34 protein-coding genes and 7 pseudogenes (2 of these 41 running past the window's edge) are annotated in these 115,343 nt (G+C 72.3%); 8 read left to right on the forward strand and 33 right to left on the reverse strand.

The window, feature by feature from the left end; genetic code table 11:
* From Pflav_RS46280 to Pflav_RS44080, 7 genes and pseudogenes are all read right to left on the reverse strand, one after another.
* Positions 1–12,663, reverse strand: the 5' portion of a protein-coding gene (locus Pflav_RS46280; protein WP_180201281.1) for a type I polyketide synthase. 5,406 nt of this gene lie to the left of the window's left edge; the window shows 12,663 of its 18,069 coding nt (coding positions 1–12,663); it begins with the start codon at positions 12,661–12,663; its stop codon lies off the left edge, out of view.
* 39 nt (positions 12,664–12,702) lie between these two features.
* Positions 12,703–14,034 carry a type I polyketide synthase gene (locus Pflav_RS44055; RefSeq protein ID WP_173039169.1) on the reverse strand — a complete coding sequence of 444 codons (1,332 nt, stop codon included), beginning with the start codon at positions 14,032–14,034 and terminating at the stop codon, positions 12,703–12,705.
* Positions 13,974–18,941: a type I polyketide synthase gene (locus Pflav_RS44060; protein ID WP_197938760.1), complete on the reverse strand. Its 4,968-nt coding sequence runs from the start codon at positions 18,939–18,941 to the stop codon at positions 13,974–13,976. Before Pflav_RS44060 ends, Pflav_RS44055 begins: the two co-directional genes overlap by 61 nt.
* 149 nt (positions 18,942–19,090) lie before the next feature.
* Positions 19,091–22,999, reverse strand: a pseudogene (locus tag Pflav_RS44065) (type I polyketide synthase); the annotation flags it as partial.
* A 41-nt stretch (positions 23,000–23,040) separates the two neighbouring features.
* Positions 23,041–29,736 (reverse strand): type I polyketide synthase, encoded by a 6,696-nt coding sequence (locus Pflav_RS49345; RefSeq protein WP_197938761.1) that lies wholly within the window; start codon positions 29,734–29,736, stop codon positions 23,041–23,043.
* Positions 29,736–31,688, reverse strand: coding sequence for a type I polyketide synthase (locus tag Pflav_RS49350; RefSeq protein WP_462933167.1), 1,953 nt, complete (start codon positions 31,686–31,688; stop codon positions 29,736–29,738). Before Pflav_RS49350 ends, Pflav_RS49345 begins: the two co-directional genes overlap by 1 nt.
* Positions 31,689–31,769: 81 nt before the next feature.
* Positions 31,770–34,510 (reverse strand): annotated as a pseudogene (locus Pflav_RS44080) (type I polyketide synthase); the annotation flags it as partial.
* 312 nt (positions 34,511–34,822) lie between these two features.
* Here Pflav_RS44080 and Pflav_RS26855 point away from each other — a divergent pair.
* Both Pflav_RS26855 and Pflav_RS26860 read left to right on the forward strand, forming a co-directional pair.
* Positions 34,823–35,635 carry a nitrilase-related carbon-nitrogen hydrolase gene (locus tag Pflav_RS26855; protein WP_232071954.1) on the forward strand — a complete coding sequence of 271 codons (813 nt, stop codon included), beginning with the start codon at positions 34,823–34,825 and terminating at the stop codon, positions 35,633–35,635.
* Positions 35,622–37,247, forward strand: coding sequence for a flavin monoamine oxidase family protein (locus tag Pflav_RS26860; protein WP_173039176.1), 1,626 nt, complete (start codon positions 35,622–35,624; stop codon positions 37,245–37,247). Before Pflav_RS26855 ends, Pflav_RS26860 begins: the two co-directional genes overlap by 14 nt.
* Positions 37,248–37,261: 14 nt before the next feature.
* On the opposite strand, the gene Pflav_RS46285 is transcribed toward Pflav_RS26860, so the two are convergent.
* The 6 genes and pseudogenes from Pflav_RS46285 to Pflav_RS26885 all read right to left on the reverse strand — a co-directional run bounded on the left by Pflav_RS46285 (position 37,262) and on the right by Pflav_RS26885 (position 43,306).
* A complete protein-coding gene (locus tag Pflav_RS46285) occupies positions 37,262–37,507 on the reverse strand; it encodes a 3-oxoacyl-[acyl-carrier-protein] synthase III C-terminal domain-containing protein (RefSeq protein ID WP_232071956.1) in 246 nt (81 codons plus the stop codon).
* On the reverse strand, positions 37,483–38,259 hold the full coding sequence (locus Pflav_RS26865; RefSeq protein ID WP_232071958.1) for a 3-oxoacyl-ACP synthase III family protein: 777 nt from the start codon (positions 38,257–38,259) through the stop codon (positions 37,483–37,485). Before Pflav_RS26865 ends, Pflav_RS46285 begins: the two co-directional genes overlap by 25 nt.
* Positions 38,259–39,455 carry a 3-hydroxyacyl-CoA dehydrogenase family protein gene (locus tag Pflav_RS26870; RefSeq protein WP_173039178.1) on the reverse strand — a complete coding sequence of 399 codons (1,197 nt, stop codon included), beginning with the start codon at positions 39,453–39,455 and terminating at the stop codon, positions 38,259–38,261. The genes Pflav_RS26865 and Pflav_RS26870 overlap by 1 nt, the downstream gene beginning before the upstream one ends.
* Positions 39,452–40,794, reverse strand: a pseudogene (ccrA, locus tag Pflav_RS26875) (crotonyl-CoA carboxylase/reductase). The gene Pflav_RS26870 and the pseudogene ccrA overlap by 4 nt, the downstream one beginning before the upstream one ends.
* Positions 40,795–40,802: 8 nt before the next feature.
* Positions 40,803–41,768: an ACP S-malonyltransferase gene (locus Pflav_RS26880; RefSeq protein ID WP_180201282.1), complete on the reverse strand. Its 966-nt coding sequence runs from the start codon at positions 41,766–41,768 to the stop codon at positions 40,803–40,805.
* Positions 41,765–43,306 carry a class I adenylate-forming enzyme family protein gene (locus Pflav_RS26885; RefSeq protein WP_332107794.1) on the reverse strand — a complete coding sequence of 514 codons (1,542 nt, stop codon included), beginning with the start codon at positions 43,304–43,306 and terminating at the stop codon, positions 41,765–41,767. The genes Pflav_RS26880 and Pflav_RS26885 overlap by 4 nt, the downstream gene beginning before the upstream one ends.
* 9 nt (positions 43,307–43,315) lie before the next feature.
* Between Pflav_RS26885 and Pflav_RS26890 the strand changes: the two genes are divergently transcribed.
* Both Pflav_RS26890 and Pflav_RS26895 read left to right on the forward strand, forming a co-directional pair.
* Complete coding sequence (locus tag Pflav_RS26890) at positions 43,316–44,488, forward strand: cytochrome P450 (protein ID WP_173039182.1); 1,173 nt, start codon at positions 43,316–43,318, stop codon at positions 44,486–44,488.
* An 8-nt stretch (positions 44,489–44,496) separates the two neighbouring features.
* The gene (locus tag Pflav_RS26895) at positions 44,497–44,691 is read left to right on the forward strand and encodes a ferredoxin (protein WP_173039184.1); all 195 of its coding nucleotides are present in this window, start codon (positions 44,497–44,499) and stop codon (positions 44,689–44,691) included.
* 46 nt (positions 44,692–44,737) lie between these two features.
* On the opposite strand, the gene Pflav_RS26900 is transcribed toward Pflav_RS26895, so the two are convergent.
* The 9 genes and pseudogenes from Pflav_RS26900 to Pflav_RS26945 form a co-directional block, all read right to left on the reverse strand.
* Positions 44,738–47,398: an SDR family NAD(P)-dependent oxidoreductase gene (locus Pflav_RS26900; RefSeq protein ID WP_173039186.1), complete on the reverse strand. Its 2,661-nt coding sequence runs from the start codon at positions 47,396–47,398 to the stop codon at positions 44,738–44,740.
* Positions 47,399–47,478: 80 nt separating this feature from the next.
* Complete coding sequence (locus Pflav_RS26905) at positions 47,479–51,660, reverse strand: type I polyketide synthase (RefSeq protein ID WP_173039188.1); 4,182 nt, start codon at positions 51,658–51,660, stop codon at positions 47,479–47,481.
* A gap of 35 nt (positions 51,661–51,695) precedes the next feature.
* Positions 51,696–60,683, reverse strand: coding sequence for a type I polyketide synthase (locus Pflav_RS46290; RefSeq protein WP_332107885.1), 8,988 nt, complete (start codon positions 60,681–60,683; stop codon positions 51,696–51,698).
* Positions 60,684–60,694: 11 nt separating this feature from the next.
* A pseudogene (locus tag Pflav_RS49355) lies at positions 60,695–61,966 on the reverse strand (type I polyketide synthase); the annotation flags it as partial.
* Between the two features lie 69 nt (positions 61,967–62,035).
* Positions 62,036–64,156, reverse strand: a pseudogene (locus Pflav_RS49360) (SDR family NAD(P)-dependent oxidoreductase); the annotation flags it as partial.
* Entirely contained in the window at positions 64,066–67,464 is a 3,399-nt protein-coding gene (locus Pflav_RS44140; RefSeq protein WP_232071962.1) for a type I polyketide synthase, read from the reverse strand. The pseudogene Pflav_RS49360 and the gene Pflav_RS44140, both read right to left, overlap by 91 nt.
* Positions 67,461–71,876: a type I polyketide synthase gene (locus Pflav_RS26925; RefSeq protein ID WP_173039190.1), complete on the reverse strand. Its 4,416-nt coding sequence runs from the start codon at positions 71,874–71,876 to the stop codon at positions 67,461–67,463. The genes Pflav_RS44140 and Pflav_RS26925 overlap by 4 nt, the downstream gene beginning before the upstream one ends.
* An 11-nt stretch (positions 71,877–71,887) precedes the next feature.
* A pseudogene (locus Pflav_RS49000) lies at positions 71,888–98,779 on the reverse strand (type I polyketide synthase).
* 149 nt (positions 98,780–98,928) lie between these two features.
* Complete coding sequence (locus Pflav_RS26945; protein WP_232071963.1) at positions 98,929–99,711, reverse strand: class I SAM-dependent methyltransferase; 783 nt, start codon at positions 99,709–99,711, stop codon at positions 98,929–98,931.
* Positions 99,712–99,911: 200 nt separating this feature from the next.
* On the opposite strand from Pflav_RS26945, the gene Pflav_RS26950 reads away from it, so the two are divergent.
* Both Pflav_RS26950 and Pflav_RS26955 read left to right on the forward strand, forming a co-directional pair.
* Entirely contained in the window at positions 99,912–100,691 is a 780-nt protein-coding gene (locus Pflav_RS26950; protein WP_173039196.1) for a DegT/DnrJ/EryC1/StrS family aminotransferase, read from the forward strand.
* Positions 100,688–100,882: a hypothetical protein gene (locus Pflav_RS26955; protein ID WP_173039197.1), complete on the forward strand. Its 195-nt coding sequence runs from the start codon at positions 100,688–100,690 to the stop codon at positions 100,880–100,882. The genes Pflav_RS26950 and Pflav_RS26955 overlap by 4 nt, the downstream gene beginning before the upstream one ends.
* Here Pflav_RS26955 and Pflav_RS26960 read toward each other — a convergent pair.
* Together Pflav_RS26960 and Pflav_RS26965 are read right to left on the reverse strand one after the other, a co-directional pair.
* Positions 100,805–101,557 (reverse strand): 4'-phosphopantetheinyl transferase family protein, encoded by a 753-nt coding sequence (locus Pflav_RS26960; protein WP_173039198.1) that lies wholly within the window; start codon positions 101,555–101,557, stop codon positions 100,805–100,807. The two genes, Pflav_RS26955 and Pflav_RS26960, sit on opposite strands and share 78 nt — an antisense overlap.
* Positions 101,547–102,404 (reverse strand): metallophosphoesterase family protein, encoded by an 858-nt coding sequence (locus Pflav_RS26965; protein ID WP_197938766.1) that lies wholly within the window; start codon positions 102,402–102,404, stop codon positions 101,547–101,549. Before Pflav_RS26965 ends, Pflav_RS26960 begins: the two co-directional genes overlap by 11 nt.
* A 154-nt stretch (positions 102,405–102,558) precedes the next feature.
* Between Pflav_RS26965 and Pflav_RS26970 the strand changes: the two genes are divergently transcribed.
* Positions 102,559–102,792, forward strand: coding sequence for a DUF5988 family protein (locus Pflav_RS26970; RefSeq protein ID WP_173039199.1), 234 nt, complete (start codon positions 102,559–102,561; stop codon positions 102,790–102,792).
* 18 nt (positions 102,793–102,810) lie between these two features.
* Here the strand turns inward: Pflav_RS26970 and Pflav_RS26975 are convergent, their stop codons facing one another.
* The 9 genes and pseudogenes from Pflav_RS26975 to dusB form a co-directional block, all read right to left on the reverse strand.
* Entirely contained in the window at positions 102,811–105,606 is a 2,796-nt protein-coding gene (locus Pflav_RS26975) for an AAA family ATPase (RefSeq protein WP_332107795.1), read from the reverse strand.
* Between the two features lie 312 nt (positions 105,607–105,918).
* Positions 105,919–107,331: an acyl-CoA carboxylase subunit beta gene (locus tag Pflav_RS26980; RefSeq protein ID WP_173039203.1), complete on the reverse strand. Its 1,413-nt coding sequence runs from the start codon at positions 107,329–107,331 to the stop codon at positions 105,919–105,921.
* A 17-nt stretch (positions 107,332–107,348) separates the two neighbouring features.
* Complete coding sequence (locus Pflav_RS26985) at positions 107,349–108,116, reverse strand: thioesterase II family protein (RefSeq protein WP_173039205.1); 768 nt, start codon at positions 108,114–108,116, stop codon at positions 107,349–107,351.
* A gap of 139 nt (positions 108,117–108,255) precedes the next feature.
* Complete coding sequence (locus Pflav_RS47625; RefSeq protein WP_269474544.1) at positions 108,256–109,068, reverse strand: NAD(P)/FAD-dependent oxidoreductase; 813 nt, start codon at positions 109,066–109,068, stop codon at positions 108,256–108,258.
* Positions 109,059–109,496 (reverse strand): FAD-dependent oxidoreductase, encoded by a 438-nt coding sequence (locus tag Pflav_RS47630; protein WP_269474545.1) that lies wholly within the window; start codon positions 109,494–109,496, stop codon positions 109,059–109,061. Before Pflav_RS47630 ends, Pflav_RS47625 begins: the two co-directional genes overlap by 10 nt.
* 5 nt (positions 109,497–109,501) lie before the next feature.
* A complete protein-coding gene (locus Pflav_RS26995) occupies positions 109,502–110,707 on the reverse strand; it encodes a deoxyguanosinetriphosphate triphosphohydrolase (protein ID WP_173039207.1) in 1,206 nt (401 codons plus the stop codon).
* Between the two features lie 47 nt (positions 110,708–110,754).
* Positions 110,755–111,107: pseudogene (locus Pflav_RS27000) on the reverse strand (VOC family protein).
* A 176-nt stretch (positions 111,108–111,283) separates the two neighbouring features.
* Positions 111,284–113,926, reverse strand: coding sequence for a pyruvate, phosphate dikinase (gene ppdK / locus Pflav_RS27005; protein WP_232072746.1), 2,643 nt, complete (start codon positions 113,924–113,926; stop codon positions 111,284–111,286).
* Between the two features lie 229 nt (positions 113,927–114,155).
* A complete protein-coding gene (gene dusB, locus Pflav_RS27010; RefSeq protein ID WP_415624334.1) occupies positions 114,156–115,277 on the reverse strand; it encodes a tRNA dihydrouridine synthase DusB in 1,122 nt (373 codons plus the stop codon).
* A gap of 23 nt (positions 115,278–115,300) precedes the next feature.
* Between dusB and Pflav_RS27015 the strand changes: the two genes are divergently transcribed.
* Positions 115,301–115,343, forward strand: the start of a protein-coding gene (locus Pflav_RS27015; RefSeq protein WP_173039213.1) for an XdhC family protein. The gene runs 482 nt beyond the window's last position; only the first 43 of its 525 coding nucleotides appear in the window; it begins with the start codon at positions 115,301–115,303; its stop codon lies beyond the right edge, outside the window.

Genomic DNA, 115,343 nt, shown 5'->3' on the forward strand with positions numbered 1-115,343 from the left:
GCTGCCCCACATGCCGGCGTTCGAGGAGTAGAGCACGAAGGCGTCGAGCTCCTCACTGTCCAACAGCTCGTCCAGGTGCTGGGCGCCGCGCACCTTGGCGGCGATGACCCGTTCGAAGTCCGCCATGCTGGTCTCCGCGAGCATGGCGAGCTCGATGACCGCTGCGGCGTGGATCGCGGTTCGGATCGTGTGGCCGTCGGCTTTCAGGCCGGCGAGCAGCGCGGCGACCGCGTCCCGATGGGCCACCTCGCAGGCGATGACGTCGACCCGGGTGCCGGTGGCGCCGAGCTCGGTGGCGAGGTCGGCCATGCCCGGGGCGTCGAGCCCTCGGCGGGTGGGCAGCACGATGTGCTCGGCGCCCTGCCCGGCCAGCCACCGCACCAGGTCCGGCCCGATCGTGCCGGTGCCGCCGGTGACGAGGATGGTGCCGCGCGGGGCCCAGGGCCGGGAGGAGTTGGGAGTGGACGGTGCGCGGACGACCCGCCGAGCAAGCGCGCCAGAGGCGCGGAGCGCGACCTGGTCCTCGCCAGCTCCGGCAAGGACCGCGGCCAGTCGCCGTCCGCCGGTGGCATCCAGGATTTCTGGTACATCGACGACGCCGCCCCAGCGGTGCGGGTGCTCCAGTGCGGCACTCCAGCCCAGGCCGAGCACCTGTGCCTGCACCGGGTTGGGCACGCGGTCGGCAGGCCCAGCGGCGACCGCGCCACGGGTCAGCAGCCACAGTGGTGCGTCGATGCCGGCGTCACCGAGGGCTTGCAGGAGCGCCAGGTTGAGGGCGAGGCCGACCGCCAGGCCGGGGTACGCCTCGCACGGCTCCTCGGCTGCGGCGGCGACCGAGACGATGCCGGCAACCGGGCCGACATCGCCAAGCTGGGTCGCGAGGGCTGCGCGGTCCACGCAGGACTCGTCCAGCACCAGGTGGCGTACGTGTGCGCCAGCCGCCTCCAGCGCCGAGGCCACGTCGCCGGCGGGGAAGCCGTGGGCTGTGGCCAGCAGCCAGGTGCCGGTCAGCGTGGCTGGTCCCAGTGCCGGGATGGGGCGCCAGGCGACCCTGTAGCGCCAGGACTCCACGGTGGACTCGTCGCGGCGCTGCCTGCGCCAGGAGAGAAGCGCGGGTACGACGTCGGCGAGCGAGTCGGCCGGCAGATCGAGTCGGGCGGCGAGCCCATCGACGTCCTCGCTTTCGACCGCGCCCCAGAACTCCTTGTCCAGCGGATCGCCACTACCGCCGCCGGCGACGAGGCTCGGCACCGGCCAGTACCGGTCGCGCTGAAACGCGTACGTGGGCAGGCTCACCGGGCGGGTGGCGGGCAGCACGGCGGTCCAGTCGACGGGTACGCCACGCGCGTGGGCCTCACCAAGGGATGTGAGGAAGCGCTCCAGACCACCCTCGCCGCGGCGGAGCGAGCCGAGCACGGCCGGTTCGGCGCCGGCCGCAGCCGCGGTGCCGTCGATGGCGAGCGAGAGCACCGGGTGCGGGCTGATCTCCAGGAACGTGTCGCAGCCGTATGCCAGCAGCCGTTCCGTTGCCTGTCCGAAGAGGACCGGCTCGCGCGTGTTGGAGTACCAGTACTCGGCGTCGACCAGCTCGCCGGGGGCCAGCCGCTCGCCGGTGACGGTGGAGAAGATCGGTACGTCCGGGTCCCGTGGGCTGAGCCCGGTGAGCACGTCGAGCAGCTGCGGCCGGATCGGGTCGACGTCGGCACAGTGTGTCGACACCGAAGCGGCGACGACCCGCATGCGGATGCCCTCCGCCTCGCATTCGGCGCCCAGCTCGGCCAGTGCCTCGTGGTCACCGGCGACGGTCACGAGTGCGGGCGCGTTGATGCCGCCGATGCTGAGCCGTCCGTTCCACCGGCTGATCCGCTCCTGGGCCGCCTCGACAGGCAGCGCGAGGGAGGCGAGTGCGCCCTTGTCGACGAGCTCCGCGCCGAGCACCCGGCTCCGCCTGGCGATGACGAGCGCGGCGTCCTCAAGGGACAGCGCGCCGGCAACGTACGCGGCGGCGATCTCGCCCTGGCTGGTGCCGACGACCGCGTCCGGCCGCACGCCGTAGCTCTGCCATAGCGCGGCGAGCGAGACCATGACGGTGAAGAGCACCGGCTGGACTACGCCGACCTGGTCGATCGACGGTGCGCCGGGTGCGGCGCGCAGTACGTCGGTGACCTTCCAGTCGAGGTGCGGTGCCAGGGCACGTTCGCAGCGCGCGACGTGCTCAGCGAAGGCGGGTGCGGTGTCCAGCAGCGCCACGGCCATGCCGGCCCACTGGGAGCCCTGCCCGGGGAAGACGAACGCCACCTTGCCAGTCGTCCGGGCCACTCCGGTCGCGACGCCTCCCGGCTGTTCCCCGTTCGCCAGGGCGCGGAGGCGTTCCCGGAGCTGGTCCGCTTCGGCGCCGAGCACGACGGCGCGGTGGTCGAACGCGGCGCGGGTGGTCGCCAGTGCGTACGCGACCTCCGCCGGCCGCATGTCGCGGTGGCTGTCCAGGTGGTCGGCGAGTGCGGCCGCCTGGCCCCTCAGCGCCACCGGGGTCTTTCCAGACAGCATGTACGGCGTGATGGCCGGCTCGAGTCCGGCGGCGAGCGGCGACTCGGGGCGGGCCGGTGCCTGCTCCAAAATCGCGTGCACGTTGGTGCCGCTGATGCCGAACGACGAGACGCCCACCCGCCGCGGCCGCCCGGTCTCGGGCCAGTCGATCCGCTCGGTGAGCGGCTGCACCGCGCCGGCTGTCCAGTCCACATGCGGGGTCGGTGTCTCCGCGTGCAGCGTCTTCGGCAGCACGCCGTGTCGCATTGCCTCGACCATCTTGATGACGCTCGCCACGCCCGCGGCGGCCTGCGTGTGGCCGATGTTCGACTTGACCGAGCCGAGCCACAGTGGACGCTCGCGCTCCTGACCGTACGCGGCAAGCAGCGCCTGCGCCTCGATCGGGTCGCCGAGCTTGGTCCCGGTGCCGTGCGCCTCGACCGCGTCCACGTCGGACGAATCGAGGCCGGCGTTGGCGAGCGCCTGGCGGGTCACCCGCTGCTGCGCGCGGCCATTGGGAGCGGAGAGCCCGTTGGAGGCGCCGTCCTGGTTGACCGCCGAGCCGCGCAGCAGCGCGAGCACCCGGTGGCCGTTTCGCTCGGCGTCGGCGAGCCGCTCGACCAGGAGCAGGCCGACGCCCTCGGCGAAGCCGGTGCCGTCCGCGCCCTCACCGAATGCCTTGCACCGCCCGTCCGGCGACAGCGCGCCCTGCCGGCTCAGCTCCACGAACGCGTCGGAGGTCGTCATCACGGTGACGCCGCCGGCCAAGGCCAGGTCGCACTCGCCCCGCCGCAGCGACTCGGCCGCGAGGTGCAGCGCGAGAAGCGAGGAGGAGCAGGCGGTGTCGACGGTCATCGCCGGCCCTTCGAGGCCGAACGTGTACGCGAGCCGCCCGGCGATGACGCTTGCCGCGAGCCCGGTGGCCGCGTGACCGCTCTCGCTCTCCTTCGAGTTGACGAAGAGGCCTGCGTAGTCCTGGCCGTTGGTACCGACGAAGACGCCGGTCTGGCTGGCCCGAAACGCGCCCGGGTCGAAGCCGGCCGCCTCGAACGCCTCCCACGCGGTCTCCAGCAGCAGCCGCTGTTGCGGGTCCATCGCGACGGCCTCGCGCGGCGAGATACCGAAGAACGCCGCGTCGAAGTCGGCGACCCCGTCCAGGAAGCCGCCCTCGTGCGTGTCGCTCTGGATGGCAGGGTCCCAGCCGCGGTCGGCCGGGAAGGCGGAGATGGCGTCCCGTCCCTCGTCTACGAGGCGCCAAAGATCCTCCGGGGATCGGACGCCGCCGGGGAACCGGCACGCCATACCGACGATCGCGATCGGCTCGTCGGTCTCCCCCGCCGTGCGGACCCGCGCGACAACCGCGCCGTCTGACTCGCCGGTCAGCTCGCCGAGCAGGTGCGTGGCGAGCGCGCGAGGTGTGGGGAAGTCGAAGACGAGCGCGGCGGGCAGGGCCAGCCCGGTGACGGTGCCGAGCTGGTTGCGCAGCTCGACCGCGGTGAGTGAGTCGAAGCCCAGGTCCCGGAACGCCTTGTCCACATCGAGCGAGGCCGTGGCCCCGTACCCGAGCACAGCGCCCGCCCGCTCGCGTACCAGGTCGAGGAGCGCGGCCGTCCGCTCAGCCTCGGGCAGGCCGCCCAGCCGCTCGCGCAGCGCGGCGCCGGCCGTGCCGGCGGTTGCCCATGCCTCACGGGCGGCGGAGATGACCGCGGCCGCGCCCGGCAGGTCGGCCAGCAGCAGGCTCGGGCGCGTGGCGTTGAGGGCCTCCAGCAGGTGCGGGCGGCGGATGTCGGCCACCACGACTGCCGGCGCGGGCTGCCCGGCGGCGCGGGCCAACGCGGTGAGCGCCAGATCCGGATCCATCGGGGCGACACCCGAGCGGGTCCACTCCACCACTCCGTCGCGGCTTGCCATGCCGTCGCCGGCCCAGGCGCCCCAGGCGATGGACGTGGCGGCGCGGCCGGCGGCCCACCGGCGGGCGGCGATCGCTTCGAGAGCGGCGTTGGCGGCCGCGTAGTTCGCCTGTCCCGGGTTGCCGATGGCGTGCGCGGTCGAGGAGAAGAGAACGAACGCGTCGACATCAGGCGCCAGCTCGTCGAGCACCAGTGCGGCGTCCACCTTGGAGCGGAACACCCCGTCGAACCGGTCCGGAGTGAGGGAGTCGAGCACGCCGTCGTCCAGGGTGCCGGCGGTGTGTACGACGGCGCTCAACCGGCGCCCGTCCAGAAGCGCCGCGACGGCTGCCCGGTCGGCGGCATCGCAGGCGGCGATGGTGACGTCGACGCCAATGGCGGTCAGCTCCTCGTTCAGCTCTGCGGCGCCGCGCGCATCCGGGCCGCGCCGGCTGACCAGCAGCAGCCGCTCGGCGCCGTTCGCGGCGAGCCAGCGAGCCACCCGCTGGCCGAGCGCGCCGGTACCACCGGTGACGAGCACGGTGCCGGAGGGCGTCCATGCGGGCGCGTCCCCGGACGCAGGGATGAGGCGGCGGCCGTACGCGCCAGCGGAGCGGACGGCGACCTGGTCCTCGCCCTCACTTTCGGCGAAGAGGCCAGCGGTACGGCGCAGCATCCGCTCGTCCAGCGTCTCGGGCAGGTCGACAAGTCCGCCCCAGCGATGAGGCTGCTCCATCGCGGCAACGCGACCGAGTCCCCATACGGCGGCCTGCGCGGGCCTCGGCAGCGGGTCGGTGTCGTCCACCGCGACCGCGCCGCGGGTGACCACCCACAGTGGAGCCTCGATGCCCGTCTCAGCGAGAGCCCGGACCAGGTTGGCCGTGGCGGCGGCGGCCGCCTGAGGTTCCTCCCTGGCAGCGGGGGCGAGCAGCGAGACCACGCCTTCGTACTCGCCACCTTCGAGCTCGCCCACGCTTACGGTTGCCGTACCGAGCGCGGCGGCGACGGTGGTCACCCACTCGTCTGCCCCGTCCGGGACGACCGCGAGCCACCGACCGGTGAGCTCGTGCGGCGCGGGCTCGGCGAGCGGCGACCACGACTCGCGGTAGCGCCAGGAGTCCAGGGTGGACTCGGTGTGCCGGCGGCGCCGCCAGGTCGAGAGCGCGGGCACCATCGCGGTGACCGTCTCGCCATCGAGGTCCAGAGTGGAGGCGAGCGACTCCAGGTCCGCCCGCTCGACCGCGGCCCAGAACTCGGCATCCACCGGGTCCGCGCCGACCCCAGCCGGGGTTGTGGGCTCGGCCCAGTACCGCTCGTGCTGGAACGGGTACGTGGGCAGGTCGATCCGGCGGGCGCCAAGGCCAGCCAGCGTCTCGGTCCAGTCGACGTCGATTCCCGTCACGTGGAGGCGCGCGGCCGCGGTGAGCGCCGCCACCTCCTCCGGCCGGTCCTTGCGCAGCAACGGCGCGACGGTCGCGCTCTCCGGCAGCTGCTCGCGGGCCATCGCGGAGAGCGGTCCGTCCGGCCCCACCTCGAGGAAGGTGGACGCGCCCGCCTCGCGCAGCGCGGCGACCGCATCAGCGAACCGCACTGTCTCCCGCACGTGCCTGACCCAGTACTCAGGGTCGGTGACATCGCCACCGGCGGCGAGTGGGATGCGCGGCGGGGCGAAGGAGAGCGACGAGACGACCGCGCGGAAGCCGGCCAGCATCGGGTCCATCAGGTGCGAGTGGAACGCGTGCGACACCCGCAGCCTGGTGGTCCGCTCGAACCGACCGGCCAGTTCCAGGACGGCCTGCTCCTCGCCAGCGAGCACCACCGAGCCGGGTGAGTTGACCGCTGCTATGGACACGCCGTCGGTGAGCAGTGGCAACACGTCTACCTCGGAAGCCTGCACGGCCACCATCGCGCCGCCAGCCGGCAGCGCCTGCATGAGCCGGGCCCGCGCGGAGACCAGCGTGGCCGCGTCTTCGAGGGAGAGCACGCCTGCGACGTGTGCGGCCGCGACTTCGCCGATCGAGTGGCCAGCGAGGTGGTCGGCACGGATGCCCCACGACTCGACCAGCCGGTAGAGGGCCACCTCGACAGCGAAGAGGGCGGGCTGGGCCCAGCCGGTCTGGTTCAGCAGGGACGAGTCTGATCCCCACATCACGTCGCACAGGCCCGGGTCGAGGTGGGCCAACGCGTCGTCGAGAGCCGCCGCGAACACAGGGAACCTGTCGTACAGCTCCCGGCCCATACCGAGCCGCTGCGAACCCTGACCGGAGAAGAGCATCGCGACCGGGCCAGGTCGGGCGATGCCGCGGGCCACCTCCGTCGCGCCGTCGCCCGCGGCGAGCAGCACCGCTCGACGTTCCAGGGCCGCTCGGCCGGTCGCCAGCGAGTGCCCGACGTGCAGCCGGTCGGCCAGCGGGAGGCCGGCGATCTGCGCGACCTGGCCGTCGAGCGCGGCTTCTGACGCCGCCGCGACCGGCCAGGCCACGACGTCGGGAGCGGCGGCGGGCTCGGCCATCGGCTCGGGTGCGGTCGCCTGCTCCAGGATCACGTGCGCGTTCGTGCCGCTGATCCCGAACGACGACACGGCGGCCCGCCGTGGCCGCGCCACCTCCGGCCACTCCACCGTGGACGTGAGGAGGGCGACGGAGCCGGCCGACCAGTCCACATGGGACGAGGGCGCGGTGACGTGCAGCGTTGTCGGCGCCACCCCGGTGCGCAGCGCCTGTACGGCCTTGATGACTCCGGCGACGCCCGCCGCTGCCTGGGTGTGGCCGATGTTCGACTTGATCGAGCCGAGCAGCAGCGGGTGCTCCCGACCCTGGCCGTACGTCGCGAGCACCGCCTGCGCCTCGATCGGGTCGCCCAGGGCGGTGCCGGTGCCGTGCGCCTCCAGCATGTCCACATCGGAGGCGGTGAGGCCGGCGTTGGCGAGCGCCTGCCGGATCACCCGCTGCTGCGACGGGCCGTTCGGGGCGGTGAGGCCGTTCGAAGCGCCGTCCTGGTTGACCGCCGAGCTGCGCACGACGGCGAGCACCTCGTGCCCCCGCCGGACCGCGTCGGAGAGCCGTTCGACGACGAGCACGCCCACACCTTCGGCCCAGCCGGTGCCGTCGGCCGAGTCGGAGAACGCCTTGCAGCGGCCGTCCGCGGCGACCCCGCCCTGCTTGCTGAACTCCACGAAGGCCGCTGGCGTGGCCATCACCGTCACGCCGCCGACCAGTGCGAGGTCGCACTCCCCTTGCCGGAGGGCCTGCGCGGCCAGGTGCAGTGCCACAAGCGACGAGGAACACGCGGTGTCGACCGTGACAGCCGGGCCTTCGAGCCCCATCACGTACGACAGCCGGCCGGACGTCACCGAAGGGGCGCTGCCGGTGACGACGTACCCCTCGGCGTCACCGGCCACGTCGTCCATCGCCGTCTCGTACCCCTGGGCTGAGGCGCCGACGAAGACACCAGTCGGGCTGCCCTTGAGCGACAGCGGGTCGATGCCAGCCCGTTCCACGGCCTCCCAGGAGACCTCCAGCAGCAGCCGCTGCTGAGGGTCCATCGCTACTGCCTCGCGCGGCGAGATCTTGAAGAACCCGGCGTCGAAGCCGCCCGCACCGGCGAGGAACCCGCCCGAGCGCGTGTGGCTGCGCCCGCCGAGCAGTCCATTGAGGTCCCAGCCCCGGTCGGTGGGGAACGGCGAGATTCCGTCCCGCCCCTCGACGAGCATCCGCCACAGTGCCTCGGCGGAGTCGGCGCCGCCGGGGTAGCGGCAGCTCATCCCCACAATGACGATGGGGTCCGCGACGGCGGCGGGCGCGACGGCAGCCGCCGCTTCCGGTGCGCTCTCCACACCGGACAGCCGCGCGGCCAGAAGCCCGGACAGGACGCTGGGGGTCGGGTAGTCGAAGACAAGTGTGGTCGGTAGCTCCAGCCCGGTCGCCGCGGTCAGCCGGTTGCGCAGCTCGACCGCGGCTAGGGAGTCGAAACCCAGCTCGCGGAACGCGTGGTCGGGACGGACCGCGTCCGCGCTCTCGTGTTTGAGGACCGCTGCTGCCTCTGCCCGTACCAGGTCGAGCAGGGCCCGATCCCGTTCGGCGCCGGACAGCCGGACGAGGCGGTCGGCGTGCGTGCCGGTGAGCGCCCCGCCCTCCGACAGGGACCGCGCCTCGGGAAGCTCGGACAGCAGCGGACTGGGGCGGGTCGCGGTGAAGACCGGGAGGAACCGGTGCCAGTCCATCTCCGCGACGGTCAGCACACCCTCGCCGTCGTCCAACGCCCGCTGCAGGGCGGCAATGGCAAGCTCCGGCCGCAGCGGCAGGACGCCGCGACGGCGCAGTTGCTCGTCGCTTTCGGAACGGTCGGCGGTCATGCCGACCTCTCCCCAGGTGCCCCACGCCACTGATGTTCCGGACAGGCCCTCCGCGCGCCGGTGCTCGGCGATCGCGTCCAGGACGGCGTTCGCGGCGGAGTAGGCGGGCTGGCCGCCGCCGCCCCAGGTCGCGGCGACGGAGGAGAAGAGCACGAACGCGTCCAGGTCCGCGTCACGTGTCAGCTCGTGGAGGTGCCAGGCGGAGGCGGCCTTGGTACGCATCATCGCCGCCAGGTCGTCCGGCGCCAGCGCCAGGACCCCGTCGCCATCCTCGGTGTACCCGGCAACGTGGAATACAGCGGTCACTTCGTGTCCATTGAGGAGCGCCGCCAGTGCACCACGGTCGCCGACGTCGCAGGCCGCGATCGTGACGCGCGTGCCTGCCTCGGTCAGCTCCTGCCGCAGCTCCTCGACGCCGGGGGCGGCCGAGCCGCGCCGGCTGGCGAGGATAAGGTGCTCGGCGCCGTTCGCGGCGGCCCAGCGGGCCACCCGCATGCCGAGGCCGCCGGTGCCGCCGGTGACAAGCACGGTGCCGCGCGCCCGCCAGGTGGCGACGGAACGGTTGCCCGCCGCGGCCCGGACCAGGCGCCGGCCGAACGTACCCGACGGGCGTACCGCGACCTGGTCCTCGTGTCCGAGTCGGCCGGCCAAGGCCGCGGCGAGCCGTTGGGCGGCGCGGTCGTCGACGGTGTCCGGCAAGTCGACAAGCCCACCCCAGCGCGCCGGCTGCTCCAGCGCGACCGTGCGGCCCAACCCCCACACCGCCGCGTGCGCGGGCCGGATCAGCCGATCGCCCCGTCCAGTGGCAACCGCACCGCGCGTCACGCACCACAGTGGAGCGCTTAGGTCGGCATCGCCGAGCGCCTGCACGAGCGCGAGGACGGCGAGCGGGCCGTCCTCCTCGACACCGAGCAGCGAGACCACGCCGGCGAACGGGCCATGCTCGGTCGCGAGCGCCGTTACCCGCCCGGCGAGGGAGGCCCGGTCAGTCGTCCCATCGACGGACAGGCCCACGACCGCGGCGCCCTGTCCGGCCAGCGCCGCGGTGACCGCGTCCGCCCACTCCCGGTCCTCGTCCGGCACCGCCACGAGCCACGCCCCGCCCAGCGTGGCCCGAGCCGGCTCACGCAACCGCGTCCAGGTGACCCGGTACCGCCGTTCGTCCACTTCGGAGCGAAGGCTGCGCCGGCTCCGCCAGGAGCGCAGCGCGGGCAGCATCGCCTCGACGGTGTCGCCGTCGAGGTCCAGCGTGGCGGCGACGTCGTCCGGCGTCCCGTCGACGAGGCTCCAGAACTCCCCGTCCGCCGGCTCGGCTCCCACCGGCTCGGCCTCAGGCCAGAAGCGCTGCCGCTGGAACGGATAGGTCGGCAGGTCCGCCCGCCGGCCGCCTGAGAGCAGCGGGCTCCAGTCCACGCTCGCACCGGCGGTGTGCAGGTGGGCCAGCGCGGTGAGCAGCGTCGTCTCTTCGTCCCGGTCCTTGCGGAGGGTGGGCACGCCGGTTCCGGCCAGCGCGGTGAGGACGCCGTCCGGGCCGATTTCCAGGAACGTGGCGCCATCCAGGCTGCTGACGGCGTCGGAGAAGCGCACGGTGTCGCGGACGTGCCTGACCCAGTACTCAGGGTCGGTGACGTCTCCCGCACCGACCACGGGGATCCGCGGTGTCGCGAAGGTCAGCCTTTCGATGGCGGCCCGGAACGGGGCCAGCATCGGCTCCATCAGCGGCGAGTGGAACGCGTGCGAGACCCGCAGCCGGGTCGACGTGCCGAACCCGGCGGCAATCGACAGGACCGCCTCCTCCTCGCCGGCGATCACGACGGACGTCGGCCCGTTGACGGCGGCGATGGACACGCCGTCGGTCAGCACCGGCAGCACGTCGGCCTCGGCCGCCCGCAGCGCCACCATCGCGCCGCCGGCCGGCAGGGCCTGCATCAGCGATGCCCGCGCCGACACAAGCCGGCAGGCATCCTCCAGCGACAGAACACCCGCCGCATGGGCGGCAGCGACCTCGCCGATCGAATGCCCCGCAACGTGGTCCGGCGTGACGCCGAACGACGCCACGAGCCGGAAGAGCGCCACTTCGACCGCGAACAGGGCCGGTTGCGCCCAGCCCGTCTCGTCCAGTGCGCCGGCGTCGGTACCCCACATGGCATCCCGGACGCCCGGGTCCAGATGGGACAGCACCTCGTCCAGAGCCGACGCGAACACTGGGAACCTGTCGTACAGGTCGCGTCCCATGCCGAGCCGCTGCGAACCTTGGCCGGAGAAGAGCATCGCCACGGGCGCCGGTCGCGCCTCGCCACGCGCCGCCTCGGAAACGCCCTCGGCGGAGGCGAGCAGTACGGCACGGTACGGGAAGAGCGCCCGGCCGGCGGCGAGCGAGTGACCGACGTCCAGGCGCTCGGCCAACGGGAAGCCGGCGAGCCGCTCGATCTGGGCGTCCAGCGCTGGTTCGGACTTGGCCGAGACGATCCAGGGTACGAGCGCCGGCGAGGGCGACGGCTCGGCGAGCTCGGGCGTGGGTGGCTGCTCGACGATCACGTGCGCGTTCGTGCCGCTGATGCCGAACGAGGAAACGCCGGCCCGCCGCGGGCGGTCCACATCCGGCCAGCCGACCGCCTCGGCGGCGAGTGCGATGGCGCCCGTCGACCAGTCCACCCGGGTCGAGGGTGCGTCCACGTGCAGCGTTTTCGGCACCAGCCCGTACCGGATGGCCTGGATCATCTTGATGACGCCGGCAACACCAGCGGCGGCCTGCGTGTGCCCGATGTTCGACTTCACCGAGCCCAGCCACAGTGGACGCTCGCGGCCCTGCCCGTACGTCTCCAGCAGCGCCTGCGCCTCGATGGGGTCGCCAAGCGTGGTGCCTGTGCCGTGACCCTCGACCACGTCCACCTGGTCGGCGGCGAGCCGGGCGTTGTCCAGCGCGGATCGGATGACCCGCTGCTGGGACGGCCCGCTGGGCGCGGTGAGGCCGCTGGAAGCACCATCCTGGTTGACGGCTGAGCCGCGGATCAGCGCGAGCACCGGGTGCCCGTTGCGCTGGGCGTCGGACAGGCGCTCCAGCAGGAGCACGCCGACGCCTTCACCCCAGCCGACCCCGTCGGCCGCGTCGGCGAACGGCTTGCACCGCCCGTCCGGTGCCAGCCCGCGCTGCCGCGAGAACTCCACGAACTCGGCCGGCGTGGCCATCACCGCGACCCCACCGGCGAACGCGAGCGAGCACTCGCCGGAACGCAGCGACTGGGCGGCGAGGTGGAGCGCGACGAGTGAAGCCGAGCAGGCGGTGTCCACTGTGACCGCCGGCCCTTCGAGGCCCAGCAGGTACGAGATACGGCCGGAGATAACGCTGGCCGCCGCGCCGGTGACCGTGTACCCCTCCGCGGACTCGTCCGAGCCGACGAGCGAGACGTAGCTGGAGTTGCCGGCGCCGACGAACGTGCCGGTGTCGGTGCCGCGCAGCGTGGACGGATCGACGCCGGCGCTCTCCACCGCCTCCCACGCGGTCTCCAGCAGTAGCCGCTGCTGCGGGTCCATGGCGAGCGCCTCGCGTGGCGAGATGCCGAAGAACGCCGCGTCGAAGTCCGCCACGCCAGCCAGGAAGCCACCCTCCCGGGTGTACGTGGTGCCGGGCCGGTCGGGATCGGGGTCGTAGATGGCGTCCACGTCCCAGCCGCGGTCGTTGGGCAGGTCGGAGATGGCATCGACGCCCTCCACGACAAGCCGCCACAGGTCCTCGGGCGAGCGGACTCCGCCTGGGTAGTGGCAGGCCATGCCGATGACGGCGATCGGCTCGCCGTCCCTGTTCTCGACGGCCTTCAGGCGCTGGCGGGTCAGCTGGAGGTCGCTGGTGACCCGCTTGAGGTAGTCGCGGAGCTTCTCTTCGGTGCTCGTCATGGTTCCTCGCCTTGAGTCGCGCGGGATGGGCGCGCTTCCCTAGTTGATTCCGAGTTCCTGGTCGATGAGGGCGAACATCTCGTCGTCGGTTGCCTGAGTGAGCGCCGTCGTGCCTGTGTCACCGGTCGTGCCGCCTTCCAGCCGCCACTGCACAGCGGCGAGCCGTTTGGCCAACCGGGCGCGGACGGACGTGTCGAACTCGGCGGAGGAGATGGCGGCCTCCAGCCGTTCCAGCTCGGCGAAGACGCCTTCTGGCGTGGCCTCGCTGTCCGCGCCGAGGGCGGCGCCGAGGTGCCGGGCAAGCGCGAGCGGGGTGGGGTAGTCGTAGAGGGTCGTCTCGGGCAGCCGCACACCGGTTTCGGCGGCGAAGCGGTTGCGCAGCTCGACGGCGGTAAGCGAGGTCATGCCGAGGTCGACGAAGCCGCGCTCGCGGTCGACGGCGTAGCCCGAGTCGTGGCCGAGTACGGCGGCGACGTGCCGGGTCACCAGATCCAGGAGCAGTCCTTCGCGCTCGGCCGGCACGCTGCCGCGCAGGCGCACCGCGAGGTCGGCAGGTGCCGCGCCGCCGTCGCCGGTGGGCGCCGCGGGCAGGCCGGGGAGGTCGCGCAGCAGGGCTGGCACCTCGCGGCCGGCGAAGGCGCGGAGGTCGAGCGGTGCGGGTACCAGGAGCGGCTCGTCCATTTCGGACGCCCGGTCGAGGAGCCGCAGTCCCTCCTCGGTGGAGATGGGCACGATGCCCTGCCCGCGCAGCAGCGCGACGTCGCCCTCGGTGAGGGCGCGGGTGAGGCCGGAGCGCTCTTCCCACATTCCCCACGCGAGCGAGGTACCGGGGAGCCCGAGCGCCCGCCGGTGCTGGGCGAGCGCGTCGAGGAACGCGTTCGCGGCACAGTAGTTGGCCTGGCCGGGTGCGCCCGTGACGCCGGCGGCAGAGGAGAAGAGCACGAACGCGGCGAGGTCCGCGTCCCGGGTCAGCTCGTGCAGGTGTACGGCGGCGTCGAGCTTCGGCCGGAGCACACGGTCGACTCGCTCGGCGGACAGCGACCGCAGCATCCCGTCGTCGAGCACGGCCGCCGTGTGTACTACAGCGCTGAGCCGGCGTCCGCTGAGGAGCCCGGACAGCGCGTCCCGATCGGCGGCGTCACACGCCACCACCTCCGCAACGGCGCCTAGCTCGGCCAGCTCCGCCACCAGCTCGGCCGCGCCCGGAGCATCGGGACCGCGCCGACTGACCAGCAGCAGGTGCCGGATCCCGTGGCGGGCGGCCAGATGCCGCGCGACTGCCGCGCCGAGCGCGCCGGTACCACCGGTGATCAGTACGGTGCCCTCCTGGGCCGCCTCCCACATGGTGCTCGGTGTCGGCTGGTCGTCCACAGGAGACAGCCGAAGCACCGACGTGACGCCTGCGCGGATGGCCAGCTGGGGATCGCCCCTGCTCGGGCGGCTGCCACGGCGGCGGGAAGAGCCGCCTCGGACTCGCCGGTACCGTCCAGGTCGACGAGCGTGATCCGGCCCGGGTGCTCGGACTGTGCCGAGCGGACCAGCCCCCACACGCCAGCCGCGGCGACACCGTCGACCGTCTCGCCGGGCGCCGTCGCCGTCGCGTTCCGGGTCAGCACGACGAGGTGCGAGTCGGCAGGCCCTTCTTCGGCAAGCCACGCCTGGATGGCGGCAAGCGCGGCCCGCACCGCGGCCCGAGCGGTCCCTGCCAAGTCACCGGCCTGATCCAGGGAGATGTTCAGCACGACGGTGTCCGTGTCCGGCGCCAGGTCTGTCGCGACGTCGAGCGGCCTCCACCGTGGACGGAAGAGTGCCATGTCACCCGTGGCGGGCTGGACCGGCCAGTACCGGGTGCGCTGGAACGGGTACGTGGGCAGCTCGATACGGCGCGCTCCGGTACCCGTAAACACAGCCGACCAGTCGACGTCCACACCTTCGACGTGCAGCCGGGCCAGGGCGGTGGTGGCGGCCGACTCCTCGCCCGTGCCGGCGCGAAGCAGCGGCACGACGACCGCATCGCCCGGCACCACGTCGCCGACCATCGCGGACAGCACGCCGTCCGGGCCGAGCTCAAGCATCGCGTCCACGCCGCGTTCGCGCAGGGTCGCGACGGCGTCAGCGAAGCGGACCGGCTCGCGCACCTGCCGCACCCAGTAGTCAGGGGACGTCACGTCACCGCCGGCCACGAGAGAGATGTGCGGCGGGGCGAACGACAGTCCCTTCACGACAGCGTGGAAATCGTCGAGCATCGGGTCCATCAACGGCGAGTGGAACGCGTGCGACACCGACAGCCGCTTCGACCGCCACCGCCCAGCGAGGGCCAGCACGGCCTCCTCCTCGCCAGCGATGACGAGGGACACCGGCCCGTTCACCGCGGCGATCGCGACGCCGTCGGTCAGCAGTGGCCGGACCTCGTCTTCTGTGGCACGTACGGCCACCATCGCGCCACCTGGCGGGAGGGCGCCCATCAGGGACGCCCGGGCGGAGACAAGCGTGGCGGCGTCGGCGAGCGAAAGGACGCCCGCCACGTGAGCAGCGGCGATCTCACCGATCGAGTGACCGGTCAGGTGGTCGGGCCGGATGCCAAACGACTCGACGAGGCGGAAGAGCGCTACTTCGAGCGCGAAGAGCGCGGGCTGCGCCCACCCGGTGTGGTCGAGCGACGTCAGGTCTTCGCCCCACATCACGCCCCGAAGGCGAGGGTCCAGATGGGACAGCACCTCGTCGAACGCGGCGGCGAAGGCGGGGAACCTGTCGTACAGCTCGCGCCCCATGCTGAGCCGCTGCGCGCCCTGGCCGGTGAAGAGCATCGCCAGGGTCCGCTCCCGGGCGATTCCCCGGGCCGCCTCGACCACGCCGTCCGCGCCGGCGAACAGGACCGCACGGTGCCCGAAGAGCGAGCGGCCGGTGGCGAGCGAGTAGCCGGCGTCAATCAGGGGAGTCCTCGAGAGCCCGCTGAGCCGCTCGATCTGCCTGTCCAGCGCGGCGCCCGAGCGAGCCGACACCGGCCAGGCGACGACGACAGGCGTTACGGCCGCCTCCTCTGGCAGCTCAGCGGGCGCGGGCGGCTCTTCGAGGATGACGTGAGCGTTCGTGCCGCTGATGCCGAACGACGAAACCGCCGCCCGCCGTGCCCGCCCGACCTCGGGCCACGGCTGGGTGGACGTCAGGAGCGAGACCGCGCCGGCCGACCAGTCCACGTGTGAGGACGGCGCGTCGATGTGGAGCGTCTTCGGCGCGATGCCGCGGCGGAGCGCCTCCACCATCTTGATGACGCCGACGGTCCCAGAGGCCGCTTGGAGGTGACCGATGTTCGACTTGACCGCACCGAGCAGCAGTGGCCGCTCGCGGTCCTGCCCGTACGTAGCCAGCAGTGCCTGCGCCTCGATCGGGTCGCCGAGTGCGGTGCCGGTACCGTGCCCCTCGACAACGTCCACCTCGGACGGTGCCAGGCCGGCGTTGGCGAGGGCTTGGCGGATGACGCGGCGCTGGGCAGGGCCGTTCGGAGCGGTGAGTCCGTTGCTGCCGCCGTCCTGGTTGACGGCTGACCCACGGATCAGGGCGAGCACGGGGTGCCCGTGTCGCTGGGCGTCGGAGAGGCGCTCCAGCACGAGGACCCCGGCACCTTCGGACCAGCCGGTACCGTCGGCCGCGTCGGCGAACGCCTTGCATCGACCGTCCGCCGCAGAGCCACCCTGGCGGCGGAACTCGGTGTAGATGAGCGGATCCACCATCACTGTCACGCCGCCCACGAGCGCCAGCGAGCACTCGCCGGTGCGCAGCGCCTGGGCGCCCAGGTGCAGGGCCACGAGCGACGAGGAGCAGGCGGTGTCCACAGTGAGCGCCGGCCCTTCGAGACCGAGCGTGTACGAAACACGGCCGGAGATGACGCTGAGCGCGGTACCGGTGAGGACGAACCCCTGTGACTCCTCGTCGTCTTGCAGCGCGGTGCCATAGTCGGAGCTTCCCGCGCCGAAGAAGACTCCGGTGTCCGAGCCGGCGAGCGACCTAGGCGCGATGCCGGCCCGTTCCAGGGCCTCCCAGGCGGTCTCCAGCAGCAGCCGCTGCTGCGGGTCCATGGCGAGCGCCTCGCGGGGCGAGATGCCGAAGAAGTCCGGGTCGAAGTCCATCGCGTCCGAGACGAACCCGCCGGCGAGCGCGGTGACCGGTGTGTCCGGGCCGAGCAGGGCGGCGAGGTCCCAGCCACGGTCGGCGGGGATGCCGCCGATCGCGTCCCGCCCCTCGATGACCAGCTGCCAAAGGTCGTCCGGAGACCGCACGTCGCCGGGGTACCGGCAGCCCATGCCGACGATGACGATCGGGTCGTCGCCAGCGGCCACGGCGGTGAGTGGACCCGCTTCGGCCGCCTCCGCTCCCAGCAGGTCGCTGACCAAGTGGTCAGTCAGGTGCCGGATAGTGGGGTGGTCGAAGACGAGCGTCGCGCTCAGGCGCAGTCCGGTCGCGGCGTTGAGCCGGTTGCGCAGCTCGACGGCGGTGAGTGAGTCGAAGCCGAGGTCCTTGAACGAGCGTTCCACCTCGATGGCGGCGCCGCTGGCGTGTCCGAGGACCGCGGCCACCTCGCCCCGCAGCAGGTCGGCCATCGCGCGTTCCCGCTCTGGGCCAGGCATCGCCCGCAGGGTCTCGGCGAGCGAGGTCTTCGCGCCCGCGCCAGCGGTAGTGGCCGCCCGGCGCACCGGCGCCCGGACCAGGCCACGGAGCAGGTCCGGCACCGCGCCCCGGTCGCGCAGCGACCGAAGGTCCAGCCGCACCGGTACGGCCACCGCTGCGTCAACCGACACCGCTGCGTCGAAGAGCGCCAGCCCTTGCTCGACGGTGAGCAGCGGCATGCCGGAACGTGCGATGCGATCCCGGTCGGCGTCGGTCAGGTTCGCGGTCATGCCGACGTCCTGGGTGAACGCGCCCCAGGCGAGTGACTGCGCCGGCAACCCCTGCTCGCGCCGCCATCTGGCGAGCGCGTCGAGGAACGCGTTGCCGGCCGCGTAGTTGCCCTGCCCCGGGCTGCCCAGCACACCGGAGACGGACGAGTAGAGGACGAAGGCGGCGAGGTCTGAGGCACGGGTCAGCTCGTGCAGATGCCATGCCGCATCCACCTTCGGCCGCAGCACAGTGGACAGCCGCTCCGGCGTCAACGACCCGATCAGCCCGTCATCGAGTACACCGGCCGTGTGCACCACCGCGGTCAACCGATGTCCGCTCAAAACGGCGGCGAGCGCGTCGCGGTCCGCGGCATCACAAGCCGCGACCGTCACCTGCGCGCCGAGCCCGGCCAGCTCGTCCCGCAGCGCCACCGCACCCGGCGCTTCCAGGCCGCGGCGGCTGGTCAGCAGCAGCTTCCGCACGCCGCGCCGCGTCACCAGATGCCGGGCCAGCTCGCCACCCAGACCACCGGTCCCACCGGTGATGAGCACGACGCCGTCCGGATCCCAGGCACGAGGCATGGTCAGCACAATCTTGCCGACGTGCTTGGCCATACTCATGAACCGGAACGCCTCACCAGCCCGCCGCACATCCCACGACGTCACCGGCAACGGCCGCAACACACCACGGCCAAACAACTCCAGCAGCGCGATCAGCATCTCGTGGGTGCGGTCGGGGCCGGCCTCCTCTAGGTCGTACGCCCGGTAGTAGACATCGGGGAAGGCGCCGGCCTCGCGGATGTCGGCCTTGCCCATCTCCAGGAACCGGCCGCCCGGTCCGAGCAGCCCCACCGAGGCATCCACGAACTCACCGGCCAGCGAGTTCAGCACCACATCGACTCTCGGGAAGCGGGAGGCGAAATCAAGGGAGCGAGAGGACGCGATGTGCTCGTCGTCCAGGCTGAAGGACCGCAGCGTGTCCCACTTGCCCTCGCCCGCCGTCGCGAAGACCTCCGCGCCAAGGTGCTGGGCGAGCTGGATCGCCGCCATACCGACACCACCGGCGCCGGCGTGGATCAGCACCTTCTCCCCGGCTTGGAGCCCGGCCAGGTCGACGAGGCCGTAGTACGCGGTCAGGAAGGCGACCGGAACAGAGGCGGCGGTCTCGTCCGACCAGCCGTCAGGAATGTGTGCGAGGAAGCGTTCGTCGGCGACGCCGAGCGGGCCGAACCCGCCGCCCACGATGCCCGTAACCCGGTCGCCGGCACGAAGTCCGGTCACCTCCGGTCCGACCTCGACCACGACGCCAGCGGCGTCCGAACCGGCCACGCCCATCTCGCCCGGGCGCATGCCGAGCGCGGTCAGGACGTCCCGGAAGTTCAGCCCGGCGGCACCGATCGCCACCCGTACCTCGCGTCCGGCCAGGGGCGAGACGCTTCTAGGGCGGGCACGAGCGCCAAGCCGTCGAGGCTTCCGGTCCGGGTACTGCCCAGCCGCCACGGCGTACCGGTGGGCGGTACCAGCTCCACATCGGACATCCGGGCGAGCCGGGGCACGAATAGGGTGCCGCCGCGCGCCGCGTACTCCTGGTCGCCGCCGGGCGGAAGGGCGGGCAGGTCGGTGCCGTCCAGGTCGACGAGGACGAACCGGCCGGGCTGCTCGACCTGCGCCGACCGCACAAGGCCCCACACGGCGGCGCCGGCGAGGTCGCGTACCGGTTCGCCGCCCACGCTCACCGCTCCGCGGGTCGCGAAGACGTAACGCCGTTCGTCGTCCAGGGCTGCTTGCAGGAGGCCGAGTACCCGTGCGGTCAGCGCGTGTACGGCGTCCGGCCCTTCGCCCTGGCCGATCGCCTCGACCACGACAGGACCGTCATCCGGGAACGGAGGCGGCAGCTCGGCCGGGACAGGTGTCCAGGTGAGTGCGAACAGCAAGTCGGTTCCACTGCGATGAGCGGCGGGCGGCCGGAGCGCGACCGACTCGACGCTCAGCACGACGGCGCCGGACGCGTCCACAGCGGACAGCGACACGGCGTCGGTGCCAGTGGCGACCAGCCGCACGCGCAGGGTCGTGGCGCCCGAGGCGTGTAGGGCCACGCCCGCCCAGTCGAACGGGAGCAGCCCGTCGCCGGTCCCGTCCACGTAAGCGATCGCGTGCAACGCCGCGTCGAGCAGCGCCGGGTGCACGCCGAACGCCTGCGGATCGGGCGCCCCATCCGGGAGCGCCACCTCCGCGAAGACCTCGCCACCGCGCCGCCATACGCCGCGCAGCCCTTGGAAGACCGGCCCGTACCCGAGGCCGCCGCCCGCCATCCGCTCGTAGAAACCACTGAGGTCAGCCGGCTCGGCACCGGCCGGGGGCCACACCGACACGTCGAAGCCGTCCGTGGCCCCGGGCTCCTGCGCGAGCGCGCCGGTCGCGTGCAGCGTCCACGGCGCGTCGACGGACTCCTCGGCACGGCCGTACACGGCCAGCTCTCGCCGGCCGCTCTCCGTCGGGCCGACCCGCACCTGCACCTGTACAGCGCCCCGCTCGGGCAGCACCAGCGGCGCGACGAGGGTCAGACCATCGACACGGCCGTACCCGACCTCGTCCGCGGCGCGGATCGCGACCTCGACGAAGCCGGTACCGGGCAACAACACCGCACCGCCGACCGCGTGGTCCGCGAGCCAGGGGTGGGAGCGCAGCGACAGCCGGCCGGTGAAGAGCACGCCGGACCCGTCTGCGAGTTCGGCCGCCGCGCCGAGCAGCGGGTGCCGGGTGGCGTCGAGCCCCGCGGCGCGTACGTCGCCGGAGCCCGAGCCGCCCGCCGGCCAGAAACGCTCGCGCTGGAACGGGTACGTGGGCAGGTCGACGTGTCGCGTCCCGGTGCCGGCGAAGAGCGCGGCCCAGTCCACCGGTACGCCGGCCACGTGCAGGCGGGCGAGCGCGGTGACCGCGGCGACCTCCTCCGGCCGGTCCTTGCGCAGCACCGGCGTCACCGTCGCCGTGTCCTCGCCGAGGCACTCCTGAGCCATGCTGGAGAGCGCGCCGCTCGGCCCGATCTCCAGCAGCGCGGAGACGCCCGCGTCGCGGAGCGCACCGATCCCGTCGGCGAAGCGCACCGCGCCTCGCACGTGCCGCACCCAGTAGTCCGGCGTGCACACCTCGCCGGGGGTGGCGAGCCGGCCGGAGAGGTTGGAGACCAGTGGGATCTCGGGCTCCGCATAGGACAGTCCGTCAAGGACGGTGCGCAACTCGTCCAGCATCGGCTCCATGAGCGGAGAGTGCGAGGCGTGGGTGATCGCGAGGCGAGAAGTCTTGCGCCCGTCGGCCGCGAAGCCGCCGGTCACCTCGAGCACCGCGGACTCTTCGCCGGCCACCACCACCGATGTCGGGCTGTTGATCGCGGCGATCGACGCGAACGCCTCGCGACCGACCAGGAGCGGGGCGACCTCCGCCTCGGTCGCCTGCACCGCCACCATCGCTCCGCCCGGCGGGAGCGCCTGCATCAGTCGGGAGCGGGCGGCGACAAGCCGGCACGCGTCGGCCAGCGAGAAGACGCCGGCCAGGTGCGCGGCGACTACCTCGCCGTTCGAGTGCCCGCCGAGGTAGTCGGCCCGGACGCCGAGCGACTCCATCAGCCGGTACAGGGAAACCTGGAGTGCGAACAGGGCGGGCAGCGCGAGCCCCATCTGGTTGAGCAGGTCCTGGTTCGTGCCCCACACCACGTCCCGCAGCGGCCGGGCAAGGTGCGGGTCGAGCCCGGCGACCACCTCGTCGAAGGCACGCGCGAAGACCGGGAAGCGCTCGTACAGCTCACGGCCCATGTCGAGCCGCTGTCCCCCGCCGCCGGAGAAGAGCATCCCGAGCGACGGCTCAGCCGCGACGCCACGGGCGATCTCCGGCATACCCTCCTCGCAGCCGAGCAGTACCGCCCGGTACGGCAGCTGGGCTCGGCCGGTAGCGAGCGCCCGTCCGATGTCGACAATCGCCGGGGCGGGAAGCGCCCGGAGCTGGGTGAGCTGTGCGTCGAGGGCCGCATCGCCCTTCGCCGCGACGATCCACGGCACGGCGGCTGGCACGGGTGCGGCCTCGGGCTCCGCATCGGTGGCCGAAACCTGCTCCAGGATCACGTGGGCGTTCGTGCCGCTGATGCCGAACGACGAGACACCCGCCCGCCATGGACGGTCGACATCGGGCCATGGCGCCGGCTCGGTCAGCAGCTCGACGCCACCCGCCGTCCAGTCCACATGCGACGACGGCGCATCCACGTGCAGCGTCTTGGGTACAAGACCGTGCCGCAGCGCGAGCACCATCTTCATCACGCCCGCTACGCCGGCGGCGGCCTGGGCGTGGCCGATGTTCGACTTGATGGAGCCGAGCAGAAGCGGACGCTCCCGGTCCTGCCCGTACGTGGCGAGCAGTGCCTGCGCCTCGATGGGGTCGCCGAGCGTGGTACCGGTACCGTGCGCCTCGACAGCGTCGACGTCCGCCGGTGAGAGGCTGGCATTGGCGAGCGCGGCCCGGATCACCCGCTGCTGCGACGGGCCGTTGGGCGCGGAAAGACCGTTGGATGCGCCATCCTGGTTGACCGCCGAGCCGCGCACCACCGCGAGTACCGGGTGTCCGAGCCGCCGGGCGTCGGAGAGCCGCTCCACGACGAGTACGCCGACGCCCTCGGACCAGCCCGTGCCGTCAGCGGCCTCGGCGAACGCCTTGCACCGGCCGTCCGGCGCCAGCCCTCCCTGGCGGGAGAACTCGACGAAGACGAGCAGGTCGGCGAAGACCATCGCACCGCCGACGAGGGCGAGCGAGCATTCGTCGTTCCGCAGCGCCTGGACGGCAAGGTGGAGTGCGACCAGGGACGAGGAGCAGGCGGTGTCGATGGTGACCGCGGGTCCTTCGAGGCCGAACGTGTAGGCCAGCCGGCCGGACATCACGCTGCCCGTGGTGCCGGTCAGGACGAACCCTTCGGACTCCTCTGAGAGGAGCGAGTCGTACCCCGTACCGCAGGCACCGACGAACACGCCGGTCCGGCTGCCGCGCAGGCTGGTAGCGTCGATGCCGGCCCGTTCGATGGCCTCCCACGAGGTCTCAAGCAGCAGCCGCTGCTGGGGCTCCATGGCGAGAGCCTCGCGCGGAGAGAGGCCGAAGAAGCTGGCGTCGAACCCGGCGACATCGTCGACGAAGCCGCCCTCGTGCGTGGCCGAGCGGGACTTGCCGTCCGCGCCGAAGAGCCTGTCGAGGTCGAAGCCGCGGTCGGTGGGAAACTCCCCGATGCCGTCCCGCCCTTCGGCGACGAGCCGCCACAGGTCCTCCGGTGTCCGCACACCGCCGGGGAAGCGGCAGGCCATACCGGCGATCGCGATGGGCTCGCGGTTGCGCGACTCGAGTTCGTCCACCCGCTGGCGGGCACGCTTGAGGTCGACGGTGACCCGCCTCAGGTACTCGACGACTTTGTCCTGCTGGTCTTCGGGCACTTGTCCGTCCTCGTCACGCGGGGTGGGAATGCTGCGGCTCCTCACGAGAGGGTGAGTTCGTCATCGATGATGTCGAGCAACTCGTCAAGAGAGGCCGACCTGATGTCCTCTTCGGACGCCTTGCCGGCCGGCACCGGTACTGACTGCCGCAGCTTCGCGGCCATCCGCTCCAGGCGGTCGGCGAGGTCCTGCGGATCGCATCCGTCCACACCGGACGACAGGAGCGCGGCCTCCAGCCGGTCCACCTCGTCGGCGATGGAGGCCGCCGGCGCCTCCTCGACCATGAGGTTGGCCAGCAGGAAGTCCGCGACTGCGTGCGGGGTCGGGTAGTCGAAGACGAGCGTCGTGGGCAGTCGTAGGCCGGAGAGCCCGTTGAGCCGGTTGCGCAGCTCGACAGAGGTGAGCGAGTCGAAGCCGAGCGCCCGGAACTCGATGTCCGAGCCGACCGCCTCGATCCCGCTGTGCCCGAGCACGGCTGCCGCCTCGCCGCGTACGACCTCGAGCGCGGTCCGGGTGCGTTCCGCCTTGCGCAGCCCTGACAGCCGCTGGGCGAGCGAGACAGTTGTCGCGGCGTGGCCGTTGGCGGCCGCCCGGCGGCCGGTCTTCACGAGCGCCCGGAGCAGCGACGGCACCTCGGGAAGCGCGCGGAGCGCGGACAGGTCGAGCGCCATCGGGACGACGTTTGCCTCGTCGAGGCCGAGCGCGGCGTCGAACATGGCCAAGCCCTCGTCGACGCTGAGCGGCGGCAGGCCGGCCCGCGCCATCCTTTCCATGTCGGCGTCGGTTAGGCCGCTGGTCATCCCGGTGCCCTGCGCCCAAGCACCCCACGCCAGCGATATGGCGGGAAGGCCGAGGGCCCGGCGGTGCGCGGCGAGGCCGTCGAGGAAGGAGTTGCCGGCGGCGTAGTTCGCCTGGCCGGCGCTCCCCATGACGCCGGCGGACGACGAGTAGAGGACGAAGGCGGCGAGGTCTGAGTCACGGGTCAGCTCGTGCAGATGCCATGCCGCATCCACCTTCGGCCGCAACACAGTGGACAGCCGCTCCGGCGTCAACGACTCAAGCAAGCCGTCATCCAGCAGGCCCGCCGTGTGCACGACCGCGGTCAACCGACGCCCATTCAAAACGACGGCTAGTGCATCCCGATCGGCCACATCACAGGCGACGACCTCGACATCCGCACCGAGCCCGATCAGCTCGGCCCGCAATCCGGCCGCATCTGGCGCGTCCAGACCGCGGCGGCTGGTCAGCAGCAGCTTCCGCACCCCACGCCGTACCACCAGATGCCGCGCCAGCTCACCACCCAGACCACCAGTCCCACCGGTGATGAGCACGACGCCGTCCGGATCCCAGGCACGAGGCATGGTCAGCACAATCTTGCCGACATGCTTGGCCATACTCATGAACCGGAACGCCTCACCAGCCCGCCGCACATCCCACGACGTCACCGGCAACGGCCGCAACACACCACGGCCAAACAGCTCCAGCAGCTCGGCGAGCATCGATCCGATCCGCACGGGACCGGCGTCGGCCAGGTCGAACGGGCTGTACACCAGACCGGGCAGGTCTTCGGCACGGCGGATGTCGGTCTTGCCCATCTCCAGGAACCGGCCGCCCGGTCCGAGCAGCCCCACCGACGCGTCCACGAACTCACCGGCCAGCGAGTTCAGCACCACATCGACCTTCGGGAAGCGGGTAGCGAACTTCAGCGAACGCGACGACGCGATGTGCTCGTCATCGAGCCCCAACGACCGCAACGCGTCCCACTTGCCCTCACTCGCCGTTGCGAAGACCTCCGCACCCAGGTGCTGCGCGAGCTGAATCGCCGCCATACCCACACCACCCGCACCGGCGTGGACAAGCAACCTCTCCCCTGGCTTCAACCCAGCCAGGTCCACGAGGCCGTAATACGCGGTCAGGAAGACAAGCGGTACGGAGGCAGCCGTCGTGTCCGTCCACTGTGGCGGTACGAAGCCGAGCTGCCGAGCGTCGGTGATCGCCAGCGGGCCGAAGCCGTCATCGACAAGGCCCATGACCCGGTCGCCAACCCGAAGGCCGGTCACCTCCGGGCCGGCCTCCACGACCGTGCCGGCCGCCTCGGCGCCGAAGACCCGCACGTCGCCGGGATACATGCCGAGCGCGGTGAGGACATCGCGGAAGTTCAGGCCGGCGGCGCCGACCGCCACGCGCACCTCGTGCGCGGCGAGTGGGCGGGCGGACTCCGGTGACGGTACGAGCGCAAGGGAGTCGAGGCTGCCGGCGCGTACGCTCTCCAGCCGCCACGGCCCGTCGACCGGCGGGACGAGCGCCTGCCCCGATGTAGCACGTACCAGGCGTCCGGCGTGGACGGTGCCATCGCGGACCACGGCCTGCGTCTCACCGGCGGCGAGCAGGCCGGAGACGAGGGCAGCCACCGATTCCAAGCCGCCGCCGTCGGTCACGTCGACAAGCAGCAGGCGGCCGGGCTGCTCCTCCTGCGCGGCGCGCACAAGTCCCCACACTGCCGCTGCGGCCGGGTCGGCACCGGTGGTCGCACCGCGGGTCACCACCGCGAGGCGCGCGTCGCCGTACCGATCGCCATCCAGCCACTCCTGAACCGTGCCGAGCGCGGCGGCGGTCAGCCGCCGCACGGACGTCGGAGACACGTCGAGGTCGCCGGCGACCGGGTACAGCACCACGTCCGGTACCGGATCGACGAGGTCGGCAGGGGAGCCGGTAAGCACCGCCCAGCGTGGCTCGGCGGCCGGCTCGACGGGCAGCGCGGTCCAGTCGAGCCGGTACAGCGAGTCGGCGCCGTCCGGTGCGCGGTGCAACTCCTCGGCGTGCATCACCCGAAGTGCCAGCCGGTCCACTGTGGCCACCGGGCCGCCGGCCGCGTCCGCGACGGCGAGCGCGAGCGCGTTCTGCCCGGCCGAGGTCAGCCGGACCCGCAGCGCGGCGGCGCCCGAGGCGTGGAGGGCGACGCCCTCCCAGGCGAACGGCAGCGCCCCGGCGGCCACTCCGAGGTCGACCACGCCGGCGGCGTGCAGGGCGGCGTCGAGAAGCGCGGGGTGCAGTCCGTACGCCCCGGCTTCCCCGGCCGTATCGGGCAGCTCGATCTCGGCGAAGACCTCGCCACTGCGCCGCCACACCGCGCGCAGCCCCTGGAACGCGGGACCGTAGTGGGAGCCGGACTCGGCGAAGGTCTCGTAGCAACCGGTGATGTCCACCGCCTCGGCCCCGGCGGGCGGCCAGGAGGCGGCGTCGAATGTGGACTGTGTCGCGCCGGAGCCGAGCGTGCCGGAGGCGTGCTGGGTCCAGGCGGCGCCCGGCGCGTCGGCCGGACGGGAGTGTATGCCGACCGGGCGCCGGCCGTGCTCCTCGGCGCCGACCCGCACCTGCACAAGTACCGCGCCCTGGTCGGGCAGTACCAGCGGCGCCGCGAGCGTCAGTTCCTCCACCCGGTCGCAGCCGGCCTCGTCGGCCGCGCGGACCGCGAGGTCGAGCAGAGCGGTACCGGGCACGAGCACCGAGCCGAGCACGGCGTGGTCGCGCAGCCACGGGTGTGCCTGCGCGGAGAGACGTCCGGTGAGCACGATCCCTTCGCCGCCGGCGAGGTCCACCGCGCCGCCGAGCAGCGGGTGGCCGGCGGGGGCCAGGCCGAGTGCGGCCGCGTCGACCGGGCCGGCCGAGGCCTCCGGCCAGAACCGCTCATGCAGGAACGCGTGCGTCGGCACGTCGACCCGCCGCGCGCCGGTGCCCGCGTAGAGGGCGGGCCAGTCGACCGGTACCCCGGTCACGTGCAGCTTGGCGAGGGCGGTGACGGCGCTGGCCTCTTCAGGTCGGTCGCGGCGCAGGACCGGTACGACGGTGGCGTCGTCGGGCAGCGACTCGGCGGCCATCCCGGCGAGCACGCCGTCCGGGCCGAGCTCCAGATAGGTGGTGACGCCGGCGCCGCGCAGCGCGCTGATCCCGTCGGCGAAACGGACCGCTTCGCGCACGTGGCGCACCCAATATTCAGGGAACGTCACGTCGCCGCTCGCCACGAACGGGATGCGGGGCGGGACGAAGGACAGTTCGCGTACAACCGCACGAAAGTCGTCCAGCATCGGGTCCATCAGCGGCGAGTGGAACGCGTGCGACACCCGGAGCCGGGAGGTCTTGGCGAAGCCGGCGGCGATCGCGAGGACGGCGCCTTCCTCACCGGCGACGACGACCGACGAAGGGCCGTTCACCGCCGCGATCGACACGCTTTCGGTGAGCAGGGGCAGCACCTCGTCCTCGGTGGCTTGCACGGCCACCATCGCGCCGCCGGCCGGCAGCGCGTGCATCAGCGCGGCCCGAGCCGTGACGAGCCGGGCGGCGTCCACGAGCGAGAGGACGCCGGACACGTGTGCGGCGGCGACCTCGCCGATCGAGTGGCCGGCGACGTGGCCGGGCCGGATGCCGAGCGACTCCACCAGCCGGAAGAGGGCTACTTCGACGGCGAAGATGGCCGGCTGCGCCCAGCCTGTCCGGTTGAGCAGGTCGGGGTCGTCGCCCCACATCACGTCCCGCAGGCCGGGGTCCAGGTGGTCCAACGCCTCGTCCAGCGCCCGCGCGAAGACCGGGAACCGGCCGTACAGTTCGCGCCCCATCCCGAGTCGCTGCGAGCCCTGGCCGGTGAAGAGGACCGCGAGGCCGCCGGGGCGCACGGTGCCTCGGGCCACCTCGGCGAGCCCTTCGGGACCGGCCAGCAGTACCGCGCGGTGCGCGAAGCTTGAGCGGCCGGTCAGCGAGAGGCCTACGTCCACCGCCGCGGAATCCGTCGTGGCGGCGAACGACCGGAGACGTTCCAGCTGCGCGTCCAGCCCGGACGGTGTCTTGGCGGAGACCGGCCAGGCGGCGACGGCCGGCTTAACGGTGGCTGGTTCGACCGCCTCGGCCCGCTGCGGCGCCTGCTCGATGATGACGTGGGCGTTGGTACCGCTGACGCCGAACGAGGAGACGCCCGCCCGGCGGAGCCGCCCGCTCTCCGGCCACGCCGTCGGCTCGGTGATGAGCCGGACGTCGCCCGTGCTCCAGTCCACATGCGACGACGGACGTTCGGCGTAGAGGGTCTTCGGTGCGACCCCGTGCCGCATCGCCATGATCATCTTGATCACACCGGCGGCACCGGCCGCGGCCTGAGTGTGGCCGACGTTCGACTTGACCGAGCCGAGCAGCAGCGGCCGCTCCCGGTCCCGCCCGTACGTGGCGAGGATCGCCTGCGCCTCTATCGGGTCGCCGAGTGAAGTACCGGTACCGTGCGCCTCCACCACATCGACGTCCGTTGTGGACAGCCCACCGCTGGCCAGGGCCTGAAGGATGACCCGTTGCTGGGCGAGGCCATTTGGCGCGGTGAGACCGTTGGAGGCGCCGTCCTGGTTGATGGCCGAGCCGCGGAGCACCGCCAGGATCCGGTGCCCGCTGCGGAGTGCGTCGGACTCGCGCTCCAGCACGAGCATGCCGATCCCCTCGGACCAGCCAACACCGTTGGCATCGTCGGAGAACGCCTTGCACCGGCCGTCCGCCGACAGGCCACGCTGCCGGGAAAAGTCGATGAACGTCTCCGGTGTGGACATCACGGTGACCCCGCCGGCCAGCGCCATGTCGCACTCGCCCGCGCGGAGCGCCTGCACGGCGAGGTGCATGGCGACGAGCGACGACGAGCAGGCGGTGTCGACGGTGACCGCCGGGCCTTCGAAGCCGAACGTGTACGACACCCGGCCGGACGCCACGCTCGCCGCGCTGCCGTTGCCGAGGAACCCTTCGAGATCCTTGCTGCCGAGGAGCCGGTAGTCGTTGTACATGACACCGGCGAACACCCCGGTCTGGCTGCCACGCAGGGCCACCGGATCGATCCCGGCGCGCTCCATCGCCTCCCACGAGACCTCCAGCAGCAGCCGCTGCTGCGAGTCTGTCGCGGTCGCCTCGCGTGGGCTCATGCCGAAGAATCCGGGGTCGAAGCTGGCCGCGTCGTGCAGGAAGCCGCCCTCCCGGGTGTACGAGGTGCCGGCATGGTCGGGGTTCGGGTCGTAGAGCGTGTCCAGGTCCCAGCCCCGATCGGTGGGGAACTCGGTGATCGCGTCGATCCCGTCGCTCACCAGCCGCCACAGGTCCTCCGGCGAGGTGACTCCGCCGGGGAAGCGGCATGCCATCCCGACCACGACGACCGGGTCGTTGGCCGCGCTCGCCCGCACCTTCGCCGGTACGCGCACGGCGGCGTCCACACCGGACAGCTCGCCGAGGAGGTACGCGGCGAGTGCCTGCACGGTCGGGTAGTCGAAGACCAGCGTGGCCGGCAGCCGCAGCCCGGTGGTCGCGTGCAGGCGGTTGCGCAGCTCGACCGAGGTCAGGGAGTCGAAGCCGAGGTCGTTGAAGGTGCGGTCCGGCTCCACCGCCGCCGCGTCCGCGTGGCCGAGCACCTGGGCGACCTGCCCGCGCAGGAGGTCGACGAGTACGTCCGCCCGCTCCGCCTCGTCCACGAGGGACAGTTGCCGCGCCAGTCCCTGCGCCTCCCGGCTGGTGGCTCGGCGCGCCGGTTGGCGGACCAGCCCACGCAGTACGGCCGGCACCTCCCCCGTTCCCCGGATGGCGGCGAGGTCGAGCCGCGCGGGCATCACTACGGGTTCGCCGGTGGCCAGCGCGGCGTCGAAGAGCGCGAGGCCCTGCGCGACCGGGATCGGCGGCAGGCCGGCACGAGCCATCCGCTCCACGTCCGCCGCACCGAGCCCGGCCATCATGCCGACCTCGGCGTCCCACGGCCCCAGGCCAGCGACGCGGCCGGGAGACCCAGCCTGCGCCGGTGTGCGGCGAGCCCGTCGAGGAACGCGTTGCCCGCCGCGTAGTTGCCCTGCCCGGCGCCGCCGAACGTGCCGGCGAGCGAGGAAAAGACCACGAACGCCGACAGGTCGCGATCGCGGGTCAGCTCGTGCAGGTGCCAGGCGGCGTCTACCTTCGGCCGGAGCACGGCGGCGAGCCGCTCTGGGGTGAGAGAGGCGATCACACCGTCGTCCAGCACGCCGGCGGTGTGCACGACCGCACCGACTGAGTGCTGGCTCAGCAGGGCGGCAAGCGCGTCACGGTCGGTCACGTCGCACGCCTCGACCTCGGCGCGCGCGCCCAGCCCGGCAAGCTCGGTGACGAGTTCGGCCGCGCCGTTCGCGTCCGGGCCGCGCCGGCTCGCGAGCACGAGGTCCCGTACACCGTGGGCGGTCACCAGATGGCGGGCGATGGCGGCGCCGAGCCCGCCGGTGCCGCCAGTCACGAGCACCGGGCCGCGCCACTCGACCGGGTCATCGGTCGCGCGGATCCGGGCCAGTCGGGGTGCGAGTACCTCGCCGGCGACGATCCGGACCTCCGGCTCTCCGGTCGCGAGTGCGGCGAGAAGCGTTGCGCCCTCGGCGGGCTCAGCGAGGTCAACGAGGCCGAACGCGCCGGGGTTTTCCGCCTGGGCGGCCCGCACCAGGCCCCACGCGGCGGCCGCGGCGACGTCGGTGCCATCGGTCGCGCCCCGCCCCACGAATACCAGCCGCGCGCCGGCTGGCCGTTCGTCGGCAAGCCACGCCTGGAGCAGGCCGAGCACTCGGGCCGTCTCGTCGTGCGCGGCCGCTGGACGGTAGGTGGTGAGGTCGCCGGCGAGTGGCGCGAGCACCACGTCAGCGGGCAGGGCGTCGCCCAGGTCCGAAGCGACCCGCGCGTTTACGCCGTCGAGGCTCCCGAGTATCACGACGTCCTCGGGTATCGGCTCGGTGCGTGGTACCGGCGTCCACTCCACACGCCACAGGTGGTCCTCGGCCGCGCCCGCCGCAAGGCCGGCAGGCGCGGGACGCTGTACGAGCGAGTCGGCCGACAGCACCGGCTGTCCACTCAGGTCAGTCGTGACAAGCCGTAGTGAGTCCGGGCCGGTACGGGCCAGGCGGACTCGCAGCGCCGTGGCGCCGGCCGCGTGCAGCGTCACGTTGGTCCAGGAGAACGGGAGCGTAGCGGCCGTCTCCGCCTCGCCGGCGAGGGCGTACGCGTGGAGCGCACCGTCGAGCAGCGCCGGGTGCACCTCGAAGGCATCGGCACGGTCCGCGTCGGGCAGCCGGATCTCGGCGTACACGTCGTCGCCGTGCCGCCACGCGGCGGTCAGGCAGCGGAACGCGGGCCCGTACTCGTATCCGGCCTCCGCCAGGCGGTCGTAGCCGCCGTCCAGGTCGACCGGAACCGCGTCGCCCGGCGGGTCGCAGAGGTCCGGGGCGAGCGGCGGCGAGCCGGTGGCGAGGGCACCGCTGGCGTGGCGGATCCACTCGCCGTCACCGGGCCGTCGCGAGTGGATAGTCACGCCGCGGGTGCCAGTGGTGTCCGGTCCGTCCACCACCACCTGTAGCGAAACGTCCACGCTCTCCGCCAGGACGAGTGGTGCTTCAAGCACCAGCTCGGCAACGCGTGCGCAGCCGACCTCCTCGCCGGCTCGGATCGCCAGCTCGAGGAATGCCGTGCCGGGTACCAGCGTGGCGCCGAGGATGCGGTGGTCGGCTAGCCACGGCTGGCCGAGACGGGAGACGGTACCGGTGAACACGACGCCACCCGCACCGGCCACGTCTACCGCGCCACTGAGGATCGGGTGGGCCAGCGCGGAAGGGCCAGCGCCGGGTGGGGTGCGGAGCCAGTACGCCGTGCGCCGGAAGGGATACGTGGGCAGGTCCACCCGGCGGGCGCCACGACCGGCGAAGTATGCCGTCCAGTCCGGCCCGGAGCCGCGGACATGCAGGGCGGCGAGCGCATCGGTCAGCGCCTCGGCCTCGTCCTGTCCGGCACGCAGGGCCGGCAGTGCCAAGCCGTCCGGCAGCCCTTCGGCCACCATCGCGGAAAGCACGGCGTCCGCGCCGAGCTCCAGCACCGAGGTGACGCCGTCCTTGCCTAGGGCATTCACCGCGTCGGCGAAGCGCACCGACTCCCGGGCCTGGCGCACCCAGTACTCCGGCGTGCCCAGCTCCGCGGCCGAGACCCGCGCGCCGGTCACCGTCGAGACGAGCGGCAGGCGGGGCGTGCGGTACGACAGCACGTCCGCGACCCATCGCAGCCCGTCCAGCGCCGGCTCCATCAGCGGCGAGTGGAACGCGTGCGAAACCTTGAGCCGGGTGGTCTTCTTGAACCGGGATGCCACCGCCAGTACGGCCGCCTCCGCACCGGAGAGCACGACCGAGCCGGGTGCGTTGGCAGCCGCGAGCGACACGTCTCCGGTCAGCAGCGGCAGGATCTGGGCTTCGGTTGCCTGTACCGCCACCATCGCCCCACCCGCCGGCAGCTCCTGCATCAGCCGGCCCCGGTGCGCGGCGAACGCGGCCGCGTCCGCGAGCGACCACAGCCCAGCGACGTGGGCGGCGGCCACCTCGCCGATGGAGTGGCCGGTCACCACGTCGGGCCGGAGCCCCCAGGACTCCAACAGCCGGAAGAGCGCGACCTGGAAGGCGAACAGGGCGGGCTGGGTGTACGCGGTCTGCTCCAGCAGCGCCGCCTCGGGTGACCCGGGCTCGGCGAAGACCACGGAGCTGAGCGGCCGGTCAAGGTGGAGGTCGACCTCGGCGCAAGCGGCGTCGAACGCCTTGGCGAAGGCCGGGTAGCGCGCATAGAGGCCGCGTCCCATGCCGGCCCGCTGGGCGCCCTGCCCAGGGAAGACGAACGCGAGCCCGCCGTGCTGTACCGTCCCGGTCACCAGGCCGGGCCCCGAGCCGCCAGCGACCAACCTGTCGAGCCCGTCGGCGATGGCGGTCGCGCCCCGAGGACCACCGCCCTGTGTTCCAGCGCGGCCCTGCCGGTAGCCGCCGAGTAGGCCACGTCGAGAGCGTCCACACCGGACGTGAGCACAGGACGCAGCCGCTCGGCCTGGGCGCGGAGCGCGTCAGGCGTACGGGCGGAGAGGACCAGCGGCGCCGGACCCGAGGCATGCTCGGCCGGCGGCTCCTCGGCTGGCGGCGGCTCCTCGAGGATCGCGTGCGCGTTGGTCCCGCTGAAGCCGAACGATGAGACCGCACAGCGCCTCGGTTCGGCGGCTGGCGGCCACTCCCGCGCGTCGTGCAGTAGCTGTACCCCACTGGCGGACCAGTCCACGTGCGGGTTGGGCGGGTCGGCGTGCAGTGTGCGAGGCAGCGCGCCGTACCGCATCGCCTGGACCATCTTGATGACGCCGATGGCCCCGGCGGCGGCCTGGGTGTGCCCGACGTTGGATTTCACCGAGCCGAGCCACAGCGCGGCACCGTCCCGCCGCTCCGCCCCGTACGTGGCCTGAAGTGCGCCGACCTCGATCGGGTCGCCGAGCGTGGTGCCGGTACCGTGCGCCTCCACAGCGTCCACATCGGAGGCCTGTAAACCAGCGTCGGCAAGGGCCTCCCGGATGACCCGTTGCTGGGCCACCCCGCTCGGCGCGGTCAGTCCGGCACTCGCACCGTCCTGGTTGGTCGCCGTGCCACGGACCACCGCGAGCACCCGGTGCCCGCGCGCCCGCGCGTCGGAGAGGCGCTCGACGAGCAGCAGCGCGACGCCCTCGCTCCAGCCGGTACCGTCCGCGGCCGCGCCGAACGCCTTGCACCGCCCGTCGGCCGCGAGCCCACGCTGCCGGCTGAACGCCATGAAGGAGCCCGGGGTGGCCATGACCGCGACGCCGCCAGCGATGGCGAGGTCGCATTCGCCCCGCCGCAGCGACTGCACGGCCAGGTGCAGGGCGACGAGGGAGCCGGAGCAGGCGGTGTCGACCGTGATGGCAGGCCCGTGCAGGCCCAGCTCGTACGCGATCCGTCCGGAAAGGATGCTGCCCGCTGTACCGGTGATGAGGTGGGCTTCCGCGCCGTCCCGCGCGTGCTCCAGCCCGGGGCCGTACTCTTGGTTTTCGGCGCCAACGAAGACGCCGGTGGTCGAGCCGCGGACCGATAGCGGGTCGATGCCCGCGCGCTCCAGGACCTCCCACGCGGTCTCCAGCAGCTGCCGCTGCTGCGGGTCCATCGCGAGCGCCTCGCGCGGCGAGATGCCGAAGAAGCCTGCGTCGAACGCGGTCGCGCTGTCGAGGAAGCCGCCGTGCCGCACGTACGTGTGGCCGGCCCGGTCCGGGTCAGGGTCGTAGGCGGCGTCGACGTCCCAGCCGCGGTCGGTCGGGAATGGGCCGATGGCGTCGCCGCCGCCGCGCACAAACCGCCACAGGTCCTCGGGGGAGGCGATGCCGCCGGGCAGCCGGCAGGCCATGCCGACGATGACGACCGGGTCGTCGCCCTCCGCACGGGCGCGGGTGGCCACGCGTGCCGGGGCAGTGTCGGTACCGCCCAGGAGTAGCGCGGCGAGGTGCTCGGCGAGGCGCTGCGGCGTGGGGTGGTCGTAGCCGAGCGACACCGCGAGCGTGAGGCCGGTGTGCGTCTGGAGCCGGCGGTGCAGCTCCACCGCGGCAAGCGAGGCGAAGCCGAGGTCGGCCAGGCTCCGCCGGGGGTCATCCAGTTCGGACGGTGCGATCTGTAGTGCCGCGGCGGCCTGCGAGCGGACAAGCTCGAGAAGGCGGCGCAGGGCGTCCGTGCGCGTTCCGGCCGCCAGCTCCACGCGCAGGGCGTGCGGGTCGACGGACGCGTCGGCCTCCGCACCGGCACCGGTGGGGTACGACGCTTCGGCTTCACCCGTCATAACGCTATCCACCCCAACCATTGCCGGCCTGAGCTTCGGATGGACTGTATGAGCGGCCGGGCTGTGATTTCCCCTAGAGGGCCGGCCTCCCAATGGGGTGGCCAGCAACTTCTGGGGATTTCCGGGCATCGCCCACCGCACGATCAGTCGGGTGGACCGATCAGCCGCGAGGGAGCGCCCGTGAGGCTGGCATGCTGGCAGGCCGTCGTGCGCCGCGAGGACGGCGAGCGGCGCTTGGAGCGGCTGACCGAGGTCGCCGCGCGGGCCCGCCGCGCCGGCGCGGACCTGCTGGTCACGCCCGAGCTCTCGTTGACCGGCTACCATGCCACGCCGGCCGAGGTCGCGCGGACGACGGAAGGTGCGGCCGCACTCGCCGAGCGGGCCGCCGCTATCGCCGCCGGCGCGGGGGTCGCGCTGCTGTACGGGTTCCCGGAGCGGTCCGGCGCCATGACGTACAACACTGTCCGGCTGGTGGATGCGCGGGGCGAGACCGTGGCCACGTACCGGAAGGGGCATCTCTTCGGCCCCGGCGAGCGCGCCGCCTTCGCGGCGGGTGACCACGCCGTGGTCCAAGCCGACCTCGGCGGCCTCAGGGTCGGGCTAATGGTCTGCTACGACGTCGAGTTCCCCGAGTTGGTACGGGCGCACGCGCTGCGCGGGACCGACCTTCTCCTTGTGCCGTCCGCGCTGGCGCGGCCATGGGAGTTCGTCGCGGAGACGCTCGTACCCGCGCGGGCGTTCGAAAGCCAGCTCTACATCGCGTACGTCAACTGGGTCGGCTCGGACGGCCTCGACGCGTACTGCGGGCTGACCCGGGTCGCCGGCCCGGACGGTCGGGTGCGAACGGCCCCGGCGATCGGCCCCGACCTGCTGCTCGCGGACGTGCGGCGGGAAGTCCTCGACGAGGCACGGGAGGCCACGCCGTACCTGGCCGACCGGCGCCCGGAGCTGTACTCGGACCTGACCGCAGAGGCGCCCCATGTTCGTTCCTGACTTCCCGTTCGCGTACGACGACTGGCTGCGACACCCGGCCGGCCTCGGCCACCTGCCCGAGCACCTGCACGGCACGCCCGTCGCGGTGGTTGGTGGCGGCGTATCCGGCATCGTGGCCGCCTACGAGCTGATGCGGCTCGGGCTCCGCCCGGTGCTGTACGAAGCCGGCGAACTCGGCGGCCGCATGCGCTCGGTGCCGTTTCCGGAGGATCCGGAGTACGTCGCGGAACTCGGCGCGATGCGCTTTCCGCCGGCCGCCACCGCGCTCTTCCACTACATCGACGAGCTGGGACTGCCGACCATCCCGTTTCCCAACCCGCTCGCGCCCAGCACGCCAAGCACCGTGGTGAACCTGGAGGGCGTGGTGCATCGCGCCCGAACCCTGGAGGACCTGCCGACGGTCTACCAGGAGGTCGCCGACGCTTGGGAGAAGACGCTGCGCGACCAGGCGGAGCTGGCGGCGATGGAAGACGCGATCCGCGGCCGCGACGTCGGCTGGGTGAAGACAATCTGGAACCGACTCGTCACTCAGTTCGACGACCAGTCGTTCTACGGCTTCCTGGCGAGTTCGTCGACGTTCAGCTCGTTTCGCCACCGCGAGATATTCGGTCAAGTTGGGTTCGGCACCGGCGGCTGGGACACCGACTTCCCGAACTCGATCCTCGAGATCCTCCGGGTCGTCTACACCCAGGCGGACATCGACCACGTCAGCATCGTGGGTGGCGCGCAGCAATTGCCACTCGGCCTCTGGCGACACAGTCCGCCCATGATGGCGCACTGGCCGGCGGGGACGACGCTGGAGAGCCTGCACGACGGCGGGGCCGGCCCTGGCGTGATGCGGATCCGGCGCTCCCGCGAACTCATCACCGTGCAGGACAGTGGCGGGCGCATCCGCGCGTTTCCCGCCGTCATTTTCACCCCGCACGTGTGGTCCCTGCTCGTACATGTGGACTGTGCCGACGAGCTACTCAGTACGGACCTGTGGACCGCGGTCGAGCGCACCCATTACATGAGTTCCTCCAAGGTATTCGTGCTTGCCGACCGTCCATTCTGGCGTGACCTCGACCCGCGCACCGGTCACGAGGTGATGGGCATGACGCTCACCGACCGCTTCCCGCGCGGCGTCTACCTCTTCGACAGCGGTCCGGACAAGCCGGGCGTGATGTGCCTGTCGTACACCTGGAATGACGACTCACTGAAGTTCCTGACGCTCGATGACGAGCAGCGGCTGGCTGTCCTTCTGCGACGGTTGGGACGGATCTACCCCGGAGTCGACATCGCCCGGCACGTGATCAGCAAGCCGATCACCGTCTCCTGGGAGCGGGAACGGCACTTCATGGGCGCGTTCAAGGCGAACCTGCCCGGCCACTACCGGTACCAGCGGCGACTGTTCACCCAATTCATGCAGGACGGGCGGCCGGCACCACAGCGTGGCTTCTTCCTCTGCGGCGACGACGTGTCGTGGACGGCCGGCTTTGCCGAGGGCGCGGTCACCACGGCGCTCAACGCGGTCTGGGGTGTGCTCAACCACCTGGGCGGCCGCACCGATCCGCGCAACCCCGGACCTGGCGACCTCTTCCACGAGCTGGCTCCGGTCGACCTGCCACTGTGAGGGGCGTGCGTCCGTTACGAACGATTGGCGTCCCAACGGACAAGCGTCGCGCCGGTCGACATTCCGCCACCGAAGGCGGCCATCAGCACCAGGTCCCCGTCGGCGAAGGCGCCGTGGCGGTGGGCGGTGTCGAGCGTCAGCGGGATCGAGCCGGCGCCGGTGTTGGCGTGCTCGGCCACGGTCAGGTGGGTACGCGCGCTGGTGAGCTTCAGCCTCGGCAGCAGCTCGCCGAGCATCACGCCGTTCGCCTGGTGCGGCACGAAGTGGTCGACTGCCTCAGGCGGGAGACCGTGCTCCCCCAGCAGCCGGCGTAGCGTCTCCGGCACCTCGGCGAAGACAAACTCGCGGACCGCCCGGCCGTCCATCTTGAAGTAGTGCAGCCCGTCGGCGAGCGTCTTCTCCGAAGCTGGGATGCGGCTGCCCCCGCCTCCACCCGGATCATCCGGTGGTGCGCGCCCTGCGTGGCCAGGTGCGAGCCGACCACGCCTCGGCCGGGCCGCACCGGGCCCAGGACGACCGCGCCAGCGCCGTCACCGAAGAGCACGGCGGTGCGCCGATCGGTCGGGTCGATGAGCCGGGAGTACACGTCGGCGCCGATGACGAGGGCGTAGCCCGCGCCCGAGCCGGCCGACAGCAGGCGGGTAGCCGTTTCCAGGGCGAAGACGAAACCGGTGCAGACCGCGTTGAGGTCGAAGGCGGCGGCCCGCTCGGCGCCGATGCGGTGCTGCACCAGGCATGCGGTGGCCGGCTGTGGGTGGTCCGGTGTGGACGTCGCCACGACGATCCAGCGCAGCCGCCGGGCCGGCACACCCGCGTCCGCCAGTGCCGCCTCGGCCGCTTTCACCGCGAGGTCCGATGTGGCTTCGTAGTCTGCGGCGTACCGGCGGGAGCGGATCCCGGTCTTGCGGACGATCCACTCGTCGGTGACGCCCGCCCGCTCGGCGACGGTCCCGTTGGGCACGACATCGTCGGGCAGGAACGAGCCCGTGCCGACGATCCCGAAGCCGTTCATCATGTCGGTCCGGCGCGGAAGCCGCTGCCGGTCTTGCGGCCCAGGTGCCCGGCGGCGACGAGCCGCTCCAACGAGGCGGCCGGCGCGAGATCCGGGTCACCGTACTCCTCGTGCAGCCGGCGCTGGATGGCCAGTGAAACGTCGAGACCGACCGCGTCAAGGAGCGCGAACGGCCCCATCGGGTACCCGTACTCCTCCTCTACCGCGGCGTCGAGCTCGGCCACGTCCACCTCGCCGCGGTCGAGCATCTTCACCGCCTCGTTGAGGTATGGGAAGAGCAGGTAGTTGACGATGAAGCCCGCGGTGTCGGCGCAGGGCACACCTGTCCTGCCGAGCCGCGCGCAGAGCGCCTCCGCGGCCGCCAGCACGTCGCCGCTGGTCCACTGTGTCCGTACCACCTCGACGAGCCGCATGACCGGAGCCGGGTTGAAGAAGTGCAGTCCGAGCACGTCGGCCGGGCGGCCGGAGGCTTCCGCGCAGGCGACGACGGAGAGGCTGGACGTGGTGGTGGCGAGCACCGCGCCGGGGCGGCCCACCCGGCCCAGCGTGGCGAAGGCGACCCGCTTGGCGGGCAGGTCCTCGACGATCGCCTCGACGACGAGGTCGCAAGTGGAAAGTGCGGCGACATCGTCGGCCACCGCGAGCCGGCCGAGCGCCTCGGCCCGGCCCTGCTCGGTGTTCTTGCCCCGCGCCACGGCCTTCGCCAGTGAGCCACCGATCGCCTCCGCGGCGGCGATCGCCTTGGCGGCGCTGCGCGCCACAAGCGTGGTGGGGATGCCGGCGGCGGCGCTCACCTCGGCGATGCCGCGGGCCATCGTGCCCGAGCCGAGCACGCCCACCCGCTCGATCGGGCGGGCCTCGGCCGGGCCGACGCCGGTGCGCGGTGCGGATGATGCTTCCGGGTAGTGGTCCCGCCCTTCGTCGGCGTGCTGGCGCAGCGCCTCCGCCGGATCGTGTGCCACGTGGCCGGTCCGCTCGTGCAGCGCGTCGAGCACCTTGACGGCCGTGCCAAGGCCGATGCGGTCGAGCGTCTCGAACGGGCCCGCGGGCAGGCGGCAGCCGAGCCGCATCGCGGTGTCGACGTCCGTCCGGTCGACGTGGCCCCGCTGGTCCAGGTGTGCCGCCCGGTTGAGGTATCCGTAGACGAGTTCCTCAGCGGCCGTCCGCGCGGCGTTTTCCACCGGTGCGAGTGTCATCGGCCAGTCCCGCGAAACCGGTTGATGGCCGGCAGATGCCGTGCTCGCATCTCCGGGTCCGTCACGCCCAGGCCTTCGCGCGGGGCGAGGCAGAGCACGCCGACCTTGCCGCTGTGCCGGTTGCGGTGTACCTGGTGTGCGGCCTCGCCGGCATCCTCCAATGGGGACACCGCGGAGAGCGTCGGGTGCACCATGCCCTTGGCGATGAGGCGGTTGGCCGCCCACGCCTCGCGGTAGTTGGCGAAGTGGCTGCCGACAATGCGCTTGAGTGCCATCCAGAGGTACCGGTTGTCGTACTCGTGGCGGTACCCCGTGGACGAGGCGCACGTGACGACGGTTCCGCCGCGCCGGGCCACGTACACGCTCGCACCGAACGTCTCCCGCCCGGGTGCTCCAGCACGATGTCGGGGTCTTCGCCGCCGGTCAGCTCCCGCAGCCGCGAGCCGAACCGCTTCCACTCGGCCGGATCGGGCGTCATTTCGTCGCGCCAGAAGCGGAAGTCCTCCTCGGCGCGGTTGATGACCAGCTCCGCCCCCATGGCCCGTACCTGCGCGGCCTTGCTCTCGCTGGAGACCACGCACACCGGGATCGCGCCACCGTTGAGCGCGATCTGGGTGGCGTACGAGCCGAGCCCACCTGCGGCACCCCAGACCAACACCACGTCGCCCTGCTTCATCGCGGCGCCGTTCTGCGACACGAGCTGCCGGTACGCCGTCGAATTGACCAGGCCCGAGGCGGCCGCCTCTTCCCAGGTCAGGTGCTCCGGCTTGGGCATCAGCTGGTTGCCCTTGACGAGGGCGATCTCGGCGAGGCCACCGTAGTTTGTCTCGTACCCCCAGATGCGCTGCTCGGGGTCGAGCATCGTGTCGTCGTGGCCGTCCGGCGCGGCGAGCTCCACCGACAGGCAATGCGCCACGATCCGGTCGCCCGGGCGCCAGCGGCGGACCTCCGCGCCGGTGCGCAGAACGATGCCGGACAGGTCGGAGCCGAGCACGTGGTACGGCCGGTCGTGCCGGGCCGCCCACGGGCCGACCCGCGCGTACCGCTCCAAAAAGCGGAACGTCGCCATCGGCTCGAAGATGGCGCTCCACACGGTGTTGTAGTTGATGGAGCTGGCCATCACCGCGATGAGCACTTCGCCGGGGCCGGGCTCCGGCGTCGGCACGTCGTAGATGTGCATCGACTTGCGCGGGTCTTTGTCGCGCGTGGCGAGGCCGTCGAACATGTCGACCTCGTCCTTGAGCACGACCGCGCCGCGGAAGCTCTCCGGCACCGGCAGCGCACCGAAGTCGGCCGCCGTCGCGTCGTCGGCGAGCGCGGCGTCGACGATCTGCTGCATCGAACCCCCTAGGAATGGGCCTGGGCGCCGGCGGCGGCGAGTGCGCCCGGCTTGGACACGGTCTTGTGCGTGACCGGCACCACGCGGAAGCTCGAAGTGGTGCAGTCCAGCCGGTGGAACATCAGGTCGGGGCCGGTCACGTACACGGTGCGCACACCATGCCCGTGCAGGGCGGCGACGGTCGCCGGCCAGTCGAGCGCGCAGTCGAACGTGTCCAGCAGCATCGTGCGCAGCTCCTCGGCCGTACGCACCAGCCGGCCATCCTGATCGGCGACGAGCGGCAGGGCCGGTTCGGCGAGCGGGTACCGGGAAAGCACCGTCTCGGCGCTACGACGCAGCGGCCCGAACCGGCGCGCGTGCACCGCCGGCCGCAGCGTCTGCATGGTGTAGCCCTCCAGGCGCCGTACCGTCTCGATCATCTCGTCGAGGAGACCGGCGCGGAGCGAGACGAGGTACGCGCCGCGGTCCAGCCGGCCGGAGACCTCCACCCACTCTCCACTGTCGACGTACGCGGCGATTGCCTCGGCGAACGGCTCGTCCGGCACCCGGACGAAGCACTGGGTCACAAGTTCCTCGGGCTCGGCGGCGAAGTACTCCTCCTCGCACCGGGCCAGCTCGACGGTGAGCCGGATCGCGGCGGCCGGGTCGAGCCCACCCGCGTACGCCGTGAGCGCCCGCTGCCCGAAGCACGGCCCGGCGGCCAGGTCGGGCCGCAGGTCGAGCTCTGCTTCCGCGCGGTCGGCGAGGGCGAGCGAGCAGACCAGAAACGCGACCTGGGAGAGCACCCCGAGGCCGTCCCGCTCGGCCCGGAAGCCGGCCAGCAACGACTCGCCGAGCACGTCGTCGGCCTGCGCCACCCGAGCCCGCGCGTACCGGTCCAGCACCAGGAAACGGCCCAGGTCGTCGAAGGTGGACGGTCCCATGCCCGGGAAGACGATGGCGGTACCCGCGCCGGGCTCGAGCGGGCTGCTCACGCCGACACCGCCAGCTCCTCCAGCCGCTTGCTGTCGGGCTTGCCGTTGCGGTTGACCGGGAAGCGGTCGATGACGAGCACGCGGTTGGGCATCTCGTACGCGGGCAGTGCCTCGGCGATCCGGTCCCGCCAGTACGCGGCGCCCCGGTGCTCCTCGTCCTCGACGAAGGCGACGAGCATGCTGCCCATCCGCTCGTCCGGCAGCGCGACGATCTTCGCCGAGACGCCGACGTCACCGATCTTCCGCTCGATGATGTCCGGGTGCAGCGTGTACCCCATACGGTGCACGGCCCGCTTGCGCCCGAGCACGTACAGGTTGGCACCCTCGTCCAGGAAGCCGAAGTCACCGCTGGGAAACCACTCACCGGTCACCGGGATAAGCGAGCCCTCGTCGTCGAGGTAGCCGGCCATGAGATCCGGCGTACGCACCATGATCTCGCCGATCTCGCCGGCCGCCACCGCGTTGCCGTCGTCGTCCAGGATGGACAAGTCCACCCCGTTGACCGCTCGTCCACACGCGACGGTGTTGTCGAGGTTGGCGAAGGCGACGTTGCCCATCTCGGTGCTGCCGTAGCTGTCGAGCAGCTTGTGGCCGAACTCCTTCTCGTACCGGGCGACGAGGCCGGCGTCCAGCGGCGCCGCTCCGACGCAGAGCATCCGCGCCCCGCGGAGCACCGCGCCGAGGGCGGGGCGACGGCCGACGATGTTCATCATGCTTCGGTACGTGACCGGTGTGGCGTCGAAGACCGTGGCGCCGCTCAGCTCGGCCAGGCGCAGCGCGTGGTCGAGTCGCCGGTACGGCGCGACGACGAGCGAGCACCGGGCGAGCCAGGCGATGAGCACCATCGAAAGCCCGTACTGGTGCGGGAACGGCAGCAGCGGCACGAGCACGTCGGTGCTCACGTGGCCCACCGCGTCGATGTTGCGCTCCAGGTTGCGCAGGAAGGAGTCGCCGCTCTTGACGACCACCTTGGGCGAGCCGGTCGATCCGGACGAGCACATCAGCAGGCCGTCGGGCAGTGTGCGCCACTTCTCGATGTCGAGGTAGTCGACGTACTCGATGTTTGCCGTGGCGGCGAGCTGGAGCTCGTAGATGGAGACGCAGGGCACCCGCGTCTCCGGCACCGCGTCGTCATCGACCACGCAGAGCATGACCCGGCTGATGTCGATGAGCCGCTCCGTCGTCTCGGGACGCTCGCGGTGGTCGACAAGCAGGATCGAAGCTCCCGCGTGCATCAGCGCGAGGAGAGCGGTCACGTACCCGACCGAGTTCTCCGCCTTCAGAAGCACCCGGTCCCCCAGGCCCACACCGCGCGCCTGGAGCTCCTCGGCCATCCGCACAGCGTCACGCTCGACATCAGCAAGGGTTCGGACACAGTCGGTACCACAGATCATCGCCATCGGGGAAACCTCTCGCTCGCGACGCGATAAGTCTGTCGATTGGCAACCAGGGAATCCCTCAGAACCCGAGGTCGCCGACACTAGGGCTTCTTCTCGACTTTCACGGCGGGCGAGACGCGGGCGCGCGGGATCCACCATCGTGAAGGAATGTCCAACACGGCGCAACTCGTCGACTTTCCGCTACGGCGGCCCGGGCAGCCGTACCCGCCGAATCAGTATGCCGATTTCCGGTCCCGCGAAGGGCTCGTCTGGTCGCACATGCCGACCGGCGCGAAGGTCTGGCTGGTCACCAAGTACGACGACGTGCGTGCGGTGCTGACCGACCCGAAAATCAGCTCCAGCCCCCGGCACGAGGGCTTCCCCAGCGTGGGCCGCACCGGCGGCGTGCCCAACCCGGACCAGGTGCCGGGCTGGTTCGTCGCCCTCGATCCGCCGGACCACGACAGGTTTCGCAAGGCACTGATCCCCGAGTTCACCGTCCGCCGCATTCGCGAGATGCGACCGTCCATCCAGGAGGTCGTCGACCACCGCATCGACGGGCTACTGGCCGCTGGCAACGAGGCGGACCTGGTACACGACTTCACCGCGGCTGTACCCTCGCTGGTCATCTCCGCGCTGCTCGGCGTGCCGCACGTGGACCGCGACTTCTTCGAGGCCCGGATCCGCCTGCTGGTCACGATGAGCTCCACGCACGACCAGCGCGACCAGGCCACGCGGGAGATCCTGCGCTACCTGTCCCGGCTGATCCTGGTCAAGCAGAAGCGTCCCGGCGACGACCTCATCAGCGTGATGCTCGCCTCCGAGGCGATGTCGCTTCAGGAGATCTCCGGCGCGGCCATGCTGCTTCTCATCGCCGGCCAGGAGACGACGGCCAACAACATGGCGCTCGGCATGATCACGCTGCTCCTGAATCCACAGTGGATCGGCGACGAGCGGGCCGTCGAGGAGCTGCTGCGGTACTACTCGGTCGCGGACATGGTCGCCCTGCGCGTGGCGGTCGAGGACGTGGAGATCGGCGGTCAGCTCATCAAGGCGGGCGAGGGCATCGTGCCGCTCGTCGCGGCCGCCAACCATGACTCGGCCATCTTCGAGCGGGCCGACGAGTTCGACCCCAGCCGCTCGGCGCGGCACCACGTCGCGTTTGGCTATGGCGTGCATCAGTGCCTGGGTCAGCATCTCGTGCGGGCCGAGCTGGACATCGCGTACAAGACGCTCTTCGAGCGGATCCCTAAGCTGGAGCTGGCGATCCCGGTGGAGGAGCTGCCGTTCAAGTACGACGGTGTGGTGTTCGGGCTCGAGTCGCTGCCCGTGCGCTGGTAGGAGGAGCGATGGTACGGGTGGTAGCCAACGCGCGCGGGTGCATCGGGGCCGGGCAGTGCGTCATCACGGCGCCGAACGTCTTCGACCAGGACGAGGACGGCATCGTCGTCGTGGTTGACGAGCAGCCCAGCGAGGCGGACCTGCCGGATGTGCGGGCGGCGCTCGACCTCTGCCCGTCACAGTCCCTCACGCTCACCAACTGATCCGAGTGCGAAGAGGCCCCGGGCTTCCCCGGGGCCTCTCTTCGTGTCACCGGGCGAGGCCGGCGATCCACTCCTCGATGACGCCCGCGGTGATGGCCGAGTGCTCGGCGGCGAGCGACAGGTGGTCCGCCTCGATGCTGCGTACGTCGTCGACCGGTACCCACGGCTCGGTGTACGGGATCTCCTCGCCGTCCGGGGTGATGGCTGAGCGGATCATCAGCTTCGGCGCGGTGGTCGGCGGTACCGAGATGTCCTTGAGCCGGACGAACCAGTGGGCCATCGCGGAGAGCCGGGCACTGTTGAGGTTGACCAGCGGCGAGTCGATGCCGGCGAGGTAGAACCGGCCGACGTTGTCGTAGTCGTCCTGGCTGAACGTCAGCGCCAGCGTGTCGAGCATGATGACCGCGTCCGGCTTGATGCCCCAGGTGTGCTCCAGCTCGCCGGCGGCGAAGTAGGCGAGCGTGCCACCGGTGGAGTGACCCACCACGATGAACGGGTCGCCGTCGCTGGCGTGCAGGATGCTCTCCGCGACCACTCGGGCCGCCGCCGCACCGGTCGCCGGAAGGCTTTCTCCCGGCGCGAAGCCGACGAGCGGCAGCGCGGAGACGTGCCGCTTGCCACGGAACTGGGCGGCGATCCGGGCGTACAGGTGCACGCCGCCGGTCGCGCCGGGCGCGCTGACACAAATGAGCCGGGGGTCGCGTGGCCCGTCGGCGAGCGTGACGGCGGTCGGCAGGTCCTCGAGCTCGGCTGTGGACTCGAAGCTCGGCCGGGTGGCCGCGACCGCGGTCAGCATCCGCATCGCCTCGACCTCTCTGCCGGCGTGGACGGCGGTGAAGAAGATGCGCTGGAGCGAGTCCACACCCCCGTCCGCTGCGGGAGCCGTACCGCCCGCGGCCCGGGCCCCGCCGGCGCTGAGGTCCGTCTGGCTGGCCAGCTCGGCGTGCAGCCACTTGGCGAGCTGTGCCGGCGTCTTGCTGTCGAGGATGACCGACGACGGCAGGCGCAGCCCGACGGCGTCGCTGAGCTGGTTGCGCAGCTCCACCGCGATAAGCGAGTCGAGGCCGAGCTCCAGGAAGTTGCGCTCGGGATCGATCCCGCTGGCGTCGCCGTGTCCCAATAGGACGGCCGCGTAGCCGGCCACGATCTCCTGTAGCAGCTGCTCCTGCTCGGCGGCGCCGAGGCCGCGGAGGCGGTCCCGGAGCGTGACCGCCGAGCGTCCGGCCGCGGCCGTCGCCCGCCGCGGGCCGGACACGACACCGCTGAGGATCTGCGGGATCTGGTTGTGCGTCCGGAAGTCGGCGGGGTTGAGTCGCATCGGCACCACGAACGCGTCGTCCACCGTGGTCGCCACGTCGAAGAGGGCCAGCCCTTGCTCGACGCTGAGCGGCGGCATGCCGGACCGGGCCATCCGCTCGACGGCGGCGTCGCCGAGGCGTCCGGTCATACCGACGTCCTGCGTCCACGCGCCCCACGCCAGCGATACGGCCGGCAGCCCGGCGGCGCGGCGATGTGCGGCCAGCGCGTCCAGGTACGTGTTGCCGGCCGCGTAGTTGCCCTGCCCAGGACTGCCCATCAGACCGGAGACCGAGGAGTAGAGGACGAAAGCGGCGAGATCTGACTCGCGGGTCAGCTCGTGCAGGTACCAGGCCGCGTCCACCTTCGGGCGGAGCACAGTGGACAGCCGCTCCTGGTCGAGCGAGGCCACGATCCCGTCGTCCAGCACGCCCGCGGTGTGCACGACGGCGGTGAGCCGTTGCCCCGCCAAGGCCTCCGCCAGCGCCGCGCGGTCGGAGACGTCGCAGGCCGCGACATCGACGGTGGCGCCGAGCCCGATCAGCTCGTCCCGCAACGTCAACGCGCCGGGCGCTTCCAGGCCGCGGCGGCTGAGCAGCAGGAGGCGCTTCGCGCCCCGCTTGGTAACCAGGTGCCGGGCGAGTTCGGCGCCGAGCCCGCCGGTACCGCCGGTGATGAGTACGGTGCCGTCCGGGTCCAAGGCACGCGGCAGGGTCAGCACGATCTTCCCGATGTGCTTGGCCAGGCTCATGAAGCGGAACGCCGCGCGGGCCCGTCGCACGTCCCAGCTCGTCACCGGCAGCGGCCGCAACGCGTCCCGGTCGAATAGGTCGAGCAGGTCCGCGAGCATCGACCGCATCCGATCCGGCCCGGCCTCGATGAGGTCGAACGCCCGGTACGTCACGTCCGGCAGGTCGTCCTGGCGGCGCACGTCGGTCTTACCCATCTCCAGGAAACGGCCGCCACTTTCCAGGAGGCTAAGCGACGCGTCGACGAACTCGCCGGCCAGCGCGTTCAACACCACGTCCATCTTGGGGAAGCGCGCGGCGAAGTCGAGCGTGCGCGACGAGGCGATGTGCGCGCCGTCAAGGCCGAGCGAGCGCAGCACGTCCCACTTGCCCTCACTCGCCGTCGCGAAGACCTCGGCGCCAAGGTGCTGGGCGACCTGGATCGCCGCCATGCCAACGCCGCCCGCGCCAGCGTGTACGAGGACCTTCTCCCCCGCCTTGAGGCCAGCCAGGTCGGTGAAGGCGTAGTACGCCGTCAGGAACACCAGCGGTACCGAGGCGGCGGTCTCGTCCGTCCAGCCGTCCGGCGTCTTGGCCAGGAAGCGCTCGTCGGTCACACCAAGCGGACCGAACCCCCCGAACAACATGCCCATCACCCGGTCACCCGGCCGCAGCCCAGACACCTCCGGACCCACCTCAGCCACCACACCAGCAGCCTCAGACCCAAACAAACCCGCCTCACCCGGGTACATCCCCAACGCATTCAACACATCACGGAAATTGACCCGGCCGCACCGATGCGCACGCGCACCTGCCGGCCCACGAGCGGTTCCGCGACGGCGGGGCACGGCACGAGGCCGAGCCCGTCGAGGCTGCCCCTCCGTCCACTGTCGAGTCGCCACGGCACTCCCGCGGGCGGCACGAGCGACGGTCCGGACGACGCCGGGGCGAGGCGGGGCACGCGCACGGCGCCGGCCCGGACGATCACCTGCTGCTCGCCCGCGTCGAGCATCCCGGGCAGGCCGGGCATCGCCGCGCGGGACTCGAGCGTCTCGTCGAGGTCGACGAGCAGGAAGCGCCCCGGGTTTTCCGCTTGCGCGGAGCGCACCAGCCCCCAGGCGGCCGCGGCGGCCAGGTCGTCCACCGACTCGCCGTCGCCCGCGACCGCGCCGCGGGTGATGAAGAGCATTCTCGGACCGGCCAGCCGGTCGTCCGAAAGCGCCTCCTGCAACAGGGCCAGGACCCGGGCCGCCGTCGTGTGCACGGCCGCGGGTCCGTCACCGCCGAGGACCGGGATCAGAAACACCTCTGGTACGACGCCTCGCTCTCCGATGGCGCCGGACAGTGTGTCGGCGTACGCGGCGATCGCCTCGCCGGCCCGGTACATCGTGGGCGCGAGGTCGATCTCGTCGGCCCCGATGACCGCCCACCGCGCGCCCGTGGCCGGGGCCGGCTCCGTTGGTGCTGGGATCCACTGAAGACGGAAGAGTGATTCCTGTTCGGACCGTCCAGCGGCGGCTGCGACCGCCTGCACCGCGGAGGGTGCGCGCAGGGCGAGCGAGTCGACAGCGACGACCGGCGCGCCCGCCACGTCGACAGCGGTCACGGAGACTGCGTCGGTGCCGGTCTGGGCGAGCCGCACGCGCAGCCGGGTGGCACCGCTGGCGTACAGGGATGCGCCACTCCACTCGAAGGGCAGCATGCCCTTGCCGGTGTCACCGAACACGATCGCGTGCAGCGCGGCGTCCAGTAGTGCTGGGTGGATGCCGAACGCGCCAGCGTCCTTGACCTGGTCCGGGAGCGCCACATCGGCGTACACCTCGCCGTCCCGCCGCCAAACGCCTTGAAGCCCTTGGAACACCGGCCCGTAGGCAAGTCCCCGCGTGGCGAGGCGCGGGTAGATGCCCTCGATGTCGGCCGGCTCGGCGCCCTCTGGCGGCCATACCGTGGTGTCGAAACCCGCGTCGAACGCGGTGGCGCCGCTGGCTAGTACACCGGTGGCGTGCTGGATCCACGGGTGCTCCGAGCCGTCAGCCGGTCGCGAGTGGACGGTCACCGGGCGGCCACCGGTCTCGTCCGGTGCGCCGACGCGTACCTGGAGGGTGACCGCGTCCCGTTCAGCCAGCACAAGCGGTACGACGAGAGTCAGCTCCTCGACCCTGTCGCAGCCGACCTGGTCGCCGGCGCGTATCGCGAGCTCCAGGAAGCCAGTACCCGGGAAGAGGACGCCGCCGCCGACCTCGTGGTCGGCCAGCCACGGGTGTGTCGCCAGCGAGAGGCGACCGGTCAGCACGACCTCGTCCGAGCCGGCGATCGTCACCATCGCGCCGAGCAGCGGGTGGCCGGCGGGCGCCAGCCCGAGCCCGCCCGCGTCGACCAGGCTCATGCCAAGGCCCGAGGGCCAGTACCGGTCCCGCTGGAACGGGTACGTGGGCAACTCGACCCGGCGCGCTCCGGCGAAGAGCGGCCGCCAGTCGACGACTGCGCCAGCGGTGTACAGCCTGGCGAGCGCCGTGAGGAAGGCCACCTCCTCGGGCCGGTCCTTGCGGAGGCTGGGGATCGCGTCGCCGATGAGGGCGGAGAGGACGCCGTCCGGGCCTACCTCCAGGATCGTCGCTTCTCCGATCGCGGCGATCGCGTCGGCGAAGCGTACGGTGTCCCGCACGTGCCTGACCCAGTACTCAGGGTCCGTCACGTCACCGGCGCCGGCGATCGGGATCCGCGGCTCGGCGAACGTCAGCGTACGGACCACCGCCCGGAAGTCGTCCAGCATCGGGTCCATCAGCGGCGAGTGGAACGCGTGCGACACCCGCAGCCGGGTGGTCTTCTCGAAGTGTTTGGCGACGGCGGCGACATCGTCCTCGTCGCCCGCGACCACGACGGCGTCGGGTCCGTTGACGGCGGCGATGGAGACCCGCTCGGTGAGCAGCGGTGCGACATCGGCCTCGGTGGCCCGGATGGCGACCATCGCCCCGCCGGCCGGCAGCCGCTGCATGAGGCTGGCCCGCGCGGTGACGAGCCGGCCGGCGTCTTCGAGGGAGAGGACCCCGGCGACGTGGGCGGCGGCAATCTCGCCGATCGAATGGCCGGCGAAGTGGTCGGGCTTGAGGCCGAACGACTCGACGAGCCGGTACAGGGCGACTTCGACGGCGAACAGGGCGGGCTGGGTCCAGCCGGTCTGGTTGAGTGCGTCGGCGTCGTCGCCCCACATCACGTCTTTGAGTCCGGGGTCGAGGTGTGCCAGGACCTCGTCCAGCGCGGCTGCGAAGGCCGGGAAGCGGTCGTACAGCTCACGCCCCATGCCCAGGCGCTGCGAGCCCTGGCCGGAAAAGACGACCGCGAGCGGGCCGCTCTTGGCCACACCGCGGGCGATCTCCGCGATGCCGTCGCCGTCCGCGAGCAGGACGGCGCGGTGGTCGAGTACTGAGCGACTGGTCAGGGAAAGGCCGATACCGGCGGCGGGGAGGTCGAGGGCGCGGAGCCGCTCGATCTGGGCGTCCAGCGCCGCCGCGGACCGGGCGGAGACGGGCCACGGGACAGTGACCTGGGGTGCGACCTCCGCGGGCTCTTCTTGGGAAGCGGGCTGTTCGATGATGACGTGGGCGTTGGTACCGCTGACGCCGAACGAGGAGACGCCGGCTCGGCGCGGCCGGTCGGCGGCCGGCCATCCGGTGTTTTCGGTCAGCAGCTCGACCGCGCCGGCCGACCAGTCCACATGCGACGACGGCCGTCCGACGTGGAGCGTCTTCGGCGCGACGCCGTGCCGCATGGCCTGGACCATCTTGATGACGCCCGCTACACCGGCGGCGGCCTGGGTGTGGCCGAGGTTCGACTTCACCGCCCCGAGCAGCAGCGGGCGCTCCCGCCCCTGCCCGTACGTGGCCAGCAGCGCCTGCGCCTCGATGGGATCGCCGAGCGTGGTACCGGTGCCGTGCGCCTCGACCACGTCGACGTCTGCCGGCGAGAGGCCGGCGCCGGCGAGGGCGGCCCGGATGACCCGCTGCTGCGCCGGGCCGTTGGGGGCGGTGAGGCCGTTGGAGGCGCCGTCCTGGTTGACCGCGGATCCGCGTACGACGGCGAGGACGGGGTGGCCGTTGCGCTGCGCGTCCGAAAGCCGCTCCAGCACGAGCATGCCGACGCCCTCGGACCAGCCGGTACCGTCCGCGTCGTCGGAGAACGCCTTGCACCGCCCGTCCGGAGCGAGCCCACCTTGACGGGAAAAGCCGGCGAAGCTCGCCGACGTCGTCATCACCGTGACGCCGCCGGCCAGCGCGAGCGTGCATTCGCCGCCGCGCAGCGCCTGGGCGGCCAGGTGCAGCGACACGAGCGAGGAGGAGCAGGCGGTGTCCACTGTGACCGCCGGTCCTTCGAGCCCGAACGTGTACGAGAGGCGTCCGGAGATGACGCTTGCCGCGAGGCCGGTACCGGCGTGGCCCTCGACGTCCTCCTGCGTGGCGTAGAGGACGTGGCCATAGTCTTGGCCGTTGGTGCCGACGAAGACGCCGGTGCGGCTGCTGCGCAGCGCGAGCGGGTCGATGCCGGTGCGCTCGATCGCCTCCCAGGTCGCCTCCAGCAGCAGCCGCTGCTGCGGGTCCATCGCGACCGCCTCACGGGGTGAAATGCCGAAGAACGCCGGATCGAAGTCGGCGGCGTCGTACAGGAATCCACCTTGGAGGGTCGCGCTGCGGCCGAGGCCGTCACCGACGAGCGTGTCGATATCCCAGCCCCGGTCGGCGGGGAAGCCGGAGATGCCGTCCCGCCCCTCGACCACCATGTCCCACAAGGCGTCCGGCGAGTCGACGCCGCCGGGGAAGCGGCAGCTCATGCCGACGATGGCGATCGGCTCCTGCCGGCCCGCCTCGACTTCTTCGAGCCGCTGCCGCGTCTGGTGGAGGTCCGCGGTGACCCACTTCAGGTATTCGACGAGCTTCTCTTCGTCCGGCATCTCCGCTGTACCTTCCTCCAGGGCTCGACCGCAGATCAGCGGTCCTTCGAGCGGCCAAGTTCTTTGTCGATGAAGGCGAAGACCTCGGCGGTGCTCGCCGCGTTGATTCGCTCCGTCACGCCGCCATCGGTGTCCTCGGCGGTGGGCGTGGTCCATTGCGCCAGCAGCTGTCGCAGTCGGGCGGCCACGCCGGCCCTCGTGATGTCGTCGGCCTCGCTGGCCGCGGCTACCGCCTCAAAGCGGTCGAGCTCGGCGAGAAGCGACGGGCCGGCTGGCGCGTCCCCGCCGGCGATCTCAGTGGCGAGGTGCTTGGCGACGGCGACCGGGGTCGGGTAGTCGAAGGTGAGCGTTGCCGGCAAGGTCAGGCCGCTGGCGGCGCTCAGCCGGTTGCGCAGCTCGACCGCGGTCAGCGAGTCGAAGCCCAGCTGCCGGAACTCCCGATCCGCCGCCACCCCGTCCGGCGAGCCGAACCCGAGCACGGTAGCGACTTCGATCCGGACCAGCTCGGTGAGCGCCTTCTGCCGCTCGTCCTCGCCGAGACCGGCCAATTGTCGGGCAAGTGCGTCGCGTCCGGCCCCGGAAGCGGCGGCCCGGCGCCCGGTGCGCACGAGCCCGCGCATAAGCGCCGGTACCTGCTCGACGCTCTGGGCCGGTCCTGACCCACCGGTCAGCCTGATAGCGACCACCGACGCGGCATCCGCCCCGATGGCGGCGTCGAAGAGCGCGAGACCCTCTTCAGTGGTCAATGGGGGCATGCCGGAGCGGGTCATCCGCTCGATGTCAGCGCGGCTCAACCCAGCGGTCATGCCCGAGTCCTGCGCCCACGGACCCCACGCGATCGACACCGCCGGCAACCCAAGCCCCCGCCTGTGGGTCGCTAGGGCGTCCAGGTACGCGTTCGCCGCCGCATAGTTCGCCTGACCCGGACTGCCCATCACACCGGAAACGCTCGCGTAGAGCACGAACCCAGCCAGCCCTGAGTCACGGGTCAGCTCATGCAGCAGCCACGCCGCATCCGCCTTCGGACGCAGCACAGTAGACAGCCGACCGGCGTCAAGCGAGGCGACCACACCGTCATCGAGTACACCGGCCGTATGCACGACCGCGGTGAGGTCATGACCGGCGATGGCCGCGGTGAGCGCGTCCCGGTCGGCGACGTCGGCGGCTTCGATCGCGACGTGCGCGCCGAGGGCAGCCAGCTCGTCACGCAGGTCGGCCGCGCCGGGCGCATCCAGGCCCCGGCGGCTGACCAGCAGGAGGCGTCGCATCCCCCGCGCGGTCACCAGGTGCCGGGCCAAGGCCGCACCGAGGCCGCCGGTGCCGCCCGTGATGAGGACCGTGCGGTCGGGGTCCCACTCGTGAACGCTCGGTTCGATGTCCAGCAGGGCGAGCCGGGCGACAAGCGTTTGGCCGTCGCGGATGACCACCTGGGTCTCGCCGGCCGCGATGAGGGCAGCGACGCTCGCCGGGTCTGGTTCGGAATCCGTGTCGACAAGCAGGAAACGGCCCGGGTGCTCGGCCTGTGCGGACCGCACCAAGCCCCACACCGCCGCGGCCGCCAGATTGTCGCCAGAGACCGCGCCCTGGGTGACAAAGGCGAGTCGGGACGCCCCGGCCAGCGCCTCTTGGAGTGCCTGTAGTGCGGCCGCCGTAACCGCGTGTACGTCTTCGCCAGCGACCGGTACGAAGGTCACGTCGACCTGGTCCGCCGGTTCGAGCTGCGCCGGCACCCACTCCACATTGAAGAGCGGGCGGTGCTCGATGCGCTCCGGCAGGACGGGTGCCCGCAGCGTTAGCGATTCCGCGGAGAGCACCGGAACGCCGTCGGCGTCGACCGCAGTCAGCGACATGGCGCCCCCACTTGCCGGCGCGAGCCGTACGCGCAGGGTCGACGCCTCGGACGCGTGCAGGGTGAGGCCGCGCCAGTCGGCCGGGAGCAGGCCGTCGGCGGTCATGGCGTGCGTCGCCGCGTCGAGGAGCGCCGGGTGGATGCCGAAGCCACGCCGGTCGCCCGCCTCGTCCGGGAGGGCAATCTCGGCGAACAGCTCAGCGCCGGCCCGCCACGCACCCCGCAATCCGTGGAACGCCGGGCCGTGCTCGCCGCCCTCGTAAAAGCCGTCCAGGTCGAGCGCCTCCGCCCCAAGGGGCGGCCAGGCGGTGGCGTCGAATGTGGACACCCGCCCAGCTGTTGTCAGCACGCCGTACGCGTGGCTCGTCCACCCCCGGTCCGGCGAGTCGGCTGGGCGTGAGTGGATGCTCAGGTCGCGCTGCCCGTCGTCGCCGGGTGGACCGACCCGCACCTGTACGGTCACCGCCTCCCGCTCGCCCAGCACCAGCGGCTCGGTAAGCGTCAGGTCCTCCACCCGGTCGCAGCCGACCTCGTCACCGGCCCGGATCGCCATCTCGGCGAGCGCGGCAGACGGAACAAGCGCGACGCCGCCGGGACGGTGGTCGGCCAGCCACGGGTGGGTGCCGAGCGAGAGCCGGCCGGTGAAGACGATGTCCTCGTCCCCGGCAAGCTCGACAGCGGCGACGAGCAGCGGATGGCCGAGCGAGGCCTGGCCGAGGCCGGACGCGTCGGTGATCCCCAAGCCGAGGCCGGCCGGCCAGTAGCGCTGGTGTTGGAAGGGATACGTGGGTAGGTCGACATGCTGTGCCGCGCTGTACACCGGTCGCCAGTCGATGCCGGTGCCGCCGGTGTACAGCCGAGCCAAAGCGGTCAGGAACGCGATCTGCTCGTCACGGTCCTTGCGCAGGATGGGAATCGCGGTACCGGTCATCGCGGACAACACCCCGTCCGGCCCGATCTCCAACAGCGTGGCGCCGTCGAGAGCAGCGACCGCGTCAGCGAACCGCACCGTGTCCCGCACATGACTGACCCAGTACTCAGGATCGGTCACATCCCCAGCCGTCACGACCGGAATCCGCGGCGGACGGAAGGCGACGTCCTGGATGGCGGCCCGGAACTCATCGAGCATCGGATCCATCAACGGCGAATGGAACGCATGCGAAACCCGCAACCGAGTGGACCGCTCAAACCGCCCCGCCACCGCCTCCACCTCGTCCACATCCCCGGCGATGACGACGGCGGAAGGACCGTTCACCGCAGCGACCGACACCCGTCCGACCAGATAGGGCGTGATGTCGTCCTCGCTGGCCTGGACCGCGACCATCGCCCCACCAGCCGGTAGCCGCTGCATCAGGCTGGCCCGCGCGCTGACCAGCCGACACGCATCCGGCAGGTCGAAAACACCGGCGATATGGGCGGCGGTGACCTCACCGATGGAATGGCCGACAAGATGGTCGGGGCGGATGCCGAACGACTCGACCAGACGATAAAGGGCGACCTCCACCGCGAACAACGCAGGCTGCGCGTAACCCGTCTGGTTGAGGACTTCGACATCCTCACCCCACATCACATCCCGCAACCCGGGATCGAGATGCTCCAACACCTCATCCAGCCCCGCCGCGAAGACCGGGTAGCGGGCGTACAGGTCACGACCCATACCCAGACGCTGCGAACCCTGACCGGAGAAGAGCACGGCCAGCGGACCGGGCTTGGCCTGGCCGCGCGCGACCTCGCTGACACCGTCCCGGGTTGCCAGCAGGACCGCGCGATGGTCGAACACCGAGCGAGCCGTCAGCGACAGGCCGACGTCGGCGCGTGGCAGGTCGAGCCCGCGCACCCGCTCTATCTGCGCGTCCAGGGCAGTCTCGGACTTGGCGGACACCGGCCACGGCACGACCGCCAGCTGGGGTGCTGGCGACATCACATCGGGCAGCGGTGCCTGCTCCAGGATGACGTGGGCGTTGGTGCCGCTGATGCCGAACGACGAGATGCCCGCCCTCCGTGGCCGCGCCACCTCTGGCCACGCGGTGCTCTCCGTGACCAGCTCGACCGCACCTGTCGACCAGTCCACATGGGACGATGGCGAGTCGACGTGCAAGGTCTTCGGCACTACGCCGTGGCGGATGGCCTGAACCATCTTGATGACGCCCGCCACACCAGCGGCGGCCTGGGTGTGGCCGAGGTTCGACTTCACCGCGCCGAGCAGCAGCGGCGTCTCGCGGTCCCGCCCGTACGTGGCCAGCAGCGCCTGCGCCTCGATCGGGTCGCCAAGCGTTGTGCCGGTACCGTGCGCGTCGACGGCGTCTACATCGGAGGATGTCAGACCGGCGCTGGCCAGGGCTTGGCGAATGACTCGCTGCTGCGATGGCCCGTTCGGCGCGGTGAGGCCGTTGGAAGCGCCGTCCTGGTTGATCGCGGAGCCGCGCACCACGGCGAGCACCGGATGGCCGTTGCGCTGCGCGTCCGAGAGGCGTTCCAGCACGAGCATGCCCACGCCCTCGGACCAGGCGGTGCCGTCGGCCTCGTCGGAGAACGCCTTGCATCGCCCGTCCGGCGCCAGCCCGCCCTGCCGTGTGAAGCCGGCGAAGCTCGCGGACGTCGTCATCACGGTGGCGCCACCGGCGAGGGCAAGCGAGCATTCGCCGCTGCGCAACGCCTGAGCGGCGAGGTGCAGAGCCACGAGCGAAGAGGAGCAAGCGGTGTCGACTGTCATCGCGGGGCCTTCGAGCCCGAAGGTGTACGACAGCCGTCCGGAGATGACGCTGGCCGCCAGCCCGGTACCGGCGTGCCCCTCCATGTCCTCGTTGGACGCGAGCACAAGGTGGACGTAGTCCTGCCCGTTGGTGCCGACGAAGACGCCGGTGCGGCTGCCGCGCAGCGCGAGCGGGTCGATGCCGGTGCGCTCGATCGCCTCCCACGACGTTTCCAGCAGCAGCCGCTGCTGCGGGTCCATCGCGACCGCCTCGCGAGGCGAGATGCCGAAGAACGCCGGGTCGAAGTCGGCGGCGTCGTACAGGAATCCGCCCTGGAGCGTGGCACTGCGCCCAGGGCCGTCGCCTGCGAGCGCGTCGAGATCCCAGCCACGGTCGGTCGGGAACGTGCCGATCGCGTCCCGGCCGTCGGCGAGGAGCCGCCACAGGTCTTCCGGGGTCGCGATACCGCCGGGGAAACGGCAGGCCATCCCGACGATCGCGACAGGCTCGTCGGTCACCACCATCGGTGCGACTTCGGCCTCCGGGTCCGTGCCGCCGAGCAGCTCGGCGGCGAGGTGCCGCGCGACGGCGACCGGGGTCGGGTAGTCGAAGGTGAGCGTCGCCGGCAGGGTCAGGCCGCTGGCGGCGCTCAGCCGGTTGCGCAGCTCGACCGCGGTCAGCGAGTCGAAGCCCAGCTGCCGGAACTCCCGATCCGCCGCCACCCCGTCCGCCGAACCGAACCCGAGCACCGTCGCGGCCTCCGCGCGCACCAGCTCGGTCAGCCGCTTGTGCCGTTCGTCCTCGCTCAGCCCGGTGAGCTTCTGCGCCAAGGCACCGCCGCTACCGGAGGCTGCGGTCCGCCGCCCGGCACGTACCAGCCCGCGCATGAGCGCCGGCACCTGCTCGACGCTTCGGGCTGGTCCTGACCCACCGGTCAGCCTGATGGCGACCACCGACGCGGCGTCCGCCCCGATGGCGGCGTCGAAGAGCGCGAGACCCTCTTCAGTGGTCAATGGGGGCATGCCGGAGCGGGTCATCCGCTCGATGTCAGCGCGGCTCAACCCAGCGGTCATGCCCGAGTCCTGCGCCCACGGACCCCACGCGATCGACACCGCCGGCAGCCCAAGCCCCCGCCTGTGGGTCGCTAGGGCGTCCAGGTACGCGTTCGCCGCCGCATAGTTCGCCTGACCAGGGCTGCCCATCACGCCGGAGACGCTGGCATATAGGACGAATCCGGCCAGCTCTGAGTTGCGGGTCAGCTCGTGCAGCAGCCAGGCCGCGTCTGCCTTCGGACGCAGCACAGTGGACAGCCGACCAGCGTCAAGCGAGGCGACCACACCGTCATCGAGCACGCCGGCCGTATGCACGACCGCGGTCAGATCGTGGCCGTCCAGTACCGCCGCCAACGCGTCCCGGTCCGCCACATCCGCCGCCGCGACCATCACCTCGGCACCGAGCCCGGCCAACTCGTCACGCAGCTCGGCCGCGCCGGGCGCGTCCAGGCCACGGCGGCTGACCAGCAGCAGGCGCCGCATCCCCCGCACCGACACCAGGTGCCGAGCCAGAGCCGCACCAAGGCCACCCGTGCCGCCGGTGATCAGAACCGTACGGTCCGGGTCCCACCCACGAGCGCTCGGTTCGGTGTCCAGCAAAGCCAGCCGACCGACAAGGACCTCACCGTCGCGGACAACAGCCTGAGTTTCCCCCGCGATAAGGAGGGCCGCGACGCTCGCCGGGTCAGGCTCGCCGTCCGTATCGACAAGCAGGAAACGGCCCGGATGCTCGACCTGCGCCGAACGCACAAGGCCCCACACCGCCGCAGCCGCCAAACTGTCGCCCGAGACCGCACCGCGCGTCACGAACGCCAGCCGGGCCGTCCCGTCAAGCGCGTCCTGGAGTGTCTGGAGCGCGGCCGCCGTGACCGCGTGTACGTCGTCTCCATCGACGGGAACGAGTGTCACGTCCGCCTCGTCCGCCGGTTCGAGTTGCGCCGGCACCCACTCCAGCTGGAAGAGCGGATCCCGGCCGGTGCGGGTCGCGAGCGTGGGAGCGCGGAGCGCCAGCGACTCGATCGAGAGCACGGGCGCGCCCTCGGGGTCCACTGCCACCAGCGAGACCGCGTCCGTACCGGCCGGCGAGAGCCGCACGCGCAGCGAGGACGCCTCGGCCGCGTGCAGCGATGCGCCGTGCCATTCGCCAGCGACCAAGGCGCCGTCAAACGCCTCCACGGCCGCGTCGAGGAGGGCGGGGTGGATGCCGAAGCCGCGCACATCGTCGGCGGAGACTTCCGCGTACACCCCCTGTGCGGCGCCGAAGTCGAGTGCCCGCTCCCCTGTGGACAGTTCGCCGGACGCGTGCCGAGTCCACGGCCGATCCACCCCGTCGGCCGAGCGGGAGAAGATGCCCACCGCGCGGCGTCCGGCCTCGTCCGGCGGGTCGATCCGCACCTGGATGGCGAGCGCATCCCGTTCGGTCAGCACGAGCGGTTCGTCTACCACCAGCCGTTCGACCCGGTCGCAGCCGACCTCGTCACCGGCCCGGATCGCAAGCTCCAGCAGGACGTTGCCACGGTGCCCGGAGAGCCAGGGGTGGGTCGCGAGCGAGAGCCGGCCGGTAAGCACGACCTGGTCCGAGCCGGCCACGGCGACGGCGGCACCGAGCAGCGCGTGCCCGGCCGGCGCCAGGCCAAAGCCGGACGCGTCACCGGCGAGCGACATGCCGGACGGCCAGAACCGCTGCCGCTGGAACGGGTACGTCGGCAAGGCCACCCGCCGCGCGCCGGTGCCCTCGAAGACCGGCGCCCAGTCCACGGCAACGCCGTTGACGTGCAGCCGGCCCAGCGCGGTGAGAAACGCGTCCTCCTCCGGCCGGTCCTTGCGGAGGCTCGGGATCCCGTCGCCGGCGAGCGCGGCCAGCACCCCGTCCGGTCCGATCTCCAGGAACGTGGCCCCGTCGAGGGAAGCCACCGCGTCACCGAAGCGCACGGTGTCGCGCACGTGCCTGACCCAGTACTCAGGATCGGTCACGTCTCCGCCCGCCACCAGCGGGATGCGCGGCTCCGCGAACGCCAGCCCTTCGGCCACCGCGCGGAACGGCGCCAGCATCGGCTCCATCAGCGGCGAGTGGAACGCGTGCGACACCCGCAGCCGCGTCGACTTCTCGAACCTGGCGGCGATCGCCAGCACCGCTTCTTCGTCGCCGGCTATCACCACCGCCTGGGGGCCGTTGACGGCGGCGATCGAAACGCCTTCGGTCAGCAGCGGCAGGACGTCAGCCTCGGTCGCTCGCAGGGCCACCATCGCCCCGCCGGCCGGCAGCGCCTGCATCAGCGAGGCCCGCGCGGACACCAGCCCGCAAGCGTCCTCCAGCGAAAGCACGCCCGCGACATGGGCGGCCGCGACCTCGCCGATCGAGTGGCCCGCAAGGTGGTCGGGGTGTATGCCGAAGGACGCCACGAGGCGGTACAGGGCCACCTCGACCGCGAAGAGCGCCGGCTGCGCCGACCCGGTCCGGTCGAGGACGGCAGCGTCCGAGCCCCACATCGCGTCGCGCAGGCCCGGATCCAGATGGGCGAGCACCTCGTCGAGTGCGTCCGCGAACACCGGGAAGCGGTCGTACAGCCCACGGCCCATGCCGAGCCGCTGCGAGCCCTGACCGGAGAAGAGCATCGCGAGCGGACGCTCACCCGCGACACCTCGTGCGACCTCGGTGACGCCACCCGACGCGGCGAGGAGTACGGCCCGGTGCTCGAAGAGCGTCCGCCCGGCGAGCGATGCCGCCACATCCGCGCGCGGAAGGTCGAGGTCCCGCAAGCGGGCCACCTGGGCGTCCAGTGCCGCATCCGACCGGGCCGAGACGGGCCACAGCACCAGCGCCGGCTCCGCCACAGAGGCGTTGGGCGGCTGCGGTGCCGGCGCCTCGAGAATCACGTGCGCGTTGGTACCGCTGATCCCGAACGACGACACGCCCGCCCGCCGCGGCCGGGGCAGGTCCGGCCAGTCGCTCGGGGACGTCGCGAGCGCGAGGGTGCCGGTGCTCCAGTCCACATGGGACGAGGGCGCGGTGACGTGCAGGGTCTGCGGGAGGACGCCGTACCGCATCGCCTGCACCATCTTGATGACACCCGCGACACCGGCTGCGGCCTGGGTGTGGCCGAGGTTGGACTTCACCGACCCGACGAGCAGCGGGTGTGCCCGCTCCCCGCCGTACGCCGCGAGCAGCGCCTCGGCCTCGATGGGATCGCCGAGCGTGGTACCCGTACCGTGCGCGTCCACCGCGTCCACATCGGAGGGCGACAGGCCGGCGCTCGCCAGGGCCTGGCGGATGACGCGCTGCTGCGACGGACCGTTCGGGCGGTGAGGCCGTTGGATGCGCCGTCCTGGTTGACCGCGCTCCCCCGTACCACCGCGAGGATCGGGTGGCCGTTGCGCTCGGCGTCCGCCAGACGCTCCAGCACGAGCATGCCGACGCCCTCGGACCAGCCGGTACCGTCCGCGTCATCGGAGAACGCCTTGCAGAGCCCGTCCGGTGCCAGCCCGCCCTGCCGTGTGAAGCCGGCGAAGCTCATCGGAGTGGCCATGACCGTCGCGCCACCGGCGACGGCGAGAGAGCACTCACCGCCCCGCAGCGCCTGCGCGGCCCAGTGCAGCGCGACGAGGGAGGAGGAGCAGGCGGTGTCCACTGTGACCGCCGGGCCTTCGAGGCCGAACGTGTACGACAGCCGGCCGGAGATGACGCTCGCCGCCAGCCCGGTACCAGCGTGACCCTCGGTGTCCTCATGGGACGCCAGCACCAGGTGGGCATAGTCCTGGCCGTTGGTGCCGACGAACACGCCGGTCTGGCTGCCGCGCAGTGCGGCCGGGTCGATCGAGGCGCTCTCGAACGCCTCCCAGGTCGTCTCCAGCAGCAGTCGCTGCTGCGGGTCCATGGCCAGCGCCTCGCGCGGCGAGATGCCGAAGAATGCGGGGTCGAAGTCGGGCGCCCCGTCGAGGAAGCCGCCGCGCTGGGTGGCGCTGTGGCCGGGGCCGTCGCCGGCGAGCGCGCCGAGGTCCCAGCCCCGGTCGGTCGGGAAGTCGCCGATGACGTCGCGTCCCTCGGCCAGTACCCGCCAAAGGTCCTCGGGTGTGGCGATGCCGCCGGGGAACCGGCAGGCCATGCCCACGATGGCGACCGGCTCGTCGGTAAGCACCGTGGCGGCGACGGGGCGCTCGGCAAGCCGCCCCTCGCCGAGGAGTGCGGCTAGCAGGTATTCGGCGAGCGCGCGCGGGGTCGGGTAGTCGAAGACGAGCCCGGCGGGCAGCGCGAGCGCGGTCACGGCGGTGAGCTGGTTGCGTAGCTCGACCGCGGTGAGCGAGTCGATGCCGAGGTCGCGGAACGCCTTGTCCGGGCTGACCGCCTCCTTGCCTGCGTGGCCGAGGACACCGGCGGCGTACCCGCGCACGAGGTCCAGCAACGCTTCCACCCGCTCGGCGGCCTCGAGCCCGCGCAGCTGCTGGACCAGCTCGGAGGCGGCCGTGTCGGACTCGCTCCGGGCAGCCTCGACCGCCTCGATGGCGCGCCGGGCGGCCGGCAGGTCGGAAAGCAGCGGGCTGGGGCGCAGGCTCAGCAGCGCGGTGAGCATCTGCGGCTGCTGGAGGTCCGCGATGACGACGGTCGGCTCGGAGTCGGTGACGACCTGCCGCAGCGCGGACACGGCCAGCGCCGGGTCGAGCGCGGCTCCGCCGCCGCGCCGCCGCGCGTCCTCCACATGGGCCTGGCCGGCCATGCCGTCGCCGGCCCAGGCACCCCACGCGATGGAGGTGGCCGCGAGGCCGAGGGCGCGACGGCGCTGGGCGATCGCGTCGAGTGCGGCGTTCGCGGCCGCGTAGTTTGCCTGGCCCGGGTTGCCGACGGCGCCCGCTGTCGAGGAGAAGAGTGCGAAGACGGCCAGGTCGAGGTCGCGGGTCAGCTCGTCGAGGACCAGCGCGGCGTCCACCTTGGACCGGAACACGGCCGCGAACCGCTCGGCGGTCAGCCCGTCCAGCATGCCGTCGTCGAGTACGCCGGCCGCGTGTACCACGGCGCTGAGCGGCTGGTGAGCCGGGATCGCGGCCAGTACGGCGGCCACGGCGTCACGGTCGGCCGCGTCACACGCCTCGACCGTCACGTCCGAGCCGAGCGCGGACAACTCCTCCACGAGCGCGGCCACGCCAGGGGCCTGCGTGCCCCGCCGGCTCAGCAGTACGAGCCGGGCCGCGCCCCGCTCAGCCAGATCGCGGGCGACGTGCGCGCCGAGCGCACCCGTGCCGCCAGTGATGAGTACCGTCCCGGTCGGCGTCCAGCCGTCGCCCCGCTCTGCCGGTGGCGCGGGCACGTACCGGCGGCCGAACGCTCCAGTGGCCCGGATCGCCACCTGATCCTCGCCGGAACCGGCGAGCACCGCCGCGAACCGCTGTGCCGCCCGCTGGTCGAGCTCCGCAGGCAGGTCGACGAGGCCGCCCCAGCGGGCCGGTTGCTCCAGCGCGGCGACGCGGCCGAGGCCCCAGAGCGCGGCCTGCGCCGGGTCGCCCGGTGCGTCTCCCCGCCCGGTGGATACGGCGCCGCTCGTCACCGTCCACACCGGAGCGTCGATGCCAGCGGCGTCGAGGCTACGGAGCAGGTCGGCCGTGGCGGTGAGCCCCAGCAGCGAGACGACGCCCTGGAACCGGGTCCCACTACTCGACAGCTCGCTGCCCGCCGGGACGACGACCGCGCTCGGTCCGATCGCCGCGACCACCGCCTCGGCCCGCGGGTCGCCTGCGGGTGCGACGACGAGCCAACTGCCGGTCAGCGTCGAGCCGGAGAGACCGGTGAGCGGCTTCCACCACTCGCGGTAGCACAGGGAGTCCACGCTGGACTCGACGCGGCGCCGGGCCCGCCAGGCGGATAGCGCGGGCACGAGCGCCGCGAGCGTCTCCCCGTCGAGCCCTAGCGCGCCGCTCAGCGACTGGACGTCCTCCCGCTCGACGGCGAGCCAGAACGCGGCGTCGACCGGGTCCTCCCCCGCTACGAACGCCATGCCGGCCGTTTCCGGCCAGAAGCGCTGGTGCTGGAAGGCATACGTCGGCAGGTCCACCCGCCGCGCGTCGGCGCCGTCGAACGCCCGCGCCCAGTCGACGGCGGCACCCGACACGTGGAGCCGGCCTAGCGCGGTGAGGAAAGCCTCCTCCTCGGACCTGTCCTTGCGCAGGGCCGGGATCCCGCCGGTCAGCGCGGAAAGCGACCCGTCCGGCCCGATTTCGAGGAAGGTGGACCCGTCCAGGGTCGCGACCGCGTCGGCGAAGCGGACGGTGTCCCGTACGTGCCTGACCCAGTACTCAGGGTCCGTCACGTCCCCGCTCGCCACCAGCGGTATCTGCGGCTCCGCGAACGAGAGCGAGGCGACGACCGCACGGAAGTCGTCCAGCATCGGCTCAATCAGCGGCGAGTGGAACGCGTGCGACACCCGCAACCGGGTCGACCGCTCGAAGCGGGCCGCCACCGCGAGTACGGCTTCTTCGTCGCCGGCGATGACGACGTTCGACGGCCCGTTGACCGCCGCGATCGACACACCCTCGGTCAGCAGAGGCAGGACCTCGGACTCGGCGGCCCGCAGTGCCACCATCGCCCCGCCGGCCGGCAGCGCCTGCATCAACGATGCCCGCGCGGTGACGAGACGGCAAGCATCCGGCAGCGACAGCACACCCGCCACATGCGCCGCCGCGATCTCACCGATCGAATGACCCGCAACATGGTCCGGACGCATACCGAACGACGACACCAACCGGAACAGCGCCACCTCGACAGCGAACAAAGCCGGCTGCGCCCAACCGGTCCGCTCCAGCAGGTCCGGATCCGAACCCCACATCACATCCCGCACACCCGGAACCAGCCGCGCCAGCACCTCGTCCAACGCCGACGCGAAGACCGGGAAACGGGAGTACAGGTCACGGCCCATACCCAGCCGCTGCGAACCCTGACCGGAGAAAACCATCGCGAGCGGGCCGGGCCGTGCGGCGCCGCGGGCCACCTCGGTCGCACCGTCCTTGGTGGCGAGCAGCACCGCCCGGTGCTCGAACAGCGCCCGGCCGGCCAGCGACAACCCCACGTCCGCGCGCGGCAGGTCGATGTCGCGGAGCCGCTCGATCTGGGCATCGAGGGCCGCATCCGACTTGGCCGACACCGGCCACGGGACCACTGCGGGCTGATCGGGGGAGCGGGGACCGGGTTCGGGGCGGCAGCCTCCAGGATCACGTGCGCGTTCGTGCCGCTGAGGCCAAACGACGAAACGCCCGCCCGGCGGGGCCGCTCCACCGCGGGCCACTCGGTCGCGGCCACGGCCAACGCGATCGATCCCGCGCTCCAGTCCACATGCGACGACGGCGCGGAGACGTGCAGGGTCTGCGGCAGCACGCCGTACCGCATCGCCAGGATCATCTTGATCATGCCGGCGACACCGGCGGCGGCCTGGGTGTGACCGATGTTCGACTTGATCGAGCCGAGCAGCAGCGGCCCCTCCCGCTCTTGTCCGTATGTGGCGAGCAGTGCCTGCGCCTCGATCGGGTCGCCCAGCGGGGTGCCGGTACCATGCGCCTCGACCGCGTCCACGTCGGACGGCGTGAGGCCAGCGTTCGCGAGCGCCTGCCGGATGACCCGCTGCTGCGACGGGCCGTTCGGTGCGGAGAGGCCGTTGGAGGCACCGTCCTGGTTGACCGCCGAGCCGCGCAGCACCGCCAGGATCTCGTGGCCCTGCCGGAGCGCGTCGGATCGCCGCTCCAGTACGAGCACGCCGACGCCCTCGGACCAGCCGGTGCCGTCCGCGTCGTCGCTGAACGCCTTGCACCGCCCGGTCGGCGTCAGCCCACCCTGGCGGCCGAAGCCGGCGAAGTTCATCGAGGTGGACATGACCGTGACGCCGCCCGCGAGCGCCATGGTGCACTCGCCGCCGCGCAGCGCCTGGGCGGCCAGGTGTACGGCCACGAGCGACGAAGAGCAGGCGGTGTCGACGGTGAGGGCCGGCCCTTCGAAGCCAAACGTGTACGAGACCCGGCCGGAGATGACCGCGCCGGCGAGGCCGGTGCTCGCGTGCCCCTCCATGTCCTCGGCTGACTGGAGCATCAGGTTCGAGTAGTCCTGCCCGCTGGCGCCGATGAACACGCCGGTGCGGCTGCCGCGCAGGCGGGTGGCGTCGACGCCGGCGTGTTCCATCGCCTCCCACGCCGCCTCCAGCAGCACCCGCTGCTGCGGGTCCATGGCCAGCGCCTCGCGTGGGGAGATGCCGAAGAAGCCGGGGTCGAAGTCGGTGGCGTCGTAGAGGAAGCCGCCCTCGCGTACCGCGCCCTTGCCACCGCCCGCGAGCATGCCGAGGTCCCAGCCACGGTCGGTCGGGAACGCGGAGATGGCGTCGCCACCGGCGAGGAGCAACTGCCACAGGTCGTCCGGGCCGCGGACGCCGCCGGGGTACCGGCAGCTCATGCCGACAACCACGATCGGGTCGTCGGTGAGCGCGGCCGCGTCCGGCGCGACGGTCACGACCTCGCCGGCGCCGACAAGCTGTTCCAGCAGGTGCACGGCGAGCAGCGCCGGCGTCGGGTAGTCGAATACGAGCGTCGCGCTGAGCCGCAGGCCGGTGGCGGCGGCGAGCCGGTTGCGCAGTTCGACGGCGGTGAGCGAGTCGACGCCGAGCTGCCGGAACTCCCGCTCCGCCTCGATGCCGTCGGCGGACGCGTGGCCGAGCACCGTGGCCGCCTCGTCGCGGACCAGGTCGGTGACGAACCGTACCCGCTCGGTCTCCTTCATCTCCGCGAGCCGCCGGCCGAGCGCGGCGCCCGCCTGGCTCGCGCCCGCCGCGGTCCGCCGCCCGCTGCGGAACAGGCCGCGCAGGATCGGCGGTATCCCGGCCGGTGCCGCAGGCCGTCCACTCTGGAGTCCGACCGGTACGACTACCGCCTCGTCCACGCCGGTCGCGGCGTCGAAGAGCGCGAGGCCCTGCGGCACGGTCAGCGGCGGCATGCCGGAGCGGGCCATCCGCTCCATGTCCGCCTCGGTGAGGCTGCTGGTCATGCCGGTGTCCTGGGCCCACGCGCTCCAGGCGAGCGAGTGCGCTGGCAGGCCCTGGCCTCGGCGGTGGGAGGCGAGCGCGTCGAGGAACGCGTTGCCGGCGGCGTAGTTCGCCTGGCCGGGGCTGCCCATGACACCGGAGACCGAGGAGTAGAGCAGGAAGCCGGCGAGGTCCAGGTCGCGGGTCAGCTCGTGCAGGTGCCAGGCAGCGTCCACTTTGGGCTTGAGCACGGCGGCGAGCCGCTCGGGCGTAAGCGCGCCGACCACACCGTCGTCGAGGACGCCGGCGGTGTGTACGACCGCGGTGAGCGAGTGCGCGGCCGGCACCGCCGCTAGTACGGCGGCGAGGCTGTCCCGGTCGGAGACGTCGCAGGCGGCCACGGTCACGTCGGCGCCGAGGCCGGCAAGCTCCTCGCGGAGCGCGGCGGCGCCGGGCGCCTCGATGCCGCGCCGAGAGGCGAGCACGAGGTGGCGCGAGCCCTGTCGCACGACATGGCGGGCCAGCTCCGCGCCGAGCCCGCCGGTGCCGCCGGTGATGAGCACCGTGCCGTTGGCGTCCATGACCCGCGGCATGGTGAGCACGATCTTGCCGACGTGCTTGGCGAGGCTCATGAAGCGGAACGCCTCGCGGGCCCGCCGCACGTCCCAGCTCGCGATCGGCAGCGGCCGCAACACGTCCCGGCCGAAGAGCCCGACGAGATCGACGAGCATCGACTGGATGCGCTCGGGGTCCACCCAACCCAGATCGAAGGCGTGATAAGCGATTCCGGGGAGGCTGGCGGGGTCGCGGATGTCGGTCTTGCCCATCTCCAGAAACCGCCCGCCGTCGCCGAGCAGCCCCATCGACGCGTCCACGAACTCGCCGGCGAGGGCGTTGAGGACGACGTCCACTGTGGGGAACCGGGACGCAAAGTCGAGCGTGCGCGACGAGGCGATGTGCGCATCGTCAAGGCCGAGCGAGCGAAGCACGCCCCACTTGCCCTCACTCGCGGTCGCGAAGACCTCGGCGCCAAGGTGCTGGGCGACCTGGATCGCCGCCATCCCAACGCCGCCCGCGCCGGCGTGGACGAGGACCTTCTCGCCTGGACGCAAGCCGGCGAGGTCGTTCAGTGCGAAGTAGGCGGTCAGGAAGACCAGCGGCACGGAGGCGGCGGTCTCGTCCGTCCAGCCGTCGGGTGTCTTCGTCAGCAGCTGTTCGTCGGTCACGCCAAGCGGACCGAACCCCCGAACAACATGCCCATCACCCGGTCACCCGGCCGCAGCCCAGACACCTCCGGACCCACCTCAGCCACCACACCAGCAGCCTCAGAACCAAACAAACCCGCCTCACCCGGGTACATCCCCAACGCATTCAACACATCACGGAAATTGACCCCGGCCGCACCGATGCGCACGCGCACCTGCCGCCCGGCCAACGGGCGGGACGCCTCCGGGCACGGGGTGAGTGCCAGCCCGTCCAGGCTGCCCTTGCGGGTGCTGTCCAGCCGCCACGGGACGCCGACCGGCGGAACAAGGCTGTGCCCGGACGACAGGCGGGCGAGCCGGCCGACGCGGGCAACGCCGCCCCGGACCACCGCCTGTGTCTCACCCGCCGCGGCAAGCAGGGCGAGCTCGTCGAGTACGGCCGGCGACGGGTCGGCGTCGTCCAGGTCCACGAGGAAGAAACGGCCGGGATTCTCGCTCTGCGCCGACCGCACGAGACCCCACACCGCCCCTGCGGCCAGGTCGCGCACCGGCTCGCCGTCTACAGGCACGGCGCCGCGGGTCACGAGCACCAGGCACGACTCGGCGAACCGTTCCTCCGCGAGCCACTCCTGCACGGTGGCGAGCACGGACGCGACGGCCTCGTGGACCACCTCCGGGCCGGTCACCTCGCTCCCGCTCACCGGGAGCACGGCCAGGTCAGGCGCCTCCGCCAGGTCGGCCAGCGTCGATACGGTGTGCGCGCTGACCGCCGCGAGGTACGGGATCGGCGCGCTGGCCACCGCCGCCCAGTGGGCACCCTCGGCGGAGCCCTCGACCGGCTCGGTGACCCAGTCGAGTGCCAGGAGCGAGTCGCCCTCCCGCCCGTTCGCGACAGGTCCCGCGGTGGCCGGGCGGAGCGCCAGTGCCTCGACCGCGATGACCGGCGCTCCCTCGACGTCGACGGCGGTCACCGACACGGTGTCGCCGCTGACCCGGGCGAGCCGTACGCGCAGCGCGGTGGCGCCCGAGGCGTGTAGCGATACGCCGCTCCACGCGAACGGGAGCCGGCCCTCGTGCGCGGCGTCCGCGTCGAGGTGCATCCCGGTGTGGAGGGCGGAGTCGAGCAGTCCAGGGTGGACGCCGAACGCGGTGGCGTCCCGCACGTCGTCGGGGAGAGCCACCTCGGCGAAGACCTCGCCGTCTCGCCGCCACGCCGCACGGACACACCGGAACGACGGGCCGTACACGAGCCCGCTCTCGGCGAACCGCTCGTAGAACCCGTCGAGGTCGACCGGCTCGGTGCCGGCCGGCGGCCACACCGAGGTGTCCATGGTGGATATCCGGACCGCACCGGTGGCGACAAAGCCGTACGCGTGCTGCGTCCACGCCTCGTCCGGACCGTCCGCCGGGCGGGAGAAGACGCCGACCGGGCGGCGGCCGGTGTCGTCAGGCGCGCCGACCCACACCTGTACCGCTACCGCACTCCGCTCGTCGAGCGCCAGCGGCATCGCCTGCGTCAGCTCGTCAACCCGGTCGCAGCCGGCCTGGTCCGCAGCGCGCATCGCGAGTTCGAGCACGCCGGCGCCGGGCACGATGACGGTGCCGTGTACGACGTGGTCGGCCAGCCACGGGTGGGTGGCGAGCGAGAGCAGGCCGGTCATCACCAGCTCGCCGGAGCCGGCGACCGTCATCGCGGCGCCTAGCATCGGGTGCTCGGCCGCCGACAGGCCCAGCCCGGTGGCGTCGCCCGCGCGCACGGACACCGCTGGCCAGAAGCGCTCGTGCTGGAAGGCGTACGTGGGCAGGTCCACCCGGCGCGCCCCGGTACCGGCGAAGAGCGGCGCGAGGTCCACTGTGGCGCCCGTGACGAAGAGCCCGGCGAGCGCGGCGACCGCGGCCACCTCCTCGCCACGGTCCTTGCGCAGCATGGGCACGGCGGCGATCGGGCGCTCCACCTCGGCGAGGCACTCCTGTGCCAGTGCGGTCAGCACGCCGTCCGGCCCAAGCTCGAGCAGAGCGCCGACGCCCTCGGCGGCCATGGTCCGTACCCCGTCGGCGAACCTGACCGTGTCGCGCACGTGCCTGACCCAGTACTCAGGGTCGGTCACGTCGCCGGCCGCGACAACCGGGATCTCCGGCGAGGCGAAGCTGAGGCCGCGGATGGCCATCCGGAACGCGTCCAGCATCGGGTCCATCAGCGGGGAGTGGAACGCGTGCGACACCCGCAGCCGCGTGGTCTTCGCGAAGCGGGCCGCGACCGCCGCCACGGCCTCCTCGTCACCGGCGATGACGACGGCGGACGGCCCGTTGACGGCGGCTATCGAGACGCCGTCGCCGAGCAGCGGCGCCACCTCGGCCTCGGACGCGCGGACTGCGACCATCGCGCCGCCCGTTGGGAGCGCCTGCATCAGCGCCGCGCGTGCCGATACGAGTACGCCGGCGTCGGCGAGCGACAGCACGCCGGCCACGTGGGCCGCCGCGATCTCGCCGATGGAGTGTCCACCCACGACATCCGGGCGTACGCCGAACGACTCCGCCAGCCGGAACAGGGCTACCTCGACGGCGAAGAGGGCCGGCTGTGCGTACCCGGTACGGGCCAGCAGGTCCGCGTCGTCGCCCCACATCACCGTGCGGACCTCTGGGTCCAGGTGGGACAGCGCCTCGTCGAGTGCGGCGGCGAACGCCGGGAACCTGTCGTAGAGCTCGCGGCCCATGCCCAGCCGCTGCGAGCCTTGGCCGGCGAAGAGCACGCCGAGCTTCGTGCGCCCCGGCGCGGTACCGGTCACGACCCCCGGCCCGGTAGCGCTGGCGACCCAGGCACTGAGGGCGTCCCGCAGCGCACTCCGGTCCGGCGCGACGACCGCGAGCCGGTGGGTGAGGCGCGCGCGGGTGGTCGCCAGCGAGAGCGCCAGGTCCGACCCGGCCGCCTCCGGCTTTCGGTCCAGCTGGGCCAACAGCGCGGCTGCCTGGTCCCGCAGCGCGTCGGCGGTCCGACCGGAGAGCAGGAAGGGCAGCACGCCTGTCGCGGTCGGCGGTGGCTTCTCGTCGGCTGCCGGTGCCCGCTCGACGATGACGTGCGCGTTGGTGCCGCTCACGCCGAACGACGAGACGCCCGCCCGCCACGGCCGGTCCACGTCCGGCCAGGCTGACTCGGCGGTCAGCAGCGAGACGGACCCGGCTGACCAGTCCACGTGTGACGAGGGTGCGTCGACGTGCAGCGTCTTCGGCACCAGGCCGTGTCGCAGCGCCTGCACCATCTTGATGACCCCGGCCACGCCGGCCGCGGCCTGGGTGTGGCCGATGTTCGACTTGATCGAGCCGAGCAGCAGCGGCCGCTCCCGGTCCCGCCCGTACGTCGCGAGGATGCTGCGCGCTTCGATCGGGTCGCCGAGCGGCGTACCCGTACCGTGTGCCTCGACAACATCCACGTCGGACGGTGCGAGGCCGGCGGAGGCCAGAGCGTCGCGGATGACCCGCTGCTGCGCGCGGCCGTTCGGTGCGGTGAAGCCGTTGGAAGCGCCGTCCTGGTTGACCGCCGAGCCGCGCACGACGGCGAGCACCTCGTGCCCGTTGCGCTGCGCGTCGGAGAGCCGTTCGAGGAGCAGCAGGCCGACGCCCTCGGACCACCCGGTACCGTCTGCCGCGTCGGCGAACGCCTTACAGCGGCCGTCCCGCGCCAGCCCGCCCTGCCGGCTGAATTCCAGCAGCGGCCCAGGCGTCGCCATGATGTTCACGCCGCCGGCCAGCGCCAGCGTGCACTCGCCGGTACGCAACGCGTGTACGGCCAGGTGCATCGCGACGAGTGACGAGGAGCATGCGGTGTCGACGGTGAGCGCCGGCCCTTCCAGCCCGAGCGTGTACGACAGCCGCCCAGATGTGGCGCTCGCCGCGATCCCGGTACCGACGTCGCCAGTGGCATCGTCGAGCGAGCGCATCATCAGGTACGCGTAGTCCTGACCGTTGGTGCCGACGTAGACGCCGGTGCGGCTACCGCGCAGCCCGGTCGGGTCGATCCCCGCCCGCTCCAAGGCCTCCCACGCGGTCTCCAGCAGCAGCCGCTGCTGCGGGTCCATCGTGAGCGCTTCTCGCGGCGAAATGCCGAAGAAGCCCGGGTCGAAGTCGGCGACGCAGCTGAGGAAGCCGCCCTGCTGGCTCACGGCCATGCCGCGCTCGTCGACCTCGCCCGTGCTGAGCACGTCGACGTCCCAGCCCCGGTCGGTCGGGAACCCGGACATCGCGTCGCGGCCGCTCGCCACGAGCTCCCACAGGTCCTCTGGAGAGTAGACCTCGCCGGGGAAGCGGCAGGCCATGCCGACGATCGCGATCGGCTCGGTGGCGGCCGCCACGAGCTGCCGGTTTTGCCTGCGGAGCCGCTCGCTCTCCTTCACGGCCGCCCGCAGCGCCTCGACAACCTTCTCGCTGGAGGTATTCATGCTCAACTCCGTCAGTCGTGCGCCGGGTCGGGCGCCCCGTCGAGCGCCGCCCGCACCAGGTCGTCCACGGACATCGAGTCGATCAGCTCGGCGTCGCCGTCCACAGTGGGCGCCGACGCGCCGTCGTGGCCGGCGAGCTGTAGCAGTGTCTCCAGTACGCCCACCTCGCGGAGCCGGGCGAGCGGCACGCTGGCGAGCAGCGTCCGGATCCTGGCTTCCTCACCGTCGGCCTCCGCGCCATCCTGCTGGTCCGGCAGGAGCTCGCCGAGCACGTGCTCGGCGAGCGCGGCCGGCGTCGGGTGGTCGAAGACCAGCGTGGCGGGGAGGCTCAGGCCGGTGACGAGGTTGAGCTGGTTACGCAGCTCCACAGTGGCCAGAGAGTCGACGCCGAGGTCGCGGAAGGGGCGGTCGGCGCCGACCGCGTCCAGGTCCGGCTGGCCAAGCACCTCGGCGGAGCGGCCGCGCACCAGGTCGAGCACCGCATCCAGCCGGCCGGCACGCGGCAGCGACAGCAGATGCTCGCGGAACTCGCCCTCGGCCGGCCGCTCCACCACGCCTGGGTCGGCGGTGCCGGGGAGGTCGCGCAGCAGCGGGCTGGGGCGGCCGCCGCCGATCCCACGCCCGGACGGCACGGCGGCGACGAGCGTAGTCGGCGCGCCTTCGGCGACGAGCTGCCACATGGCCGTGCAGGCCAGGTCCGGGTCCATCGTCGCGATGCCGGCGCGGCGGGTGGCCTGTTCCGCCTCGGCGCTGCCGGCCATGCCGCCACCACCCCAGGCGCCCCAGGCGATCGACGTCGCCTGGCGGCCGTCGGCCCGGCGCCGTTCGGCGAGCGCGTCGAGCACCGCGTTGGCAGCCGTGTAGTTGGCCTGGCCCGGGTTGCCGACCACCGCCGAGGCGGAGGAGAAGAGCACGAATGCCTCGGCGTCGGGGACGAGCTCGTCGAGGAGCAGGGCGGCCTCCACCTTCGACCGGAAGACCGCCGCGAACCGCTCCGGCGTGAGCCGGTCGATGACCCCGTCGTCGAGGACGCCGGCGGTGTGTACGACGGCGTTGACCGGCTGGTCAGTCAGGAGTGCGGCCAGCGCGGTCCGGTCGGCGATGTCGCACGCCGCGACCGTGATCCGGGACCCTAGCGCGGCCAGTTCGTCGCGCAGCTCCACGGCGCCCGGCGCGTCGAGGCCACGCCGGCTCGCCAGCACGAGGTGCTCGGCGCCCTCGCGGGCGAGCCGCCGGGCGACATGTGCGCCGAGCGCGCCCGTACCGCCGGTGACGAGCACGGTGCCGCGCGGCTCCCAGACCCGCGCAGGGTCGGCCGCCGGTGCCGGCAGGAGCCGCCGGCCGAAGATGGCGGACGGCCGCACGGCGACCTGGCTCTCGCCGTCGAGGCCGGCGAGGACCGCGGCGAGGCCGGTGGCGGCGCGCTCATCGATCGTGTCCGGCAGGTCGACCAGGCCGCCCCACCGTTCCGGGTACTCCAGTGCCGCCACCGCACCCAGGCCCCAGATGCCGGCCTGCTCGGGGTCGCGCACCGGGTCCGTGCCGCCGACCGAGACAGCACCCCGGGTGAGGCACCACAGTGGAGCGGCGATTCCCGCGTCGCCGAGTGCCTGGACGGCGGTGGCCGCGAGCGCCGCTCCGGCCGCCGCTCCGCCCGTTGGCGGCAGGAGAAGGACGCCCGCAAACGGTCCTTCGAGACCGCTTAGGCGATCAGCCACAGCGGCCCGATCGGGCGTGGAGACCTCCAGGCGGACCGCGTCCAGGACGCCGTCGAGCCAGCTGCTGTCCGAGCCGTCGGGCACGAGCGCGAGCCACTTGCCGGGGACGGTGGCGGAGGACGGGCGGCTCAGCGGCTTCCAGGTGACGCGGTGTCGCCAGCTGTCCACGACGTCCTGGTCGCGCTTCTGGCCGCGCCAGTCCAGCAGCGCCGGCAGTACCTTGGCGAGCGCGTCTCCCTCGACGTCCAGCATGGACTCCAGCGCGGTGAAGTCCTGCCCCGCCACCGCATCCCAGAAGCGCTCGTCCGAGCCGCCCGACTCAGCCACCTGTGCGGCACGCGGAGTTGCGTCCGGCCAGTAGCGCTGGCGCTGGAAGCCGTACGTGGGCAGATCGACCACCCGAGCCCCGGTACCGGCGAAGAAGCCGGCCCAGTCGACGCGTACCCCGTGAGTGTGCAGGCGGGCGACGGCGGTGACGAGGCTCTCCTCCTCGCCACGGTCCTTGCGCAGGATGGGTACGACGGCGGCCGTGTCGGGCAGCGACTCGCCGGCCATCGCCGACAGCACCCCGTCCGGCCCTAGTTCGACGAACGTCGTCGCGCCGCGCTCGGCCAGCGTGCGCACCCCGTCGGCGAAGCGCACGGCCTCGCGCACGTGCCGCACCCAGTAGTCCGGTGTGGTGACCTCGCCGGACGCGACCACAGGGATGCGCGGCTCGGCGTAGGTCAAGCCCTTCGCCACCGCGGCGAAGTCGTCGAGCATCGGGTCCATCAGCGGCGAGTGGAACGCGTGCGAGACGCGCAGCCGGGTCGACTTCTCGAAGTGGGCGGTCACCGCGAGCACCGCCTCCTCCGTGCCGGCGACGACCACCGACCGCGGGCCGTTGACCGCGGCGATCGACACGTCGTCGGTCAGCAGCGGCAGTACCTCGGCCTCGGTAGCCCGCACGGCGACCATCGCGCCGCCCCTCGGCAGCGCCTGCATGAGCCGTGCCCGCGCCGAGACCAACCGAGCGGCGTCCACAAGGGAGAGCACACCGGCCACGTGGGCGGCGGCGATCTCGCCGATCGAGTGACCGGCCAGGAGGTCCGGGCGAAGGCCCCACGACTCGGCGAGGCGGAAGAGGGCCACCTCGATCGCGAAGAGCGCCGGCTGTGCCCAGCCTGTCTCGTTCAGCGCGTCGGCGTCGTCGCCCCACATGACCGTCCGGAGTTCGGGGTCCAGGTGGGCGAGGACGTCGTCCAGCGCGTTAGCGAAGGCGGGGTACCGCTCGTACAGCTCGCGTCCCATCCCCAGTCGCTGCGAGCCCTGGCCGGCGAAGAGAAACGCCATCTTGCCCGGCCTGGCCGCCTTGTCCCACAACACGTGCGGTGCCCGCTCGTCGGCAGCCACCGCCGCCAGTCCGCGGAGCAGCGCCTCGCGGTCGGCGCCGAGCACCGCCGCCCGGTGCTCGAACGCGGACCGTGCCACCGCCGCGGAGAACGCGAGGTCGGTGAGAGCCGCACCACTGTCCTCGCGGACCCGGGCCAGCAGCCGGCTCGCCTGGTCGCGGAGCGCGGTGGGGGTACGGGCGGAGAGCACGACCGGCAGCACACCCGGCTCACGCTCCGCATGAGCCGGCGCTTCGTGGGCCGGCGCCTGTTCGAGGATCACGTGCGCGTTGGTGCCGCTGGCGCCGAACGACGAGACGCCCGCCCGCCGCGGCCGGTCGACCTCGGGCCACTCCGCCTGCGACGTCAGCACCGAGACCGCGCCGGACGACCAGTCCACATGCGAGGACGGGGTGTCGACGTGCAGCGACTTCGGCAGTACGCCGTGATCGAGCGCGTGCACCATCTTGATGATCCCGGCGACGCCGGCGGCGGCCTGGGTGTGCCCGATGTTCGACTTGACGGTGCCGACCAGCAACGGCCTCGCGCGGTCCCGGCCGTACGTGGCCAGCAGCGCCTGCGCCTCGATCGGGTCGCCGAGTGTGGTACCCGTACCGTGTGCCTCGACTGCGTCCACATCGGAGGGTGTCAGGCCGGCGGCGGCCAGCGCCCGCCGGATGACCCGCTGTTGCGCCGGGCCACTCGGCGCGGTCAGGCCGTTCGAGGCACCGTCCTGGTTGATGGCCGAGCCGCGCACGACGGCGAGCACCGTGTGGCCGAGGCGCCGCGCGTCGGAGAGCCGCTCGACGACGAGCATGCCGACACCCTCGGACCAACCGGTGCCGTCGGCCGAGTCGGAGAACGCCTTGCACCGGCCGTCCGAGGACAGCGCGCCCATCTCGCCGAACTCCACGAACACCATCGGCGTCGCCATCACCGTCACGCCGCCGGCGAGGGCCATCGCACACTCGCCGTTGCGTACCGACTGGGCGGCCAGGTGCAGCGCGACGAGCGACGAGGAGCAGGCCGTGTCCACCGAGACCGTGGGCCCTGCAACCCGAACGTGTAGGCCACCCGGCCGGAGAGCAGGCTCGCGGACTGCGCGGTCTGCCACTGGCCGGTCTGCTCGGCGGGCGGCCGGTAGTCGCCGCTGCCGCCGCCGACGAAGACGCCCACATCCGTACCGCGCAGCCCGGCCGGGTCGATGCCGGCCCGTTCCAGCGCCTCCCAGGTCGCCTCCAGCACAAGCCGCTGCTGCGGATCCATCACCAGCGCCTCGCGCGGCGAGATGGCGAAGAAGTCAGGGTCGAAGTCGGCGACGTCGTACAGGAAGCCACCCCGGTACCCGAGGGTGCCGAGGTCCCAGCCCCGGTCGGCGGGGAGGTCGCCGGTCGCGTCCACCTCGTCCATCACGAGCCGCCACAGGTCCTCCGGCGACTGGACGCCACCCGGGTAGCGGCAGCTCATGCCCACGATGACGATCGGGTCGTCCGCTGTGGACACCGCGACCGGCGGGGCGTCGGCGACATCGGCCTCGGTGCCGAGCAGCTCGCCGCGCACGTACCCGGCCAGCGCCTCGGGCGTCGGGTAGTCGAACGCGAGCGTCGCCGGCAGGCTGAGCCCCGTGGCCGACGCGAGCTGGTCGCGCAGGTCGACCGCGGTGAGCGAGTCGAAGCCGAGGTCCTTGAATGGCCAGTCCGGCTCGATCGCGTCCGGCCCGGCGTGGCCGAGTACCGCGGCGACCTTTTCCCGGACCAGGCTCAGCACCGCCTCGGGCCGCTCCCCCTCGGGCAGGCGCAGCAGCCTCGCGCGCAGATCTGCCGCGGCGGACCGCTCGTCGCGGCCGGCGGCCTCGATGGCCGCCCGCGCTTCGGGAAGCGAGGCCAGCAGCCGGCTCGGCCGTCCCGCGGTAAAGGCCGGCGCGAACCGCTCCCAGACGATGTCGGCGAGCGTGACCGTGGTGGCCCCGTCCGCGACGGCGGCACCGAGCGCGGCCATCGCCAAGTCGGGGTGCATCGCGGGGAGGCCGTTGAGCTGGGCGTGTGTGCCCTTGCCGGTCTCCGGCCCGGCGTCGACGCCGGCCCAGGCGCCCCACGACACGGAGAGCGCTGTGGCGCCACGCTCGTGACGGCGGCGGGCGAGCGCGTCCACCACGGCGTCCACGGAGGCCTCCGCGCTCTGGCCGCGGAAACCGTACACCCCGGCGATCGATCCGAAGAGGACGAACGCGTCGAGCGGGCGGGCGCCCAGTACGGCGTCGAGGTTGGCGACCCGATCCATGACGGCGGCGATGGCGGCGGCCTGGTTGGGCACGTCGTCAGGTTCGTCGCCGGCCAGCACGACGGCGGTCAGCGGCGCGCTCGGCGGTACGGCGTCGAGGAGCGCGGCCAGGGCGCTGCCGTCGCCCAGGTCGCAGGCTTCGATCGTCACGCTCACGCCGCTTGCGGTCAGCTCGCGGCGCAGGTCATCCGCGACGGCACCCTCGCGGCCGGTCAGCAGCAGGTGCTCGGCGCCCTGTCCGGCAAGCCAGCGGGCGACCTGGGCGCCCATCGGAGTTGTGCCACCGGCGACGAGCACCGTACCGGTCGGCTTCCACGTGCGGCCGGAGCCGGCCGCCGCCGGGCGGACAAGGCGCCGCGCGAGCGCGCCAGCCGGGCGGATCGCTACCTGGTCCTCGGCCCCGCCAAGGACCCCGGCGAGCGTTGCCGCCACGGAGTCGTCCAGGGCCTCGGGGAGGTCGATCAGGCCACCCCAGCGCTCGGGCTGCTCCAGCGCGGCGACCCGGCCCTGGCCCCACACAAGCGCCTGGCCCGCCTCCCGAAGCCGGTCCCCCTCGCCGGCCGCCACGGCACCGCGGGTGAGGCACCACAGTGGAGCGTCGATGCCGGCCAGGGCAGGGAGCAGGTTGGCCGGCCAGGCGGCCTCCGGTGGCAGGCCGGGGCCGATCGCCAGCAGCGATACGACGCCGGCGAAGCTGCGGTCTTCCAGTGCTGGCAGGCCGGACACGTCGGCGCGGACCGTGTCCGGGCCCAGCGCTTCACCGACCCAGGCCGCCTCGGCCTGTCCTGGCGCGGCCAGCACGAGCCACGGGCCGGTCTGCTTGCGGTCGGGTAGGGCGACCGGCTCCCAGGCCACCTCGTACCGCCAGCCGTCTACAATGGAGCGCTCCTGCCGGCGCCGGCGCCACGAGGAGAGTGCCGGTACGACCGTCGAGAGGGCGGCTCCGTCCACCTCTAGCGCGGACGAAAGCGAGTCGACATCCTCCCGTTCCACCGCGGACCAGAACTCGGCGTCCATCGGGTCGACAACGCCCGGCTGGGGCGCCGCCGACGGCCAGAACCGCTCCCGCTGGAACGCGTACGTGGGCAGGTCGACCCGGCGAGCGCCGGTGAAGAGCGGCTGCCAGTCCACGGTGACACCCGCGACGTACAGGCGCGCCAGCGCGGTCAGCAGGGCCACCTCCTCGTCCCGGTCCTTGCGCAGGATCGGGATCGCGGTACCGGTGAGGCCGGACAGCACGCCATCGGGGCCGATCTCCAGGAGGGTGGCGTCGCCGAGGCTGGCTACCGCGTCGGCGAAGCGGACCGTTTCCCGCACGTGCCTGACCCAGTACTCAGCGTCGGTCACGTCGCCGGCCACCGCCAGCGGTATGCGCGGCGGGGCGAAGGTCAGGTCGCGGATGGCCGTGCGGAATCCGTCCAGCATCGGCTCCATCAGCGGCGAGTGGAACGCGTGCGACACCCGCAGCTTGGTGCTCTTGGCGAACTTGCGGGCGATCCGGCGGACCGCCTTCTCCTCGCCCGCGATGACGACCGACGCCGGCCCGTTCACCGCGGCGATCGACACCTGACCGGAGAGCAGCGGTGCCACCTCGTCCTCGGTGGCCGGGATGGCGACCATCGCCCCGCCGGCCGGCAGGGCCTGCATGAGCGACGCGCGAGCGGAGACGAGGTGGCAGGCGTCCGGCAGCGACAGCACGCCGGCCACATGAGCGGCCGCGATCTCGCCGATCGAGTGCCCGGCCAGATGGTCCGGCGTCACGCCGAACGACTCGGCGAGCCGGTACAGGGCGACCTCGACGGCGAAGATGGCGGGTTGGGCATGACCGGTCTGGTTGAGCAGCTCGGCGTCGTCGCCCCACATCACGTCCCGCAGGCCGGGGGCGAGGTGTTCCAGCACCTCGTCGAAGGCGGCGGCGAACGCCGGGAAGCGGCCGTACAGCTCGCGACCCATGCCCAGCCGCTGCGAGCCCTGGCCGGCGAAGAGGAAAGCGAGGCGCCCGAGCGTACGGGGTGCGGCGCCCCGGGCCACCTCGGAGAGGCCACCGTCGCTCGCGAGCAGGACCGCACGGTGGGCGAACGCGGAGCGGGCGGTGGCGAGCGTGTACCCGACGTCGAGCGGGGACAGCCCATCAGCCGCCGCGGTCAGCCGCTCGACCTGCGCGTCCAAGGCTTCGCTGGTACGGCCGGAGACGGGCCACGGCACGACGGCCGGCGGCTCGGGAGCCGGGTCCTCGGGAGCCGCCGCGGCTGGGGGCGCTTCGACAACGACGTGTGCGTTGGTACCGCTGACGCCGAAGGCGGATACGCCCGCGCGGCGCGGATGGCCGTTCTGCGGCCACGGCACCGGCTCGCGCAACAGCGCCACCGGCCCGGTGGACCAGTCCACATGCGACGACGGGGTTTCGGCGTGCAGCGTCCTCGGCAGGACGCCGTGCCGTATCGCGAGGACCATCTTGATGACGCCGGCGACGCCCGCCGCGGCCTGAGTGTGGCCGAGGTTTGACTTGATGGAGCCGAGCCAGAGTGGACGCTCCCGGTCGGTGCCGAACGTAGCCAGCAGCGCGTGCGCCTCGATCGGGTCGCCGAGCGTGGTGCCGGTGCCGTGTGCCTCGACCGCGTCGATGTCGCTCGCGCCGAGGCCGGCGTCGGCGAGCGCGTGCCGGATGACCCGCTGCTGAGCCGGCCCGTTCGGCGCGGTGAGACCGTTGGAGGCGCCGTCCTGGTTGACCGCGGAGCCGCGCAGCAGGCCCAAGACCTCGTGCCCGTTGCGTACCGCGTCGGAGAGCCGCTCCAGCACCAGCATGCCGACGCCCTCGGACCAACTGGTGCCGTCGGCCGCGTCGCCGAACGCCTTGCACCGGCCGTCCGGGGCCAGCCCACCCTGGGCGCTGAACTCCACAAACGCGTCCGGTGTGGACATTACCGAGACGCCGCCGGCCAGCGCCAGCGCGCACTCGCCTCCGCGCAGTGCCCGAATCGCCCAGTGCATCGCGACGAGCGAGGAGGAGCAGGCGGTGTCGACGGTGACCGCGGGCCCTTCCAGCCCGAGGGTGTACGAGAGCCGCCCGGACATCACGCTTGCCGTGTTGCCGGTGGCCGCGTACCCCTGCACGTCGTCGGCACCCCGCCGGAGCACGTCCACGTAGTCCTGGCCGTTAGTACCGACGAAGACGCCGGTCTGGCTGCCGCGCAGCGCGGTCGGGTCGATGCCGGCCCGTTCGAGCGCCTCCCAGGTGGTCTCCAGCAGCAGCCGTTGCTGCGGGTCCATGGCGAGCGCCTCGCGCGGCGAGATGCCGAAGAAGGCGGCGTCGAAGTCCGCGACCCCGGCCAGGAAGCCGCCCTCGCGGGTGATGGAGGCGCCGGCGCCGAGCGCGTCGAGGTCCCAGCCACGGTCGGCCGGGAAGCCGGAGATGCCATCCCCGCCCTCGGCGAGCAGCCGCCACAGGTCGTCGGGCGAGAAGACGCCGCCGGGGAAGCGGCAGCCGATACCGACGATCGCGATCGGATCGTCAGCGCTGTCGCGAGCCACGAGCGTGGGTGTGGCCGGGCCGTCGAGCGTGCCGAGCAGCTCTCCGACGAGGAACTCGGCGAGCGCCCGCGGGGTCGGGTAGTCGTACACGAGCGAGGCCGGCAAGGTCAGGCCGGTGGCGGCGGCGATGCCGTTGCGCAGCTCCAATGTGGTCAGCGAGTCGAAGCCGAGGTCCTTGAACGCCCGGTCCGGCTCGACGGCGGTGGCGTCGGCGTACCCGAGCACGGCGGCGATCTGCGCGGTCAACAGTTCAAGAACGGCGCGCACTCGGCCCGCCTCGGGCAAGCCGGCGAGGTGCTGCCGTAGCGCGGAGTCGGTGGCCGGGCCGGCGGAGACCTGCTCGCGTACCTCGGCGAGGTCGGCGATGAGCGGCAGCGGCCGGGAGCGGGCGGCGACGAACGCGGTGGTGAACCGTGCCCAGTCGATGTCGGCGACCGCGACGACCGTGTCGTCGTACGCGAGCGCCTGGCCCAGCGCGGCGAGCGCCCGCGCGGGCGGCAGCGGTGTGTACCCGCCGCGCCGCACCCGGTCGGCCACGCCGGCGCCGTCGGCGACCATACCGGCGTCCGCCCACGGCCCCCACGCGATCGACGTCGCGGGCCGGCCCTCTGCCCGGCGCTGCTCGGCGAGCGCGTCCAGGGCGGCATTGGCGGCGGCGTAGTTGCCCTGTCCCGCCGCGCCGACGAATCCGGCCATCGAGGAGAAGAGCACGAACGTGCTGAGGTCAGAGTCGGCAGTCAGCTCGTGCAGGTTGCGGGCGGCGTCGAGCTTCGGCCGGAGTACGGCGGCGACGTCGTCCGGAGTCAGCGCGTCGACCACGCCGTCCTGGACCACACCAGCCGTGTGGAAGACCGCGCTGAGCGACGCGTCAGCCGGTACCGCGGCGAGCACGTCGGCGAGCGCATCCCGATCAGCGGCGTCGCAGGCCGCGATCGTCACGCGGGCACCGAGGTCGGTCAGCTCCCGGTACAGGTCGGCGGCGCCCGGCGCGTCCGGGCCACGGCGGCTGGTCAGCAGCAGGTGCTCCGCGCCGGCGCCGGCCAGCCAGCGGGCGACCTGGCTGCCGAGGCCGCCGGTACCGCCGGTGACGAGCACGGTGCCGCGCGGTGCGACGTCGCGGGTGGCAGAGCCTCCGGTCGCGCGGGCGAGCCGGCGTACGTACGTGCCGGTACCGCGGACTGCCACCTGGTCCTCGCCGTCCGAGGCGGCCAGCACGGCGGGAAGGCGGACAACAGCGGCCGGGTCGAGGTCGGCCGGCAGGTCGACGAGGCCGCCCCAGCGGGCCGGCTGCTCAAGCGCGACCACCCGGCCGAGACCCCAGATCGCGGCCTGGTCCGGGTCGGGCACCTCGCCGGGCTGGACCGCGACCGCACCCCGGGTCACGCACCACAGTGGAGCCTCGATGCCCGCGTCACCGAGGGCCTGCACGGCGACCAGGGTCGACGAGACGTCGTCCAGCAGCGAGACCACGCCCGCGAACGAGGTACCGGCATCAGCCAGCCGGGCGGCGAGGGCGGCTCGATCCCCGTCCAGCACCTGCACCGGAACCGCGTCGAGCCCCTCGGGCAGCGGTGTGGACGAGGTGAGCGCCAGCCACGTACCCGCCGGGGCGCCAGACCGATCCGGTACGGGCTTCCAGACCGCGCGGTACCGCCAGCTGTCCACAAGCGAGCGGGCGGAAACCACCGCCGGCTCGGGCCAGAAGCGCTGGTGCTGGAACGGGTACGTGGGCAGGTCGGCGCGGCGGGCACCGCTGCCGGCGAAGTACGCGCTCCAGTCGACCCGCGCGCCGTTGACGTGCAGCGAGGCCACGGCGGTGACGAGGGAGGCGACCTCGGGCCGGTCCCGCCGCAGTGCGGGCACGAGCGCCGCGCCGTCGTCCAGGCTCTCCCGGGCCATACCGCAGAGCACGCCGTCGGGACCGAGCTCCAGGTACGTGGTGATGCCCTGGCCGGCGAGCCACGAGACGCCGTCGGCGAAACGGACCGCCTCGCGGACGTGCCTGACCCAGTACTCAGGATCGGTCACGTCCCCGGCCGTGACCAGTGGAATGCGCGGCGCCTCGAACGTGAGGCCCGCGATGGCCGCCCGGAAGCCGTCGAGCATCGGCTCCATCAGCGGCGAGTGGAACGCGTGCGACACCCGGAGCCGAGTGGACTTCTCGAAGTGCGCCGCGACCGCCTCGACCTCGGCCTCGTCCCCGGCGATGACGACCGCGTCCGGACCGTTGACGGCAGCGATGGAGACGCCCGCGGTCAGCAGGGGCAGCACGTCGGACTCCGCCGCCCGCAGCGCCACCATCGCCCCGCCGGCCGGTAGCGCCCGCATGAGCGACGCGCGGGCCGAGACCAGCGTCCCCGCGTCGGCCAGCGACAGCACGCCCGCGACATGCGCGGCGGCGATCTCGCCGATCGAGTGGCCGGCGAGGTAGTCGGGGGTGACGCCCCAGGACTCGACCAGTCGGTAGAGGGCCACCTCGACGGCGAACAGGGCCGGCTGGGCCCAGCCGGTGTCGTCAAGGACGCCGGCGTCGGCTCCCCACATCACGTCCCGCACACCTGGGTCCAGGTGCGACAGTGCGTCGTCAAACGCGGACGCGAAGGCGGGATACCGCTCGTACAGTTCGCGGCCCATGCCGAGCCGCTGCGAACCCTGGCCGGTGAAGAGGATCGCGAGGCGGTCGCTCGCCGGCGTGGCCCGGACCAGTCCGGCGGCCGGTAAGCCGTCCCGGATCGCCGCCAGCCCGCGCGCCAGGTCTGCCCGGTCGGCGGCCACGATCGCGGCCCGGTGTTCGAAGCCGGTGCGCCCGGTCGCGAGCGAGAACGACAGGTCGGCCAGCGGCACCTCGTCCATCAGGGACAGCAGCCGCTCCGCCTGCGCGCGCAGCGCCTCGGCGGTACGGCCGGAGACCAGGACCGGCGCGATGTCCGGCTCGGGGCCTCGTCCGTGGGCTGGGCGGCGGGTGCCTGTTCCAGGATCACGTGCGCGTTGGTGCCGCTGATGCCGAAAGAGGAGACCCCGGCCCGCCACGGCCGGTCGACCTCGGGCCAGGCTGACTCGCCGGTCAGCAGGTGCACCGCGCCGGCCGTCCAGTCCACATGGGACGATGGCGATTCAGCGTGCAGGGTACGCGGTAGTACGCCGTACCGCAGCGCCTGCACCATCTTGATGACCCCGGCGGCGCCGGCGGCGGCCTGGGTGTGGCCGATGTTCGACTTGACCGAGCCGAGCAGCAGCGGCGGCTGGTCGCTCCGCTGGCCGTACGTGGCGAGCAGCGCCTGCGCCTCGATCGGGTCGCCGAGCGCGGTACCGGTGCCGTGCGCCTCGACCGCGTCCACGTCCGCCACGGTCAGCCGGGCGTTGGCGAGCGCCTGCTGGATGACCCGCTGCTGGGACGGCCCATTCGGAGCCGTGAGGCCGTTCGAGGCGCCGTCCTGGTTGACCGCGCTGCCCCGCACGACGGCGAGTACGGGGTGGCCGTGCCGCTGCGCGTCGGAGAGCCGCTCGACCAGCAGGATCCCGGCGCCCTCGGCGAGCGACATGCCGTCCGCGCCGTCGCCGAACGCCTTGCACCGCCCGTCCGCGGCCAGCGCGCGCTGGCGGCTGAAGCCGATGAAGCTAGCCGGCGTGCCCATGACGGTGACGCCGCCGGCGAGCGCGAGCGTGCTCTCCCCGTTGCGCAGCGACTGGCAGGCCAGGTGCAGCGCGACGAGCGACGAGGAGCAGGCGGTGTCCAATGTGACCGCCGGGCCTTCGAGTCCGAAGAGGTATGCCACGCGCCCGGAGAGCACGCTGGATGCCGTCCCCGTCATCATGTGCGCCTCGTTGGCGGCGCCCTCGCCATACCCCTGGTAGCTGGCGCCGATGAACGCGCCGGTCTGGCTGCCGCGCAGCGTCTCGGGGTCGATGCCGGCGCGTTCGATTGCCTCCCAAGCGGTTTCCAGCAGCAGCCGCTGCTGCGGGTCCATCGCGAGTGCTTCGCGCGGCGAGATGCCGAAGAAGCCCGGGTCGAAGTCGCCGGCGCCGGCGAGGAAGCCGCCGCGCACGGTGTACGAGGTGCCGGGGTGGTCCGGGTCGGGGTCGTAGATGGCTTCCGCGTCCCAGCCGCGGTCGGGCGGAAACTCGGAGATGGCGTCCACACCGCCGCGGACGAGGCGCCACAGGTCGTCCGGCGAACCGACCCCGCCAGGGAAGCGGCAGGCCATGCCGACGATCGCGATCGGCTCGTCGCTCGCGCCCGCCGCGACCGCTGGTGCCACCGGGGTTCCCGCCGGGTCGCCGGTCACCTGGCTGGCGAGGAACTGCGCCAGCGCCATCGGGGTGGGGTAGTCGAAGACCATCGTGGTGGGCAGCTTGAGCCCGGTGGCGGCGGCGAGGCGGTTGCGCAGGTCCACAGCGGTGACGGAGTCGAACCCGACCTCGCGGAACGCGCGCCGCTCCGGAAGCGAGTCGACCGATGCGTGGCCGAGCACGGTCGCCGCTTCGGCGCGGACGAGGTCGACCAGCGCGCGGGCCCGCTCGCCCGGTGTGAGCGTGCGCAGCCGGGTGGCGAACTCCCCTTCCACCGCCTCGCGGCTGGCCCGCTCGGCCGCCTCGACAAGCCGCCGGACCTCGGGCACCTCGGCGAAGAGCGTGGTGTCGCGGCGTGCGCTGAACGTCGGGTGGTACCGGTCCCAGTCGATGTCGGCGACCGCGACGGCGGTCTCGTCGTCGTCCAGCACCTGCCCGAGACCGGCCATGGCGAGGTCTGGGTCGAGGTACACAAGGCCGCTGCGGATGACGCCGTACGGGTCGGGCTCGTCGAGCCGTGTGTTCTCCGGCCACTTTCCCCAGTGGACGGAGAGCGCGTGCCGGCCGCGGGCGCGGCGGTTGGCGGCGAGCGCGCCGAGGTAGGCGTTGCCAGCCGCGTACGCGCCGTGCTCGCCGCTGCCCCACATGCCGGCGATGGACGAGTAGAGCACGAACGCGTCCAGCTCGTCGGTGTCCAGCAGCGCGTCGAGGTTTTCCGCGCCGGCCACCTTGGCGTGTACCACAAGCGAGAACTCGGCGAGGCTCATCTCGGCGAGCGTGCCGAGCCGGATGACGGCGGCGGCGTGCACGACGGTCCGCACGGTGCGGCCGGCCGCCTTGAGCTCGGCGAGCAGCGACGCCACGGCCTCGCGGTCGGCGACGTCGCAGGACCGGACCTCGGCCTCGGTGCCGAGGTCGGCGAGCGCGGCTACGAGGTCCGCCATGCCCGGTGCGGCCATCCCGGCGCGGCTTGTGAGCACGATGTGCTCGGCGCCCCGGCGGGCCAGCCAGCGGGCCAGGTCCGGGCCGATGGTGCCGGTCGCGCCCGTGACCAGCGTGGTACCGCGCGGTGTCCACGGCCGGGCTGGCGTGTCGGCCGACGGTGCCCGTACGACTCGGCGTGCCAGCACGGCGTGGGACCGGACGGCGAGCTGGTCCTCGCCTGACTCGCCGCTCAGCAGGGCGGCAACCCTCTGGGCGGCCCGCTCGTCCAGCATGTCCGGCAGGTCGATCGAGCCGCCGTACCGGCGGGGGTGCTCCAGCGCGGCCGTCCAGGCGACGCCGAGGATCTGTGCCTGCACCGGGCGTACCGTGGCGTCGGCCGGGCCGGTCGCCACCGCGCCGCGGGTCAGACACCACAGTGGAGCGTCGATGCCGGCGTCACCGAGCGCCTGCACGAGCGCGACGGTGAGCGCCAGCCCCGCGGAGAGCGCCGGGTACCGCTCGCTCGGCTCCTCCGCCGCGGCCAGCAGGGAGACGATGCCGGTGACGTCGCCGGCCTCGCCGAGGCGGGACGCCAGCACGGCGCGGTCGACGCACTCGTCGTCCAGCACCAGGGGGCGTACCTCGGCGCCGTGCGCGCTGAGCGCGGCGGTGACATCGTCGGCCGCGATGCCCTCGGCGGTGACCAGCAGCCAGGTTCCGTTGAGCGTGGCCCGGGGCAGCGCGCCGACCGACTGCCACGCGACCCGGTACCGCAGCGCGTCCACCGCCGCCCGGTCCCGCCGCTGCCGCCGCCACGCCGACAGCGCGGGCAATACGGCGGTGAGCGCCGGCTCGTCCAGCCGCAGGCTCGCGGTGAGCGCGGCCACGTCCTCCCGCTCGACCGCGGCCCAGAACGCGGCGTCCACCGGGTCGGCGGTACCGGCCTGCTCCGCCTCGGGCGGCGCAATCCAGAAGCGCTCGTGCTGGAACGCGTACGTGGGCAGGTCGACCCGCTGCCCGCCGGCCAGGAACGGCGACCAGTTCACGGGTACGCCGCGGACGAACAGCTCCGCGAGCGAGGCGGCGAACCTGTGTAGGCCGCCCTCGTCGCGGCGGAGCGTGCCGGTCACCACGACGGCCTCGCCGGCCGTGTCCGCGAGATCGGCGGTGTCGCTCACGCCGCCGGTCAGCACCGGGTGCGAGCTGACCTCGACGAAAACCCGGTGGCCGTCGTCCAGCAGTGCCTGTATGGCCGGCTGGAAGCCGACGGTCTGGCGCAGGTTGCGGTACCAGTACTCGGCGTCCAACGCCGGCTTGTCGATCCAGCCGCCGACAACGGTGGAGTAGAACGGCACGGTCGGCGCCTGCGGGCGGATGGGCGCTAGCTGTGCCAGCAGCTCGTCGTGCAGCGCCTCGACCTGTGCGGAATGGGACGCGTAGTCCACGGCGACGCGGCGCAGCCAGATGTCCTCACTGGACAGCTCGCCGCAGAGGGCGTCCAGCGCGTCGGGGTCGCCGGAGACGACCACCGACCGGGGACCGTTGACGGCGGCGATCGAGACGCGGCCGTCGCCGGGCAGGCGCGGGGCCATCTCGTCCGCGGGGAGCGCGACCGAGACCATCCCACCGCGTCCGGCCAGCCGGGCCGCGATCGCCTTGCTGCGCAACGCCACGACCCGGGCCGCGTCGGCAAGGGACAGCGCGCCGGCGACGCAGGCCGCGGCGATCTCGCCCTGGGAGTGGCCGACGACCGCATCCGGTACCACACCGTGCGCCCGCCACACCTCGGCCAGCGACACCATTACCGCGAACGACGCCGGCTGCACGACGTCGACCCGCTCCAGCAGGTCCGGGCCGGCCTCGCCACGCAGCACGTCCAGCAGTGACCAGTCGACGTACGCGCTCAGCGCCGCCGCGCACTCGGCCGCCCTGGCCGCGAATACCGGCGACTCGGTGAGCAGGCGGGCGCCCATGCCGACCCACTGCGAGCCCTGCCCGGGGAAGACGAAGACCGTGCGCCCCTCGACGTCGGCGACCCCTCGACCCGTGCCTCGCCGAGCAGCACGACCCGGTGTTCGAAGAGCGACCGGGTGTCCACAAGCGAGGCCGCGACGTCCGCGGGCGCTAGGCCGGCGACGGCAGCCCGGAGCGTGTCAGCCTGCTCACGGGCGGCTGCGGCGGTCCGGCCGGACACGATCCACGGCAACACCCGGTCCGGCTCGTCCCCTGCGGGCATTGGCGCTACCTCGGCGGGACCTTGCTCGATCACGATGTGCGCGTTGGTACCGCTGACGCCGAAGGAGGAAACGCCGGCCCGGCGCGCCCGCTCCACGTCTGGCCAGGGCGTGTTGGCGGCGAGCAGGCTCACCCGTCCGGCGGACCAGTCCACATGCGACGAGGGCTTCTCGACGTGCAGCGTCCGAGGGAGCACGCCGTGCCGCAGCGCCTGCACCATCTTGATGACCCCGGCGACACCGGCCGCGGCCTGGGTATGGCCGATGTTCGACTTGATGGAGCCGAGGAAGAGCGGGTGCTCCCGATCCTGCCCGTAGGTGGCGAGGAGGGCCTGTGCCTCGATCGGGTCGCCGAGTGCGGTGCCGGTGCCGTGCGCCTCGACAGCGTCCACATCAGACAGTGCGAGACCGGCGTTGGCGAGTGCCTGCCGGATGACCCGCTGCTGCGACGGGCCGTTCGGGGCGGTGAGGCCGTTGGAGGCACCGTCCTGGTTGACCGCCGAGCCGCGGACGACCGCGAGGATCGGGTGGCCGTTGCGGCGCGCGTCGGAGAGCCGCTCTACCACGAGCACGCCGACGCCCTCGGACCAGCCGGTGCCGTCGGCGGCGTCGGAGAACGCCTTGCACCGCCCGTCGGCGGCCATCCCGCCCTGGTGGGTGAACTCGATGAAGTTGTTCGGCGTCGTCATCACCGTGACGCCGCCGGCCAGCGCGAGGTCGCACTCTCCTTGCCGCAGCGCCTGCCCGGCGAGATGGAGCGCGACGAGCGACGAGGAGCAGGCGGTGTCCACGGTGACCGCCGGGCCTTCGAAGCCGAACGTGTACGACACCCGGCCGGAGATGACGCTAGCGGAGAGGCCGGTGGCGGCGTGCCCGCCGACCTCCTCGCCCGCAGCGCCCACGAGGTTGGCGTAGTCCTGCCCGTTGGTGCCCATGAAGACGCCGGTCTGGCTGCCACGCAGTCGCGCCGGCGCGATGCCGGAACGCTCCACCGCCTCCCAGGACACCTCCAGCAGCAGCCGCTGCTGTGGGTCCATCGCCACCGCCTCGCGTGGGGAGATGCCGAAGAACGCCGCGTCGAAGCCGGCCACGTCGGCCAGGAAGCCACCTTCGAGGGTGTCGCTGCGCCCACGGCCCCCGCCACCGGCGAGGCCCGCGAGGTCCCAGCCGCGGTCGGTGGGGAACGCGTCGATGCCGTCCCGCCCGTCCAGCAAGAGCTGCCAGAGGTCCTCTGGCGAGCGCACGCCACCGGGGAAGCGGCAGGCCATACCGACGATCGCGATCGGCTCGTCGGTCTCCCCCGTCGCCCGGGCCGGGGCCAGCACGGCCTCGGCGCCGCCGGCCAGTTCGCCGAGGAGGTGGGTGGCGAGGGCCCGCGGCGTGGGGAAATCGAAGATGAGGCCGGCCGGCAGTTCCAGCCCGGTCAGGCCGGTGAGCGCGTTGCGGAGCTCCAATGCGGACAGCGAGTCGAAGCCGAGGTCCCGGAACGCCTTGTCGACCCCGACAGCGGTGGGGCTGCCGTGCCCGAGCACGGCGGCTACCTGGCGGCGGACCAGGTCCAGCACCGCCGCCGCCCGGCCATCCTCGGTGAGGTCGCGAAGGCGATCGCGGAGCGCGGCACCGGCGGAGGCGGCCTCCCGGCGGGCGGCCTCGGCGGCCGCGATGGCACCTGCCGCACCCGGCAGGTCGGCGAGGAGGCGGCTCGGCCGGATCGCGAGGAGTGCCCCGATCAGCCGGTCCTGGCGGAGGTCGGCGACCACAACCCGCGGCTGTGGCTCGGCGACCGCTTGGGCGAGGGCGGCGAGCGCGCGGTCCGGGTCCATCGCGGCCACGCCCATGCGCGCCGACCAGTCGTCGCCTGTCGTGGCGGCCATGCCGTCGCCGGCCCAGCCACCCCACGCGACGGAGGTGGCGGCCCGGCCCGCCGCGCGCCGGCGGGCGGCGATCGCGTCCAGGGCCGCGTTCGCCGCGGCGTAGTTGGCCTGGCCCGGGCTTCCGACCGTCCCGGCCAGCGACGAGAAGAGGACGAACGCGTCGAGGTCCGGCAACAGCTCATCGAGTACGAGCGCCGCCTCCACTTTGGAGCGGAATACGGCTGCGAAGCGGGCTGGAGTGAGCGAGTCGAGCACGCCGTCGTCAAGGACGCCGGCGGCGTGCACCACGGCCTGCACGTCTCCGATGCTCGCCAGCAGGGTACGCATCTGCTCCGGATCGGCAGCGTCAGCGGCGGCGACGGTCAGCTCGACCCCGCTCAGCTCCTCCCGCAGCGCGGCCAAGCCCTCGGCCTCCGGACCGCGGCGGCTGACGAGCACGAGCCGTTCCGCGCCGTTGGCGGCGAGCCAGCGGGCCACCCGCACCCCCAGCGCGCCGGTACCGCCGGTGACCAGCACCGTGCCCGACGGCGTCCATGGCGCGGGCGCGTCGAGGGAGGCCGGAGCGGGGACCAAGCGGCGGCCGTATGTGCCCGAGGCCCGGACCGCGATCTGGTCTTCGCCGTCGCTCCGGTCGAGCGCGTCGGCGAGCCGGCGGAGCAGCGGCGCGTCCAGCGACGGTGGGAGGTCGACGAGCCCACCCCAGCGGCGGGGCAGCTCCAGCGCGGCGACCCGGCCGAGTCCCCAGACAGCGGCCTGCCCAGCCGTGGGTGGCGTATCGCCGTCATCGACCGAGACCGCACCATGCGTGAGCGTCCACAGTGGGGCCTCGATGCCGGCCTCGCCGAGGAGGCGCACGAGCCCGGCGGCGGCGATCGCGGCCGTGCTCGGGTCGCCGCCCGCATCGAGCGCGAGCAGTGAGACGAGCCCGTCGTGGTCTCCGGTCTGGAGATCGGCGAGGCGGGTCGTGGTGGCGCCGAGGGCCGCGGCGACCGCGGTCGTGTACTCGTCCGGCTCGTCCGGGAGGATCGCGAGCCAGCGGCGGCCCGGCTCCTGCCGGGGGGCCTCGGTGAGCGGCGCCCAGGACTCGCGGTAGCGCCAGGAGTCGATCGTGGAGCGCTCGAGGCGGCGGCCGCGCCAGGCGGCGAGCGCCGGCACCATCGCGCCGACTGTGTCGCCGTCGAGCTCCAGCGTGGACGCCAGCGCGTCGATGTCGCCCCGCTCGACGGCTGCCCAGAACTCGGCGTCCATCGTGTCGACGGGGAAGGCGAACTCGGGCGGCTCCGGCCAGTACCGCTGGTGGTCGAACGCGTACGTGGGCAGCTCGGCCGGTGTCGCTCCGGTACCGGCGAAGGCGGGCGCCCAGTCGACGGTGATTCCGGTGGTGTGCAGGCGGGCGAGCCCGGTGAGGAAGGCGGCTTCCTCGGGCCGGTCCTTCCGGAGGGTGGGGATCGCGTTGCCGGTGAGCGCGGAGAGCACGCCGTCCGGCCCGATCTCCAGGAGTGTCGCGTCACCGATGGCGGTTACCGCCTCGGCGAAACGTACGGTGTCCCGCACGTGCCTGACCCAGTACTCAGGGTCCGTCACATCACCGGCACCGGCGACCGGGATCCGCGGCTGCGCGAACGTCAACGTCCGCACCACCGCCCGGAAGTCGTCCAGCATCGGATCCATCAGCGGCGAGTGGAACGCGTGCGACACCCGCAGCCGGGTCGTTTTGGCGAAGCGGGCCGCTATCGCCTCCACCTCGGCCTCGACGCCGGCGATGACGACCGCGGCCGGACCGTTCACGGCCGCGATGGAGACGCCATCGGTGAGCAGCGGCGTGACCTCGGCCTCGGTGGCCTGGATCGCGACCATCGCCCCACCGGGCGGGAGGGCCTGCATGAGGCCGGCACGGGCGGTGACGAGGCGGCCGGCGTCCTCCAGCGACAGCACGCCCGCGACGTAGGCGGCCGTGATCTCGCCGATCGAATGGCCGGCGAGGTGGGCGGGCTTGACCCCGAACGACTCGGCGAGCCGGTAGAGGGCGACTTCGACGGCGAAAAGCGCTGGCTGCGTCCACCCCGTCTGGTTGAGCAGGTCCGGGTCCGAACCCCACATCACGTCGCGCAGGCCGGGGTCGAGATGAGCCAGGACCTCGTCCAGCGCGGCGGCGAAGACCGGATAGCGGGCGCACAGGTCGCGACCCATGCTGAGGCGCTGCGAGCCCTGGCCGGAGAAGAGCACGCCGAGCTTGCCACCCTCGGCGACACCACGGGCGACCTCGATGCTGCCGTCAGCGGTGGCCAGGAGCACGGCGCGATGTTCGAAGGCTGAGCGGCCGGTCAGGGCGAGCCCGACGCGGCTGGCCATGGCCTCAACCGTGCGCAGCCGCGCGATCTGGCCGTCGAGGGCAGCCTCGGACTTGGCCGAGACGAGCCACGGCACGACCGACGGCTGTACCGCCGGCTCGACCGCCGGCACCGGCGCGGGCTGCTCGAGGATCACGTGTGCGTTGGTGCCGCTGATACCGAACGACGACACCGCCGCCCGCCGTGGCCGGTCGACCTCCGGCCAGGCTGTCTGCTCGGTCAGCAGCTCGACCGCGCCAGCCGACCAGTCCACATGCGACGACGGCGCGCCCACGTGGAGGGTCTTCGGCGCGATACCCTGCCGCATCGCCATGATCATCTTGATCACACCCGCCACACCGGCGGCGGCTTGGGTGTGACCGAGGTTCGACTTCACCGAGCCGAGCAGCAACGGCCGCTCGCGGTCCCGCCCGTACGTGGCAAGCAGCGCCTGGGCTTCAATCGGGTCGCCCAGCGTGGTGCCCGTGCCGTGACCCTCGACCACGTCCACATCGGACATGGTCAGGCCGCCACTGGCCAGAGCCTGCCGGATGACCCGCTGCTGGGACGGCCCATTGGGCGCGGTGAGGCCGTTCGAGGCGCCGTCCTGGTTGACGGCGGAGGCGCGCAGGATCGCGTACACCGGGTGGCCGTTGCGGCGGGCATCGGACAGTCGCTCCAGCACGACCACGCCGACGCCTTCGGACCAGCCCACCCCATCGGCGGTGTCGGCGAAGGCGCGGCACCGGCCGTCCGCGGACAGGCCGCGCTGGCGGGAGAACTCGACGAACGAGTTCGGCGTGGACATCACCGTCACGCCGCCGGCCAGCGCCAGGTCGCACTCACCACCGCGCAGGGCCCCGGCGGCAAGGTGCATCGCCACCAGTGAGGAGGAACAGGCTGTGTCGACGGTGACGGCCGGTCCCTCGAAGCCGAACGTGTACGACACCCGGCCGGAGACGACACTCGGCGAGCTGCCGTTGCCCTGGAAGCCCTCGAAGTCACCGCCGCCCAGCAGGTGGCTGTAGTCGCTGTACATGACGCCCGCGAATACGCCGGTCTGGCTGCCGCGCAACGAGACCGGGTCGATACCGGCCCGCTCGACCGCCTCCCACGAGACTTCCAGCAGGAGCCGCTGCTGCGCGTCCGTGGCAAGGGCCTCGCGCGGGCTCATACCGAAGAACTCGGCGTCGAAGTTTCCGGCGTCGTGCAGGAACCCGCCCGACCGGGTGTACGAGGTGCCGGGGTGGTCCGGGTCGGGGTGGTACAGCGCATCGAGGTCCCAGCCGCGGTCGGCGGGGAAGCCGCTGATCGCGTCGACGCCGTCGCTGACGAGCCGCCACAGGTCTTCCGGCGAGGCGACGCCGCCCGGGTAGCGGCAGGCCATACCGACGATGACGATCGGATCGTCGGAGTTGGCGACGAGGCGGGGCAGCGGCGCGGCGGCCTCGGTGTCCGAGCCAAGCAGTTCGTCGAGCAGGTACCCGGCGAGGGCGCCCGCGGTCGGGTAGTCGAAGACGAGCGTGGCCGGCAGCCGCAGCCCGATGACGGTACCGAGGCGGTTGCGCAGCTCGACCGAGGTGAGCGAGTCGAAACCCAGGTCCTGGAAGGCCTTCGCCGGGTCGATCTTGTCAGCGCCGGTGTGCCCGAGCGTGGCGGCGACCTGGCCGCGCACAAGCTCCAGCACGGTGCCCCGCCGCTCAGTCTCGTCCAGCCCGGCCAGGCGCTGCGCCAGGCCACGGGCGGCGCCGGAGACCGTGCCGCGTCGCACGGGCGTACGGATCAGGCCACGCAGGAGCGGCGGTACCTCGCCGGCCGCCCGGATGGCCGGCAGGTCCAGCCGGATCGGCACCACCGACGGCGCTCCCGCGGTGAGCGCGGCGTCGAAAAGCGTGAGCCCCTGCTCGACGGTCAGCGGCGGTGTGCCGGCGCGGGCGAGCCGCTCGGCGTCCACGGCCATGCCTTCGGTCCACGGTCCCCAGGCGAGCGAGACGGCCGGTAGCCCTTGCGCACGCCGGTGCGCGGCCAGAGCATCAAGGAACGCGTTGCCCGCCGCATAGTTTGCCTGCCCGGCACCGCCGAAAACGCCGGCAGCGGAGGAGAACAACACAAAGGCGTCCAGGTCGCGGGTCAGCTCGTGCAGATGCCAGGCGGCATCCACCTTCGGCCGCAACACAGTGTCAAACCGCTCCGGGGTAAGTGACTCGATTACACCGTCATCCAAAACGCCGGCCGCATGCACGACGGCGGTCACCGGATACTGCCGCAACAACTCGGCCAGCGCATCGCGATCGGACACGTCACAGGCGACCACGGAAACCTCGACGTCCAGGTCCGCGACAAGCTCGGCACCGCCACCACGCCGACTCGCCAACACAAGCCGCCGCACACCATGCGATACCACGAGATGACGGGCCACCGCGGCGCCCAAACCGCCACTGCCACCAGTGATGAGGACTGTGCTGTCCGGGCCCCATGCGGACGCGTCCACCGCGCCCGCGCTCAGCCGGGCCAGGCGCGTGGCGAACGCCCTGCCCTCGCGGATCGCCAGCTCCGGCTCGTCCGATCCGGCAGCCGCAGGAAGAAGAGCCACCGACGCCGGATCAGCATCGATCTCGACCAGCGCAAACCGGCCCGGATTCTCCACCGCAGCCGAACGCACCAGACCCCACACCGCCGACGCGGCCAAATCACCCGCACGGGTCACGAACACCAGCCGCGAACCAGTGAACCCCTGCACCCGACCCAGCACCCGGGCGGTCAGCTCACGCACCGCCGAGGGAACGTCCAACCCGGGCGGCGACACGACTTCGTACAGCTCGACATCCGCCGACGCCTCCGCAAGGGCGACCGGTGTCCACTCCGGACGGAAGAGCGCGTCCAGCACGACGTCAGTGCGGCCGGCCTCGGCGGCGCGGACGACAAGCGAGTCGACCGAGGCGACCGGGCTGCCGGCCGGGTCCACAACCGCGATCGAGACGGCGTCGTCGCCGAGCCGGGTGAGCCGTACCCGCACCACAGAAGCGCCGGTCGCGTGCAGGGTCACGCCCTCCCACGCGAACGGCAGCCCGCCCCGGCTCGCCGCGCCCAGGTCGACGAAGGCGAGCGCGTGCAGGACCGCGTCCAGCAGCGCCGGGTGCACGCCGAACGCGCCGGCGTCCACCGCCTCCGGAAGCGACACCTCGGCGTAGACCTCGCCACTGTCGCCACGCCAGACCGCGCGCAACCCGCGGAACGTCGGGCCGTACGCGAACCCGTCGCCGGCCAGCCGCTCGTACAGGCCGTCCACCGGCACAGGCTGCACTCCGGCGGGTGGCCACTGGGCGTTGGCGACGGCCGGTTGGCTCGTGCCGTTTCCGAGTACGCCGGTGGCGTGCAGCGCCCACCGCTGGTCGTCGGCGCCATCCGGGCGGGAGTAGATGTCGACGGTCCGCTGTCCGTGGTCGTCGGGGCTGCCGACCCACAGCTGCACCTGTACGCCGCCCTGCTCCGGGAGCACCAGCGGTGTGGCGAGCGTCAGCTCCTCGACCCGGTCGCAGCCGACCTCGTCGCCGGCCCGGATCGCGAGCTCCAGGAACGCGGTACCGGGCAGGAGCACCTGGCCGCGTACGGCGTGGTCGGCCAGCCACGGGTGGGTATGCGTGGAGATCCTGCCGGTGAGCAGCGCCCCGTCGGAGTGGGCGAGGGAGACGGCGGCACCGAGGAGCGGGTGGTGGGCCGCGCCGAGCCCGGCCGAGCGCGGGTCGCCGGCGGCCATCCGCCCGGAGGGCCAGAAGCGCTGCCGCTGGAACGGGTACGTCGGCAGGTCCACGCGACGCGCGCCAACGGCCTCGAACGCCGGCGCCCAGTCGACGCCGATGCCATTCACGTACAGCCGGCCGAGCGCGGCCAGCAGCGTTGTCTCCTCCGGCCGGTCCTCGCGCATGACCCGAACCCCGTCGCCGGCCAGCGCGGCCAGCACGCCGTCCGGGCCGATCTCCAGGAAGACCGAACCGTCCAGTGTCGCCACCGCGTCGGCGAAGCGGACGGTGTCGCGCACGTGTCTGACCCAGTACTCAGGATCCGTCACATCACCAGCCGCCACCACAGGAATGACAGGCTCCGCGAACGACAGCGAGGTAACCACCGCGCGGAAGTCGTCCAGCATCGGCGCCATCAACGGCGAATGGAACGCATGCGACACCCGCAACCGCGTCCGCTTCTCAAACCGAGAAGCCACCGCCAACACCGCAGCCTCGTCGCCCGCCACCACGACGTTCAAGGGCCCATTGACCGCCGCGATCGACACGCCCTCTGTCAGCAGCGGCAGCACCTCGGACTCAGCGGCCCGCAACGCCACCATCGCCCCACCGGCCGGCAACGCCTGCATCAGCGAGGCACGCGCGGAAACCAACGTGCAGGCGTCCGAAAGGGACAGCACACCGGCCACGTGCGCCGCCGCTATCTCACCGATGGAGTGGCCGGCGACGTGGTCAGGGCGCAGGCCGAAAGAGGCCGCCAGCTTGTACAGCGCCACCTCGACCGCGAACAGCGCCGGCTGCGCCCACCCCGTCTGGTCCAGCTCGTCGGCGTCGGTACCCCACATCACGTCCCGCACGCCCGGGTCCAGCTGCGCGAGCACCTCGTCGAGCGCGGACGTGAACACCGGATACCGCTCGTAGAGCGCACGACCCATACCGAGGCGCTGCGAACCCTGACCAGAGAAAAGCATCGCCAGCTTCGGCCGTACCCGGATGGCACCCGTGATGGCAGCGGCGGCCGGCTCGCCGGCGGCGAGCGACGACAGCGCGGCCCGCGCGTCCTCCACCGTCTCGGCGACCAACGCCGCGCGATGCTCGAAGCTGGACCGGCTCGTGGCTAGCGACAGCGCGACGTCCGGCAGTGCCGCGCCGTCCAGTGTGGATGCGACGCGGGCCGCGAACGCGCGCAGCGCTCCGGGCGAGCGTGCGGACACCAGCAGCGGTACGGGGCCGGCGAGCGGCACGGGCGCCGGCGCGCTGGAAGCATCTGGAGCCTGCTCGATGATGGCGTGCGCGTTCGTACCGCTGATGCCGAACGACGACACGGCGGCCCGCCGGGGCTCGCCGGTCTCCGGCCACGGCACGTTTTCGGTGACGAGCTCGACCGCCCCGGAGGTCCAGTCCACGTGGGACGACGGGGCATCGACGTGCAGCGTCTTCGGCACGATCCCGTGCCGCATCGCGTGCACCATCTTGATGACGCCTGCGACGCCGGCGGCGGCCTGGGTGTGGCTGATGTTCGACTTGACCGAGCCGAGCAGCAGCGGGCGCTCCCGATTGCGGCCGTACGTGGCGAGCAGCGCCTGCGCCTCCACCGGGTCGCCGAGCGTGGTGCCGGTGCCGTGCGCCTCCACCGCGTCGATCTGGCTGGCGGAGAGCCGGGCGTTCACCAGTGCCTGTTCGATGACGGACTGCTGGGAGGGGCCGTTCGGCGCGGTCAGCCCGTTCGAGGCACCGTCCTGGTTGACGGCCGAGCCCCGAACGACGGCGAGGATCTCGCGGCCGTTGCGCTGTGCGTCGGAGAGGCGCTCCAGGACGAGCACGCCGACGCCCTCGGCCCAACCGGTGCCGTTCGCGGAGTCGGCGAAGGAGCGGCAGAAGCCGTCGCCGGCCAGCCCGCCCTGCTTGCCCATCTCGGCGAACGTCGTCGGGCTGGACATGATGGTGACGCCGCCGACTACCGCGAGCCCACACTCGCCGGCCCGCAGCGAGCGCGTGGCGAGGTGGAGCGCGACGAGCGACGAGGAGCAGGCTGTGTCGATGGTGACGGCGGGACCCACCACACCGAACACATAGGACAGCCGGCCGGAGAGCACGCTGTTGGCGCTACCCGTGAGTTGGAAACCCTCGACGTCGTCATCCGGGCCGACCGTGTACTCGTGGCCCATCGCGCCGATGAACATGCCGGTCTGGCTGCCCTTGACGGACAGCGGCGAGATGCCGGCCCGCTCGAACGCTTCCCAGGTGGCCTCCAGCAGCACCCGCTGCTGCGGCTCCATCGCGAGCGCCTCGCGCGGTGAGATGCCGAAGAAGTCCGCGTCGAACTCGGCCGCGCCGTGCAGGAAGCCGCCGGCAGTGGTCGAGGAGGTGTCGAGGCTTTCGAGGTCCCACCCCCGATCGGTGGGAAAGCCGGTGATGCCGTGCTGTCCACCCTCGACCATCCGCCACAGGTCTTCCGGGCTGGCCACGCCACCTGGGTAGCGGCAGCTCATCCCGACGATCGCGACGGGCTCCCGCTCTGCCGCCTCGATCTCCTGTAGCCGTTGCCGGGTACGCCGGAGGTCGGCGGTGGAGCGCTTGAGGTAGTCCCGGAGCTTCTCTTCGTTGTCCATCTCACGTCAACCCATCTCGACGTGGCACACAGCATCTGCCTCCCGGACCGCCTCCCGAGCCCGCCGGGCCCGTGGGCGTCGGCGGACTACGGCGAGTCTCACCGTCCATGGGCAGGGAGAATCCCTAGTCCTGGCGCGGTGATCGCGGATTACTTGTAAGCGGTGACCGCCGCCATCGTGCTGGCCCACCAGTAGTTGCAGTCCGGCGGCGGCTGAAGGCCGGTCACGAGCTCCACCTTGAACGAGCTGAAGTGGCTCAGCAGGATCCGCTGGTGCGAACGGCTGAGCGAGTCGATCTCGTTGGTGTAGTACGAGAAGATGCCGCCGGGGCGCAGGTGCGCGGCGGCCGGCTCGACGAAGTTGGCGGCGAGGAAGGGCGCCTTCGGACCGAGCGTCTCGACGAACTCCCGCTCGTTGGTCGGGTACGTGTCGTAGAGGATCGCGTCGAACTGGCCGAGCCGACCCATGACGTCCTGCCAGCCGCCCAACTCCAGCCGGATGTCCCGCTCCGGCCACTTGCCCCGCCAGGTCGCGAACCGCTTCGCCACCTCGTGGTTGATCTCGATGATCGTGTGCGACGCCACACCCGCCTCCTGGACGTACGAGGCCGAGATGCCCATGCCGAAGCCGACCTCGAGCAGGTCGCCGCCGGCCGCCGCCGCGTTGTAGGCGAGCTTCCGCATCAGCGGGTGCTCCCAGTCCTGCATCACCTGCTGCCCCTGGATGAGCAACTGGCGCCCGTCGCTGTAGTCGGCGCCGCTGCCCTCCCATTCCGACCGGATCAGCGGCCGGTCCGAGCCATCGACGAACTCCTTCTGGATGTTGTCCAGATGCTCCAGATCGGCGGCGAATTCCCACACTGCTCGGGACAGCAGGAGGTTGCGCTGACCTGTGCCTTTCGAGCGCAGGAAGTCTTCGCGCTTCGTCGCCACCGTAATATCGAAGTCTTTGAACTTCCGCTGCATCGCCGGCTCTCCCAACGGCTCGACGCGACTTGAGGCTCGGGCGATGCTACGGCTGTGAATCTTGGGAAAATGCTCGTCCACCCCCTGATCGGGGGCTTGTCGCCTGACATTGGTGACAATTAATCTGAAGCTCACGTCCAGGGTTCAACGAGCCGTTCGGCGGCCGCATGCGCGCATTCGAGACAGCTTTCGCCGATTACCACAGCGTCCCCCACTGCGTCGGTGCCGGCAGCGGCACGGAGGCGATCCTGCTCGGCCTCCGCGCGCTCGGTGTGCGGGCGAATGACGAGGTCCTCACGGCCGCCACCGCCACCGCCCAGGCGGTCAACGCCATCGAGGCGATCGGGGCCACGCCTGTATTCGTCGACGTACACGCCGGTGACTACCTCATGGCGGTGGACCGGGCGGCCAGTGCGCTGACCGGGCGGACGCGGTGCCTGCTCGCCCCACACGCGTACGGGCAGTGTGTCGACATGGCCGCGCTGCGCGAGCTGGCCACCACCCGCGGCCTCACGATCCTCGAAGACTGCGCGCAGGCGTGGTCGGCCCGGCACCACGGCCGGCTCGCCGGGACGATGGGCGACGCGGCTGCGTTTTCGGTGTACCCGGGGCGGTTGTTGGGCCGGTACGGCGAGGGCGGCGCGGTGATCACCGCCAGCGACGAGGTGGGCGACCGCCTCATCGGGCTCCGCTACCATGGCAGCCCGGAGCTCTACCAGGCGATCCGCGCGCCCGGCTACCAGCGGTTGCTCGACGAGGAAGAGGGCGCGGCGCTGCGGCGGCGGCTAGCCGGGGTCGACCGGCTTCTGGCCGCCCGCAGGGCCGTCGCCGAGCGCTACGCGGAAGGGCTCGCCGGCACCGACCTCGGGCTGCCCGAGACCGCGCCGGGCAATGAGCACACCTTCCACGTGTACGCGGTGCGCCACCCCGCCGGGAGCGGCTGTTGAAGGCGCTGGAGGCCTTTCCGGTGTCCCGGGTGGACGTCTTCGGCGCACGCGACCGCGACCTGCCGATCACCGGCCAGCTCGCCGAGGAGCTCTTCGCCCTGCCGGTCTCGGCGTCACTCCCCGACGACGCGCAAGGCCGCCTGATCGCCGCTCTCCGCGACGCCCTCGACAGCATCCGCGACGACGGCTGACCCGGCACCGGTCGCCGACGGCACGGTGACCACAATGGACGCCAGCAGCAGCCCTCGCTGGCTCAGCCACCGGCCGGAAAATCCGGCCAGCGGCCCCTCGGGCGTCTCCGGGCCGGGCACGAGCAGCGTCGCCTCGAAGGCACCCGCGCGGGGGTCGATCGCGATCCGCGCTTCGCTGAAGTCGAGCCACTTGCCAGTGAGCGGAAACCACGCCTTGTAGACGGCTTCCTTGGCGCTGAAGAGCAGCCGGTCCCAGTGCACGCCCGGGGCTCGCGCGTCGAGGTCGCGGAGCATGGCCAACTCTTCGGTGAGTGCGATGGCCTCGAGCACGCCCTCGGGGAGCGGCGCGTCGGGCTCGGCGTCGACGCCGAGCGTGCGCACGTCAGTGTCGAGCGCCAGTGCGCAGGCCCGGTATCCCTCGCAATGGGTCATCGTGCCGACGATGCCGGCCGGCCACTGTGGCGCGCCGCGCTCTCCCGGGAGGATCGGGGCCGGGCCGTAGCCCAGGCGGGCCAACGCCTGGCGAGCGCAGCCACGCACGGTCGTGAACTCTCGCCGCCGCTTGTCGACGGCCCGCGCGACGACAGCCAGCTCCTCGGGGAAGAGCTCGACAGGTGCCGCGTCGTCGTACGCCTCGACGGCCACCACGGCCGGCGGGAGCAGATCAGCCAACACGGGCACCGTCCACAGTGGGCAGGATCCGGCGCGGCCCGCGGGGCGGCGCGGCGCGCGCCCGCCACTCGCGCGGGTAGCCGAGCGAGACCTCCTCGAAGCGCACGTCGTCGAACCAGTTGACCCGCGGGATGTGCAAGTGTCCATACACGACGGCCGCGGAGTTGAAGCGGACGTGCCAGTCCGCGGTGTGCACGGTGCCGCACCACTGGGCGAACTCGGGGTGGCGCAGGATGTCGGTGACCGCGCGCACCAGCGGGAAGTGGTTGACGAACACGGTCGGCAGCTCGGGGCGCTCGCGCTCGGCCAGCCGGCCCAGCGTCACCTCCAGCCGTGCGGCGCACCACGCGTCGCGGGTCGGGTAGGGGTCGGGGTGCAGCATGAACTCGTCGGTGCACACCACGCCCACGTCATACGCGTTGGCGAGGGACGCCTCCTTGGTGGCGAACTGCGGCATCCGGAACGTGTAGTCGTACAACACGAAGAGGGGGACGACCGTGACCGGACCGCCCTCGCCCTCCCAGATCGGGTACGGGTCCTCCGGCGTCACCACACCGAGGCCGCGGCACAGCTCGACGAGGTGGCGGTAGCGCGCCTCGCCACGCAGCTGGACGCTGTCCTCCTTTGGCGTCCACAGCTCGTGGTTGCCCGGCGCCCACACCACCTTGCGGAAGCGCTCGGCCAGCAGCCGCAGGGCCCACTCGATGTCTTCCACCATCTCGCCGACGTCGCCGGCGACCAGCAGCCAGTCGTCGTCGGTCTCGGGGCGGTATCCCTCCACGATCTTGCGGTTTTCCGCATACGCCACGTGCAGGTCGCTGATCGCCAGGAGCTTCGGCTGTACGGACACCCGTCGATCGTAGCCGTGCCGCCAAGGCGTCCCCTAAGACGATGCCGCGCGGCGCCGGCCGCCGGTAGGGGGTGGTTTACGGGTACCGCGGGTGCGGGCGGGGCCGCATCATCGATGCGAGAGCAGCCGGATGCGACGCGGAAAGGTTGCCGCGATGAACAGTACCGAAGACCTGGCCAACGCCATGATTGACGCGACTCTCGAAGGTGGACCGACGGACCTGCCGGAGTCGCTGCGGGTGCAGCGCACGACAGCGACCAACAGCAAGATCAAAGTGCGGCACGGCAGCGCGTACGAGCACTTCGAGCAGACGGGCGAGTCCAAGCCGGGGCACGAGGGCATGCTCCACGTGTACCGCTGGACGATGCGCACCCGCGTCGCCGAGTAACGCACCCGGGTCAGCGTCTCAGGCGGTGTTGCGCAGCCCCGCCACGAGGCTGAAGGGCAGGTCCGAACGGCGGTTGATGCGCAGCTTCCGGTACACCCTCGTCAGATGTTGCTCGACGGTGCTGACCGTGATGAAGAGCTTGCGGGCGATCTGCTGGTTTGTGTGCCCCTGCGCGGCGAGTGCGGCGACACGCCGCTCGGCGTCGCTCAGCTCCTCGATCACCGGATCTTCCGGCGACTCCGGCTCGCTGTCGCCAGGGGCCGGCCGGGCGGAGATCAGATCCTCCAGCTCGTACCGGGTGGCGAGCTGCTGGGCGCGGCGGGTGGTGATGCGGGCCTTGGCGTACTCGCCGAGCGCGTGCTGCGCCTCCCCCAGCTCCGCCATCGCCTCGACAAGCTCCAGCTGGTCGCCGCCGGCCTGCAACTCCTCGACGGCCTCGCGAAGCAGGGCCGCCCGCTGTTTCAGCTCCGCTTCAGCGGCCAGCTCGCGCAGCGAGATGCCGCGCGTGCGCCGGTTGTACGGCCCGAGCTTGGCCAGCTGCTCGGCGGCCAGGTGCCGGGCCTGTAAGCCGAGCCCGCGGCGGGCCTCGGCGAGGTCGGTGCGCCACGGCGCGAGGCCGGGCACGTCGAGCCCCCACCGCTCCATCAGCTCGCGGCACGCCTCGAAGTCTTCGATCGCCGCCTTGTGGCTGCCCCTGGCCAGGTGGAAGCGGCCCCGGGCGCGCAGGTAGTAAAGGCCGAACGGGGTCTGGAACATCGCGTCCGGCACCGGCATCGCGAGCAGGCGCAGCGCCTCGTCGAACTGGCCGCGGCGGGTGGCGGCCAGCAGCAGCACCGAGATCGGGCCGCCGATGAAGACGCCGAGCCCCCTGGGCTGGATGAGCGAGAGCGCGGCCTGGGCGTACCGCTCGGCCTCGGGCAGGTTGCCCTGGCGAAGGCTGATCCTGCCCCGCATCGCGGACAGCAGCGCCCGCCAGGTGGGCACCCGCCGGTCCGCCGCCTCCTGTAGGAGCCCGTCGCACCAGTCCGCTGCCTCGTCCAGGCACTCGGCCAGCACCATCGTCTCCAGCGAGATGATGATCGACTCCCAGGTGTGGTCGTCGAGCCGGTACTGCTGGAGGATCGCCTGCGCGTCGGCGACCGCCTCCTCGGTGATGCCGCCCCGGTGTACCGCGTCGACAAGCTTGGCCGTGCGGACCCGCAGCTTGCCCTTGGCACCGGTGAGCGTCGAGGCACATGGCAACGGGGCCGTCGCGGCGCCGTCCTTCGCGGTACCCGGGTAGAAGAAGCCGAGGCGAGACCGCACGCAGGCGACGGCGAGCGCCGTGTCCGGCCCGTCCTGGTCGGCGATCGTGTCGAGCACCTCCATCGCCTCGGCCGGCCGGCCGAACCACATCAGGTGCTTGACGAGCATGATCGTGAGGTCAGGGCGGAGCCTCCCGGCCCGCGCGACCGGGACGAGTTCGCGCGCGTACCGCTCGGCGGACGTCGGGTCCAGGCGCCACTTGGCCCGCAGCAGCGCGGCGTGGATGCCGGCCCGCTCGACGACGTCGACCCGGCTGCGCTCGGCCAGCCGCAGGCACTCCAGCGCCATGCCGGTGTCGTCCTGCTCCATCGCCTGGTCGGCGGCCTCCCGCAGCACGGGTACCGACCAGGGCGCCTCGGTGCGCCGGGCGGCGAGCGCGTGCCGGGCCACGGCCACGGCGGCGGCGCCGTGCCGGTACAGCACGTGCGCGACCCGGTCGTGCAGCTCCGTGCGGTCGTGCGTGCTCATCGCGTCGAGCACCGCGACCGCGGAGCGCGGATGTCGGAACCGGCCGGCCTCCACGATGCCGGCCTCTGTAGCCGCCTCCAGCCCGACCGTCGCCGAGGGGCAGGCGTCGCCGAGCAGCTCGCTCAGGAGCGCTGGCGAAGCCGGCTCACCGAGCACCGCGAGCGCCCGCGCGACCGGCAGCATCGACTCGTCGCCCCGGTACAGGCAGGTCTGCACCGCCTGCGTGAACGCCTCGCCGGCCACGCCCTCCGGGCACGGCGGCCCGGACGGCACGCCGTGCGCGGTCTGGTAGTCCTCGACAAGGGCGCTGAGCAGCAACGGGCTCCCTCCGCTGAGCCTGTGCCAGAACTCGGGCTCCGTGCCGCTGAGGTCGACCCGGTCGGCGAGCAGGGAGGCCACGCCTTCGGTCGAGAGCAGGCTGAGCCGCATCTGTCTACAGTTCGGCTGGCTGAGCAGCTCCGCGACGAGCCGCGGCCACGGCGGGCGGATGCCCGCGGTACCGGTGATCACGACGAGCACGCGGGCGGTCTCGATCCGGCGGATGAGGTACAGCAGGCACTGCATCGACTCGGTGTCGGCGAAGTGCACGTCGTCGACGCTGATCAACAGCGGCGTCCGCTCGGCCAGGTCCAGCAGCACGCCGGCCAGCCCCCGCCGCACCTGCACGTCGACCTGCTCCGCCGAGTCGTCGTCGCCGTCGCGCAGCATCGCGGTCAGCGCCGCGTCGTCGAGCAGCCGCATCACCTTGTCGGTCGCCTCGTCGGAGAGGCGGGCCCCGCCGAAGAGCTGGCCCATGACACCCATCGCGGCGCCGCGCTCGGTGCGGGATGCCTTGGCCCCCAAGTGCACGAAGCCCGACTCCACGGCACAGCTGGCGAAGGCCCGTAGCAGAGCGGTCTTTCCGGAGCCGACTGGCCCGCTGACCGTAACCACGGCGCCTTTCCCGCTTAAACATTCCGACAGCGAAGTAGACAGCTGGGCTGCCTCTCTGTCCCGCTCTACCAGCTCTCTATCTCGTCCGACAAGCATGAAACCCCCCATAAGCTTGCGCTCAACAGAACCACCAAGGGGTGAATCAATCCGCAAGGTCGCTTACAGATACACGGCACAAGGCACGTGCACGACCGGCCGCACGAGGAATACAAATCCCGCGACGCTGCGGCATCAGCGTCCTCATGGCGTCGTGCGTGACAACCATTCACACATGAAACGCTATGGATTCAATGACAGCAAGGTTCGTTTGATCACGTGCAGGTAACGGGCAACCGAACTGAGCGCTTCTTGAGACTGCCTAAAGTGGACTAAAACGCCAAGTGCCCCACCCGGAGACGGGTGGGGCACCAGATCGGCTGGTCAGAGCGGGATGTTGCCGCGCCGGCCACGGGACGCCGGGGCATCCGCGAGCACCTGCGCGATGCGGCGGCGGCTGTCCCCCGGCGCCACGACCTCGTCCACGACACCAAGGGAAAGCGCCCTGGTCACGCCCCCGGACTCACGCTCCACTTCGGCCACGAAGCCGGCCAGCAGCTGGGCCCGCTCCTCCTCGGGCGCGGCCGCGAGCCGCTTGCGGTAGAGCACACCGGCTGCCGCCTCGGCTGCCATCACCGCAACCTCGGCTTGCGGCCATGCGAAGACAGCAGTCGCTCCTAGTGAGCGCGAGTTCATCGCAATGTAAGCGCCACCGTAGGACTTTCGCGTCACCAGCGTGACTCGTGGCACAACAGCCTCGGCGAAGGCGTGAAGAAGTTTCGCACCACGGCGGATGACGCCTTCCCACTCCTGGCGCGCGCCGGGGAGATAACCGGGTACGTCGACAATGACCACCATCGGTACGCCGAACGAATTGCACATACGCACGAAACGTGAAGCCTTTTCGGCACTCAACGAATCGAGACAACCGCCCTTGCGAAGCGGGTTGTTTGCGAGCACACCCACCGTCCGGCCGGCGAGACGACCGAAACCCACCACCATGTTCGTGGCCCATTTGGGCTGAAGCTCCACGAAGTTCGGCTCGGCGTCGACAAGACCGCGTACGAGCGGCCGCACGTCGTACGCGCGCTTGCTCTCCGGGGGCAGGAACGAACCGAGGTCGACGCCGCCGTCCAGCAGCGACATCTCGACCCGCCCCTGGGCGGTCAGCAGGGAGGTGAGCTGGCGGGCCCGGGCGAACGCCTCCGCGTCGTCCTTCGCCGGCACGTGCACCACACCCGAGTTGCGGCTGTGCACCCTCAGCCCGCCGAGCGATTCCATGTCGACGCTCTCGCCGGTGACGCTGCGCACGACGTCCGGCCCGGTCACGAACATCCGGCCGGCTTCGGACATGACCACGATGTCGGTGAGCGCCGGGCCGTACGCGGCGGCACCGGCGGCCGGGCCGAGCACGACACTGATCTGCGGCACGAGCCCCGACGCGTGCGTCATCGCCGCGAACATCCGCCCCACGCCGTCCATCGACTCAACGCCGTCGGCGAGCTTGGCGCCGCCGGAGTGCCAGATGCCGATGACCGGACAGCGCTGGCGGACCGCGGCCTGGATCGTGTCGATGATGCGTTGCGCCCCGGTCGCGCCGAGCGCACCGCCGCGCTGGGTGGCGTCGGTGCAGTACGCGAGGACGGGGTTGCCGTCGACGAGGCCGCACGCCGAGCGCACCTCAGTGCCGTCATCCGGGCCGAACGGCTCCATCGACTGTGGATCCAGCAAGGCGTGCAGCCGGGCGGCGGGCGAGCGCGGGTCGGTGTCCACAATGGGCTGTACGACCGTTGTCATGCCCGGCACGCTATCGATCAGACGGCGGCGACTCCCACCCCTAGCTCGCCCCTAATGCGGTCGAGGATCGCGGCCTGGTGCGCGGCGAGGTAGAAGTGTCCACCGGAAAACGCCTCGAACTCGAAGTCGCCGGTCGTGTGCTCGGCCCACGCGCGGGCCTCGTCCAGCGTCACCTTCGGATCGGCGTCGCCGACGAACGAGGTCACCGGGCACTCCAGCGGCGGGCCCGGCTCGTACCGGTACGTCTCCGCCGCCCGGTAGTCGTTGCGGATCGCCGGCATGATCATCCGGAGCATCTCCTCGTCGCCGAGGATGCTGCCGGCCGTACCGGCCAGCTTGCGCATCTCCGCGATCAGGCCCTCGTCGCTCTCCTGGTGCACCCGCTCGTCCCGGAAACGGGACGGCGCCCGCCGCCCGGACACGAAGAGGTGCGCCAGCTCGATGCCACGGTCGCGCCGCAGGATCCGGGCCACCTCGAACGCCACGCTCGCGCCCATGCTGTGCCCGAAGAACGCGAGCGGGCGATCCAGCCAGCCGGACAGCTCGTCGGCGACAAGCTGGGCGAGCGTCTGGATGTCCGGCACCAGCGGCTCGTGCCGGCGGTCCTGCCGGCCCGGGTACTGGACCGCGAGCACGTCGACGGCCGGGGAGAGCGAGCGCGACACCGGGAAGTAGAAGGAGGCGGAACCGCCCGCGTGCGGCAGGCACACAAGCCGGACCGGGCTGTCCGGCGCCGGGTGGTACCGCCGGGTCCAGAGGCCGTTGTCGTACGCGTTGCTGCTCATCCCGTGCTCCCCTCGAAGTCGTACCAAGCTTCGGCCGGCCTCAGGTGCGGCGCAAGAGAATCGACGCCGGATAGGGGTCCGGTACGGGTACCTGCGGGAATCGGGTGGGTGCGCCGGTGGTAACCTCCGGCCCGCCCGCTCACTCGACCAGCGACTCCAGTGGCACGGACGGGTCCGCGAGGCGGTCGAGGTCGACGGTGCCGCCCGCATAGCCCGTACGCACGAGGGCCTGGATCTGGTCCTGCACGTCCCACACGTTGACGTTCATCCCGGCGAGCACCCGGCCACCCTTTGTCCAGAAGGCCAGAAACTCCGGGGCCTTGCCGTCCACTATAGACGGATCGCCGCGGAAGACGACGCGGTCGTAGCCGCGCGGCGGGACCCAGCCGGCGTACTCCATGCCGAGGTCGTACTGATCGGTGAAGAAGTACGGCACGCGGTCGTACGCGACCGGCTGGCCGAGCATCGAGCGGGCCGCGGCCGGGCCGCCGTTGAGCGCGTTGGACCAGTGCTCGACGCGGATCCGCTCGCCGACCGTCGGGCTCAGGAAGCGGGCCACGTCGCCGCACGCGTACACATCCGGGTCCGCGGTGCGCAGCGACGCGTCGGTGAGCACGCCGTCGTCGACCGCCAGCCCGGCCGTCTCGGCGAGCTCGGTCGCCGGGCGGATGCCGACGCCGATGACCACCAGGTCGGCGGGGATCTCGGTGTTGTCGTCGAGGACCACATCGGACACCCGGCCGCCGGCGCCGCCGATCCCGCGCACGGCCGCCTCGAAGTGGAACGTCACGCCGTGTGCCTCGTGCAGGTCCCGGAAGACGGCCCCGAGCTCGTTGCCGAGCACGTTGTGCAGCGGGAGGGGTGCCGCCTCCACGACGGAGACCGTGCACCCGTGCTCGCGGGCCGCGGCGGCGACCTCCAGGCCGATCCAGCCGGCACCGATCACCACCACGTTGCCCCGGTGCGCAGGCTGGCGAGCAGCGCCTCGGCCTCGTCCATCGTGCGCAGGTACCGGATGCCGTGGTTGTCCATACCGGGCAGGTCGAGCGTGCGCACCCGCGAACCGGTGGCCAGCAACAGCTTCTCGTAGTGCAGCTCGTCGACCCCGTCGAGCGTGACCGTGTGCGCGGCGGTGTCGAGGTGGGTGGCGCGCCGGCCGAGGATCAGCTCGACGTCGTGCTCCGAATACCACCCCGCGTCGTGCACGAACGCCTTCTCCTGGGGCTCCTTGCCGCTGAGGTAGCCCTTGGAGAGCGGTGGCCGCTCGTACGGCCGGACGGTCTCCTCGCCGACCATCACAAGCCGCCCTGTGTAGCCCTCCTCGCGCAGCGTTTGCGCCGCTTTCGCGCCGGCCAGGGACGCGCCGATGATCAGATACATGCAGCTCAGCCTCCGCTCAGTCGCTGGTGCCAGGCCACGGCGGCGGGATCGGTCAGGGAGGCCACCTGGTCGATGACTACTCTAAGCCGGCCGCCGTCGTCCGTCGCGGCCTTCCACCACGGCAAGAAGATCGGGTCGAGCCCGTCCGGCGCCCGCGCGGCCAGCATCCGCACCAGGTCAGTGAGGGTCTCGCGCTGGCGCTGGTACCACAGATCGGCGCCCGCGCGGCGCATCACGTACCGCAGGGCCATTCCCTTGAGGAGCGCGCACTGGGCCCGGATCAGGCGCGGCACGACGAGGTCCGCGGCGTACCGCCGCAGCGGCCTGTCCCCCGACTCCGCCTGCGTCGCCTCGACGGCGGCGGCTACGAAGCGGCCGATCTGCGCGCTCGTCGCGCCCTTGAGCGCCGCCTGAGCGCGGTAGCTGCCGTCGTATCCGGCGAGCGGGGCGAGCGCGGGGTCGGCGAGGAGGCCGTTGAGCACCTCGGCCAGGTCGTCGGCGGTCTCCCCGGAGTACGTGGCCGCCACGTCCGCGCAGAGCGCGGCCCGCTCGTCGATGTCGACGAGCAGCCGGCCCAGCGCGATGTAGCCGCCGTGAACACCGTCCTCGACGTCGTGCACGGAGTAGGCGACGTCGTCGGCCCAGTCCATGACCTGGGCCTCCAAACACCGGGCCTCCCCTGCCACGCCGTCCCGCACCCAGGCGAAGATCTCCGCGTCGTCCGGGTACACGCCGAACTTGCGCTTCCCAAGGTGGCGCGGCCAAGGATATTTGCAGGTCGCGTCGAGCGAGGCCCGGGTGAGGTTGAGGCCGGCGCCGTCGACTTTGGCCTCCAGCCGCGTGAGTACGCGCAGCGTCTGAGCATTGCCCTCGAACCCGCCGCACTCCTGCGCGACAGCGTCGAGCGCGTCCTCACCATTGTGTCCGAACGGCGGGTGCCCCAGGTCGTGGGCGAGCCCGGCCACGTCGACGACGTCCGGGTCGCACCCCAGCCGGGCGCCCATCTCCCGGGCGATCTGGGCAACCTCGAGCGAGTGGGTGAGCCGGGTACGCAGGAAGTCGTCGGAGCCCGCGGTGTGCACCTGGGTCTTCGTGGCCAGCCGGCGGAACGCCGCGGAGTGGAGCACCCGCGCCCGATCCCGCTCGAACGGGCTGCGCCCGTGGCCCGTGTCCTTGCGGGGCTCGGGCACGAACCGCTCGGCCTCGATCACGCCCTGACTCTATCCCCCGGGGACAGCAGGGGACGGATCGAGAAGCTCTATTGGCGCTGCTTGAGGACGCAGAACTCATTGCCCTCGGGTCGGCCAGCACCACCCAGCCGACGTTGCCGCCCTGGCCCACCTCGACATGGCGGGCACCCATGTTGACCAGGCGCTCGATCTCGGCCTCCTGGTCGGCCGGACGGAGGTCGACGTGCAGCCGGTTCTTGCCGGACTTGGCGTCTGCCACGGGTACGAAGATCAGACCGGGGAGCTCGTTGGGTGTGCGGCGAATCTCCACCTCGTCGGGCCGCTCATAGGTGATCTGGTAACCGAGCGCCTCGGCCCACCAGCGCGCGAGGCGCGCTGGATCAAGCGCATCGACGACCAGATTCTCCCAGCGGCTGCCCATTGGTACGCCTCCCGATTTCCCAGTTGTCGACAAGCGGCGTCTTATCGGCAGACGGCGCCGAAGTGACGACCACGTTACGCCCAGGATCATCATCGCGGATGACGCCGGTATCCACGAATCCGGGATGGCCGAGCATCGCCGGCCGGGGAGAACGCCCTCCCCGGCCGGCGAACCACCTACCCAGCTGCCGCCGAGGGCGCGGTCTCGACCGCCGCGCGACCGGCCTCCAGCCGCGCGATCGGCACCCGGAAAGGCGAGCAGGAGACGTAGTCCAGCCCCACCTCGTGGAAGAAGTGCACCGACTCGGGGTCGCCGCCGTGCTCGCCGCAGACGCCCAGCTTCAGGTCGGGCCGGGCCGCGCGCCCCTCGTCCGCCGCGATGCGCACCAGCCGCCCGACGCCGTCCCGGTCGAGCGACTCGAACGGCGAGATGCCGAAGATGCCCAGCTCGATGTAGCGCCAGAAGAAGGCGCCCTCGACGTCGTCGCGGGAAAAGCCCCAGGCCATCTGGGTCAGGTCGTTGGTGCCGAACGAGAAGAACTCGGCCGCCTCGGCGATCTGGCCCGAGGTCAGCGCGGCCCGCGGCACCTCGATCATCGTGCCGATCGAGACGGCGCCGGCACCGGCGTCGGCGACGATGCGCTCGGCCTCGGCGCGTACCGTCTCCAGCTCCTGGACCGCACCGACAAGCGGCACCATGATCTCCGGCAGCGGGTTGCCCCCGCGCCCCGCGCACTCGGCGGCGGCCTCCGCGATGGCGCGCACCTGCATGGCGAACAGGCCCGGGATGACCAGGCCTAGCCGTACGCCACGCAGGCCCAGCATCGGGTTCTGCTCGTGCATGCGGCGTACGGCCGCGAGCAGCGCCTCGGCCTTCGCCGCGTCCTCGCCCCGCTCACGCGCGACCGCGACGCTGACCGCCAGCTCCTCCAGCGGCGGCAGGAACTCGTGCAGCGGCGGGTCGATCAGCCGCACGGTCACCGGCAGCCCGTCCATCGCCTCGAAGATCTCGACGAAGTCGGCCCGCTGCAAGGGAAGCAGCGCGTCCAGTGCGTCCTGCCGCTCGCCGTCGGTGCGGGCGAGGATGAGCCGCTCGACAAGCTCGCGCCGGTCGCCCAGGAACATGTGCTCGGTGCGGCACAGGCCGATCCCCTCGGCCCCGAAGCGCCGCGCCCGCGCCGCGTCCTGCCCGGTGTCGGCGTTCGTCCGCACGCGCAGCTGCCGCAGCGAGTCGGCGTGCGACATGATGCGGTGTACGGCCGACACGAGCGGGTCGGCGCCTTCCTGGTCACCGGCGACGTCGCCCTCGAAGTAACGGACCACTTCGGACGGTTGCACGGGCACCGCGCCGACGTACACCTTGCCGGTGGTGCCGTCGATGGAGATGACGTCGCCCTCGCGAATCACCGTGCCGTCCACAGTGAACTTCCCGTTGCGGGTGTCCACCTCGAGCGCGTCGGCGCCGCTGACGCACGTCTTGCCCATCCCCCGAGCCACGACGGCCGCGTGGCTCGTCTTGCCGCCGCGCGAGGTGAGGATGCCCTGCGCCGCGATCATGCCGGCGAGGTCGTCCGGGTTGGTCTCCCGGCGTACCAGGATGACCTGCTCGCCCGCCCTGGCCAGCTCGGCCGCGCGGGGTGCGCCGAAGACCGCCTTGCCCACTGCCGCGCCGGGTGAGGCGCCGACACCCCTGGCCAGCGGCTTCGGGTCGCCGGAGAGGTCGAAGCGGGGGAACATGAGCTGGCCCAGCTGTTCACCGTTGACCCGCATCACCGCCTCGTCCAGGTCGATGAGCCCTTCGTCGACGAGCTGGCCGGCGATGATGAACGCGGCCGCCGCGGTGCGCTTGCCCACCCGGGTTTGCAGCATCCACAGCTTGCCCTGCTCGATGGTGAACTCGATGTCACACAGGTCCAGGTAGTGACTCTCCAGTTTGGACATGATGCCGAGCAGCTCGTCGTACGACCTCTTGTCCAGCCGCTCCAGCTCCTGTAGCGGGATCGTGTTGCGGATGCCGGCGACCACGTCCTCGCCCTGCGCGTTCGCGAGGTAGTCGCCGTAGATGCCCTGGTGCCCGGAAGCGGGGTCGCGGGTGAAAGCGACGCCCGTACCCGAGTCGGGGCCGAGGTTGCCGAAGACCATCGCCACCACGTTGACGGCGGTACCGAGGTCGGCCGGGATACGCTCCTGCCGGCGGTACAGGATGGCGCGCTCCGCGTTCCACGACTGGAAGACCGCGAGGATCGCGAGGTCCATCTGCTCGCGGGCGTCCTGGGGAAACTCGCGCCCGGTGTGCTTGGCGAAAAGCTTCTTGTACGTGTCGACCAGCGCCCGCAGGTCGGCCGCGTCCAGGTCGAGGTCGTTCGTCGTGTTCCGGGCACGCTTGGCGTCGTCGAGGGCGTGCTCGAACTCCTCGCTGGGCACATCACAGACGGTCTTGCCGAACATCTGGATCAGCCGCCGGTACGAGTCCCACGCGAAACGCTCGTCACCACCGGCCTGCGCGGCCAGCCCCGCCACGCTCGCATCGTTCAGCCCTACGTTGAGGACGGTCTCCATCATGCCCGGCATCGAGAAGCGGGCGCCCGAGCGTACCGACACCAGCAGCGGGTCGGCCGCGTCGCCGAGGCGCTTGCCCCGGGCCTCCTCCAGGGCTCTCAGGTGGGCGTCCACCTCCTCGCGCAGCCCGTCTGGCTCGCGGCCGGTGGCCAGGTACGCCCGGCAGGCCTCTGTGGTGATGGTGAAGCCTGGCGGTACGGGTAGGCCGAGGTTCGTCATCTCGGAAAGGTTGGCCCCCTTGCCGCCGAGGAGGTCCGCCATGTCCTTGTTGCCTTCGGCGAAGTCGTATACGTAGACGTCGTTCGCTGCCACCTGAGCCTCCTGCCACCGCGTTCACCGTTGAACGAGGGTTTAGTACCCAATGGTGGGCGAAGGTTAAGCGAGATACGCCACGTCTCGGGAGGGTTCGGTGACGATACGCACACCCGCCAGGTGTGTGACGTTCGTGCGCGTTTTTGGGAACGGTCCCATGCGCACATTCGCGCGTTATTCAGCCGCCGGAGTCGTCGTGTTCAGCGTCGTCCGGGACGGCTTCGGAGTCGCGGTCGTCGAGCCACCCGTACGGGAGCACGACCCGCGCCGGCGCGTTGGTGCGGCCGCGGGGCTGCCCCAGGATGTCCGTCGGGAACGGCTCCTCGGCGTCGACCTTGCCCAGCAGGTCGTCGAGCTCGGCCAGCGACGAGGCCATCGCCATCGACCGGCGTAGCTCGGCACCGACCGGAAAGCCCTTGAGGTACCAGGCGACGTGCTTGCGGAAGTCGGTGACCGCCTCGCGCTCCACGCCCCACCACTCGACCAGCAGCTCGGCGTGGCGGCGCATGACCCTGGCGACCTCGCCCAGCTTGGGCAGGACGCGCTCGGACCGGCCGGCGAACCCGGCCGCGAGGTCGGCGAAGAGCCACGGGCGGCCCAGGCAGCCGCGGCCGACGACGACCCCGTCACAGCCTGTTTCGGCCACCATGCGCATAGCGTCGTCGGCCTCCCAGATGTCGCCGTTGCCCAGCACCGGCACGTCGAGTGCCTGCTTGAGCGTGGCGATCGCCTCCCAGTCGGCCGCGCCGGAGTACCGCTGGGCGCCGGTTCGCGCGTGGAGGGCGACCCAGGCGACCCCGGCGTCCTGTGCGATCAGCCCGGCCTCGACGTAGGTCAGGTGATCGTCGTCGATGCCCTTGCGCATCTTGACGGTGACCGGCAGCCCGTCGGCGCTGTCCACCGCCGCGCGCACGATTGAGCCGAAGAGCCGCCGCTTCCACGGGATCGCCGAGCCGCCGCCCTTGCTGGTGATCTTTTTGACGCTGCACCCGAAGTTGAGGTCGATGTGGTCGGCCAGCCCTTCGTCCACCACCCGCCGCACGGCCTTCGCGGTGATGTCCGGGTCGACGCCGTAGAGCTGCATGCTCCGCGGGTACTCGTTGGCGCCGAACTGGATCAGCCGCTCCGTCTTCGGATTGCGGTGGTGCAAGGCCACCGTCGTGATCATCTCGCAGACGTAGAGGCCCGCGCCGTACTCCCGGCAGACCTGGCGGAACGCCACGTTGGTGATGCCGGCCATCGGAGCCAGCACCACCGGCGGGTCGATCCGGTGCCGACCCAACGTCAACGTCCCATCCACGACAACCAGGGTAGTTTGAGTTCGTGACCACATCCGATCCGGCGTGCGCCACCGCGCAGGGCGACC

This window comes from Phytohabitans flavus, assembly GCF_011764545.1.
Taxonomy (GTDB): domain Bacteria; phylum Actinomycetota; class Actinomycetes; order Mycobacteriales; family Micromonosporaceae; genus Phytohabitans; species Phytohabitans flavus.

Bases quoted from the DNA above. Each gene is read 5' to 3' on its own strand.
- Pflav_RS49345 (WP_197938761.1), bottom strand. From the start codon at position 29,736: ATGGCCGGGCTCGGTGCGGCGGACGTGGAGCGGATGGCTCGTGCCGGC.
- Pflav_RS26860 (WP_173039176.1), top strand. From the start codon at position 35,622: ATGTTCGTTCCTGACTTCCCGTTCGCGTACGACGACTGGCTGCGACAC.
- Pflav_RS26865 (WP_232071958.1), bottom strand. From the start codon at position 38,259: ATGAACGGCTTCGGGATCGTCGGCACGGGCTCGTTCCTGCCCGACGAT.
- Pflav_RS26870 (WP_173039178.1), bottom strand. From the start codon at position 39,455: ATGACACTCGCACCGGTGGAAAACGCCGCGCGGACGGCCGCTGAGGAA.
- Pflav_RS26885 (WP_332107794.1), bottom strand. From the start codon at position 43,306: ATGGTGGATCCCGCGCGCCCGCGTCTCGCCCGCCGTGAAAGTCGAGAA.
- Pflav_RS26890 (WP_173039182.1), top strand. From the start codon at position 43,316: ATGTCCAACACGGCGCAACTCGTCGACTTTCCGCTACGGCGGCCCGGG.
- Pflav_RS26895 (WP_173039184.1), top strand. From the start codon at position 44,497: ATGGTACGGGTGGTAGCCAACGCGCGCGGGTGCATCGGGGCCGGGCAG.
- Pflav_RS26905 (WP_173039188.1), bottom strand. From the start codon at position 51,660: ATGCCGGACGAAGAGAAGCTCGTCGAATACCTGAAGTGGGTCACCGCG.
- Pflav_RS26925 (WP_173039190.1), bottom strand. From the start codon at position 71,876: ATGAATACCTCCAGCGAGAAGGTTGTCGAGGCGCTGCGGGCGGCCGTG.
- Pflav_RS26950 (WP_173039196.1), top strand. From the start codon at position 99,912: ATGCGCGCATTCGAGACAGCTTTCGCCGATTACCACAGCGTCCCCCAC.
- Pflav_RS26970 (WP_173039199.1), top strand. From the start codon at position 102,559: ATGAACAGTACCGAAGACCTGGCCAACGCCATGATTGACGCGACTCTC.
- Pflav_RS26975 (WP_332107795.1), bottom strand. From the start codon at position 105,606: ATGGGGGGTTTCATGCTTGTCGGACGAGATAGAGAGCTGGTAGAGCGG.
- Pflav_RS26980 (WP_173039203.1), bottom strand. From the start codon at position 107,331: ATGACAACGGTCGTACAGCCCATTGTGGACACCGACCCGCGCTCGCCC.
- Pflav_RS26985 (WP_173039205.1), bottom strand. From the start codon at position 108,116: ATGAGCAGCAACGCGTACGACAACGGCCTCTGGACCCGGCGGTACCAC.
- Pflav_RS47630 (WP_269474545.1), bottom strand. From the start codon at position 109,496: ATGTATCTGATCATCGGCGCGTCCCTGGCCGGCGCGAAAGCGGCGCAA.
- ppdK (WP_232072746.1), bottom strand. From the start codon at position 113,926: ATGGCGGACCTCCTCGGCGGCAAGGGGGCCAACCTTTCCGAGATGACG.